General features: G+C 26.7%; 143 protein-coding genes and 1 pseudogene (1 of these 144 running past the window's edge). 4 read left to right on the forward strand and 140 right to left on the reverse strand.

The genetic code is table 11. From position 1 onward, the window contains the following. Window positions 1–369: 369 nt before the first annotated feature. The 36 genes and pseudogenes from CLTHE_RS16515 to CLTHE_RS07115 all read right to left on the reverse strand — a co-directional run. A pseudogene (locus tag CLTHE_RS16515) lies at window positions 370–492 on the reverse strand (sporulation initiation factor Spo0A C-terminal domain-containing protein); the annotation flags it as partial. A gap of 152 nt (window positions 493–644) precedes the next feature. Then, window positions 645–1223 carry an HNH endonuclease gene (locus CLTHE_RS06960; RefSeq protein ID WP_080022607.1) on the reverse strand — a complete coding sequence of 193 codons (579 nt, stop codon included), beginning with the start codon at window positions 1221–1223 and terminating at the stop codon, window positions 645–647. 415 nt (window positions 1224–1638) lie between these two features. Then, window positions 1639–2418 (reverse strand): phage tail family protein, encoded by a 780-nt coding sequence (locus CLTHE_RS06965; protein ID WP_080022608.1) that lies wholly within the window; start codon window positions 2416–2418, stop codon window positions 1639–1641. A 10-nt stretch (window positions 2419–2428) separates the two neighbouring features. Continuing rightward, window positions 2429–6052, reverse strand: coding sequence for a phage tail tape measure protein (locus CLTHE_RS06970; protein ID WP_080022609.1), 3624 nt, complete (start codon window positions 6050–6052; stop codon window positions 2429–2431). An 11-nt stretch (window positions 6053–6063) separates the two neighbouring features. Beyond that, window positions 6064–6600, reverse strand: a complete 537-nt coding sequence (locus tag CLTHE_RS06975) for a hypothetical protein (protein ID WP_080022610.1) — start codon at window positions 6598–6600, stop codon at window positions 6064–6066. Window positions 6601–6670: 70 nt separating this feature from the next. Beyond that, window positions 6671–7246 (reverse strand): major tail protein, encoded by a 576-nt coding sequence (locus tag CLTHE_RS06980; RefSeq protein ID WP_158082681.1) that lies wholly within the window; start codon window positions 7244–7246, stop codon window positions 6671–6673. Between the two features lies 1 nt (window position 7247). Continuing rightward, window positions 7248–7592 (reverse strand): hypothetical protein, encoded by a 345-nt coding sequence (locus tag CLTHE_RS06985; protein WP_080022612.1) that lies wholly within the window; start codon window positions 7590–7592, stop codon window positions 7248–7250. Then, window positions 7589–7966: an HK97-gp10 family putative phage morphogenesis protein gene (locus CLTHE_RS06990; protein ID WP_080022613.1), complete on the reverse strand. Its 378-nt coding sequence runs from the start codon at window positions 7964–7966 to the stop codon at window positions 7589–7591. The genes CLTHE_RS06985 and CLTHE_RS06990 overlap by 4 nt, the downstream gene beginning before the upstream one ends. Then, complete coding sequence (locus CLTHE_RS06995) at window positions 7967–8554, reverse strand: head-tail adaptor protein (RefSeq protein WP_080022614.1); 588 nt, start codon at window positions 8552–8554, stop codon at window positions 7967–7969. A gap of 8 nt (window positions 8555–8562) precedes the next feature. Next, entirely contained in the window at window positions 8563–8817 is a 255-nt protein-coding gene (locus CLTHE_RS07000) for a hypothetical protein (RefSeq protein WP_080022615.1), read from the reverse strand. Window positions 8818–8827: 10 nt separating this feature from the next. Further along, window positions 8828–9949, reverse strand: a complete 1122-nt coding sequence (locus CLTHE_RS07005) for a phage major capsid protein (RefSeq protein WP_207748067.1) — start codon at window positions 9947–9949, stop codon at window positions 8828–8830. Window positions 9950–9951: 2 nt separating this feature from the next. Beyond that, entirely contained in the window at window positions 9952–10596 is a 645-nt protein-coding gene (locus tag CLTHE_RS07010; RefSeq protein ID WP_080022617.1) for an HK97 family phage prohead protease, read from the reverse strand. Then, complete coding sequence (locus CLTHE_RS07015) at window positions 10571–11764, reverse strand: phage portal protein (RefSeq protein ID WP_080022618.1); 1194 nt, start codon at window positions 11762–11764, stop codon at window positions 10571–10573. The genes CLTHE_RS07010 and CLTHE_RS07015 overlap by 26 nt, the downstream gene beginning before the upstream one ends. A 30-nt stretch (window positions 11765–11794) precedes the next feature. After that, a complete protein-coding gene (locus CLTHE_RS07020; protein WP_080022619.1) occupies window positions 11795–13417 on the reverse strand; it encodes a terminase TerL endonuclease subunit in 1623 nt (540 codons plus the stop codon). After that, entirely contained in the window at window positions 13407–13862 is a 456-nt protein-coding gene (locus CLTHE_RS07025) for a P27 family phage terminase small subunit (protein WP_242945623.1), read from the reverse strand. Before CLTHE_RS07025 ends, CLTHE_RS07020 begins: the two co-directional genes overlap by 11 nt. A gap of 146 nt (window positions 13863–14008) precedes the next feature. Then, on the reverse strand, window positions 14009–14323 hold the full coding sequence (locus tag CLTHE_RS07030; protein WP_080022620.1) for an HNH endonuclease: 315 nt from the start codon (window positions 14321–14323) through the stop codon (window positions 14009–14011). Continuing rightward, window positions 14310–14465, reverse strand: coding sequence for a hypothetical protein (locus tag CLTHE_RS16685; protein ID WP_158082682.1), 156 nt, complete (start codon window positions 14463–14465; stop codon window positions 14310–14312). The genes CLTHE_RS07030 and CLTHE_RS16685 overlap by 14 nt, the downstream gene beginning before the upstream one ends. Window positions 14466–14540: 75 nt before the next feature. Then, a complete protein-coding gene (locus tag CLTHE_RS07035; RefSeq protein ID WP_080022621.1) occupies window positions 14541–14819 on the reverse strand; it encodes a hypothetical protein in 279 nt (92 codons plus the stop codon). A gap of 316 nt (window positions 14820–15135) precedes the next feature. Continuing rightward, entirely contained in the window at window positions 15136–15966 is an 831-nt protein-coding gene (locus CLTHE_RS07040) for a hypothetical protein (RefSeq protein WP_080022622.1), read from the reverse strand. After that, window positions 15959–16411, reverse strand: a complete 453-nt coding sequence (locus tag CLTHE_RS07045) for a hypothetical protein (protein ID WP_080022623.1) — start codon at window positions 16409–16411, stop codon at window positions 15959–15961. Before CLTHE_RS07045 ends, CLTHE_RS07040 begins: the two co-directional genes overlap by 8 nt. Window positions 16412–16488: 77 nt before the next feature. Continuing rightward, window positions 16489–16650 (reverse strand): hypothetical protein, encoded by a 162-nt coding sequence (locus tag CLTHE_RS16690; RefSeq protein WP_158082683.1) that lies wholly within the window; start codon window positions 16648–16650, stop codon window positions 16489–16491. Window positions 16651–16787: 137 nt separating this feature from the next. After that, on the reverse strand, window positions 16788–17165 hold the full coding sequence (locus CLTHE_RS07050; protein WP_080022624.1) for a GIY-YIG nuclease family protein: 378 nt from the start codon (window positions 17163–17165) through the stop codon (window positions 16788–16790). 31 nt (window positions 17166–17196) lie between these two features. Then, window positions 17197–17430 (reverse strand): hypothetical protein, encoded by a 234-nt coding sequence (locus tag CLTHE_RS07055; RefSeq protein WP_080022625.1) that lies wholly within the window; start codon window positions 17428–17430, stop codon window positions 17197–17199. Window positions 17431–18261: 831 nt separating this feature from the next. Beyond that, the gene (locus CLTHE_RS07060; RefSeq protein ID WP_080022626.1) at window positions 18262–18495 is read right to left on the reverse strand and encodes a hypothetical protein; all 234 of its coding nucleotides are present in this window, start codon (window positions 18493–18495) and stop codon (window positions 18262–18264) included. 516 nt (window positions 18496–19011) lie between these two features. Then, entirely contained in the window at window positions 19012–20886 is a 1875-nt protein-coding gene (locus CLTHE_RS07065) for an ATP-binding protein (RefSeq protein ID WP_080022627.1), read from the reverse strand. Window positions 20887–20912: 26 nt separating this feature from the next. Continuing rightward, window positions 20913–21101, reverse strand: a complete 189-nt coding sequence (locus tag CLTHE_RS07070; protein WP_080022628.1) for a DUF5659 domain-containing protein — start codon at window positions 21099–21101, stop codon at window positions 20913–20915. Between the two features lie 160 nt (window positions 21102–21261). Further along, a complete protein-coding gene (locus tag CLTHE_RS07075; RefSeq protein WP_080022629.1) occupies window positions 21262–24576 on the reverse strand; it encodes a hypothetical protein in 3315 nt (1104 codons plus the stop codon). Window positions 24577–24767: 191 nt separating this feature from the next. Continuing rightward, window positions 24768–25031: a hypothetical protein gene (locus CLTHE_RS17250; protein ID WP_479723344.1), complete on the reverse strand. Its 264-nt coding sequence runs from the start codon at window positions 25029–25031 to the stop codon at window positions 24768–24770. A 188-nt stretch (window positions 25032–25219) separates the two neighbouring features. After that, the gene (locus CLTHE_RS07080) at window positions 25220–25645 is read right to left on the reverse strand and encodes a hypothetical protein (protein ID WP_143324038.1); all 426 of its coding nucleotides are present in this window, start codon (window positions 25643–25645) and stop codon (window positions 25220–25222) included. A 10-nt stretch (window positions 25646–25655) separates the two neighbouring features. Continuing rightward, window positions 25656–25868, reverse strand: a complete 213-nt coding sequence (locus CLTHE_RS07085; RefSeq protein ID WP_080022630.1) for a hypothetical protein — start codon at window positions 25866–25868, stop codon at window positions 25656–25658. 11 nt (window positions 25869–25879) lie between these two features. Continuing rightward, window positions 25880–26218, reverse strand: coding sequence for a hypothetical protein (locus CLTHE_RS07090; RefSeq protein WP_080022631.1), 339 nt, complete (start codon window positions 26216–26218; stop codon window positions 25880–25882). Between the two features lie 31 nt (window positions 26219–26249). Next, window positions 26250–26870, reverse strand: coding sequence for a YkyB family protein (locus CLTHE_RS07095; RefSeq protein WP_080022632.1), 621 nt, complete (start codon window positions 26868–26870; stop codon window positions 26250–26252). A gap of 22 nt (window positions 26871–26892) precedes the next feature. After that, on the reverse strand, window positions 26893–27483 hold the full coding sequence (locus tag CLTHE_RS07100) for a helix-turn-helix domain-containing protein (protein WP_080022633.1): 591 nt from the start codon (window positions 27481–27483) through the stop codon (window positions 26893–26895). A gap of 228 nt (window positions 27484–27711) precedes the next feature. Then, window positions 27712–27960 carry a hypothetical protein gene (locus CLTHE_RS07105; protein ID WP_080022634.1) on the reverse strand — a complete coding sequence of 83 codons (249 nt, stop codon included), beginning with the start codon at window positions 27958–27960 and terminating at the stop codon, window positions 27712–27714. Between the two features lie 36 nt (window positions 27961–27996). After that, the gene (locus tag CLTHE_RS07110) at window positions 27997–28317 is read right to left on the reverse strand and encodes a hypothetical protein (RefSeq protein WP_080022635.1); all 321 of its coding nucleotides are present in this window, start codon (window positions 28315–28317) and stop codon (window positions 27997–27999) included. Between the two features lie 71 nt (window positions 28318–28388). Next, window positions 28389–28670, reverse strand: a complete 282-nt coding sequence (locus CLTHE_RS07115; protein WP_080022636.1) for a hypothetical protein — start codon at window positions 28668–28670, stop codon at window positions 28389–28391. A 174-nt stretch (window positions 28671–28844) separates the two neighbouring features. Between CLTHE_RS07115 and CLTHE_RS07120 the strand changes: the two genes are divergently transcribed. Continuing rightward, on the forward strand, window positions 28845–29054 hold the full coding sequence (locus tag CLTHE_RS07120; RefSeq protein ID WP_341456352.1) for a helix-turn-helix domain-containing protein: 210 nt from the start codon (window positions 28845–28847) through the stop codon (window positions 29052–29054). 85 nt (window positions 29055–29139) lie between these two features. Here the strand turns inward: CLTHE_RS07120 and CLTHE_RS07125 are convergent, their stop codons facing one another. From CLTHE_RS07125 to CLTHE_RS17125, 76 genes are all read right to left on the reverse strand, one after another. After that, window positions 29140–29763, reverse strand: a complete 624-nt coding sequence (locus CLTHE_RS07125; RefSeq protein WP_080022638.1) for a hypothetical protein — start codon at window positions 29761–29763, stop codon at window positions 29140–29142. Between the two features lie 140 nt (window positions 29764–29903). Next, a complete protein-coding gene (locus CLTHE_RS07130) occupies window positions 29904–30143 on the reverse strand; it encodes a hypothetical protein (RefSeq protein WP_080022639.1) in 240 nt (79 codons plus the stop codon). Window positions 30144–30236: 93 nt separating this feature from the next. Next, a complete protein-coding gene (locus tag CLTHE_RS07135) occupies window positions 30237–32594 on the reverse strand; it encodes an ATP-binding protein (RefSeq protein ID WP_080022640.1) in 2358 nt (785 codons plus the stop codon). Next, complete coding sequence (locus CLTHE_RS07140; RefSeq protein ID WP_080022641.1) at window positions 32584–32901, reverse strand: hypothetical protein; 318 nt, start codon at window positions 32899–32901, stop codon at window positions 32584–32586. The genes CLTHE_RS07135 and CLTHE_RS07140 overlap by 11 nt, the downstream gene beginning before the upstream one ends. A gap of 9 nt (window positions 32902–32910) precedes the next feature. Further along, a complete protein-coding gene (locus CLTHE_RS07145) occupies window positions 32911–33330 on the reverse strand; it encodes a hypothetical protein (RefSeq protein ID WP_080022642.1) in 420 nt (139 codons plus the stop codon). Between the two features lie 299 nt (window positions 33331–33629). Next, window positions 33630–33791, reverse strand: a complete 162-nt coding sequence (locus tag CLTHE_RS16695) for a hypothetical protein (RefSeq protein WP_158082684.1) — start codon at window positions 33789–33791, stop codon at window positions 33630–33632. A 16-nt stretch (window positions 33792–33807) separates the two neighbouring features. Next, window positions 33808–34017, reverse strand: coding sequence for a hypothetical protein (locus CLTHE_RS07150; RefSeq protein ID WP_080022643.1), 210 nt, complete (start codon window positions 34015–34017; stop codon window positions 33808–33810). Next, window positions 34005–34883, reverse strand: coding sequence for a ParM/StbA family protein (locus CLTHE_RS07155; protein ID WP_080022644.1), 879 nt, complete (start codon window positions 34881–34883; stop codon window positions 34005–34007). The genes CLTHE_RS07150 and CLTHE_RS07155 overlap by 13 nt, the downstream gene beginning before the upstream one ends. A gap of 102 nt (window positions 34884–34985) precedes the next feature. After that, window positions 34986–35168 (reverse strand): hypothetical protein, encoded by a 183-nt coding sequence (locus tag CLTHE_RS07160; protein WP_080022645.1) that lies wholly within the window; start codon window positions 35166–35168, stop codon window positions 34986–34988. Window positions 35169–35914: 746 nt separating this feature from the next. Beyond that, window positions 35915–36919 carry a tyrosine-type recombinase/integrase gene (locus tag CLTHE_RS07165; protein ID WP_080022646.1) on the reverse strand — a complete coding sequence of 335 codons (1005 nt, stop codon included), beginning with the start codon at window positions 36917–36919 and terminating at the stop codon, window positions 35915–35917. A 159-nt stretch (window positions 36920–37078) separates the two neighbouring features. Next, window positions 37079–37903: a sporulation transcription factor Spo0A gene (gene spo0A, locus CLTHE_RS07170; protein ID WP_002597732.1), complete on the reverse strand. Its 825-nt coding sequence runs from the start codon at window positions 37901–37903 to the stop codon at window positions 37079–37081. Between the two features lie 344 nt (window positions 37904–38247). Further along, entirely contained in the window at window positions 38248–39435 is a 1188-nt protein-coding gene (gene spoIVB / locus CLTHE_RS07175) for a SpoIVB peptidase (RefSeq protein WP_002597731.1), read from the reverse strand. Window positions 39436–39591: 156 nt separating this feature from the next. Then, window positions 39592–41283 (reverse strand): DNA repair protein RecN, encoded by a 1692-nt coding sequence (gene recN, locus CLTHE_RS07180; protein ID WP_080022647.1) that lies wholly within the window; start codon window positions 41281–41283, stop codon window positions 39592–39594. Window positions 41284–41295: 12 nt separating this feature from the next. Next, window positions 41296–41748 (reverse strand): arginine repressor, encoded by a 453-nt coding sequence (locus tag CLTHE_RS07185; RefSeq protein ID WP_002597729.1) that lies wholly within the window; start codon window positions 41746–41748, stop codon window positions 41296–41298. A gap of 21 nt (window positions 41749–41769) precedes the next feature. Then, entirely contained in the window at window positions 41770–42591 is an 822-nt protein-coding gene (locus CLTHE_RS07190) for an NAD(+)/NADH kinase (RefSeq protein WP_080022648.1), read from the reverse strand. A 12-nt stretch (window positions 42592–42603) separates the two neighbouring features. Then, on the reverse strand, window positions 42604–43413 hold the full coding sequence (locus CLTHE_RS07195) for a TlyA family RNA methyltransferase (RefSeq protein ID WP_080022649.1): 810 nt from the start codon (window positions 43411–43413) through the stop codon (window positions 42604–42606). 11 nt (window positions 43414–43424) lie between these two features. After that, window positions 43425–45287, reverse strand: coding sequence for a 1-deoxy-D-xylulose-5-phosphate synthase (gene dxs, locus CLTHE_RS07200; RefSeq protein ID WP_080022650.1), 1863 nt, complete (start codon window positions 45285–45287; stop codon window positions 43425–43427). 19 nt (window positions 45288–45306) lie between these two features. After that, window positions 45307–46176, reverse strand: a complete 870-nt coding sequence (locus CLTHE_RS07205; protein WP_080022651.1) for a polyprenyl synthetase family protein — start codon at window positions 46174–46176, stop codon at window positions 45307–45309. Window position 46177: 1 nt separating this feature from the next. Beyond that, a complete protein-coding gene (locus CLTHE_RS07210; protein WP_080022652.1) occupies window positions 46178–46384 on the reverse strand; it encodes an exodeoxyribonuclease VII small subunit in 207 nt (68 codons plus the stop codon). Next, window positions 46368–47588 (reverse strand): exodeoxyribonuclease VII large subunit, encoded by a 1221-nt coding sequence (xseA, locus tag CLTHE_RS07215; RefSeq protein ID WP_080022653.1) that lies wholly within the window; start codon window positions 47586–47588, stop codon window positions 46368–46370. The genes CLTHE_RS07210 and xseA overlap by 17 nt, the downstream gene beginning before the upstream one ends. After that, window positions 47578–48426: a tetrahydrofolate dehydrogenase/cyclohydrolase catalytic domain-containing protein gene (locus tag CLTHE_RS07220; protein WP_080022654.1), complete on the reverse strand. Its 849-nt coding sequence runs from the start codon at window positions 48424–48426 to the stop codon at window positions 47578–47580. Before CLTHE_RS07220 ends, xseA begins: the two co-directional genes overlap by 11 nt. Before the next feature lie 13 nt (window positions 48427–48439). Further along, window positions 48440–48844 (reverse strand): transcription antitermination factor NusB, encoded by a 405-nt coding sequence (gene nusB / locus CLTHE_RS07225; RefSeq protein WP_002597721.1) that lies wholly within the window; start codon window positions 48842–48844, stop codon window positions 48440–48442. Between the two features lie 104 nt (window positions 48845–48948). Next, window positions 48949–49335, reverse strand: a complete 387-nt coding sequence (locus CLTHE_RS07230; protein WP_002597720.1) for an Asp23/Gls24 family envelope stress response protein — start codon at window positions 49333–49335, stop codon at window positions 48949–48951. 84 nt (window positions 49336–49419) lie between these two features. Next, entirely contained in the window at window positions 49420–49932 is a 513-nt protein-coding gene (locus tag CLTHE_RS07235) for a SpoIIIAH-like family protein (RefSeq protein ID WP_002597719.1), read from the reverse strand. A 26-nt stretch (window positions 49933–49958) separates the two neighbouring features. After that, a complete protein-coding gene (gene spoIIIAG / locus CLTHE_RS07240) occupies window positions 49959–50579 on the reverse strand; it encodes a stage III sporulation protein AG (protein ID WP_242945624.1) in 621 nt (206 codons plus the stop codon). 7 nt (window positions 50580–50586) lie between these two features. Then, window positions 50587–51168, reverse strand: a complete 582-nt coding sequence (gene spoIIIAF, locus CLTHE_RS07245) for a stage III sporulation protein AF (RefSeq protein WP_080022656.1) — start codon at window positions 51166–51168, stop codon at window positions 50587–50589. A gap of 3 nt (window positions 51169–51171) precedes the next feature. After that, window positions 51172–52386 carry a stage III sporulation protein AE gene (gene spoIIIAE / locus CLTHE_RS07250; protein WP_080022657.1) on the reverse strand — a complete coding sequence of 405 codons (1215 nt, stop codon included), beginning with the start codon at window positions 52384–52386 and terminating at the stop codon, window positions 51172–51174. Further along, window positions 52387–52770 carry a stage III sporulation protein AD gene (gene spoIIIAD, locus CLTHE_RS07255; RefSeq protein ID WP_080022658.1) on the reverse strand — a complete coding sequence of 128 codons (384 nt, stop codon included), beginning with the start codon at window positions 52768–52770 and terminating at the stop codon, window positions 52387–52389. A gap of 11 nt (window positions 52771–52781) precedes the next feature. Then, window positions 52782–52979 carry a stage III sporulation protein AC gene (gene spoIIIAC, locus CLTHE_RS07260; protein ID WP_002597714.1) on the reverse strand — a complete coding sequence of 66 codons (198 nt, stop codon included), beginning with the start codon at window positions 52977–52979 and terminating at the stop codon, window positions 52782–52784. Between the two features lie 12 nt (window positions 52980–52991). Next, window positions 52992–53510 (reverse strand): hypothetical protein, encoded by a 519-nt coding sequence (locus CLTHE_RS07265; protein WP_080022659.1) that lies wholly within the window; start codon window positions 53508–53510, stop codon window positions 52992–52994. After that, window positions 53483–54418, reverse strand: coding sequence for a stage III sporulation protein AA (spoIIIAA, locus tag CLTHE_RS07270; protein WP_080022660.1), 936 nt, complete (start codon window positions 54416–54418; stop codon window positions 53483–53485). Before spoIIIAA ends, CLTHE_RS07265 begins: the two co-directional genes overlap by 28 nt. Before the next feature lie 188 nt (window positions 54419–54606). Continuing rightward, complete coding sequence (locus CLTHE_RS07275; RefSeq protein WP_080022661.1) at window positions 54607–54963, reverse strand: CD1247 N-terminal domain-containing protein; 357 nt, start codon at window positions 54961–54963, stop codon at window positions 54607–54609. A 68-nt stretch (window positions 54964–55031) separates the two neighbouring features. After that, window positions 55032–55589: an elongation factor P gene (gene efp, locus CLTHE_RS07280; protein WP_002597710.1), complete on the reverse strand. Its 558-nt coding sequence runs from the start codon at window positions 55587–55589 to the stop codon at window positions 55032–55034. A 220-nt stretch (window positions 55590–55809) separates the two neighbouring features. Further along, window positions 55810–56145, reverse strand: a complete 336-nt coding sequence (locus CLTHE_RS07285) for a hypothetical protein (RefSeq protein ID WP_080022662.1) — start codon at window positions 56143–56145, stop codon at window positions 55810–55812. A gap of 2 nt (window positions 56146–56147) precedes the next feature. Next, window positions 56148–56414, reverse strand: coding sequence for a hypothetical protein (locus tag CLTHE_RS07290; RefSeq protein ID WP_080022663.1), 267 nt, complete (start codon window positions 56412–56414; stop codon window positions 56148–56150). 256 nt (window positions 56415–56670) lie between these two features. Beyond that, window positions 56671–57054, reverse strand: coding sequence for a hypothetical protein (locus CLTHE_RS07295; RefSeq protein ID WP_080022664.1), 384 nt, complete (start codon window positions 57052–57054; stop codon window positions 56671–56673). Between the two features lie 151 nt (window positions 57055–57205). After that, window positions 57206–58195 (reverse strand): GH25 family lysozyme, encoded by a 990-nt coding sequence (locus tag CLTHE_RS07300; protein ID WP_080022665.1) that lies wholly within the window; start codon window positions 58193–58195, stop codon window positions 57206–57208. A 550-nt stretch (window positions 58196–58745) separates the two neighbouring features. After that, on the reverse strand, window positions 58746–59243 hold the full coding sequence (locus tag CLTHE_RS07305) for a cobalt ABC transporter permease (protein WP_080022666.1): 498 nt from the start codon (window positions 59241–59243) through the stop codon (window positions 58746–58748). Window positions 59244–59258: 15 nt separating this feature from the next. Further along, window positions 59259–59546: a hypothetical protein gene (locus CLTHE_RS07310; RefSeq protein ID WP_080022667.1), complete on the reverse strand. Its 288-nt coding sequence runs from the start codon at window positions 59544–59546 to the stop codon at window positions 59259–59261. A 3-nt stretch (window positions 59547–59549) separates the two neighbouring features. Next, complete coding sequence (locus CLTHE_RS07315; protein ID WP_080022668.1) at window positions 59550–59777, reverse strand: hypothetical protein; 228 nt, start codon at window positions 59775–59777, stop codon at window positions 59550–59552. A gap of 13 nt (window positions 59778–59790) precedes the next feature. Then, a complete protein-coding gene (locus tag CLTHE_RS07320) occupies window positions 59791–61536 on the reverse strand; it encodes a phage tail protein (protein WP_080022669.1) in 1746 nt (581 codons plus the stop codon). 74 nt (window positions 61537–61610) lie between these two features. Continuing rightward, a complete protein-coding gene (locus CLTHE_RS07325; protein WP_080022670.1) occupies window positions 61611–61850 on the reverse strand; it encodes a hypothetical protein in 240 nt (79 codons plus the stop codon). A gap of 26 nt (window positions 61851–61876) precedes the next feature. Next, window positions 61877–62245 carry a hypothetical protein gene (locus CLTHE_RS07330; RefSeq protein WP_080022671.1) on the reverse strand — a complete coding sequence of 123 codons (369 nt, stop codon included), beginning with the start codon at window positions 62243–62245 and terminating at the stop codon, window positions 61877–61879. Between the two features lie 13 nt (window positions 62246–62258). Then, complete coding sequence (locus CLTHE_RS07335; protein ID WP_080022672.1) at window positions 62259–64652, reverse strand: phage head spike fiber domain-containing protein; 2394 nt, start codon at window positions 64650–64652, stop codon at window positions 62259–62261. Then, the gene (locus CLTHE_RS07340) at window positions 64652–65353 is read right to left on the reverse strand and encodes a hypothetical protein (RefSeq protein WP_080022673.1); all 702 of its coding nucleotides are present in this window, start codon (window positions 65351–65353) and stop codon (window positions 64652–64654) included. The genes CLTHE_RS07335 and CLTHE_RS07340 overlap by 1 nt, the downstream gene beginning before the upstream one ends. Next, entirely contained in the window at window positions 65340–68879 is a 3540-nt protein-coding gene (locus CLTHE_RS07345; RefSeq protein ID WP_080022674.1) for a phage tail tape measure protein, read from the reverse strand. Before CLTHE_RS07345 ends, CLTHE_RS07340 begins: the two co-directional genes overlap by 14 nt. Window positions 68880–69097: 218 nt before the next feature. Continuing rightward, the gene (locus CLTHE_RS07350; protein WP_080022675.1) at window positions 69098–69436 is read right to left on the reverse strand and encodes a hypothetical protein; all 339 of its coding nucleotides are present in this window, start codon (window positions 69434–69436) and stop codon (window positions 69098–69100) included. A 17-nt stretch (window positions 69437–69453) separates the two neighbouring features. Continuing rightward, a complete protein-coding gene (locus tag CLTHE_RS07355) occupies window positions 69454–70068 on the reverse strand; it encodes a major tail protein (RefSeq protein WP_080022676.1) in 615 nt (204 codons plus the stop codon). Between the two features lie 27 nt (window positions 70069–70095). After that, entirely contained in the window at window positions 70096–70446 is a 351-nt protein-coding gene (gene gp17, locus CLTHE_RS07360) for a tail completion protein gp17 (RefSeq protein ID WP_080022677.1), read from the reverse strand. A gap of 3 nt (window positions 70447–70449) precedes the next feature. After that, complete coding sequence (locus CLTHE_RS07365) at window positions 70450–70806, reverse strand: HK97-gp10 family putative phage morphogenesis protein (RefSeq protein ID WP_080022678.1); 357 nt, start codon at window positions 70804–70806, stop codon at window positions 70450–70452. Between the two features lie 31 nt (window positions 70807–70837). Then, window positions 70838–71140, reverse strand: coding sequence for a hypothetical protein (locus tag CLTHE_RS07370; protein ID WP_080022679.1), 303 nt, complete (start codon window positions 71138–71140; stop codon window positions 70838–70840). 111 nt (window positions 71141–71251) lie between these two features. Beyond that, complete coding sequence (locus CLTHE_RS07375; protein ID WP_080022680.1) at window positions 71252–71626, reverse strand: phage head closure protein; 375 nt, start codon at window positions 71624–71626, stop codon at window positions 71252–71254. Then, entirely contained in the window at window positions 71613–71894 is a 282-nt protein-coding gene (locus CLTHE_RS07380; protein ID WP_207748065.1) for a head-tail connector protein, read from the reverse strand. The genes CLTHE_RS07375 and CLTHE_RS07380 overlap by 14 nt, the downstream gene beginning before the upstream one ends. Continuing rightward, a complete protein-coding gene (locus CLTHE_RS07385) occupies window positions 71894–73066 on the reverse strand; it encodes a phage major capsid protein (protein WP_341456353.1) in 1173 nt (390 codons plus the stop codon). Before CLTHE_RS07385 ends, CLTHE_RS07380 begins: the two co-directional genes overlap by 1 nt. Window positions 73067–73084: 18 nt before the next feature. Continuing rightward, a complete protein-coding gene (locus CLTHE_RS07390; protein ID WP_080022682.1) occupies window positions 73085–73732 on the reverse strand; it encodes an HK97 family phage prohead protease in 648 nt (215 codons plus the stop codon). After that, entirely contained in the window at window positions 73701–74876 is a 1176-nt protein-coding gene (locus CLTHE_RS07395; RefSeq protein WP_242945625.1) for a phage portal protein, read from the reverse strand. The genes CLTHE_RS07390 and CLTHE_RS07395 overlap by 32 nt, the downstream gene beginning before the upstream one ends. A gap of 15 nt (window positions 74877–74891) precedes the next feature. Further along, window positions 74892–76541, reverse strand: coding sequence for a terminase large subunit domain-containing protein (locus CLTHE_RS07400; protein ID WP_143324039.1), 1650 nt, complete (start codon window positions 76539–76541; stop codon window positions 74892–74894). Beyond that, on the reverse strand, window positions 76519–77013 hold the full coding sequence (locus tag CLTHE_RS07405) for a P27 family phage terminase small subunit (protein ID WP_242945626.1): 495 nt from the start codon (window positions 77011–77013) through the stop codon (window positions 76519–76521). The genes CLTHE_RS07400 and CLTHE_RS07405 overlap by 23 nt, the downstream gene beginning before the upstream one ends. 117 nt (window positions 77014–77130) lie before the next feature. Next, window positions 77131–77439, reverse strand: coding sequence for an HNH endonuclease (locus tag CLTHE_RS07410; RefSeq protein ID WP_080022817.1), 309 nt, complete (start codon window positions 77437–77439; stop codon window positions 77131–77133). 226 nt (window positions 77440–77665) lie between these two features. Next, window positions 77666–78496, reverse strand: a complete 831-nt coding sequence (locus CLTHE_RS07415; RefSeq protein WP_080022683.1) for a tyrosine-type recombinase/integrase — start codon at window positions 78494–78496, stop codon at window positions 77666–77668. Between the two features lie 247 nt (window positions 78497–78743). Further along, a complete protein-coding gene (locus CLTHE_RS07420; protein ID WP_080022684.1) occupies window positions 78744–79880 on the reverse strand; it encodes a helix-turn-helix domain-containing protein in 1137 nt (378 codons plus the stop codon). A gap of 39 nt (window positions 79881–79919) precedes the next feature. Further along, complete coding sequence (locus CLTHE_RS07425; RefSeq protein ID WP_080022685.1) at window positions 79920–80585, reverse strand: hypothetical protein; 666 nt, start codon at window positions 80583–80585, stop codon at window positions 79920–79922. 170 nt (window positions 80586–80755) lie between these two features. Then, window positions 80756–81313, reverse strand: a complete 558-nt coding sequence (locus tag CLTHE_RS07430; RefSeq protein ID WP_080022686.1) for a hypothetical protein — start codon at window positions 81311–81313, stop codon at window positions 80756–80758. A 9-nt stretch (window positions 81314–81322) separates the two neighbouring features. Beyond that, the gene (locus CLTHE_RS07435) at window positions 81323–81655 is read right to left on the reverse strand and encodes a hypothetical protein (RefSeq protein WP_080022687.1); all 333 of its coding nucleotides are present in this window, start codon (window positions 81653–81655) and stop codon (window positions 81323–81325) included. A 132-nt stretch (window positions 81656–81787) separates the two neighbouring features. Beyond that, on the reverse strand, window positions 81788–82003 hold the full coding sequence (locus CLTHE_RS07440) for a hypothetical protein (protein ID WP_080022688.1): 216 nt from the start codon (window positions 82001–82003) through the stop codon (window positions 81788–81790). A gap of 33 nt (window positions 82004–82036) precedes the next feature. Continuing rightward, entirely contained in the window at window positions 82037–82627 is a 591-nt protein-coding gene (locus CLTHE_RS07445) for a response regulator transcription factor (RefSeq protein ID WP_080022689.1), read from the reverse strand. A gap of 133 nt (window positions 82628–82760) precedes the next feature. Continuing rightward, window positions 82761–82967: a hypothetical protein gene (locus CLTHE_RS07450; protein WP_002599713.1), complete on the reverse strand. Its 207-nt coding sequence runs from the start codon at window positions 82965–82967 to the stop codon at window positions 82761–82763. Between the two features lie 22 nt (window positions 82968–82989). Further along, window positions 82990–83682, reverse strand: a complete 693-nt coding sequence (locus CLTHE_RS07455; protein WP_080022690.1) for a hypothetical protein — start codon at window positions 83680–83682, stop codon at window positions 82990–82992. A 27-nt stretch (window positions 83683–83709) separates the two neighbouring features. Next, on the reverse strand, window positions 83710–84738 hold the full coding sequence (locus tag CLTHE_RS07460; protein WP_080022691.1) for a nucleoid-associated protein: 1029 nt from the start codon (window positions 84736–84738) through the stop codon (window positions 83710–83712). 151 nt (window positions 84739–84889) lie between these two features. Continuing rightward, window positions 84890–85720, reverse strand: a complete 831-nt coding sequence (locus CLTHE_RS07465) for a phage replisome organizer N-terminal domain-containing protein (protein WP_080022692.1) — start codon at window positions 85718–85720, stop codon at window positions 84890–84892. A gap of 104 nt (window positions 85721–85824) precedes the next feature. Beyond that, on the reverse strand, window positions 85825–86088 hold the full coding sequence (locus tag CLTHE_RS07470) for a hypothetical protein (RefSeq protein WP_080022693.1): 264 nt from the start codon (window positions 86086–86088) through the stop codon (window positions 85825–85827). 74 nt (window positions 86089–86162) lie between these two features. Continuing rightward, entirely contained in the window at window positions 86163–86333 is a 171-nt protein-coding gene (locus CLTHE_RS16700; protein ID WP_158082685.1) for a hypothetical protein, read from the reverse strand. 69 nt (window positions 86334–86402) lie between these two features. After that, on the reverse strand, window positions 86403–86750 hold the full coding sequence (locus CLTHE_RS07475; RefSeq protein ID WP_080022694.1) for a hypothetical protein: 348 nt from the start codon (window positions 86748–86750) through the stop codon (window positions 86403–86405). Between the two features lie 11 nt (window positions 86751–86761). Next, window positions 86762–87490, reverse strand: a complete 729-nt coding sequence (locus tag CLTHE_RS07480; RefSeq protein ID WP_080022695.1) for an ORF6C domain-containing protein — start codon at window positions 87488–87490, stop codon at window positions 86762–86764. Next, window positions 87483–87644 (reverse strand): helix-turn-helix domain-containing protein, encoded by a 162-nt coding sequence (locus CLTHE_RS07485; protein WP_242945627.1) that lies wholly within the window; start codon window positions 87642–87644, stop codon window positions 87483–87485. The genes CLTHE_RS07480 and CLTHE_RS07485 overlap by 8 nt, the downstream gene beginning before the upstream one ends. Then, window positions 87622–87750 carry a hypothetical protein gene (locus CLTHE_RS17125; protein ID WP_278320290.1) on the reverse strand — a complete coding sequence of 43 codons (129 nt, stop codon included), beginning with the start codon at window positions 87748–87750 and terminating at the stop codon, window positions 87622–87624. The genes CLTHE_RS07485 and CLTHE_RS17125 overlap by 23 nt, the downstream gene beginning before the upstream one ends. Before the next feature lie 207 nt (window positions 87751–87957). Between CLTHE_RS17125 and CLTHE_RS07490 the strand changes: the two genes are divergently transcribed. Further along, window positions 87958–88314, forward strand: a complete 357-nt coding sequence (locus tag CLTHE_RS07490) for a helix-turn-helix transcriptional regulator (RefSeq protein WP_080022697.1) — start codon at window positions 87958–87960, stop codon at window positions 88312–88314. A gap of 456 nt (window positions 88315–88770) precedes the next feature. Next, window positions 88771–89859, forward strand: coding sequence for a site-specific integrase (locus CLTHE_RS07495; protein ID WP_080022698.1), 1089 nt, complete (start codon window positions 88771–88773; stop codon window positions 89857–89859). Window positions 89860–90030: 171 nt separating this feature from the next. On the opposite strand, the gene CLTHE_RS07500 is transcribed toward CLTHE_RS07495, so the two are convergent. From CLTHE_RS07500 to dapF, 9 genes are all read right to left on the reverse strand, one after another. Beyond that, window positions 90031–90567 (reverse strand): hypothetical protein, encoded by a 537-nt coding sequence (locus tag CLTHE_RS07500; RefSeq protein WP_080022699.1) that lies wholly within the window; start codon window positions 90565–90567, stop codon window positions 90031–90033. After that, the gene (locus CLTHE_RS07505) at window positions 90564–91034 is read right to left on the reverse strand and encodes a hypothetical protein (protein ID WP_080022700.1); all 471 of its coding nucleotides are present in this window, start codon (window positions 91032–91034) and stop codon (window positions 90564–90566) included. Before CLTHE_RS07505 ends, CLTHE_RS07500 begins: the two co-directional genes overlap by 4 nt. Then, window positions 91021–91500, reverse strand: a complete 480-nt coding sequence (locus CLTHE_RS07510; RefSeq protein WP_080022701.1) for a hypothetical protein — start codon at window positions 91498–91500, stop codon at window positions 91021–91023. Before CLTHE_RS07510 ends, CLTHE_RS07505 begins: the two co-directional genes overlap by 14 nt. Further along, complete coding sequence (locus CLTHE_RS07515) at window positions 91436–91882, reverse strand: hypothetical protein (protein ID WP_080022702.1); 447 nt, start codon at window positions 91880–91882, stop codon at window positions 91436–91438. The genes CLTHE_RS07510 and CLTHE_RS07515 overlap by 65 nt, the downstream gene beginning before the upstream one ends. Then, window positions 91860–92327, reverse strand: a complete 468-nt coding sequence (locus tag CLTHE_RS07520) for a type II secretion system protein (RefSeq protein WP_080022703.1) — start codon at window positions 92325–92327, stop codon at window positions 91860–91862. The genes CLTHE_RS07515 and CLTHE_RS07520 overlap by 23 nt, the downstream gene beginning before the upstream one ends. Further along, a complete protein-coding gene (locus CLTHE_RS07525; protein ID WP_080022704.1) occupies window positions 92324–93352 on the reverse strand; it encodes a type II secretion system F family protein in 1029 nt (342 codons plus the stop codon). The genes CLTHE_RS07520 and CLTHE_RS07525 overlap by 4 nt, the downstream gene beginning before the upstream one ends. Then, complete coding sequence (locus CLTHE_RS07530; protein ID WP_158082686.1) at window positions 93330–94694, reverse strand: GspE/PulE family protein; 1365 nt, start codon at window positions 94692–94694, stop codon at window positions 93330–93332. Before CLTHE_RS07530 ends, CLTHE_RS07525 begins: the two co-directional genes overlap by 23 nt. Before the next feature lie 86 nt (window positions 94695–94780). Continuing rightward, window positions 94781–95779 carry a hypothetical protein gene (locus CLTHE_RS07535; RefSeq protein WP_080022706.1) on the reverse strand — a complete coding sequence of 333 codons (999 nt, stop codon included), beginning with the start codon at window positions 95777–95779 and terminating at the stop codon, window positions 94781–94783. Window positions 95780–95798: 19 nt separating this feature from the next. Beyond that, window positions 95799–96620 carry a diaminopimelate epimerase gene (gene dapF, locus CLTHE_RS07540; RefSeq protein WP_080022707.1) on the reverse strand — a complete coding sequence of 274 codons (822 nt, stop codon included), beginning with the start codon at window positions 96618–96620 and terminating at the stop codon, window positions 95799–95801. Window positions 96621–96709: 89 nt separating this feature from the next. On the opposite strand from dapF, the gene CLTHE_RS07545 reads away from it, so the two are divergent. Beyond that, the gene (locus CLTHE_RS07545) at window positions 96710–98434 is read left to right on the forward strand and encodes an Rqc2 family fibronectin-binding protein (RefSeq protein WP_080022708.1); all 1725 of its coding nucleotides are present in this window, start codon (window positions 96710–96712) and stop codon (window positions 98432–98434) included. A gap of 56 nt (window positions 98435–98490) precedes the next feature. Here the strand turns inward: CLTHE_RS07545 and CLTHE_RS07550 are convergent, their stop codons facing one another. The 19 genes from CLTHE_RS07550 to rsmH all read right to left on the reverse strand — a co-directional run. After that, window positions 98491–99654, reverse strand: a complete 1164-nt coding sequence (locus tag CLTHE_RS07550; RefSeq protein WP_080022709.1) for a THUMP domain-containing class I SAM-dependent RNA methyltransferase — start codon at window positions 99652–99654, stop codon at window positions 98491–98493. An 11-nt stretch (window positions 99655–99665) separates the two neighbouring features. Further along, window positions 99666–100205: a bifunctional pyr operon transcriptional regulator/uracil phosphoribosyltransferase PyrR gene (pyrR, locus tag CLTHE_RS07555; RefSeq protein WP_080022710.1), complete on the reverse strand. Its 540-nt coding sequence runs from the start codon at window positions 100203–100205 to the stop codon at window positions 99666–99668. Between the two features lie 12 nt (window positions 100206–100217). Further along, on the reverse strand, window positions 100218–101135 hold the full coding sequence (locus CLTHE_RS07560) for an RluA family pseudouridine synthase (RefSeq protein ID WP_080022711.1): 918 nt from the start codon (window positions 101133–101135) through the stop codon (window positions 100218–100220). 116 nt (window positions 101136–101251) lie between these two features. After that, window positions 101252–101851 (reverse strand): DivIVA domain-containing protein, encoded by a 600-nt coding sequence (locus CLTHE_RS07565; RefSeq protein ID WP_002597694.1) that lies wholly within the window; start codon window positions 101849–101851, stop codon window positions 101252–101254. 19 nt (window positions 101852–101870) lie between these two features. Then, the gene (locus tag CLTHE_RS07570) at window positions 101871–102638 is read right to left on the reverse strand and encodes a YlmH family RNA-binding protein (protein WP_080022712.1); all 768 of its coding nucleotides are present in this window, start codon (window positions 102636–102638) and stop codon (window positions 101871–101873) included. A 1-nt stretch (window position 102639) separates the two neighbouring features. Beyond that, window positions 102640–102906: a YggT family protein gene (locus tag CLTHE_RS07575; protein ID WP_002597692.1), complete on the reverse strand. Its 267-nt coding sequence runs from the start codon at window positions 102904–102906 to the stop codon at window positions 102640–102642. A gap of 10 nt (window positions 102907–102916) precedes the next feature. Continuing rightward, window positions 102917–103390: a cell division protein SepF gene (locus CLTHE_RS07580; RefSeq protein ID WP_002597691.1), complete on the reverse strand. Its 474-nt coding sequence runs from the start codon at window positions 103388–103390 to the stop codon at window positions 102917–102919. A gap of 14 nt (window positions 103391–103404) precedes the next feature. Next, the gene (locus tag CLTHE_RS07585; protein ID WP_002597690.1) at window positions 103405–104067 is read right to left on the reverse strand and encodes a YggS family pyridoxal phosphate-dependent enzyme; all 663 of its coding nucleotides are present in this window, start codon (window positions 104065–104067) and stop codon (window positions 103405–103407) included. Window positions 104068–104145: 78 nt separating this feature from the next. Further along, window positions 104146–104892, reverse strand: coding sequence for a DUF881 domain-containing protein (locus CLTHE_RS07590; RefSeq protein ID WP_080022713.1), 747 nt, complete (start codon window positions 104890–104892; stop codon window positions 104146–104148). A gap of 9 nt (window positions 104893–104901) precedes the next feature. Beyond that, window positions 104902–105240 carry a small basic family protein gene (locus tag CLTHE_RS07595; protein ID WP_002597688.1) on the reverse strand — a complete coding sequence of 113 codons (339 nt, stop codon included), beginning with the start codon at window positions 105238–105240 and terminating at the stop codon, window positions 104902–104904. Between the two features lies 1 nt (window position 105241). Further along, entirely contained in the window at window positions 105242–105967 is a 726-nt protein-coding gene (locus CLTHE_RS07600; protein WP_080022714.1) for a DUF881 domain-containing protein, read from the reverse strand. A 2-nt stretch (window positions 105968–105969) separates the two neighbouring features. Next, window positions 105970–106749 carry a cell division protein FtsQ/DivIB gene (locus CLTHE_RS07605; protein ID WP_080022715.1) on the reverse strand — a complete coding sequence of 260 codons (780 nt, stop codon included), beginning with the start codon at window positions 106747–106749 and terminating at the stop codon, window positions 105970–105972. A gap of 146 nt (window positions 106750–106895) precedes the next feature. Beyond that, a complete protein-coding gene (gene spoVE / locus CLTHE_RS07610; RefSeq protein ID WP_080022716.1) occupies window positions 106896–108035 on the reverse strand; it encodes a stage V sporulation protein E in 1140 nt (379 codons plus the stop codon). Window positions 108036–108060: 25 nt separating this feature from the next. Further along, on the reverse strand, window positions 108061–109032 hold the full coding sequence (mraY, locus tag CLTHE_RS07615; RefSeq protein ID WP_080022717.1) for a phospho-N-acetylmuramoyl-pentapeptide-transferase: 972 nt from the start codon (window positions 109030–109032) through the stop codon (window positions 108061–108063). Between the two features lie 46 nt (window positions 109033–109078). Then, the gene (locus CLTHE_RS07620) at window positions 109079–110431 is read right to left on the reverse strand and encodes a UDP-N-acetylmuramoyl-tripeptide--D-alanyl-D-alanine ligase (RefSeq protein WP_080022718.1); all 1353 of its coding nucleotides are present in this window, start codon (window positions 110429–110431) and stop codon (window positions 109079–109081) included. A gap of 11 nt (window positions 110432–110442) precedes the next feature. Beyond that, on the reverse strand, window positions 110443–111894 hold the full coding sequence (locus tag CLTHE_RS07625) for a UDP-N-acetylmuramoyl-L-alanyl-D-glutamate--2,6-diaminopimelate ligase (RefSeq protein WP_080022719.1): 1452 nt from the start codon (window positions 111892–111894) through the stop codon (window positions 110443–110445). 109 nt (window positions 111895–112003) lie between these two features. Continuing rightward, entirely contained in the window at window positions 112004–114181 is a 2178-nt protein-coding gene (locus CLTHE_RS07630; RefSeq protein WP_080022720.1) for a stage V sporulation protein D, read from the reverse strand. Window positions 114182–114214: 33 nt separating this feature from the next. After that, on the reverse strand, window positions 114215–114655 hold the full coding sequence (locus tag CLTHE_RS07635) for a hypothetical protein (RefSeq protein ID WP_080022721.1): 441 nt from the start codon (window positions 114653–114655) through the stop codon (window positions 114215–114217). A gap of 34 nt (window positions 114656–114689) precedes the next feature. Continuing rightward, on the reverse strand, window positions 114690–115343 hold the 3' portion of the coding sequence (rsmH, locus tag CLTHE_RS07640; protein ID WP_080022722.1) for a 16S rRNA (cytosine(1402)-N(4))-methyltransferase RsmH. 279 nt of this gene lie beyond the right edge of the window; only the last 654 of its 933 coding nucleotides appear in the window; its start codon lies beyond the right edge, outside the window; it ends in the stop codon at window positions 114690–114692.

A 115343-nucleotide genomic window follows, 5' to 3' on the forward strand; every position in this document is an offset into this window, starting at 1 on the left:
ATTAGATTCTATTCTTAAATTTAAACTTTATATTCCATGATCTTTTCTGTATTTTTAAATATAAACTTTTTCCTTGTTTTCTTTCTTGTGAATAAACAAAATAATATTTATAAAAATAAATATCTATAATCTAATTTATATGTTGTTTTAATAAATTATTCTTTATAATATTCAATTTACTTATATTCTAACATCATATTTCTATTATTATATTTTTCTTAATCTCTTTATTTTAAGTACAAAAAACACCTCCAATCATTTCCAAACTTTGGAGGTGTTTTAAACATTATATTTATATATTTATTTCCATAAGAATTAGAAATTGATATTAATATCGTTTTAATCTATTTACTTTCAATATCTTATACTCTAACTAACTTTATTTTTAAGTCTTAATTTATCAGCAATAATTGCTATAAATTCTGAGTTTGTTGGCTTACCTTTATCATTATGAATTGTGTATCCAAATAGTTTATTTATTGCATCTAGCCTCTAATTTCAAGACTTAAGAGTGTTTTTTCATCAATAAATTTGTTTAATATATTTTTGTATTTTTTTCTATTCTTTTATAGGTTCACGTAATTTTTATTTATTGCTATTATTATATACTATACTCAAAATTATATCAATATTATTTAATTTTTTTAAATTATTCCTTGCAACCTTTTTTCTAAATTCATCCATGCTTTTTCAATAAGTTTTATATCATCAGTAATATATTTATTCACTGTAGAAAACTCTTTAAATAATTTTTCTTCAGCAATCTGTCTATTTAATATCGCTTCTTTTTTATCATAAAAATACCCTAAATGAACCAATCTTTTATTCAACTTTATTCTCGCCACCCATTTACCAGTTGTCTTTAAAAATCTTACTCCTGAGTATCCACTTTTGTTATCACATCTTATACTTTTATTAAAACTATTTTCTTGATAAGTCGCTAATCTTAAATTAGATTTGCAATTATTTAGTGTGTTCCTATCTATATGATCTATTATTACACTACTATCAGTAACATCTAGTAAGTATCTATGTAATCTAACTAATTTTCCATTTATTCTACCACATATATAAGCACTCTCTTTATTCTTTTGATAATGCCATTTAATATCTTTCATTTTGTTTATATCGTCCGCATCTATTATTACTTCTATAATTCCATACTTGTTACTATAAATTATTAATTTTGCTTTATTTTCTTTTATGATATATGTATTTTTCATTTTATATTAATCCTTTCATTTACGATTATTTTATTTAAGTAAAAAAATGAGGATAGCTAACTTAATAACTATCCTCTAAAAAATCCCATTTGACTTTTTCTTTTATGTATTCTCTTTCTTTTTTTTATTTCTGCAACATCTTTATTTGTATGTGCAAATTCTTTAACTACAATATTAAAACTATCTATAGTTTTATTAAATAATCGCTTTTCTTATTTAATGCTAATTCCAATAAAAAAACTCTCAATTCTTGCTATGTATATTTAGTTTTTAAAATTACAATAGCCTTATCTTGTAATTCAAATTTCTCACTTATTACTTTATCTTTCTCTTTTTTTAAATTAATTTACATTCCTCAGCTATATATCCTCTGTTCTATCGTTTATTCTTATAAACTTAAATTAACTACTTTAAATTACTTCCACTTAGTATTATAGTTTAAATGTATTTTTGTTAAATCACCGTTTATAACTGTTAAAATATTATTTGTCAATGGTTTAAATTTAATCATTTCTCTTACATGCCATCCATTTAGACACTCGTAGTTTGCATATTTGTTCTCCTCAATTCCGTTATTCAAGCTCGTTATAATTCCATTCCTCATTTGAATAGTTATATTATTAGTAAAACTTTTAATTCTAAACTCTTTATCACTTAATCTTAGTGTTACATTCTCTTGTGTTCCATTACATTCCAAAAAGATTGTTGGATAACCGTCTGTTGTTCCGTCATAATAAAACCTATATTCTCTACCTAACTCTGGATTCTCTATTTCTAAACTTCTAGGATTTGTTTCAGTCCAATAAGGTTCATATGCAATCATTTCTATTTGTAATTTTCCTCTAAATTTTGGTTTATAAGCAACTTCTAGTTTTATATCTGTATTTAAAATGCACATTAACTGTCTTTCAGTATTATCGTCATAATAAAAAGGTTTCGGTTCAGCCGTATCTAACCAATTGATAAGCTCATCTGTATCGATTTCTTCTTTAAAAAATATATTTAATGTCTCAATTTTTGGTTCTAACACTTTACCTGTATAATATCTTTTATCTCCTACATCTCGTACTTTGTGTATACTTTCTGATAATATCTTTATAGTTTCTTTTTTATTTTCACTATATAAAATTGCACCAAATTCACTAAGCCATCTATTATTAAAATTAAAATCAGTTCTAGGCTCTAAATTCTTCATTGCTCTCCTCCTATCTCATTCTTCTATTTATCCCTAATCTTTTCATTTCACCCTCTATTTCTTTACTTAAACTTTTAGCTATATTTCTTGAGTGCTGCTGATTAACGCTACCATTTACAGTTATGATATTTTTTATATGTATATCCTGTTTATCATCTTTTACAAAGTAACTTTGTACTTCTTTTATTAACTTTTTCAATAGACTTTCAACGCCACTCATATTAATATTTACATTATTATTTGTTATACTGCTACTAGCCTTACTTACACTACTATAATAGCTACCTTTAAGTTGATAATTTTCTAAATCTACAGAAGGTAAAGATCTCATTCCAAAAATATCAAACATTCTAGTCTCGTTCTGTGGGACACTTTTAACAACATTTGTAGTTGTTTTAGTTACATTAACTTTTCCTGTTATAGCTCTACTATACTCTGTTCTAATCCTGTTCCAATCTCTAATTGCAATATCAGCCATGCTCGAAGTTGAGCTAGTTACATTTGTTTTCATTGTGTTGGCATTTTTAGTTGCCTTATCTGCCGCCTCTTTAGAATTTTTATCTACTTCTTTAGCCATATTTTTAGTATTTGTATCTGCAATTTTACTAGCTTCTTTAGTATTCTTATCTATGTCTTTAGTAATGTTTTGTGTATTAGTATTAGTTTTGCTACCTGCATTTTTAGTATTTGCATCTATTTTATTACTTAAATCCTTAGTGTTTGCATCGACTTTGTTTGCAGCATTTTTTGTATTTACATCTATTTGTTTTGTGAAAGTATCCATTGCTGACTTAACATTTTTATTAAGTGTATCTACATTCAATTTTCCAGCCTTCTGCATTTGATTAAGATTCACTTCAATTTGCCTTGCCTTTTCTTCAACAGTCATACTTTCATTTATACCTTGGAACATTGCCTTAGTAGTGTCATTCATACTCGCTAATGTATTTAACTGAGTTTCACTTAACCCTTGCAATTGTCCAGCTACTTTTATACTTGCCTGTGCATAATTTCCATCAGCGATCAATGGAATTTGACTCATTAATTCATCTGTTGCTAGATTTAACTGATTCAATTCTTCTATGGTCATTTCACGCATTTGGGACATTCCTGTAGTAGTACTTATTGTCATTTTAGACCATGCTTCTTCATTATTAAGAATTAGTCTGTTATGCATTCTTTCTTGTGCATCGCTAATAGTTTGTCCTCCTGGGCCGTCTAAAATCGCTGCTATTGTATCAACTCCACCTTGAATCATGATAATCATATTCCCAAAAGTAAGTTGAACTACACCTGATATAAATTCACATACTGCACCTATTACAGTTCCTAATCCTCCAAATTTCTCTTGCAATGCCAATATTGTACTTTCTGAATCTCCAACTTTAGTAATCAATAAAGCTAATGCCCCTATAGCTAATCCAATCCCAGCTGGACTTGCTAAAAATCCTAATGCTCCTGTTAATCCTCCAGTAGCTCCACTTGCTCCTGCCATTGCCCCACTTGCTGTTGCTGTGCTTCCTGCTAATTTTCCAAACATTCCAACAACACTTCCACCTACAGTGAATAAATTTCCTGCTATTGAAAGTATCGGCCCCATTACTGCTGCTAATGCTCCCAAAGTTACAATATTTTGTTTTGTACTTTCATCTAATCCGCTGAACCACTCTGCTAGTTGCTGTATTTTTTCTGCTAAAAACTCAATCGTTGGTGCTAATACTTCTCCTAATTCAACAAGAGCTATTTTAAGATTATTGAATGACATTTGCATTTTTGCTCCAGGGCCGGAAGTCATATTTTCAAACGCTGAATTAACTAGATTTAAATCTCCATTTAAATCCTTTAATACATTATTAAAAGTTTCTCCACCTTCACCAGTCAAAATAAGCATTGCATTTAGTGCTTCAGTTGAACCAAATAATTTACCCATGGTTTCTATATTCCCGCCAGTTTTTTTCTTTAAGTCTTCTAAAAATCCACTTAATCCTTTTGCTTTTAGTCCTTGAACACTAAATTCTATTCCTAATTTTTTAGCTAATTTTTGCGCTTCAGTACTTGGTTTTATAATATTACTAAGAGCAGCCTTTGTAGCTGTCATAGCTTCACTTGTAGCAATACCATTCATTGTTAATCCTGCTGTTGCAGCTAAAAGTTCATTTACCCCAACTCCCGCTGCATTAGCAGTTGGAGCAACTTTTCCTATGCTACTAGCCAATTCATCAACTGATGTTTTACCTTTATTTTGAGTTAATAAGAATTTATTAGCTACTTTATCAACTTCATCATATTTAATTCCAAATGCATTCATTGTAGATGTTAATCCATCTATAGCAGTATCAGTTTGAGTAAAACCTGCTATTGCTGTTTTACTTGCTACTTCAGTTAATTTAAAAATATTATTTAAATCTCCACCTGCCGAAATACCTTGATACATAGATTCCGCTAGTTCACTTAATGATACTCCAGTAGTTTTTGACATTTTCTTTATAATTGAATCATATTCTTTCATTTCACTACCTGATTTTTCAACTAAAGAACCAACTTTAGCTAACCCTTGCTCATAATCATGAGCCATCTTACCAGCTGCTAATCCAGCTGCAGTAGAAGGCATTGTAACATTAGAAGTTAACGTACTTCCAACTGATTTTAATTTTCCACCAACATTTTTTAGATTATTACCTATTTCGTTAAAAGGCATTTGTCTTAATTCTCTACTTAATCTATTTACATTTGCCTGTGTTTCATTTAATTCAGTCTGATATTTATTAAGCTGATTTTCACCTTGACTTATTTCTGTTTCAAGGATATTATAACTATCTTTTAGAGTTAATAATTTAGCCCTTAATTGCTGCGCTTCATTACTATTTTCTCCAAATTCAATTTGTGCAGTCTGTAATGCTTGTACGGTCTGTTTTATCTCAGTTTCAAGCTTATTATGTTGTTGCTTATTCTTTGTTAGAGTTGCATCTAATTGCTTTATCTCAGCTTCATAAGCGTTAACTTTTTGCATACTTGCATTCAATTCACTGCTTGTTTCTTTCATCTTTATAGATAACTGCCTAAATGTATTTCCATTTTCATTTAGCGTGCTTTTAAGTAAATTAAATTCAGATTTTGTTAATGATAATTGCTGATCTATATCTCCTAACTCTTCATCTAAAGTCTTTGTTTTTACTCCTAATTTTACAAAAGCATCCTGACTTTGTTTTAGTTCACCTTCTAAACTATTCAATTTAGTTTTTGTTTGTGTTATATCTCCACCTAATTTATTTAATTTTTCTGCATTTTTCTGTACTAACGTAGCTTGTTTTTGCCACTCATCTGAACCTTTTCCTAGTGTATTTTCAATCTGATCTAACTTAGTTTTTTGCTTTGTTAAAGTTTCTTCTAAATCCTTATATTTTGCTTTTTGTTTTTCTAATTTAGTGTTATATAAATCTATCTGTTTTGCCGTTTTCTGTATTTTATTATCTAATCCAGTATACGTTTTTTCGTAATTCTGAATTTCCTTTTTTGCTGAATTAAACTGTCTTTCACATTCTTTTATAGCTTTATTTATCCCTGAAATCTGCTTAGTAAAGTTTTTACTTTCTAATGCCAGTTCTACCTGCAATTTTTCTATTGTATCAGCCATTTATGTACCTCCTATCCAATTACTACTTCTTCATCTTGTATTTTATTTGCTTTCTTATAAACATTAACTTGTTCAAAAAAATTCTTTGGAGTTATATCTAAAAAATTATTATTTCTCTTTAAAATACTATTCCAAAGAAATTCCAAGTTATCATATTCCCAATCGCCACTTTCTTCATTTAAACTTACAAATTGCCTTTTATTCACTTCTTTTTTACTATTTAATGGCATACACTTTTTAAAAATATCATTTACATAAGTTATCATTTTTTTAAATTTATTTTCTAGTTCCTCTAAGCTATCCTGTCCATCTTCTGCAAAGTCCCTGACAATTTCATTTTCTTTTTCCTTATTTAATTCTTTTAAAGTTGCAAGTATAAATGTACTTATAACTATTAAATCTTTCTTTTCAAGTGCTTCAAATATCTGTGTTACTGTCAATTTCTTTTCAAAGTCTGTTTCTAATACTTCTTGTATCTCTTTTATAGTTGCAAATGTTAAAGTTCCCTTATATTCTTTTCCATTTAGTTTTATTTTTGCTTTATACATTCATACTTACCTCCTATAATGTAAAAAATAAGGAGAATACATAATAACTATGTACTCTCCCCGTATGTATTTATTTGCTTTTTGTTGGTAATGCTTCTGGCATCTGTACTTTTTCAAACCATGCATCTATGGTTTCTCTATCTATTGTTTCATCAAAAGTATCTACACTTAATGCAATCAATCCTGTTCTATCAGAACCTACACTAAATTCTATTTCAGAAAGTGCTTCTGGTGTCTTACCTTCTTCTACAGTCTCAGCTGCTATTGGACAAGGTTTACATTGACAATTATATACAACATATAATCTCTTATCATTAGAACCTCTATAAGCCCATTCAAAGATAAAAGCACCGATTGGAGCTACATCTGTATCTTTAATAACTAAGCCACCTTTTACTTTTTGTTGTCCAAATAGTAAAGATTGCTCATCTTTAGTTAGTGCATGTACTGTTAACTCTCCTTCTCCGCCTCCGAAGCTGTTGTTTCTGTAAATTACTCTACTTCCACCCCATAATTCTTCAGTTTCATACTTTAATTCCATTTCTATTTTTTTAGAAAATTCAATTTCAACTGGTGTTTCATATGTTCCATTTTGTGTTAACGGTGCAAAAGCAATTCTACCAATTCCGCCTAAAATTCTTTTCATCTTAAATTTCCTCACTTCCATTAATTATTTTTTTTATAAATATAAAGTTTTTACCGAACATATTGTCCGATTTTAATGTTTTTGCACTATAAAAAAAGAAGCCATTACATTTAAATAGCTTCTTAATAGTGTCATATTTTGTTCTGCAAGATTTATTCTTGTGCCAGTAGTTCAAAGTTATATAATATGTAGTAGTTAGATTACCTATGTTACAATAATCAGTATCTTTCTCATTGTAAATATCAAATATTACATATTCATCACTATCCCCATTATATTTCTGCATTTCAAATTCAATATTCAATTTTTTTAATAGTAGTTCAAGTTCTTCAATTAAATGTATCATTTTAACGCCTCCCTCAATACCTCTATTATTTTTTCATTTGCCTTTGTCTTGGCTTCATCGAATGACTTTTTCATCCAATGTTTTCCTGACATTCGCTCTGTTCCGTATTCTTGATAATATCCTCTCGCAATAATATCCCTGTCATTACTCTTTATTCCCAAAATACTTTTTCTACCTGTCCCTGAACCAGTTTTCTTAATTTCGCCTAAATTACCTTTTAATTCAGAAGTATCAATAGGAACATTAGCTTCCATTCTTTCTTCAAAAACTTGAACGCCAGCATCTAGTGCAGTATCTAATATTTCATTCCCTACCTTCTTAGCCATTTCATCCAATTTCGCTTCAAGATTGTTAAAATTAAATTCCATTCCCATTTATATCTCAACCCCATTGATTACACATATTTCGTGCTTTAAGTCTATATCTTCTATAGAAATTATCTTATATGTATGTCCACCAAATTTAATTTTTAAGTCTGTATTAAATGTAGTGCTATAATTAGTTTTAATAATTATTTCCTTTTTCACTTTATCTACAACAGATACATTTGCAAAAACTTTCTTATACAAAATTTCTCTATCATCTTGCAAAGCGCTATTACTTACTTCAACTGTATAGAATTCCACTATTTTATCCATCTCATCTATCCAGTCTTCTAAGTATAGATATAAGTTTCTATTGTTTTTATCTAATGCTTTAATATTATAAACTTTTTCATTCAGTCTTATTAAACAATTACTATTTATAATATTATTTCTTCTTATTTTTATCTTTAACGTTTCCTTATTTCCTTCTGCTAGATTAACTCTATCTTCTTCTCTAATTCTACTATTTCCAAAATAAAAAAATGATTTTTGTATAAGTTCTTTCCTTACTGCATTCCCACTCTCATCATAAAACGCTTTATTTTCAATTAGATAGCAAACTCCGTCATTATATGTATCAACTCTTAGTTTTTTCATATAATCACCTATTTCAATGCACTTTTTATTTGTAATCTTAATAATTTACTAGCAAAGTTCTCTTCAAAGTATTCTATTTGCTTATTATAAGCATACCTACAATAATCTTTAAGTAAACTTTTATTAGTATTTTTTGTAAAATCTAGAGCTATTCCAGCTATTTCTTCTAAAAAAGCAATTCCTTCCTCCATAAGGGCTTGGAGGAATAAGTCCTCTTCTGCCCAAGTTATGTTAAGATAAGATTTTAATTCCTCCAAGTTCATTTTTATGTACCTATCCTATTTTTTTAGATTTTGCAACTGCTAAAGTTGGTAATGTATAAACAATAAATGCATCATTATCTATTGCAAATCCATTAGCATGCATTTTTGTAGCGTAAACTCTTTGATCTTCTAAGAACTTATATTCATCGCTAAATTTTATAGAATCTTTACTTCCTAGCATTATTTTGTAATCTTTAGCAATTCCGGCAACCATCTTTCCAGTTGGACAAGATACAGATTGTACTATATCAGCATTTATCGGTAATACTCCATGAGCATATGTTCCGTTTTGAGTAAGTACAGCAGTTGCTGGGAATATAATTTCCCAATAGTCTTTTGGATTTACTATTAATGTAACTGTTCCTATACTTCTCTTACCATTTTTAGTTAATTGAGCCATCATTTTTCCTAGTTCTGAAGGTGAAAAGTCTTTTAATGCTATTGTATCTTTATCGCTATAAACACCACCTGTTACAGCTCCATCTAAATTCTTTGTCATTCCTATTGGTTGGTCTTTTCCTGATCCAACTAAAATTGCTTCTTCTAAAGCTATTGCAATAGACTCTGCTAGTACAGCTCTAATATATTTATCTAACCATTCAGCTCCTAAGTCCAACATATCTTTTGCTACAGGTATAAATGCGCTTAATTTGTACGTATCTGTTTGCACAGACTTGAATCCATGTTCTAATTCTTGTACGATCGCAGAGTTTAATTTACCCCACGCTGCTCCAGTGCATTCACTAGTTCTTAAAATCCATTCTTGTACAGCTTCGGCATTTATAATATCTACTTTAGATAATAAAGGATGTTCTGCAACTAAGTATTCAAATACTCTGTTAAAAATACTTTTTGGCATAGTAACATCTAATCCTGTTAATCCTCTTTTTTCTTTTACTTCTTTATAATAAGATCTTTCTTCTGCTGTTAAAACAGACTGACCTCTTTGCCCCATTATCATTCTGTCATTTACTTCGTTGCTTGCCATTGATCTAGCTTCTGAAATTACTTTTTGTTGTATTTCATTTGCCATTGCAACAAATGCTTCCCCTAAAGCTCCTTCGTCTTCTGACTTCACAGCTTCAGTTATTTTTGCTCTTAATTCCATATTTTTAACATCTAAATTTTCCATAATTATTTTTCCTCACTTTCAATTTTCACAATATTTTTCAATAAATTTTTTAACATTTTTTTATTTCTATTTTCTACAACTGTTTTAACCTCAACTTGCTCTTTAACAACAGTAGTTTTTTCTTCTGTTTTTGGTTTAATATCTTTTAAAGATAAATCACTTCTACACGCTATTTCAGTGTTTGAATATGCAGGTATAGCAGTTGCAGTTATTTCAAATAAATCTACTTTTGTAATATCTCTATAAAACTCATCTTCAAGCCATCTAGTCTCCGAATCTATAACATTAAACCCAAAGCTACATCCTCTGATAAGACCTAATCTTACATTTTCTAAAAGGTCGTTTCCATCAACAGTATTTGGAACTTGCAATTCAAATCTTAGTCCATGTTCATCTTCTGTAAGTTTTAAATTACTTCCGCTTCTTCCAACAACTTTATCCCAATTGTGGTTTACAAGCATAAAAATATCGTCAGCTTTTTGCTCTAAAGTATCTTTAAAAGCACCGCTCACGATTCTCTCATTAAAAGTATCTCCCCACATATCTGCTATCTTTGTATATTCTTCACTGAATACACTTGCATACCCTTGTAGTTTTCTATCTTCAACTTTATTTTCAATTTTAAGATTGACCGTTCTTTTCTCCATCAATCTCACCTCCCTTCTTAGTATTGTTAATATCTAAAACACTTTGATAATTCTTAGTTACATAGTGTTCATCTGCATAATCTGCATCAAGTTTCTCCTTGCCCAGCATTTCAAGATTGTCATTTATAGAGTTAACCCCAATTCTAAACAATAGGTCTCCTGCATTAGCCATCTTTTGTAAGTCAATATTCTTAATTCTAAGAGTATCTATCTTTACATAGCTTCCTTGCGAAAATCCTGATTTTTTATACATTTTTCTGTTAATTTCACTTTCAATAAGCTTTGCAAGTGGATTTATACAAAAGGCTAAGAAATTATCTGTTTGCTCTGTAACACCTACCATGTTACCTTTTACCATCGCTGAAGGTACATGAAAAGCAGCACATGTAAACTCAATTATATCGTCTACTATAGCTCTTATATCTCTAGTTGTAGCCTTAGTCGCACTACCATTATTTGGAGTACTGTCTTTATAAGTAAAACCTTTAGAAAGTGGTAATATAGCATCATCATTTTTGAACCAAGTTGAGAACTGATTTTCCATCAAATCTTGTAATTGTTTCTTTGCTTCTTCCGTTTGTGCTAAAGAAGTATCTATTTCTACAAAACCTTTCATTCCATTAGATCGTTTATAGTTCTTAATTCCACTCGTTAGTAATTGACCGTAATTTGTATATAAGCCATCTATCAACTTTTTAATATCTGTGTTATTAAGCTTTAAGTACATCACTTCACTTTCTTTAAAAGTTCTTGTAAAATTATATTCTCCAATCCAGACTTCTTTATATAAATCTTCTTTAAGTCCCTGTTCCTCTCTACTAAAGCCATCTGCAACGTAAAATTGTTTTTGCTCTTGTATTATTAAACATTCGTTTTTATAGTACAAATTACTTATAACTTTGTGCCAAAATTCTTTAGCATTTTGATTTACATTAGGCTCTACATTAAGCAAATAATAATTATCTAACTTAACCTTTTTAAAATTCATGTAGGTTTGAAAATCTGCTAAAGATAAAGCATTAGCAATAATACTTATACAGCTTTCTACTGCGAACTCTTTGTAATATTGTTCTAGCAATGCCTCTTTTCCAAATATAGTTGCATTCTTCTCTCCTTCCATTTCTTTACTAAATTCAATTTCCTTTCCAAAGAGATCTTTAATAAACATTTTTATTCCTATTTTTCTCACCTCCTTTAGCTAATAGCTATAGCAACTAAAAAATACTGGTTTAGTTTGAGTTGGTATTCTATCTTCTTCAGATAAAGCATGTATAAATGCAAAAAAGCCATCTGTTTTTCTCAGAATTGGCTCTTTCTTTAAGAATGACTTATTCCCCTTTTTATCAGTTTCTACATATACATTGTTTGTATACCATCTCATCATCGGATCATCTCCCCAAATAATCTTTTCATTTTGAAATAATGACTCCATTAACGGAAATACTCTACTATGTGTTATATATCCACTTCTTACTTTTTTTATTTCTATTCCAACTTCTTTAAATGAAGAATTAAGAACCGCCTTTCTATAATCGTCTGCATAAACTTCAACAATATTATACTTTTTAGATTGCTCTTTAAACCATTCTGCTACATACTTACCATCTATGCAGTCTTCATATATTATTGTAGCTAGTCCTTTTTTTACCATATCTTTTATCGGAAATTTAAACTCTCTATTTTTAACTTGCAAAGCCAAGTGACAAATAAAAGTGTGATGTATCCAATAAAACTTATCTCCATCTCTAAAGAGTAATCCAACAGATGTAAAATCTTTGACACTACTATAATCCACACCACCAATACAACTCCATCCAGATAAATCAGGTATTTCTTTATTTGTAGCAAGTATTTTATCCCAAGTTGCCACCTCCATCATGCTGTCTTGTGATGGAATATTCATTCTTTTAGTCATAAATTCCATGTAGATTTCTCTATTGTCCTTCATGTCCTCATATTCCTGCTCCATTTCAATCATTAAATCCTTGAAATATTTCAGAGAAGGATTAGCTTTTTGCCAGTTTTTTTTATCATTAACTTCATCTTTGCTATCAAGCCTATAAATTAGAGGTAACATTTTAGATTTTTTCTTTTTCCCTTCCAAAATTTCTTTAGATGTATTTAAATAATCATCTAATACAGCCCCTCTAACATTTCCATTTGTTGTTATGTAAAAAGTTCTACAATGTTTTTTCTTACCTAATCCACTTCTAAAAACTTTTATTTGATTATAATTTTCATATTGATGTACTTCATCAAATATTACACACCCTGTTCTTTTACTATCTTTAGTTTTCGCATTAGAAGTATTATAATTTATCTTGCTTTTTGTTTTCTTAAATTGAATTTCAACTTTATTATATTTAAATGCTTTTTGTAATTTTTTATCATTGTCAATAACATTGTAAACATCATTGAAACTCATAGTTGCTTGATCTTCTCCATTTGCAACTATATCAATATGATACTCCTCAATTCCATGAAAGCTAGTAGTTAAATACCAAATCAAAGCTGAGATAAATCCATTTTTACCTCCACCTCTGCCCATCATTATAAAGAACTGATTCCAAATTAAAGTACTATCTGAGTAATAACAATGTATTAATCCAATTATAAATTTTTGCCAATCGAAAAGCTTATATGGAAAATATTCTTCTATCTTTTCAATTGCTAAATCTATTTTTTTACTATCAATAATGACATCTTTCTGAGATAACTTTTTCTTAATTAATTCAATAGCTGCTTTAATATCTTTACTTACTATTACACTTCCATTTTCAACAGCTTCTATGTAATTATCAATGTACTTATTAAATTTCATCATCATCATCTCCAATTGAAGCTGCTATTTCAACAGGCTTCAATCTAAGCTCAGATAATATTTTAAGCATCTGTGTATTTACCTTATTAAGTGCATCTAAAGACTCATTTTTCTTCCAGCCACTTTCTCTTCCTCTTGTCCAATAAGTCATTGCACCTCTTTGTTTTATATCTTCCTGCAGTTCGTTTTTTATGTCAAAGAAATTCATGTAGTCTTCAATCAAATCTATAAAATGCTTACCTGATATATTATTTTCCTCGAGCTGTCTTAATAAATTATTTTTTATTTCATCTCTCAAAGTTGGTTCTTGTCTTAATTTTTCAACCCAACTATATCTTTTTCTCCAGCTATTTACGGTATTTAATTTTACATTATATTTTTCTGCAATATCTTTTAATGACATATTATTTCTATAATCTTTGTACGCTTCTTCATAATTTTTCACTTAGTTCACCTCCTGTTTTGATATAGCACCGTTATTTGCACCATAACTATTTTTTAAAATTTTATAAAAAAATCAAATTGCAGACTTCCCCTCGCGCTTCTCGTTCCCCTACTTTTAACCAAAATATTTCAATAGGGGGCTATAATCTACCATTTCTCATCATCAAAAATTTTTTTCTCTTTGTTATTTAATTTAATTCCTCTTTCATGAACTAAATTGTGGTGATAATAACATAAACAAATTAAATTATTTAAATCTAACGCCCGCTCTGGAAAATCCTTGACTTCTTCTATGTGATGTACATTATCAACTTCATGTACTTTACCTAAAGCCTTACACATCTGACATTCATTATCATCCCTCTCTATTGCTTTAAGCCTCAGTTGCCTCCACGCTTTACACTTATAGAATTGTATAAGTTTACCTGTTGCTATTAGTTCTCTTATCTTATCTACATTCATATACTAAATCTTTGTACTTGTTCTCTGAAATACTTAATCTCTCATTTAAATCACGTATGTCTTTAAAATTTCCTTTCACTATTTTTTTTAATTCATATACCTCTGTTTTCAATAAATCTATTTCCATTTCTAATTTTTCCATTTTCTATTCCCCCTAATTTATATTTTTACATATAAAAAGAGCCTACCTACAATAGATAGACTCATCTTTTCTAATTTAATTAAAACTTATTTTAATATTATTTTCTTTGTCATCGAGCTCTTTTACTTCAACTGTATACCCAGCACACTCTAATTGATGTTTAACACAATCAGTTTTTTCTATTAATACTGATCTATATATGCAATAACTTCCAACTTCTGCTTGTCTCTTAATCTTTTTTTCGACTTCCTTCATCCATTCATCTACATAATTATCCGGTATATTCCCCCAATATTCATTTGCTATTTTATTAGCTTCTTCTCTTGTTATAATTCCATTCCCACACTTCTCCATAATAATTGCACCCCTTTCATAAAACTATGATATTATTATATCACATTTTACAAATTATGTAATTATATTTTAAAATTTAATTTAAGTTTTCTTACATATTTATCTGCATAGGGAGGGGGGAGGATATAAATTAATTCAATATTGTATGTTTAACATATTATTTTACTATCTTATCTAAATTTTGTACATTAGCACCTTCATTTATATTATTTATTCTCTCTTTATTAAATCTACAACCAATATTTATTTACATCATTATATAATACATTTTGTTTGTTCTTTATTATTATACTGTTCTCTACAATTTGTTTGTCTGTCAATATAAAAAACTTTGTAATCCTTGTATAATAGATTTTCCAGCTTCTATTACTCCAATCCCTAAATTTGTTATTGTTAATATATCACTCAATGAACTAATCGCATTTTTAATTCGTCCTTTTTTAGGTGAATCTGACAATAGTTGTTCTCTTGCTAATTCTAACGAGTCTTCTATTTCCTCTCTTATTTCTTTTGATATATTTGGTTCTTTCTTGATTTCATTAATAAATGATTTAATCATAGTTGCTAGATTTACTACATCTTCCTTTCCGATAACCTTATTATCTTGTACTGCATGTATTGTCGAATTATCTTTTCCTACAATAACTTGACTTTGATCTCCATTAACCTCTATTTTCAATATTCCATCTTCCTCCATATCAATTCTCAACTCTTCCATATAAAGCCTTATTTCTTCTAATAACGCTCTTGTAACATGATTATTAAATGCTTTGGTAGCTGAATTATAATTTGTTTCTCCTCTATAAAAAGTATATATATTATTTATACTAGATTCATATTCATCCGACAAAGCATACTTTAATAACTGATATACAAATGATACCTTTTCTCTTGTTGTAGTTCCTATATCATACAGCTCTGCGCAATAAACTTCTCGCTCACTTAATATTGTTTTTATATCATATTCCTTTGTATTATATTCATTTATAAATTTTCTAATTAGTTCATTATTATCTATAAACTCAAAGAACTCTATTAATTTATTTTCAAACTCTTCATATGTTGACATCATTATTGAACTTATATGACTTCTAAATCTTAAATCTATCTTCTTAAACTCTTTTTTGTCTATACTTAAACTATTCATTAGATTCACCACACTTTATACAAAAAGCTTCTTTTCTGTAGCTGTCTATTTTTATATTAATATCACAACATTTTATATTGATCTCATGCATATCATCAGGCGTTACTGCTTTATCTACTTTCTTTTTTTTAAACGTATTTTTCTTTTTTTCAAATGTTATAAATTTACTTCCTTTGAACGCATTATTTAATGTCTTTTCAAAAAGCTCTTCAATAACCTCTATAGCCATATTTTCTAATTCACTTTGGAATTCTTTTAAATTTTCCTCTGTCATGAATTCCTCAATCTTATTTGTAATTCCACAATAAGGACAACATATATTATATACAACTTCTTCATTTATAAAAAATGAATTTTCTATTTTAAATTCTGAATTACAGTAAGGACATTGAAATCTTGTAAAAAAATCTGAATCACAAGACACATTTAAATTTTTATTATCCACATAATCACCTCATAAATTTACTTTATGAATAAATTGTAACATGTGCAGTATTATTTGTACAAGCTCTCTATTTGGTCTTAAAATATAACATATTTAAATTCATTATCATTGAAATAGTCTGATGTAATTACACCTCCAACATCTCTTATTTCATCAACATTTAAAACTCTGCAATGATAACCTATTTCTGCATCTTGTTCTAATGCATTTAATATTTTTATTATTTCCTTAACTTTCATTTATAGTCCTCCAGATTAAAAAAGAGACAGCATAAACTATCTCTTATACTTTTTCTAAATCTTCTAAAAATACAGTATAACTAATAAATGATTTACCATTAAAAGTGTTTTTAAAATTAATTTAACTGAATAAAGTATTATCCAATTATTTCCCATTCAATCAAATCTAATAATTTTATTAACTCATTCTTCCTTTTATCACTTATCCAATTAAATCTACTACTATTTACTCCGCGTATATTAAGTTTTGGATTAAGTCTTTTAATAACAACACTTTCTAAATACCCTCTTTCAAGATCGCTTATCGATTTTAAATAACATGCCTTTATGTAATAATCTTTATTCAGGATTTCATTTAATAGCAACAAATTATTATTTAGATGCTGCTGTATCCTGGTCTTTAATGCTGTTGTTTCTCCAACATACAGTGCAGCTCCATTTTTAATTCCGATTACATATATGTAGTTTCCATCGACTTCTCTATAATTATTTACCCATTTTTTATCTATATTCATATATCACTCTTTCTCAAAACTTCTATATATTTTAATTCAACTCTTTTTTCAGTTTTTCCACTTCTTGACGCACTTCACCTAAAGCTTTATTTCTGGCCTTAAGTTTAAACATTAAATCTTTAATTATGCTTTTCACATATTTATGTTGCAAATCCTTATTTTCTAAAGCGTCATATCCGTGTTTTATACTTTTTTGTGTAAATTTATTTTTTAATCTTAATTTTTCTAAACTTTCTAAATACATTTTAATCTCTTTTTCAAACATTCTCTAACCACTCCTATTTTTTCATTTAATATCTTTAAGAATGTACAGTGTCTTTGGTATTGCAGGACAACTGTAAAAACTGCATATTAATAATTATTAAATAGTTTAAATATTGAGTTTTATATAGAATTATTAAAATAATGCACTATAAAAAATAGCATAAATATAATCACAATTTTCTATAACTATATTTTTACTATCTAAATTTAAATGCTTTATTTTAATCTTATTTATAATTTCTTACTAGCCTTAAATAATCGTTTTATTTTTCATTTACTATACGGTTTTAAGCCATTTTTAAGCATTTTATAAAGAAAGTTTTTTGTGCTAGAGATAACTTTCAACTCTATTTTGTAGTCTAACGCTTTCACGCAGGCTAGTATTGTCTAACCTTCTTCACTCAGATACTTTATTTTGCACAAAAGGAGGTGAGTTAAACTTCTGCAAAGCCAACTCATAAAAAGTATCAAAAATAATTAAAATACTAAAGAAAGATTTCTCTCTCTTTTCGTACGAAACAGTACATACAAATCATATGCCTGAATAAAATTGTAGTTTTAATCTTATACAATAAGAATCTTACAAAACCTCAATATGAATAAACATATTGAATTAACAATAGCTATCTACTATTGTTACTAATGTACTTCGCTACCAACTCCCACATTTCTGTGTTTGTTTCACCATCCCTTCGGCTATAAGGCGAGTAGCCGTTAGCCGCCTCAAATTAAGTAGTATCAATTTTGAGCATAATAAAAGAGTAGCTAACTTAATAACTACTCTACTTTCCACATAATAAGTGCAGTATACACGATTTATTATGATTTTCTATTATAATTTATTTTCTGTGCTTTCAATAACCAAATTCATACTATCATTATCTAAATTGTAAAATCTAGATGTAATCTTATATTCTTTTAAATGTATACTATCATCTTCATTAAATACGCTTGTCTTTATAATACCTGCCTCTAATATTTGAGCTACTTTATCAATGCTCACTTTTGAATCCACTTCTAATTCTTTTTCATTAAATATCAAATTTAATACATTATATGTTTCCATAATATCACCTCATATTTTATTCTCAAATGATATTATTCTACATATTTTTAACATTTCCTCTATTTTTATACAAACTAAAAGAATTTAATCTATATAAGCTCTTGAATACTAATAAATTTTGATAATCATATCATTCTTCTTCAATCTCCTTCTCTATCATTTCTAATAAATTGCTTTCTACAATTCTATCTTTATTAATTAAAAACTTTTTTACAGTAACTATTCAACTTCTTATTATTAAAAATTAATCATTAAAAAATAAAATACTCCCTTTGTAAATATTTATATAGCGTTCTTTTACCTTTTTATCACCGATCTAGAACGATTAAGTTTCCGCAAAGCTTCAACTAAAATCCTTCTACCTGCCGAAAAAGGTAAGCCACTGAGGCAAACCAAAACGGCTAATAACAATTTAAAACATAGTATTATTCAATTATTTAAAAGTTAGCATACTATTCTCTAATAATACTATATATTAGAAAAGGGTATGCTAAGTCTAAAAGTGAACTATTAAAATTAAGCTATAAATTCTCCTCTTTTATTCCCTTTATGTTCAATAAACCACTTTTTTAATATTTTATTATCCTTCTTAGCTTTATCAAACTGTGTTTTGCTTAATCCACTTTCATTATAAATTTCTTTAGTAGTTATTATTCTACCATTATCTAAACCTTTTAAAAATTCCATCAAAATTTGTGGATTAGTTTTCTTTTTACCTTCATTGGCTTTTCTATTCATCATCTTTTCTTCTTCAAATATATCTGGTACAACTCTAGTGATTTTTGCATTTACTAATTTAGCTATCTCATTGACTGTATCAATTAAATATCTGTTACAAACAAAAAATATCTTGCACTTTTCATTATTACTAAAATGCCTACACTTAACTCTCATTAAATTCTGTATGCTATCAACTACTAAATCACTTTTCATTATCGTTTTCATTGTTTTATTTAAAAATAACCCTTTGTCAACTTCTAATATTTGCTTTATCTCATTATGTATTTTATCGGCATCATTGATTTTATTCCATTTTTCATTTATCTGTGTATATGCAATATAAGTTATTAAATAGACACTATTAGTCTTTCTATTCATTCCTACCTGCACCATTTCGCTCAACCCTTCCCAATCATTCTTCCCTTTTACATCTCCAAAATACGCATGATTTTTAGTATTAAGATGTTTGTTAAATTTATTATATATCCCTCTCTTTTTACCATGCGTTATTACTAGTCCCGTTTCAGTTATATTATTTATATATTTAGATATAGTCTCAATATGATCATTTTTATTGATCAAGCTATTTTGACTTGCACTAACAACAACATGATGTAAATCAATATCACTTTCCTTGCTATCTTCTGCTTTAAACATTTTTCTATGCTCTTCAGGAATAGTTAAATAATCAGCATCTACTTTAGCTGTTGCATCAAATATTATATTTTTACATTTATCAATATCAAACTTTTCAAAATTATTATCTATTATTATGAGTTGTCTGCTATTATCAACTAATTTGTCTGAACTACTAACAAATAAACATCCTTTTTTATTTATATCTTTTAACTTTTCAATCATTTCATAGATATTTGTAGTTACATCATTTTCTATTGCCTTAATGAATTTCTTGTCTAATGCACTATTAATTATTACACTACTTCCATTTCCACTTATCCAATTTATATCATATTCTTGATAGCTATTTCTTAAAGTATCAATAAAATTATATATATCTCTCCAATATTTTAATATTCCTTCTTTCTCTTCTGATTTAGGAAGTGCTTCTAATGCTATTCCTATAGTGCTTAAATAAGCTTCATCTATGACAGTAGTGCTAATTAAATAAGGTTTTTCATCTATAAGTTTTATTTTTCTATCTCCATTTTTCCATTTATATAGTTGCTTTCGTTCTGTTTCAGTCATTTTAAAATACTTTTGTGTGCTAACTAAAACAATAGGATATTTAAATTGTTCTTTTAATTGTTCTAAAAAATCTATTCTGTTACTTTTATATGTACTTTCATCATCTTTATCATATTTCATGAAATAGCATCTATCTTCTAACCCTGGGTATGTAGCAATTTCTTCTAGTCTATCTAGTTTATCAGTAACGACTATAGCTCCATCATCTTCAAGTAACTTATCTCTATTTGCTATTCCCCAATAAGTACTATCATTCACTAGGTGATTTAATGTTGCCTTTATAAGTGTGCTTTTCCCTATCCCACACCTGTTATGATTTATGTATATATTGCCGTCCATTGGGTTAAATACTTTATCTAATACTTCATTTACAAAATTTATTTGCTTATCTGTTGCTCCATCAATTTTACTTTTATATTCTGCTGTTATTAATACTTTTTTTAATTCTACTTGCTTCAATTTCATACTTGTTATTCTCCTCTCATTTATTTTTAATAATGATTATTTTTCTTTCTTATTTTTGTTAAATATTGTATAGCTTTTATTAAATCTTCTGTCTTTTCAAAGCTATATACCTTTTTACCATTATTGTCGAACACATAGTATTCAAAGCCACAAAAACTAAGTGCATATGCTAAATTTTTATTATTTATTATTGTATATTTATTTATTTTCCTCAATCTCCCTTTTATTTTAATTTTGACATACATCAATCTTAGAGCGTTGGTATTTTTACCTTCGTTCTAAGTAAGAATCCTTTCATACTGGACTCACTCTTGTCGGTTTAACTAATGGACACTAAGTCCACTAGTTACCATTATTTATTTTTACTTTAATTATTTAATAATATATTGTTACACTCTTATTATTTTTAGCTACCTCTATTTCCTTAACTTCTATTTCTTCTATTCCTTCTAAAATTGCCCTAAAATCAGGAAATACAAAGCCTATTCTTTCTTCTGCTATTAAGTACATATTTTTCTCGTCTCTATCTATTTTTAAACTCTTTGTAATAGCTTGTCCGTTATAGTTTGCTCTTATTTTTCTTAACTCTCCTAACTTACACTTTTTATTTAATTGTTCTTTCTTGTCTAAATCTAATTCTTTTAAATCTACATTTATTATGCTGTAATTAGTATTTAAATATTTTATTTCTCCATTTAAATCCTCTTTATACATTGTTCCTACTCCATTTTTTTGTGCTATTAATTCTTTTTCTAGCTCTGCAAAGCAAAAATTGATTATAAATCTGCTACTTGCTTTAATTAGGTTGTTTCCTTCTGTTTCTCTTCTAACTTTTGTTATCGATTTTAAAATTACTTTATCACTATATTTATCTTGTATAAGTTCTTTATAGTTTTCTGCTATTTTTAAATCTATCTTATTAAATTCTTCTGTTATTTTGGCATTTAATTTAGCTATTTTAGTTTCTAAATCTAATAATTCTTCTCTATTTTCTTCTCTTTCAGCCTCTAATTTTTCTTTTTGATTGTACAAATTTTTAAGCTTACTTTTTTTAGAAGCCGTCGCAATTTCCTTGTTGTAGTAAGTTTCATTTATCTTAATTTCTAAATCCTTTAATTCTTTATAATGCCCCAATGTCTCTCTTAGTTCTTTAGCTTGTTTTAATTCTATCTTTTCTTTTATTTCACTTCTTAAAGCGTGATATTTATCTTCTAATATTCTCAAAGTATCTGTACATTCTTCATTTGCTACTGCATCAACTTTTTTAAGAACTCTAAAAAGTGGTTCGTTATTATATATATCTTTATCCATCAATCTAGCTTTTTTGCCTAATTCATTATTGATCTCTTTTGCAAAATTACAAAGTAAAGTATTTGAACTTCTACAGTCTGTGTATTTTACAGTTTGGCTAGCCTCTTTATATTTTGCATGATAGATATATGACGGTTTTTTAGCTTTTCTTCCTATTGCTTTGTATAGAGGTTTTTCCATTGCTTTTTCGACTTTTATATTTGTCTTTGGCTGATCTATTGCAACCATCTGTAAGTATAGTAAGTAATAGCTATATTTTTTATAATGTTCAAAATTTTTCATTATAAAATTTTTTATTTCTTCTTCTGTAAGCTGTGTATAGTCCCAACAAACGCCTTCTTCTTGCAATTCCTTAATTAACTCTCTCTTCACCTTCATCTCATTATTTATTTTCTTGTTAATTTTATTTTCAAGTCTCTTTTTTTCACTTTGCAACTCTTCTCCAGTATAAGTTTTATATAAATATTCTTTTTCACTTAAAAATTGAGCATTTATCTTCTTTTCTATTTCACTTCTAAATTGACTTAGACTTATATATAGTATCCCATCTTCTCTTAAAAATTTATAAGGCATTTCTTGTATAAGATTTGATACTATTGCACCTTTATTTGAAAGTTGTCCAATTACATTGCCTCGAACTTGTAGCAAAATTTCTATCATATTTTCTTTTGTATATTTAACTTTGTGACTTCCTCCATCAAATTGGTTTCTGAAATACCAATTCACTCCATTCTCATCTACATCTTCTATCACTGCATTGTAGATAATTTCGTTGTCTATAGCTAATGATATATCTAAATCCTCATCTTCACCTGATTGTCTCATCATGAAATCATTAAACGGATAAAACATAATATCTGAACTTAATTCTTTGAAATATTTTTCATATAGAGGATTTTCTACCAATATAGTTTTAATTAATTCTGTAGCTGAGTTAAGTGGGCATCTAGCAAGTGTTCTATGTCCTTTTTCCCTAGGTACATAGTTTTGATTATCTTGTAACCCATTCAAACTCATATACCCTTTAATCTTTCCATCCTCTGTATACTCAGCATTGATTAAGCTATCGAAATAACTAATTGCATCTTTTATAACTACTTTATAATTACCTTTTACATAGATACTTCCACCCGCAAAGGTATGGACTGATTTATTTACTAAGCTTTCCATAACTTTATAACTACTTTTTAACGTTAACATTTTATTATCTAGCTGTATTAATCTATGTACTTTTGTACTTGCACTTAGTTCTTTCTCTTCATCTCTAGCTATATCTCCGAGCATTATACGAGTTGCATGTTCTTCTCTATTTATAACTCTTCTATAAATATCTTTATGTTCTTTAGATATCTCTTCAAGTTCAGATGGTGTTAATGCTAAGTTAGTAATTATTTGATAGTTAGCTTTTGTATAAGACTTTGGGGTTTCTTTATTGTATTTACATATATTGAATCCATTTAAAAGTCTTTCAGCATGAGGATAATTTAATTTTAATTTCTCTATTTCTTCTGCACTATCAAACCATTTTCCCCATTTTACTTGACTTGCATTTTGAATTATATCTACATCAAATAAATTTACATCATTACCCCACATATCTTTTACTATCAAAGAAGTTAATCCATGTTCTTCTCTTAGATATTTTTTAAAATCAAATTTAACTAACAGACCTTTGCTTGCTACTCCAATTTCCCTTATTCCTATCCAGCTCAGAGAATATCTAACACCTAATTGTTTTTGTATATTTTTCATAATATTAGGCATTATAAATCCTGATCCGTCCATAGCGGTATGAGCTACTTCTAATGCTTCATGCTTTTCTAATTTTAAAGATTTACTAGGTCTATTCATCCCAAATTCTTTTTTGAATTGTAGATAATTATTTATATATGTATAAGTCATTTCCGGCAGTATAGCTTTCTTTAGGCAAGGTAAATATACTCTATCCCCAGCACTTGTCAATAGTGATAATCTTGATACTATATCTTTATTTATACATAATACTGCTTCTTCTTTTTGTTTTATTTTAAGTTTTCCTAATGAAGATAAATCTTCTAAATACTCTATAAAATCTTTATCTTCTTCAGATATAAAAAAGTATTCCATGGAGTATTCTTGTTCTCTATCTTCATGTTTCATCATATTTACTGTTGTAATTAAGCTAATATATTTTTTATCTTTATATGTAAAACCATTGTTAAGCATATTCTTTGCTTCTTCTTTGTCTATTGGTATATGTACTTTTATAATATTTTCTATGTTTTCTTTTAACTCTTCTTTTTTATATAAGCTATAAATCCTTATTAAATCATTTTCCGCTATTTTGATAAACGATTCTTGATATTGCGTATTAATCTCCTTTAAAGTGTACTGTTTCATTTATAATTCCCCCTATAAATTCTAAATTTTCTATTTTGAAAAGTTTTATATCACTTTCCAAACTCCCTTGAGATATCTGTCGGTAGACAGATGTCTCTTATACCATTTAAAATTAACTCTCTAAAATTCCACTCTTTATATATATTCTTTTTTATAATATTCTTTTCAAATAACTTAGCTCTTCCTTTTATTTATTTAATTGATTCTTTAGCTTTAATTTCCTTTATCTTATCTTTACCAAGCTCTTCAATGAGTTTAGATTTATCTTCATTGGTTAATTTTCCCCAAATGTTTAATGCTGTTGTATATTTTACTGTTCCATCTGATATTAATTCTTGAAGATCTGGTGATAAAGAATTTAATTTTTTAAGATTTTGTATATGTCTAACAGATACACACAGTTCTTTGGCTAAACTCTCTTGTGAAACGAAAAATTTGCGTTTCTCATTATTTATATGATTACCATGATAAACACTCCCAGTTCTTTAGCTATTTGTTCTTGTGTGGATACGACATTTTGTCGTGTCCACTGATTGTTTCCCTTTCCACCCCCACATAATTCTTTTGTAATTTGAGATTGTGTGCTTCGGACATTATGTCCTATGCTATATTGATTATTTCCCTTAACATTAAAACTCCCATGTCATATGCCACATAATTCTTTTTGATTTGCCACATTAAGATTATCTTTATCTGCCACTTTAACCCCCATAGTTGCAGTTAATTCTCCATCTTCTATCATGTCTTGTAATTCAGGTATTAAACTAGTCAATCTTTTTAATGACTGAAGATGCTTTTGAGATATTCCTATTTCTTGTGCAAATTCCTCTTGTGTTTTCAAAGGAGGATTATCCTCCTTTGATTTTCTATCTCCACCTTTTTTAGTAACACCTTTAATCCTTTCTAATTCAATAATACATCTAGACATTTTCATAGGATTTATATTCCCTACTCCTCTTTGCATAATGTTTGTACATATTAAATCTTCAAGTATCATATCTTCTTTTGTTCTTTTTATTTTTTCATCATATTCTGGATAGAATGTAATTCTGCATTTTTTATCTAACACCTAATAATTTTCACTTGAACAATTTTTTAAGCAAACTGAATATACTAAAACTTGTTTTATTGTAGACCTTATTGTAGGCAGCCTTTTTAGGATTATTAACCCAACCCATACCTTTTTTGCCGTACATAGGATTAACGGCTTTCTTCATTACTCTTTTAGCTCTTCCAGTAGTTCTAGCCTTAAAACTTTTCTTAATGCTTGGCTTTCTCATTCCTAATTTCAACTTTATTGCCCCTATTCTTCATATCTTAACTCTTTTTCTTCAGCTACTAATTCTAACTTCTTAATTTCTTTTTCTATAAATTCAATTTCATCTTGTAAGTATATAAATTCTCCTGCATTCTTTGCATAAAATTCTTTTTCTTTAATTTCATTTCCAAAAACTTTACCATATAGTTCTCCTATTTGTTCACATCTAGATTCAGCCCTTACCTTAGCTGCTTTTAAATTTTCTAACCTCTCTTTTCCAGTCCCATATTCATCATATCTATTAAGTTCTTTAATTAATTCCTCGCCTAAAATTTCCTTTACATATCCTTGTCCCATTCTTTCTAATAACTCTTCTCTCATCATTTTTTCTCATTCTCCCTTTTAATTTATTTTTTTATGATATATATTTTTTTAATATTTCTTTAGCATCATTAAAGCTTATAGAAACATTTATTTTTCTTTCACTGCTTATCATATTATCTATATTCCCTAACGTATTTTCTGGCTTAATATTTGATATCTTATGAAACGAAAACTCAGTTTCAGTATTTTTATATAATTCTAAATATACATTGTTTTGTTTATGATATCCTATAAACTGTAATTTTCCTTCATTAATCATTTTTTCTATCACTCTATCTTTTAAATAATATAAATTTAACGATCTAGTCTTGCTCATATTACAAGTTTTAAAATCTCTATTCTCGTATGCTTTATACTTTGTATCTCTGCTAACTTTAGCTGATTTATTCACTATATATAATGCCTCACATAAAACTTTATTATTTATTTCTATCTCTCTCTTTATTTTTGCTTTATTTCTTCTTTTGATTTTAACAGTATCTTTTATACTATAAAATTCAAAACTTCTCCATTTTCCTCCTGTGAACACTCTATGTATTTCACTTTTTGCATCTTTTGTTGGTTTTAAGTTCCTTCTTAATAATTCTGCTTTTGAGTATAGATTCAACTCTTCTGCCATTTCATTTGCTTGAACCCAATTTTTAAAATTCATAAATTCTCACTCCTAATTATTTTTATACATTTTCTTTATCATTTTCTAACTCTATAGCTAAAGTTAACATTTTTACAAATTTATCATCTACCATTCCTTCTATTTTTGTATCTTGTGAATTAATTACTGCCATCATCACTTTATTTAATGTTTCATGTTTTAATTTATTTCTTATAGCAACTATAGGTAATAAATTTATCATGTTAAATATATTATACATTTCAACATTTAAATCTTCTAAATCTACTCCATCTTCAAACATTCTCTGTTCATATAAATCATCTAATTGACTCTCTAATTTTTCTAAAAATTTCAATTTCTCTATCCTATATGCTTGCACATATCCATCATCTACCAAATACCAATTTCTGTTTATTTTTCTATTCTCATTTAAGATATACTGCAATGTAACTATATCATTAGAATCTAACTCTTTGTTGAACCACTCCCTATCTACTGTAAACAACACTTCTAACTTATCAAGTTGCTTATCAGGTATTCCCCTCCCTCCTCTTATCCAATTTGTTATGGCTTGCCTTGTTACTCCTAATTCACGAGCTAATTCTGTATAAGTTAACTCTTCTTGCTTGCATACATATTCTAATCCTAACATTTCATCTTTTCCTCGTGCTTTGTTTACTTTAATTATATAATATCAAACTATGTGTACTCTGTAAACACTTTATTCAATATTTATTCAAATTTATTTTATAATTTATTTACATTTAACTCTTCTAAATCTTTAAATTTTTATTTTTTCATATTTAGCATATTTTTCACCAATAATATATATTATTTTAATGATTGCTTTTGATATAAATTAAATTTATATCATGTCTCTTTATAATTTTTCTACAAAATAATCTATCAATAGCTGACTTTGTTTTAAATTTAAATTACAAATTAAATCACTATAAAAATTATCTTCTTCGTGAATTGTTAGTTGATCCACAATATTATTTACATATAGAAATCCATTTTTTAAATTTACATATATTCCTGAATCGAAGTCTCCTAATTCATTTATCTCTTTATCTATTGTCTCTTTTATTTGTAATAACTCGTATTTATTTAATAATCTTATTAACATATTGTTTCCTCCCATCAGTGTAACTTCTACACTCTTCTATACCACTTTTTTAATTTTATATTTTTGTTGCTGGTCTGCACTTTTTATAAGTTCAGACGGAACATAACAGATAGTAATCAACACATTTTCATCATCAAACAGATATATAAATCTATTGTAAACAATGATTTTTGGGTATATATTTTTTCTATAATATAAAGATGTAGCATATTGCTTTAATTTCCCTTTTAACTCATCAAAACGTACTCCATCTGATACAACCTTTACTATATGTCTTTCCAGCGCCTTTTTATTTAATCCTAAACGCTTTTTCACTCTTTCTATTGCATGATCTGAAAATTTTACATCTATACTCATAACTTCAACCCCTATTTTATATAATTTGCTAAAACTCTCGCTTTTGCTTAATTATGTTTAACCCTTCATTTTTAAGCCACCTTTTCTCTACAAATATTGATTTTGTATTCATCTATATTCTTCCCTAAGATGTCGCTTATATGAATTATCCACCCACCATTTTCTTTGAAAACTACAATATCTCTCTTATTATGATTAATCACTTCTTGTAGTAATAGAAAAACTGTTGCATCTTCAATAGTTGTTTTTCTTGTAAAAATATTATTTTCTATCAGTTTGCTAACCTTTATTCTTTTTCCTTCTAATACTTCTTGTAACTGTTCTAAACTTATTAAATTCTCTAAACCCATCATTTTTACAACCCCTTATTTAAATTTATCTTATGTATATATAATAATCCTCTTTTTCGTGATTGTCAATCCTGTTTTTAAGGATTTTTTTATTTATTTAATGATTAAAACATTTTTTTATTTATTAAATCACTATTTTATAGTATAATGTATTAAAGAGGTGATTTAATGATAACTATGAAATTGCACATTTTATTGGCAGAAAGACGTATGCAACAAAAAGAATTGGCTGAACTAACCAATATAAGCAAAAATACAATAGGTGCATACTGCAATGATACTGCAAAGCATATAGTAAAAGATCATTTAGATAAGATTTGTAATGTTCTAAATTGCGACATTACAGACCTAATTGAATATACAAAAGATACAGAAGGAGAGTCTTAATAGGCTCTTTTTATTTTAATCACATTAATTAAAATTAAATAATAAAAAAGACTACATTTTGTAGTCTTTTCCGTATTATCTGTATTTATTTTTTATTTAATTGGCTTTCTAAATATGATACTTTTCCTTTTAACTTTTCAACTTCTTCTATTATTTCTCTGACAACACCTTTTAAATTTAATGTTTCTTTTGGATTTACTCTTTTATCTATCAACATTTTTAATACTTTATCTATTTCTTCAATATTAGGAATAGAATTGTTTAAAAATTGTTCTTGAATACGTTTCTCTTCTTGTTCTCTTTGTAGTTCACTTATAATATCTTTTACATCTAAGTTTATATAATGACATGTATTATTGCTATAATAATACTGTTCTATAAATTTTTTCAATTCTTCCCTTGAATCAAAATCATAGCTCAAAATATTATTCATCTTAAGAATACCCATATAATATTCATCATAAATTTCATAGTCTAAAACTAGCTTATAGTCAAATTTTTGACGAGTTGTATGATGACTTTTTAATATACCATCTTGATAGTATAAAATCATATTTCTATTCCCACTTAATCCTACTTTAGTTGATATTTTAAAATACTTATTTTCTTTATCCTCAGTTTTTTCAATTATATTTTCTATAAACTCTCTTACAGTGTTGCAATTATGATTTATCTTATCTTCTAAATAACAATCAACTTTTAATATCACTCTCATTCTCCCTCAAACATATACATCTATATTTTATATATTTTTATATAATTTTACAATAAATTCTTTTAATACTATTATAAAGGTAAAAAAATAAGAGATAACTTTATTTAAGTCACCTCTATAATTATTATTTTTAATTAAAGATATTTAATTGGACATATCGGAATTTCAATTTCAATTGGACATGTATAGTATTCTCTCCCTTTGTTATTGTACATTGTACTATCAGATTTCAAACCATTATGGTATCCATATTGTTTTGTGTATTTTCTTACCTTATACTCTGGAATTCCTAAAATTTCTGCTACTTTTTTCTGTGAATGTCCTGCTTGATATATAGCTATTGTTTTTTGAAATAGTGTGTAGTATTCTTCCATTTTGTCTTCCTCCGTTAATATTAATACTTATATTATAACTCTTATATACTAATTATATTATGTAATTTTTGTAAAAAATAAAAAGGATAGCTATTAACTACCCTTTACTGGTGATGGTAACTTAGTTATAAAACTGGCATAACCTTCACTATATTTAATTAAATTCATTGAGCAGTATTGATCCATATCACGTAAATCTTCGTACTCAAAACTTCCTAATTTGCTCTTAAAATGATTAAAATCATCTTCTAAGCACCCATTTAAAAGCATATAAGATGTTCCAGCTGATTCCAGTGTATCTTCAATTTGTTCTAATTGGCTTGTATGGTGTAGTGCAAATATTAACTTTCCTCCAAATTTTCTAGTCTGTGTTATTATATCTCTTAAATCATCAAATACCGTAGGAGCTTGATGTATCTCATCTACAATTATATTACATCTCCTTGGTTTATCTGTTTTGGCTCCTCTCTGTTCTAATGCTAACCAAATTTTAGACATTAAATAAGTTACGATTATATTTTTTATTCTTTTACTTGGAAATTTGGCTTGTGGCATTTTAAATAATACTACCTTCCCATCATCCATAGCTTTAACTAAATCTATATTATCTTTCGTATCCTTTCTATACATATACTTTAACTTAGTATCTCTACGAAGCACTCTAGTTCTGTCTAATATATGCTCTATTTTATTTTCTCTAGTACCAATTATTTCAGGAATGACACCTTCTTTAGCATCCTTTGCACTAACTTTAGACCATTCATTAAGTTCCATTAAGGTTTCTACTTCTTCATCTAAACTCTCATATAATTCTTTATTTTGTTTTAATTCCTCAATATACCTCATTCTAGTTTTGTGACAAGTTAAACATTTTATAACATCTTTTATAGCTGTATATCCCAGTGAAAAAGTAATATCACCTGCTGCTCCTAAAATTGTTTCCATTCTGCTTGAAAGTGGATCACCTATAACAATGCTATTGATAAAAGCTTGAAGTTGAGTTGTTTGTAAATTTGCCATCTCTTCAATTTCTAAAATGTTTGCATTTTCAGGTATCTTTAACTCATCATATCCTAACCCTTGAAGATCTTCCATTTTCGACAAATCTATTTCTATAAGTTTTTCAGAAGGTGTAATAGCTTTTATATCATCACTTAATTCACATTTTTTAATAAAATCTATAACTATTACACCTTCTCCATTATCTATTGAGTCCTTTGCAAAATTAGCTAAAAAAGTTGATTTTCCACCTCCCATCATTCCAAAAAGAACCAATGGCAAACTTGCTATATTGTATTCTTTCCCGAAGTAAGCAGGAGTAATATTGCCTTTGTACTTGCTTGTCCCAAGTCTATGAGTTCCTGTTTGAAGTTTTTCGGGTACTTTTACTTCTTCTGTCTTTACGTGTTTTATACCTAGGGTAGTCAACAACATTCTTCCTGGAATTTGCATAAGTTGCCCTACTTCTGCTGTTGACATAGCACTAGATTTATATTTTTTAAAACTATAATCTTCTATATTTATAGAATTTTTAACTTTCTCATATTTCAATTCATTATTGCAGTCTAATGTTCTAAATGCTTGACATAAACTTAAAGCATTATTACTTTTCCTAATATTATCTACGCTCTCACTTAAAATTGCTATTTGAGTATTAATAACTTGACTTGTTTTTTTGTATCTACTATTAGATATATCATTTTGATTTTCTAATAATCTAAACATACTGTCATACATATTTGATTTAGTTTCTACTGTTAATCCTCCAAAAAAATCATTTATAACTTCTACAAAAAGATCTACAGCTTTAATTACATTCAGAGTTGCATTTTTTAATATATACTCAAAATTCAAAACAGGTTTATCAAGACTCTCTTTCTTCCTAACTTTTTCTTCTAATTCATCAAAAGTTTCTATCCACCCGAACTGACTTCGTGGAATAAAATTATAAGCTATCATAACTCTATCATTTTCTTTCATAATTTCTATTACTGATAAAATTGAATTTAAAGGCTCATTAAGTTTTTTATCTACATTTAAACTTAAAGCATCATGTTTTTTATAAGATAAACTATAACATTCTACATCTTTAGAAAATGGCTGTATGCTTGATCCTATAACTTCAATAGTTGCTTTAGTCCATACTTCATGTATTTTCTCTAGCGCAATATTTAAAAAGAATTTGGGAACTACTAAATAAAAACTTGTATCTGTATTAGTTATATCTATTAAATAACTTATTTTAAAATCCATTTCAAATATTAATTTTTTATTTTCTCTGTAAACACGTTTATTTATACTTTTATAAGTATTTGCTATACTCTTAGCGATATTGACACTTGAATAATTTCTAATACTCTTATGTGGTATAATTTTAATATATTGATAATTAGGTTTTTTAACTTCAAAATAATGAGATAATTTCATGCTCTTGATTTTTCTATTTAACACTTTCAATCGCCACCTTAAGTATTTGTAGTAAAAAATATATCATAATGGAAACTGGAACATATTTGCCTGCTTTTTTAAGCCCCGATATATATAAAAATAATGCAGTTAAACCAACAAAAAGACACCCCCAGTAACTGACTTCTATTACTCCATTAACAGCCAACTCTAATAAATTTAAAAATGCTGTTTTAATTCCATCTACTAACCATTCCCCTAAATTTAAAAAACCAAGTTTAGGAAATTCTATAAATTTTAAAGTAGAATTCTGAAAAACTTCTATATTGCTTAATATTATCTCTCTTAACACTTCTATCACCTACCTAAAACAATCTTCAATCAAATCTAAAACATACGGAAAAAAATACAAGGTAGCATAGATTAGAATGTATTTTCCTAAAACTTTAACTACATCTCCAGCTTTTTCATTTCCACCACTCAAGCCCACTTTTATTACATTAATAAGCCCTAGTACTAGACAAACCCATCGCCCACTTTTTCTTACTAAGTATAGTAATGTATTTCCGAGCTTATCTATTCCTCCTGTATTTACTTCTGCTGCATGAGCAGTTGTATTAGATATTAAAATTAAAGCTATTGCTAGTCCAAATGTACAAGCTATTTTTAATTGCTTATTATATTTAAATTCATTAATTATTTCATTAATAAACCTTTCTTTCTTGCTCATATTTGCATAATCTAAAAATTCTTGTATAGTCATTACTTTATTTCTTATCATAAATTCTCAACTCCATGTATAAATTATAAAATTTTGGTAATATTATTAATATAAATTTAGCGGAGGTGTATCATTGTGTTTCTATTTACATGTGGATTCACTGCTGCAACAATGGTAGCAGAAGTTATAATTAGGTTGGTGGCTTAATTCTTAATATTTTCTTAAAATTACATATAACTTTCAAAATTTAATCAACTTTTTAAATGTTCTCACATAAACTACTAGTGTAACGTAGTTAACGTAGTAGTTTCCTTAGCCCTTTTCTATCCATATAGATTCGGGCTATTTTTATTGGCTTTTTATAAGTATCTTGTTAAATTTAGTGGTCTGTATCCATTCCTTAGACTACATAATATTTTCGCTATATCTTCTTTATTTTTAATTGCATTTTTTCTTAAATTTATATACTTAACTAATAATTCTAAATACATAAAATAATTTTCACACTTCCATTTATTCATTTTAAAATTCCTCCAGCTAAAAATCTGTTATATCTATAATTTCTTTCTCTATTTCTTTTTTCTTAATTTTAGATTTTTCAGAATTGTTTTCTGTTTTAAGCTCTTCAAAAAAATATTCTCTTAATGCCTCTTTTAAAACATGACTTCTATCCTCCATCTCAATTAAGAAATTATATAATTTTCTATCTCTTTTTGTATTTTTAAAACTTATATCTATTCTTGCCATATTCTCTCACCTGCTTTCAGTGATCCAATTGCATTATCAAAAATTGGATCACTTGATAATAATACATTCGATAATCTATTTTTAAATGCTTTTCTAAATAAATAACTTCCCCCTCCTGTTAAAAGTACATATCCTAAATCTAGATTAAATTTAAGTTGTAGCTCTTTGTATATTGCATTGAAGTGTCTTTTTAATATTTCTACTATAAAACGTAAATCTTGTTGTTTACCTTTTAAAAATAACCCATTTTTCAACAACTCTTCTCCATCTTCAAGTTTAAAGTCTGTTATGAATTTATTATTTACTTCTTCAACTATCTCTTCATAGACTGTTAAACTACCGGTAGACACCGTCTTAACATCTTTAATCTTATTATTTATAAATAATGCCACATCTGTTGTACGTCCTCCTATATCTACTATAAGCAGTTGTTTTGTCCCTATAACTTCTCTCTGTTCTTTACTTAGATTATAAATTGCACTTGCACCTTCTGGCATAACTAAGATTTTATCTATCATAATATCTTTAGTCATATTTCCGAAACTTACTGTTTTTACATTATTATTTCTTATAAGTTGCTCAAATCCTTGTTTTTTAGCTTTATATTGACTAATTGGTAAGCTAACAACTATATCAAATATATTTGCATCATATTTTGCTAAAGCATAATAAAGCAACTGTATTGTTATATCCTTTTCAGCTTTATTATAATCCGTGCTAAATTCACCTTCTTCTACGTAAAACTTATCATAGTCTAAGTAAAACGGTGTACTATTGAACCCTTCTTTTGTTGTGACTTTACTTAAAAAGCTATCTTTCATACTTGTTTTTACTGCATAATTTCCTAAATCTACTCCTATTCTCATGTCTTCCTCCTGCTTTCTGTTTCTTATACTTCTACTATATGCAGTATCTTTCCGAAAGTTTCATACTTTTTACGAAAAAAAGTGTAAAAAAATAAGTCTATCTCATTTGATAGACTTATCACCGTTATTTCTTATATAATCTTCGTATAGCAATTGTAGTAAATATTTATCTTTTCCAATTATTCTGCCCTTTTCTTCTAAATATTTATATAAATCTAAATGCAATTGATCTTCCTTCTTGAACCTTAATTCTAAAGTGTTATATAAATCTTTTTTGCTAACCATAAACTACTCCTCCTATCATATGTATAATTTTACCATGAAAAGTAAATAATTACTAATAAATTAATATTCGGAGGATTATATATGGAATTTTTCTTATTAGGAATTTTTATCGGTGTAATTTTAGGACTTATATTAGGCCTTATTCTTTATTATTTAGCTCAATTCATAATAAATAAAATATTATAATTAATTATTTGTTTTTACTTGACTTTAAGTGCCGAAGGCTTATATTGAACTGGCACGTGGAAACATTGCGAGGATATAGTTTGCCCTAAGAATTTAGTCTTAGGACTCTATCTGAACTGTATACGTATTGTATCGCTCGTTAATACTCTATTTGTATTCAAGCCTTTACTATATTGCAAAATGTTACCCTACAATATATTTTCTCCTGTTGACTTGAATCCCCCACTCTCGCGGCATTTCCCTGCAACCCAGCTAATTTATTTGTCGATCAGCTGTACTCGACTAAGGATATTATTTTATAAATAGAGTAATTAAATAATACCCCATGAACTTTTTGCATTGGCTTCATGTAACCACTATATTATTTTAAGTTGCATAGTGCATAACAACTCAACTTACACACTAAAAAAGGGTGCAAGAAATAAACCCTTGCAACCTTCTCTTTTTTGAAATATAATAAACTTAAGGTGTTTTATATCTCTAAGAGAGGTATACAAAGAATTATTAATCAATATTTAGTTTTAAAGAGGCTATTGCAGTAGCTTCTTTTTTGTTTATTTTTAATTCATGTTTTCTAATGGACTATACTTTCTATATTTCCTTCTAATGTCTTCTGTAGTAAGATCTAAATATGCCTTCTCTGTTACAGTAACTGAACTATGCCCTAGAATTTTTGAAAGCATAAAAATATCTCCTCCATTTAATAAAAATCTTCTGCCAAAATTATTTCTAAGTGTATGAGGTGTTATTTTTTTCTTTATTCTTGCTCTCTTCAAATAAATTCTAAAATTCCTTTCAAAATTAGATGCTGTTAACATCCTATTTGTTCTCTGAGTTGGAAAAATTAAATCATTTTCTTGTATAGCATCTTTATATCTAATCCATCGTCCTAATAATTCCTTCATTTTTTGACTAAAGAATACATATCTATCTTTTTTTCCTTTTGTAACTTCGGCACTTAAAAATATTGTTTTATTTATTAAGTCAATATTCTCTATCTCTAAACTTAAACATTCACCCAATCTCATACCTGTATCAAATATTAATTGAATAATTACATAATCTCTATACTCATGGAAATTTGTTATATCTAACGATTTTACAAGTTTTTTATACTCATCATCAGTTAATTGCTCTTTTATAACTCTTTTAGTTTTTATATGTTTAACTTTTTTAACATCGTTATATTTTATAAAATCATTATCATATAAGAAATTAAAAAACACTTTTATATTCCTAAGATAATTATTTAATGTTGCTGCTGAAATCTCATCTCCCAAATCCCTTCTATTATTTTGATAAGTAGTTTCTATACTTTTTTCATCTGCAACATATGAATACTTACCTCTACTTTTTGTAAATTCAATGTATTCTTCAACTATTTCTTTATTTACTTTTTGAATATCAAGTATTTCCTTTTCTTCCTCTAAGTACTTTGCAAATAAAGTTAATGTCTGATAGTAACTCTTAATTGTTTTTGTTGATAATTCCTTATATTTGCAAAAATCAATAAAATTCTGAATATAATATACAATGTCTTTATTTTTTTTTATAATTTTAGGCACAAAAAAACCTCCTATCCTTTAAATTATGAACCTAAAAAGATAGAAGGTATTTCAAATTTACATATTATTAAATTTATTGGTTTAAACACTCTATTTCTATCGCTATTTTTGTAGTGTTTATTGGTATAGCTTTTCAAAAGAATCAGTCAACCAAGCCGTTTATGAAACTTTATTTTTAAGTCTTAATTTATCAGCAATAATTGCTATAAATTCTGAGTTTGTTGGCTTACCTTTATCATTATGAATTGTGTATCCAAATAGTTTATTTATTGCATCTACTTGTCCTCTTCCCCAAGCAACTTCTATAGCATGTCTTATAGCTCTTTCTACTCTACTTGCAGTAGTGTTATATTTTTTTGCTATTGATGGGTAAAGCTCTTTTGTAACTGCTGATAATAATTCCATGTCATTTACTACCATTGTTATTGCTTCTCTTAAATACATATAACCTTTAATATGTGCTGGAACTCCAATTTCATGTATTATACTAGTTATTTCTGTTTCTAAATCCATAGGTTCATCATTTAATCTTGAAACAGAAACCATATCATTATTTTGTAAAGTTGAAGATGCTCTTTGTGTATTTTCAACTTTTGAAGAATTAAACATTTCTCTTATTCTTTTTGTAAATATATCCATATCAAAAGGTTTAACTACATAATAGTCTGCTCCTAATGTAATAGCTTTTTGAGTAATCTTATCTTGACCTACTGCTGATAGAACTATAACTCTTGGCATATCTTCTGGATTAATATTTAAACTAGATAATTTTTCTAATACTCCAAGACCGTCTAAATGAGGCATTATAATATCTAACACAACAAGATTTGGTTTTTTAGCTTCTATAAGCTCTAATGCTTCAACTCCGTCTTTTGCTATTCCAGTTACTACAATATCTTTTTGATTTAATAAATAATCTTTTAATATACTACAAAATTCTTTGTTATCATCTGCGATTACTACAGAAATTTTTGAATCCTCCATTTTTATCCCCCTTTATTTATCCTGGAATTTATTTCATCCAATAATCTAAAAAATCTTAATCTCTATTTAAACTATTCGACATTTATTATTTTTTTCCTTCTTTATACAAGATTTTAATTTTTTATCATATAAAATTTATTTTCAGCTCTAATTTTTAGTGCTATTTCTTTTAAATAAATTCCACTTTTTGTAAATTATACCTTATTTTTTAGTTTTAGTCTATACTTTTTAATATTATTTTATTTATTTTTTCATTTTTCTATGTTCATTTACTTTATAATATTTCTTTCCTTAAAATAAAAAAATTTAGTAGTAGCTTAGACATTATAAGCTACTACTAAATTTTATCCTATTATTCCTGCATCTTTTAGCATCCAATCTATATAAATTCCATATCCTGTATCAGGTTTATTTATAAGAACATGTGTTACTGCCCCAATTAATTTTCCATCTTGTATAATTGGGCTTCCACTCATTCCTTGAATTATTCCACCTGTTTGCTTTAAAAGTTCCTCATCAGTAACTTTTATTATCATACTCTTAGGCCCTGGAGTATCTTGATCTAATTTTTTCATAATTTCAATTTCATATTCTTTTGGCTCATTTCCAGATATTGTAGTTATTATTTTAGCTTTCCCAACTTTAACTTCTTCTCTGAATCCTACTTTCATAGGTTTTGATATATTTTCTTTATCTTTCATCTTTCCATTTCCAAATATACCACATTCTGTATTCTTTTCTATTTCTCCAACTGGTTTATCTTCATCCATAAAAATCCCTTTTAATTCACCTGGATTTCCTTTTTCACCTTTTCTAAGACTTATAATTGATGCTTCATATAAATCTCCTTTTCTACTTCTAAATATCTCATTTGTGTCACCATCAGTAATAGGATGACCTAAAGCTCCAAACTTATTAGTTTTTTTATCATAAAATGTCATTGTTCCTACTCCCGCAGCAGAATCTCTTACCCATAATCCAATTTTATATTTATCTCCTTCTTTTATACCCTTAATTTCTTTCTCTAAAACTTCTCCTTTTCTATCTATAGTAAGCTTTACTTTGTCAGAATTTGATTTTTCTATTTCTCTACCTACTTCTTTAGAAGTTAATACAGTATTACCATTTACTTTCATAATAAAATCCCCAACTATTATTCCACCATTCTTTGCTGGACTACCTGACTTTTCTCCATTTATAATAACATCTGAAAAGCCAACTACTAAAACTCCACTTGAGGAAAGTCTGACACCTATACTATCTCCTCCTGGATAAACTTCTAAATCTTTTATTTTATGTACTTCAACTTTTTTTAATGAGAAAAGTCCCATAAACTCTATGTTTATATTTTTCCCATCATATTTAACAGTGTTTAAAGGATTATTTTGCTTAAATACTGATATGCTTTGAACATTTTCTTTACTTGTATAAATTTCATTTGGAATATCTTTTAATGTAAAAACACTTGCTAATACCATTACAAACAAAATAGCAAAAACTAAACCTATACTTCTAACTATTCTTTTTTTCATATCTTAATCCTCCTTTGCTTTTACTATTAGTTTGTACATAGACATGCCTTTTATTCTATGATAACTCTGTATTTTAACCCAAATTTTTTCATAAAAAAAAATAAAATCATGGTTCACATGATTTTATTTTATCCCATTATCTATTCTTTATGTATTTTATAAAGATTTTATTTCCTCTTTTTTCAAATTTGCATTTTTAAGCATTTCTTTTACATTTTCTATTGTAGTATTAGTTACATTATCTCCTCCAAGCATACTAGCTACTTGGCTGATTTTTTCTTCTTCATTTAAAATTTTTATTTTAGTATAAGTTTTTCCATTTATAACTTCTTTAGACACAAAATAATGCTTGTCTGAAAGAATAGCTATTTGAGGTAAATGAGTTATACAAAGAACTTGGTGATTTTTTGATACTTGATACATCTTTTCTCCAACTCTCTGACCAACTTGACCGCTTATACCTGTATCAATTTCATCAAATATTAAAGTCGGTATATCATCTTTATCTGCAAATACACATTTTAAAGCTAACATTATTCTAGAAAGCTCTCCACCTGAAAGAACTTTTTCAAGAGATTTAACTGGTTCTCCTGGATTAGTAGATATAGCAAAAGTTATATCATCAAAACCTCTTTCATTATGTCTTTCTAATTTTTCTATTTGAATTTCCATTGTTGATTTATCAAGTCCTACATAAGACAATTCATTTAATATTTTTTCTTCTAAAATATCTTTTTTCTCTACTCTTATTTTATGTAATTTCTCACCAACTATTTTCATTTTTTCTAAAATTTCTTTTTCTTTTATTTCTAATTCTTTTATTATTTCCTCTGCATTAGATAGTTCTTCAAATCTATTTTTTAGATTTTCATAATTTTCTAATACACTTTCTACACTTCCACCATATTTCTTTTTATAACTATTTATTGTATATAGTCTTTCATTTATTTTGGCAAGTTCTTCTTCATCATATTGAATATTATCTGCTCCATCTCTTAATTCACGAGTAATTTCTTCTAAATTATAATATGCTTCTTCAACTATATCCTTTTTTTCTTTTATCCAAGACACATATTCTTCAATTGAACTTAATTCAGTAATTACTTTTGATAATCCTTCTAAGGCTGATGACGAATCTCCACCACTTAATATATTATAACTTATTGTTAAACTATTATTTATTTTTTCTGCATTTGAAAGTGAATTAAATTGCTCTTTAAGTTCTTCTTCTTCACCTAATCTAAGTTTACCTTTTTCTATATCTTCAAGTTGAAATTTTATATAATCAATTAATTTTTCGCCTTCTAAATTTCCTCTTAAGTCTACGATTTTGGCTCTAATTGAATATAATTCATCTCTTAAACTTGAAAATTCATTTAAATCTTTTTCTATAATTTCTCCGATAAAATTATCCAAATAAATTCCATGAGATTCTTTTTGAAGTAAATTTTGATTTTGATGTTGCCCATGTATGTCTAATATTTTTTCACGTATCTTTTTTAATTGACTTACTATTAAGCTTTTACCATTTACTTTTATTAAGCTTTTTCCTGTTAATAAAGTTTCTCTTCTAATTATTAATACATCTTCGTATTCTATCTCTAAATCATTTAAGGCTTCTTTTATATTATTATTATTTATTTCAAATACAGCTTCTACTGATGTTTTATTTTCACCAGTTCTTATTAAATCTTTTGAAAATTTTCCTCCTAATACATAATCGATAGCATCTATTAGTATTGATTTTCCAGCACCTGTTTCTCCTGAAAGTATATTAAATCCTTCTCCAAGATCAAATGATATGCTTTCTATAAGAGCAAAATTCTTTATTGTTAACTGAATAAGCATTATAAACCCTCACTACATATCAATTCTTTCTTTTATACTTTTTACTATAATCTCAGCACTTTCAATAGTTCTAACTAATATAAATATTGTATTGTCTCCTGCTACTGTACCAGCTATATTTTCAAATTCTAAATTATCTATAGCTTCTGCTGCTGCCGATGCTCCACCTGTAAAAGTTTTTACAACAACCATTTTATCTACATTTTCTACACTTACAACTGCATTTGTTAAAATATTTGCTAACTTATCTGCTAATCTACTTGAATCTGTTTTAGGAACTGCATATTTATATCTTCCATTTGAAGATTGCATTTTTATAAGTCTTAAATTTTTTATATCTCTTGATACTGTCGCTTGAGTTACATCAAATCCTGAATTTCTTAAAGCTTCTGCTAAATCCTCTTGTGTTTCTATATCTTTTTCAGTTATTATCTCTAAAATTTTATCATGTCTTCTTGATTTCAAATCTAATCACCATCTCATTCTTTAATAATTTAGTATTTTTGTTCTTAATAAGTTAAAATAATCATAATCATCAAATTGTATAAACTTCGCAAATTTTTCTGCTCTATTAATTTTAATTATTGACTTTTTATCCATTTTATAAACTTTTTGTCCATCAGTTGTTAAATATGCATCTTCATAACTACAAATTTCAATTCTTATTTCCATATCTCCATTTAAAACCATAGTTTGCATACTTCTAGTATGAGGGCAAATCGGAGTCAATATAATAACATTTAAATCTGGATATATAAAAGGTCCTCCTGCTGAAAAAGAGTATGCTGTAGATCCAGTAGGAGTACTTACAATTAATCCATCTCCTCTAAAAGTTGAATAAAATTTATTATCAACATATATATTAAACTTTGCCATTCTAGATAAAGTTCCTTTAGCTAAAACAATATCATTTAATGCTCTTATGCTTTCATTTTCTATACCTTTTACTTTACCTTCTAGCATCATCCTGTTTTCTATTATAAAATTTTTATCTTTTAACTTTTTTATACTACTGTCTAAATTATCAAGTTCAGTTGAGCTTAAAAATCCTAAATTTCCTATATTTATTCCTATTATAGGTACGCTAACATAATATGAAACCTCTCTTGCTACGCCTAAAAGTGTTCCATCTCCTCCTAAAACTACAAGGATATCTAAACATAATCTTTCAATATTATTAATTTCATAAGTATTCAATAAAAAAATTTGGCTTTCATTAAATTCTTCTCTAAATTTTTTTTCTACTTTAGCTAGTATTTTTCCATCCTTATCCTTATCTGGATTTATAGCAATACCAATTCGTTTCATGTCTTTCTCCTTTTAAATCTCTGTATGAGATGCTCTTACAACATTTAAAATATCCTCTTTATCAAAATTATTTTCTTTTTCATTATCTTTAGTAAAATAAATTAAATATTCTATATTACCTTCTGGTCCTTTAATAGGAGAATAACTCAATCCTAAAATATTAAGATTATTTTCTTCTAAAAATTCCACTATTCCATTTACAACTTCAAGATGAGTACTTTCTTCCCTTACTACACCTTTTTTACCTACTTTTCCTCTTCCAGCTTCAAATTGAGGCTTTATAAGAGCTACCACCTCTCCATTATCTTTTAATAAATTTATTGTAGCTGGCATTATTGTTTTTAATGAAATAAATGAAACATCTATTGATGCAAAATCTAATTTTTCTCCAATGTCTTCTGGAGTAACATATCTTATATTAGTTCTTTCCATACATACAACTCTATCATCAGTTCTAAGCTTCCAAGCAAACTGACCATATCCTACATCCACTGCAAAAACTTTTGAAGCTCCATTTTGAAGCATACAATCTGTAAATCCTCCTGTTGATGCTCCAATATCCATACATACTTTTCCTTCTAATGTTAAAGGAAAAGACTTTAATGCTTTTTCAAGTTTTAATCCGCCTCTACTAACATACTGTAACTTTTGTCCTTTAAATTCTATATTAGCTGTTATAGGTATTTTTGCTCCAGCTTTATCAACTCTTTGCCCATCTACAAAAACTAGTCCTGCCATTATACTTGTTTTTGCTTTTTCTCTTGACTCAATCAATCCTTTTTCAACTAATATAATATCTAATCTTTCCTTTTTTTCTGACATTAGTTTCTCCTTTATTTTAAAAGTTCAATTACTTTATTTTTTATTCCATCTGGATCTAGTCCCTCTTCTTTATAAAGAATATCTACTTTTCCTTGTTCTATAAATTTATCTTTATATCCTAAAGATTCAACTTTACCTTTATATCCAAATTCTAAAAGTTTCATTTGTATATTGGATCCAAGACCACCTGCTATTATATTATCTTCTACAGTTATTATAATATCCTTTCTACTAGATAATTCTTTTAACATATCATCATCTAATGGTTTAATAAATGTAGCATTTATTAGTTCTATTTCAATTCCTAACTTTCTTAATTTATCTGCTGCAATAATTGAATGTGAAACCATCTTTCCTGTACTTATTATACAAACATTAGAATCACTTTCTATTAATGTTTCCCATTTTCCTAATTCTATATTACTTATTCCTTTTAAATTATCTAATATGTCTCCACCTCTTGGATATCTTATTGCTACAGGAGTTCCTTTATTTAGAGCCCATTTAAGCATTGGATAAACTTCATCTAAACATTTTGGAGCCATTATAGTCATATTAGGTATCATTGAAAGATATGATAAATCAAAAATTCCTTGATGTGTTTCACCATCTTCACCAACAATACCTGCCCTATCAATACTAAAAACAACTGGTAGATTTTGAATACATACATCATGTAAAACTTGATCAAATCCTCTTTGTAAAAAAGTTGAATATACTGCAAAAACAGGTTTTAACCCTGAACAAGCCATACCAGCTGCCATTGTTGTTGCATGTTGTTCTGCAATTCCGACATCGAAAAATCTTTCTTTAAATTCTTTGGCAAAATCATTTAATCCTGTTCCATCTGGCATAGCTGCAGTTATAGCAACTACATCCTTATCTTCTTTTGCTATTTTTATAAGTGAATCTCCAAACCTCTTTGAATAACTTTCACATGATTTTTTTATAATAGTTTCTCCATTTGTTTTATTAAAAGGAGATACTCCATGGTATTTACAAGGACTTTTTTCCGCTAATTCATATCCTTTACCTTTTTTAGTTATAGTATGTATAATAACGGGGCCTGTCATCATTTTTGCATTACTAATAACTTCTTTTAATTTTACTATATCGTGTCCATCTATAGGGCCTAAATATTTTATTCCCATCTCTTCAAATAGCATTGATGGAACAACTAATTGTTTTATACTATCTTTAACTTTAGTTATTTTTAAAGCAATATTTTCCCCCATTTCTGAGCCACTTAATTTACTTTTCACTTCATTTTTTAACATATTGTATTTAGGCTTCATTCTCATTCTATTTAAATATGAAGAAATTCCGCCTACATTATTTGATATAGACATCTGATTATCATTTAAAATTATAATAATATTGGTTTTATTAAATCCTACATCATTTAATGCTTCAAGAGCCATTCCCCCTGTTAAGGCTCCATCTCCAATAACTGCAATTATTTTATTATCTTCTTTTTTTAAATCTCTAGCTCTAGCCATTCCAAGTGCTGCAGATATTGATGTACTACTGTGGCCAGTATCAAAAAAGTCATATTGACTTTCATTTCTTTTAGGGAATCCGCTCATTCCATTATGTGTTCTTAAAACAGAAAATTTATCTTTTCTTCCTGTTAAAATCTTATGGACATAACTTTGATGACCTACATCCCAAATTATCTTATCTTTATTTAAGTCAAATTCACTAAAAAGACTTAATGTTAATTCAACAATTCCAAGATTTGAAGCTAAATGTCCTCCTGTTTTTGAGACAGAGGAAACTAAAAACTCTCTTATTTCATTGCTTACTAAATATAACTCTTTATTACTTAACTTCTTTACATCTATTGGAGATTTTATTTTATTTAAAATATCCATCTTTTTATCCCAACCCTCTTTAATATTCTCTTTTTAATAGGTTAATCGTAAGTTCCTCTAAAAGCTCTGTATTTTTATTTAAACTTTTAAGTATTTCTATGCATTCTTCTGTTAAATTTCTACACATTTCCTTACATTTTTCTAATCCATATTTACTTATATAATTTGTTTTATTTTTTTCTTCATCAACATGGATCCTTTTTCCTAATTTCTGTTCATTTCCTATTACATCTAGTATATCATCTTTAATTTGAAATGCTAATCCCAAATTTTCGCCGTACTTTTCCCACTTACATAATTCTTCTTTTGAAGCTCCGCCCATTATTGCTCCTGAAACTATAGATGCTTTTATTAAAGCTCCAGTCTTTTTCTCATGCATATATTTTAGCTCTTCAATTGAAATATTCTTTCCTTCACTTAAAATATCTACTACTTGCCCTCCAATCATTCCATCAGCTCCAGAGGCTTTTGCAATATTTAATCCTGCTTTTAAGAAATTATCTCCATTTTCTAATGAACTTTTCATGATTAATATCATAGCTTCATTTAGTAAAGCATCTCCTGCTAATACTGCCATATTTTCTCCAAAGACTTTATGATTAGTTTTTTTACCTCTTCTTAAATCATCATCATCCATACATGGTAAATCATCATGAATAAGAGAGTAAGTGTGTATCATTTCCATTGCACACGCTATATCTAATGCTTTTTTATAATCTTTTTTATAAGAATTATAACCTAATAAAATTAAAATTGGTCTAATTCTTTTTCCTCCAATATTTAAGCTATAGCTTTCTGCTTCATATATCAATTTATTAAAGCCGTCTTTGCCTTTAAAGTATTCTTCTAAATAATTATCTATGACTGCTTTATATTCATTAATGTACATATTATTCAAACTCCACTTCTTCTTTATCTTTTATAATAGAGATTTTTCCTTCATAGTTATTTAGAGTTTTATATAATTTATTTATTAATTTAACTCCGTTTTCATATTCTTTCATAGATTCATCTAGAGTACATGTATTACTCTCTAACTTATCTAAAATCTCATTTAATTCTTCAACCATTTCTTCATAACTAACTTTTTTTGCCATAGTCTTCTCCTCCATTAGCTTTAAACTTTCCACTGACACTTCCATCTTTTAATACAATTTCTATATTTTCTGATTTTAGAAGTTCTTTAGTTTCTTTTATTGTGATTCCATTTCTTTTTATTACAGAAAATCCTTTATCTAAAATATTTAAAGGATTATTTGCATTAAGTAAATTATTATATTCAGATATCTTCATCTTTTCCTTTTCTAATTTTTCCCTAATACGTCTATTTAATTCTTCTTTTAATGAATCTATTTCTAAAAAAGAATTTGAAATCCTAACTTTCGGTGAATTTAGACTTATAAGCTTAAATTTCCCTTTTAAATCTCTTTTTTCATTTTCTATTATACTCTCTATTTTTTTATTTAGTAAAGTATTTATACTTTTTAACTCCATCTCAATTTCCTTTGTATTTATAACAGCTATTTCCGCTCCTTGTGATGGAGTTGCAGCTCTTACATCTGCAACAAAATCTGATATTGTGAAATCTACTTCATGCCCAACTGCTGATATTATAGGTAATTTTGAATTAAATATAGCATATGCAAGTTTTTCTTCATTAAAATTCCATAGTTCTTCTAATGATCCTCCACCTCTACCTATTATTATAACTTCAACAGATTTTTTCTTATTAAAATATTCAATTCCTTCAATAATGGTATTAAAGCCACCTTCTCCTTGAACTTTAGCTGGATAAAGAACTATGTCACATCCTTTATTTCTTCTTCTCGTAACATTTATTATGTCTCTTATCGCTGCACCTGTTTCAGCAGTAACAACTCCAATTCTAGATGGATTAATAGGAATATCTTTTTTATATTTTTCATCAAAAAGACCTTCATCATATAATTTTTTCTTTAATTTTTCAAACTTTACATGTAAGTCTCCTAATCCAACTTCTTCAATTTCTCTACAATAAAGTTGTAAGCTTCCATTTTGAGGATAAATAGATACTCTACCTTTTATTATTACATCTAATCCTTCTTTTAATTTAAAATCTAATTCAATTGCATCACTTTTAAACATTATGCAGTTAATCTTAGAAAAATCATCCTTTAATGAAAAGTATATATGCCCACTACTATGATACTTTAAATTAGAAATCTCTCCTTTTACGGAGAGATTATTTAATATAAAATCATTTTCGGTGATTTTCTTTATATAATTATTAACCTCAGATACTGCTAAAACTTTAATCTTCACTGTTTTCTAAAGCCTTACAACTATTTCTTATTAATAGCGTTGTAGTTAGGGCTCCTACTCCGCCTGGTACAGGAGTTATTAAAGCTGCTTTATCTTTTACATTTTCAAAATCTATATCTCCTGTTATTTTACCTTCATATGATGAAGTTCCAACATCAATTAAAACTGCACCTCTTTTTATATAGTTACTATTTATAAATTTAGGTTTTCCAATAGCCACTATAAGAACATCTGCTCTTTTACAAATTTCTTGTAGATTTTTTGTCTTTGAATGACATATTGTAACAGTTGCATTTTGATTTAATAAAAGTTGAAAAGCTGGTTTTCCTACAATGTTACTTCTTCCAATTATAACGACTTCTTTACCTTCTAATTGAACATTATAACTTTTTAGTAGTGTTAAAATAGACTCTGGAGTACAAGGAATAAAAGTCTCTTCTCCTAAATATAGTTTACCTACTGATTCATAAGTTAAACAATCTATATCCTTTTTAGGTGATATAGCATTTACTATATTTTTTTCATTTAAACCTTTTGGAAGAGGTAATAAAATCATTATTCCTGATATACTATTATCATTATTTAATCTATAAATTTCTTTTATTACATTTTCTTCAGTTATTTTTTCATCTAATTTAATTTTTAAGAATTCAACTCCTAATGAAGTAGCTACTTTCTCTTGACTATTTTGATAATAAATAGATCCTTCATCATTACCAATTAAAATAGATGCTATTTTAGGTATACTCTTATTTGCCTTTTTCCTATTTAGGACAAAATTTTTTATTTCTTCTTTTATTTCTAACGAAACTTTTCTCCCATCTATTATATCCTTCACTACACACCCACTCCTAAATTTCTTTTAAAATCTTATCTAAAACTCCATTTATAAATGATTTTGATTTTAAATCTGAATATTTTTTTGTTAAATCTAATGCTTCATTAATTGCAACTCTATCTGGAACATCATCTCTATATTTCATTTCATATACTCCAAGTCTTAATATTGCTAAATTCACTTTAGATATTCTATTAATTTTCCAATTTTGAAGATTTTTTTCTATTAAAGAGTCTATATATTCTTTATTTTCTTCTATTCCTTTTAAAACTTCTTTTATGTATGTTAAATCTAATGCTTCTATATCATCTTCATAATTATCAACAAATGTATCTACTGCTTCTATATGACTATCTCCACTTATCATTGTACTAAATACTAATTCCATTGCTTTTTCTCTTGATAATTTTCTACTCATTTTTTCCTCCTAGATTAAACTATATAATATTTTTATATAGTTATTAAAAATATATTTTTTTATATGTTAACAAGGAAACACCCTCTGTTATACAGAGGGTGAAATTACTTTTCCTTTACTTCTTTGTCATGTTCTTTTTCAACATAAATGTTTTGAACATATACATCAACTGTACTAACTTCTAAACCAGTCATTGCTTCAACAGTTCTTTTTACATTTTCTTGAACTTGACCGATTACATCCAAGATTTTCACCCCATACTTTACAGTGACAGCCATTTCTATTTTAGCTCTATCATCTTCTAAAACAACTTTAACTGCCTTGCCGGAAACTTTCTTCTTTCCTTTAAGCATTTGTGAAATATTACTTGTAACTCCATGCTGGAACTCTAAAACTCCATCAATTTCTTCAGCTGCTATACCAGCTATAACACTAACAACTTCGTCAGATATCTTTACAACTCCAACATTATTGTCATTTAAATTTTCCATGAAATCAAACCTCCCAGGTTTTGAATTATCAAAACTTTTTATCTTACGTTCATTATAACAAATATAATTTTACATTACAATGTATTATTTTTTCACTTCTATTGACAAGTTTGTTATGCCTGCAACATTTTGAACTACTTCTTTTATTTCTCTACTTTGATCTTGATTTATGCTTTCACCTTTTACATATATTTTTGCTTTATCACCTTCAATATAGCAAATAGCATCACTAAATCCTTTGTTTTTTATGTTTATTTCTATTCTATTTTCATTATCTTTACTTTTAGTTTTTCTTAATAGTTCATTTTGTGCATTCTTTTTAACATCTGCAGCTGTGTTTTTATCTTCAACTGCTGCTTTTAAATTTGCAACTACTTCTGCATCTTTTTGTTGTCTTTCACTTCTTGCAGTATAGAAAAAATCATCTTCTTTTTCATTTACTTCTGTATCTTTTTCTGCTGTTTCCCCTTCAAGAGCTGCTGCTGCTAAATCTTCTGGTGATTTTAATCCCTCTGAATTTAATTTTATTGATAAAAGCCCTACGCATATTATCAATCCTGCTAGTGTGAAAATAATTCCAAATTGTTTTGTTGACATTTTTTATTCCTCCTTTAATTGACTTATTAATTTATATGCTGATCACCCATAGGATATACATTTACTTTATCAAAAGATAAGTTATATAAATCTGAAACTGCTTTTTCAATGTTATATTTAACTTTGCTATTATTTGCTCCTTGAGCAGTTACAACAACTCCTATAACTTTTGGTTTATATACTTTAGTTACAAATGGCTCATTACCATCACTATTACTTGACATTACAACTTTACTTCCATCATTTTTTTGTTCATTTACCCTCTTACCACCTTGACTATCTTCTTCTTCTGTAGTTGTTGTCTGAGTGTTATTATCATAAGCTGGAACTTTAACTTCACCGCTTTCAAATGTCATCATTGTATCTACTTCGCCAACTCCTTCAATTTTTCTTAAAATTGAATTCAATTGTTCTTTTTGTTCTTTTTCATATTCATTTAATATTTCTACTTCTTTATTTGAACTACTTTCTTTAGCACTTACACTTAATGTTCCTTCTGTTTGGTTTACAGATCCTTTATTATCTTTAACAAAAAAAGATGTTACTAAAAATATAATCCCAAGTATGACTATTAAAGCTAATAAATTACTCATTTTTTTATCTTTAATCAGCCTATTAAATTCTTTTTTTAAATTTTTAAAATCCACTTTAATATCACCCCTCATCGTTTATAACTTTTATTTTTTCTTTCTCTATTTTTAATTCTTTTGATAAAAACGTTCTTATGTTCTCATATTTTGAATCACTTTTCTTTTCTTCTGTTTTATTATCAGAAATATCTACTTTATCTATTTTTTTTATTTTTCTTATCACTCCTTTCTTCTTTTCTTTCACGTAAACTGTAACCTCTTTTATATCTATATCAATATTATTTAAATTTACATCACATTTTACATAGTTTCTAAACTCATAATCTTCAAATTCATTTTGTAACATATTATTTATATTCTTAGAAAAATTCTCTTTAAAACTTTCTAATTGAATTTCTTTTCCCTTCTTATTTGTTTCTTCTTTATATAAGTTATTCGAATCATAAGCTAATATTTTTTTAGTAATAGTTTCCTCTCCATTTGTAAAAAACTTAACTATTGGATTTAAGATTACACTTATAAGCATTGCTCCTAATATAAATTTACTATATTTTTTCATTGAATTATCAGGAAGTATTACTTCAACTGCTGTTATTAAAACCATAGTACTAACAAGTGTTATTACAAATTCTTTTATAATATCCATACCTTATCCTCCAACTACAAATTTCCCTGCTGATGCCATTATTCCTAATAGAATAAAAAACATAAAGCTTACACTTATTACACATGAAGTTAATAGAACCATTGATTCTCCTATCATACTAAGAGCGCTAGTTATTCTCTTATCACTAATTGGTTCTACTAAAGAAGCGGAAATTTTATATATAAATGTCATTAATACTAACTTTATTATTGGATAAAGAATTATTAAAACTATTACTATCAATCCTATTCCTGTTATAGCATTTTTTATTATTAAGGAATATCCTGCAACAGATGTTATGGCATCTGAAAATGCTTTTCCAACTATAGGAACAAAATTATCTACAGCAAACTTAGTTGTTTTAAGTGCAACTGCATCCATAGTATCTGCTGTTATTCCTCTAATAGTTAACATTGCTATAAAAACTGTTATTATTATTCCTTGGAACCAAAGTATTCCTTGACTTACAAGTTTGCATAAATTATCTATCTTATGTTCTGTTGAAAGATTATTAGCAAATTTTAGTACGAAGCTTACTAATATCATAGGTATAATAAAATTAGAATAAATTTTAGGAATTAAAATTACTGATCCTAAAACAATTGGATCCATAGTAGCTGCTTGAACAAATCCACCAGCTAAAGCAATCATTCCTACTAAAACTGGTAAAAGTGCATTCATAAATTCTGATATACTATTTATTACATTTGTTGCTACATCTATAGAAATTAAAAAGCTTCTTGAAAGTATTATTATTAAAACTGAATAACATGCGTAAAAAGCTATATTAGAAATACTTTCATTTTTAAATGCATCTTCTAAATTTTTTAATAGAGAACATAAAATTGCAATTGCAACTACTGAAATTACAAGCTTTAAAACTACTCTTACTTCCTTAAATAATAAATTTACAGCTATTAAACCTAACTCTTTTATTGTTAAGTTGCCTTGTCCATTTTTTATATAAGATTCTACATAAGATTTTGGATCTAATTCATTTAAAAGTTCTTCATCTGTTTTCATTTTATTTATATAGTCATATAAAGAATTTAATTTATTATCCGTTTCTAATTTCATTTCTTCTGAGCTCTCTATTAGATTCTTTTCTTTTGTTTCCTCATTTGCAAATGCTTTTGTCATACATGGAATGAATATTTGTATTAATATACTTGATATAAGTAGGATAAAAAATTTTTTTCTTAAATCTTTTCTAAACATTTATAATATCTGAAGAATTGATTCCAAAACTGACATAAGTATTGGAATTGCAAGAAGTAAAATAAATATTTTACCTGCAAATTCAACCTTCGATCCTATTGCACTTGCTCCTGCATCTTTACAAATTTCACTTGCAAATGATGAAAGATATGCAATTGCTATTATCTTTAATATTATTCCTACATATACAATATCCATTCCAGCTTTATTAGCTACATCTTTAAAGAAAAGTATTATTTCTCCTAACTGAGATGCAACGACAATAAAAATAGCTACCCCAGCTACAAGAGAAATTAAAACTGCAATATCTGATCTTCTATCTTTAAAAACTAAGAATATGAAAAGGGCAATAAATGCAAATGCTACTATTTTTAAAATTGGCATAATTATCCCTCCTATAACATAAACATAGTTTTTACAGTTTGAAATAAATCTCCTATCATTGTGACAACCATTATTAATATAATTACAATTCCTGCCATATTAGTTATTACAGCTATATCATCTTTTCCACTACTTTTTAAAACTTTATCTAATATTACAATTAATATTCCAACTCCCCCTATTTTAAAAAGCAAACTTATATCTAACATAATTTTCCCCTCCTATATTAAGAAAATAACTATCATAGCTCCAGTTAAAACACCAAGGTAACTATAAAGTTTTGAATTCTTTTTAGACACTTCTAGAGCATCTTTTAAATTTGTCTCAATATTTGTTTTTAATAATTCAAATATTTTTTCTTGTCCATAGAGTCCTGATTCTCCTAATACTTTTAAAAAATCACCTATTACTTTTTCATCTTCTTTAGTAAAATAAAATTCTTCTTTATATTCTTTATAAATTTCTTTAAAAGAATCATAAGCAGTATATTTATTTCCACTTATAAGATCATCTGAAACTTGTGAGAATATTTTTGAAAAATATTCTTCACTTCTAAAACTTAATTCTTTTAAAGCTTCTGGAAGTGGTGTGTTTTTATATAAAATTTCATTTTGTAAAATGAGCATATACTTATTTACTTCTGATAAATTTTTATGTCTATTTACATATCTTCTTCCAAGAATTATTCCTAAATATGCGCAAAAGGAAAATATTAAACTAAGCCACAAACATTTAAACATTTAAATCCTCCTTGTAAATTTTTCTTATAAACTTTATCTATATAAAAGTTTCCTTCTCTATTGGCTAGAACTAATATTCTATCTACTATATCCCTTTTTAATAATTCATCTAATCCTTCTCTTTTATATAAATCTTCTATTCCTTGACCATGAACTGAAAAAACTACCTTAACTCCTGAATTAAATGCATTTTTTATTTCATTAACCTCTTCTTCACGACCAATTTCATCACATATAATTACTTCTGGTGATAGAGACCTTACAGCCATTATTAAGCCTTCTTTTTTATAACAATTGTCTAAAACATCTGTTCTTATGCCTATATCCATTTGTGGAATTCCTTCGTAAGATGCTGCTATTTCACTTCTTTCATCTATTATCACTACTTTTTTCCCATCTAATTTTCCATCTGAAGTTCCACTAGATATCACTCTAGATAAATCTCTTAGGATAGTTGTTTTTCCACATTTAGGTGGTGATATTATTATTGTATTTAGAACTTGATTATTTTCCGTAATATGTGGTATAACTTTTTTACTACAACCTAATATTTCTTTAGTTATTCTTAAATTTATAGAGCTTATATTTTTTATAGTCTTTACTTTTTCTCCATCCATAACACATTCTCCAGCTAGACCTACTCTATGCCCACCCTTAATAGTTATAAATCCTCTTTTAATTTCTTCTTCATAAGCATAAATAGAATACATTGAAATTCTTTTTAAAATATATTTTATTTCTTCTAAACTTGCCCTATAATTTAAAACTACTTCTCCCAATCCTCTATATATAATTACAGGTTTATTTACTTTTACTCTTATTTCTTGAATACCTTCTTTAGAATATTCCTTTAATTTATCTTTTAATCGTTCTGGAAAAATTGAAAGAAAATCATCTCTTTTATACACCACATTACCTCCATTAAAGTTTGAAACTTGAAAAATAAAATTATCTATATAATTAATATTTAAATTCTTATGTAAATATGACTTATATTTTTATTTTTTCTTATGTAAATTATTTTCATTTTAAAATCTATAATTTATGTATATTTTTGTGCATAAAAAAAAGACCTTTAAAATAGGTCTTTAACTTTTTATTTTAATATATTCTCTTTGCAATAAGGACATGTTATATCTTCATTATTTGTAAGTGCAGATTTTTCTATAAATATTGGATTATTACAATGCTTGCAATTTACTTCTTCATACTCATCTTCAATCTCTTCTAAATCCTCTAAAGAAACCTCTTCGAAAAGCTCTTCTTGGATTCCAGAAAGATCTGTATCCATAAATCTTATATTTTCTTCCATAGCTTCTTGATTAACTATTACTTCTTCTACTTTTTCAGTTAATAAATCTATTACATTAATAAGCTTTAGTAAAGTCGAATTTTCTTCCATATTGTTAGCTTCTTTTTTTAATATTTCAAGATTTTCTCTTATTTCTTTCATTTTTTCACTTCCTTTATGAAATATGAAAATTGCTAAGTTCTTTTGAACTTAGCAATAAATACAACTTATTAAACTCTTTCCATATAGTCGCCAGTTCTTGTGTCTACTCTAATTGTATCCCCTTCATTTACGAACATAGGTACATTTACAATAGCACCAGTTTCAACAGTAGCTGGTTTTAAAGCATTTGTTGCTGTGTTTCCTTTTACTCCTGGCTCAGTATGAGTTATAACTAATTCAACAAAGTTTGGTGCTTCTACTGAGAAAGCATCTCCTTTGTAGAATTTAATTATAGCAAACATATTTTCTTTTAAGAATTTGATTGCTTCTTCTACTTTTTCATAGTTTAATGGAATTTGTTCATATGTTTCTCCATCCATGAAGTAGTATAATTCACCATCATTATATAAATATTGCATTTCTTTTCTTTCAATTACAGCTTCTTGGAATTTAGCTGTTGGGTTGAAAGTTGTATCTGTAACAGATCCTGTTATAACGTTTCTAAGCTTAGTTCTAACAAAAGCTGCTCCTTTTCCTGGTTTAACATGTAAAAAATCTACAACTGTAAAAACTTGTCCTTCATGTTCAAATGTTGTACCTTTTCTTAAATCTCCTGCTGATATCATTAAATATCCCTCCAAAAGTATAAATTCAAATCCAATAACATATCATATAACAATTATAATCATATTTTGGTTTCTTCTGACATAACAATGATATTTTATCAAAATAAAGGCTTAAATGCAATTCCTAACTATAATTAAATTAATATTAATTTTAATATAAACCCTTTTTCATTTAATTTTTAATATCATATCATTTATATTATCTCACATTTCCCAATTTTTATTCTTTTTTTATATCTAATAAAATTGAAAAATTTTTCTCTTCTTTTTCTACCTTATATTTTATTATTTTATAATTTCTTAATTTATTTAAAACTTCTTTTATTTTCTCTGCATTTCCTTTTACTTCAATTAATCCTTTTACTCCATTTTCATTTTTTATCTCCAATACATTTACAGCTTCTAAAGATTTTAAATAATAAAAATCATTATATATATTTTCATATTTACTAAGTACAGCAACATTCTTTTTTTCTTTTTTAATAGGATAATTAATTATAATACATTGCACAATTAATAAAAACATACTAATTAAGCATAATATCTTTTTATACATTATTATTTAATCTCCTCTACAATAATAGTTAAGAAGCTTTCACTTTCTTTAATGCTATTTATTTTTGATTTTTCATTTATTTTATCTATATTTTTATTTTCTGCTTTTATAGTTCCTTTATTATTTTCTATTACTCCACTTTCTGAATAGTAATTTAATAAATTTATCCAACTTACAATTTCATCTAAGCTTCTTTCATCTTGTTTATTTATTGAATACTCTACTAAATTTTTATTTTCTTTTATTATTTTAATTTTATCTATAGTCATAAAAAATAATATTATATTTCCTAATATAATGTATACCAGTTTGTATTTTATATAAGTATTTATGTAAATTAACTGATTTCCAATGTTTATTTATCATTATTAATCTAAAAATTTATTAAATTCACTATATTCTTTCAAAAAATTTTTGACGAATTTTTGACGAATACTAATATATATTAATGTATTTTTAATAATTAAAGTTTGTTTCATTCTTTTTAAATAGAATTAAAATACCAGCTTCAAAGCTGGTATTTTATTACTTATATTCTAGTTTATCATTATTAATAATTCCAGTTTTATCTGTTTTCTCCAACATTCCATCTTTATCTATTTTCCCATAGCTAAATAATCCACTTGAACCATTAAAAACATATCCTTCAGAATCATTACTTTTATCGACTAAAGTTACATAATTTAATTTTGAATTTTTTACATTCTTATTATAAAAGTTAACTATGTCTGAATCAGATATAGTTCCACTATAATAAGCAATTCCATATTCTCCTATTTTTGAAGTTCCTGAACCATTCATTTCATTCTTTATTTTCATTGATCCTATTCCGGTTTTGTTCCCCAATGGCATAATTATACCGAAAATTACTAAGCAAATTACTATTATGATGACTATTAATTTTTTCATTTGTTTCCCCCTATGTATATAGTTTATATACTAATTATATAAAATTTAAATATTTTAGGCAATTTATGAAACAAAAAAAGACCTATCATTTATGATAGGTCGTAAAAAGGTATTAATCATCGACTTTAGTTGCTATAGATATATTATATTACTAAAATTTACCTTTGTCTAGACTATATAAAGCTTTCCAAGTTTCTTTACCTAGAACACCATCTACTTTTAATCCAAAGTTAGCTTGAAGGTTTTTAATTGCTCTAGTAGTTCCAGGTCCCCATTTGCTATCTGCTCCACCGCAACTTAATAATGATGTATATCCTCTATTGATTAATCTTTGCTGAACTAATCTAGTTATTTCACCATGTACACCTTCACTTAAAGTAGGACAGGCATTTAAAGTGTCTTCTCCAAAATATTCATCTACTTTTATATCCCCAAATCCTTGTACATTTATTTGCACTTGTAATGCTCCAACTTCTTCCCCATGAATTTCTTTTTTCCATAATAGAATTTTATCAGTTGAAATATTTAAGTTTTGTACTGGAGTAGTGTCTAATTTAGTATCTGCATAATAATAATTCATATCTACTGAATCTGTATTAATTCCATCTATTTTTCCACTTTCAGAATATTGCCAAATCATACAATCACGATTTTTATTTTTATTATAATAAGCGTACCATAATGGGTATTGAGTTAATTCATCATTATAAAATTTATTTAAAATAAAGTCTTGATTAGAGTAATTACCTGTTTTATATCCTAATTCTTTTACTCTCTCACAAAATGCTTTAACCATATCAGTAGCTAATCTTTGATTTACATTAACTCCACACTTATTAGCATAGTTGATACTGTCATACTCAAAATCAAAGAATATAGGTAAATCTATTTTATAATTTTTTATAGCTTGTACTGCAAAATTAGCTTCATTTATAGCCATGTCGCAATTATAAGCATAACTAAACCAATAAATACCTACTGGTATACCTAATCTATTACATTCGGTAATATTTCTTATAAATTGTTTATCTATATTATTATGTCCATATCCTGCTCTTAGAATAGCAAAATCTATATTTCCTTTAACTTGATTCCAATCTATATTTCCTTGATGTTCTGAAACATCTATTCCTTTTAACATTTGTATTTCTCCTTTTCATTTATATTTTTAAGCATAAAGAAAAGACCCGAATTTTTTCGAGTCTTTTCTTTATAAATTCTATATTTAACGAGAAATTTGAAAAGGTATAGGTACTTTTCAAATTTATTTTACCATATTTTTTATTTATTGTTAATATATATATATAAGAAGTCTAAAATATTTTAGACTTCTTATTGTAGAAATTTATAGTAAAGAATGTACTTTAATTATAGCAATTTATTTTATTATTACAATTAAAATTTTAAATTTTCATTTATTATTCATTGATTAATAATTTATTTAAAAATAAATTATTAAATGCAAAAAGACCAGAATTAATCTGGTCTTTTCTTTATGTTTATGGTAATTTCTAAGAAAACTTAAGAGTTTCCATATTTAGTTTATCATAAATTTTATCTAAAGTGAATATATAAAAATAAGAAACCTAGAAATAATCATAGGTTTCTTATTTGGGAATCTTAGAATCTAAAAGTTGCTTTTATTATAGCAAATTATAACTTTAAAATCAATTTATATTTATTAATGGATATTATTGTTCTTCTTGTGGTAAAACTGATTTAACTTGATTTAATTTAGCTTTTAATGCTTCATTTTCTTGTGCTAATTGATTATTTTTAGTTTGAATATCTACTAATTGATTTTTAAAGCTATCTTCGTTAAGAAGTTTTTTACCTTTGTTTATTTCTCCAGCTACTGCTTGTCTAAGTTCTGAAATTTCTTCATCAGTTAAATAAGGTATTTTAGCTTTTAAAAGCTTATCAAAATCTGCAGCTTTAGATTTAATTAAATCCTCAACTTTACCTGTAATTCTATATTGTTCATCAATCATTCCCCAAACTTCTCTAGCTGTTGCTAGTTCCTGTTGGTGTTTTCCTATCTCTAATTTTTGTTCTACTTCTTCTTTTTTCTTTTGAATAAGCTCAATAATAACATTTCCAACTGCTTTTATAGTCACTCCTAAAATTCCTATTACTGCTGCAATTACTACTGGTCCAATTTGATTAACTAATATATCTCCTATGTTCATTTCATTACCTTCTTTCTATTTTTCTTCTAATTCAGTAATTCTTTTATGTGCTGACTTTACACTTTCTTCAACTATAATAACTCTTTCCTTTAGTTCAGCATTTTCTTTTGCTCTAGTTCTTAAATCGACTTTTATATCATCTAAATTTCTGCTTATATAATCTAATTTAGTTGATAGTATAGTTTGTTCTTTAGTTTCTAAAGATTCTTGATTTACTCCATCCTTTTTCCATTTGAGTAATATACCCCAAATTGATAATACTGTGGCTACAAATCCTACTAAAACTGTTATATCTATCTTCATAATTTACTCCTGATATTTATTTAAATTTTTATTTAATACTACATTTCTATTTTTAATTACAAACATACTAGGATTATTTAAAATTAAAGGATCATCATCAGTATTTAAACAATCATATATAAGCTCATAATCTTCATATTCAGCTGGGAACAAATCTTTTATTGACTTATAATTATTTCCACTAGCAACTGTTTTAATTTTGCCATTCTGTTTGCTATAAACTATAAACATATATTCACCTTCTTTATGCTATTAATGTATATATAATATTTAATTTTCCTCTCCAACTAGGGGAGCTTTCTTTGTTTGGATCTCTAACCATAAGTGAAGCTCTAAAGTCTTTATATTCACATTGACTTTTATCCTGTGTAACATCTTCAACCGTAAAGCTATAAACTAAATCAGTAGACCTTTCAGGAATTACATTCCCAGCTTCCCAGCCCCATTCAACTCTTTTCCCTTTCATAAAATCAGGTAAATAAGCTCTAACTGTTGAACCACTAGCAACAAAATTTATAACTCCTCTATAAAAACATGAATGATAAGGATAGCTTGAACCATTTCTATTCCAATTGAAACCATTTGAATCCATGGTACAAGTAGTGCCATCACTAAACCTAAAAACTAATGAATCTTTTCTAATGCTTAAAGGAGTGTTATTACCTATGACAAAATCAAAGCCCTCAATATTTTGCCTAAAAAGCGTACTAAAATCATTGTTAGAAACCTTTTGACTTATGTCTTTTTCTGTTTGCTCTTTATAAGTTTGAAAATCAGAACTAGAAACTTTTTCACTAATACTTTTGGCAGTTTGTTCTCGATAGCTCTGAAATTCACTATTAGAAACTTTTTGAATTAGCTTCCCATTCATCTGTAGAATTTCTAATTTATTATTATTAGTTTCTTCAATAATGCTGTTATTCTCTGAAACTTGACTAGGTGTAGGGCTATTTAAAGCAAATACACTATTCCAAGGCTTTTCTAAATCTAAAGCAATTTTAACTATTCTATGTTTTTCATAATAATTCAAAGGTTCGCAGCTTACATTTACATTTTGAGATAATTTAATTTCATTAAAATTTTTATCTATGTAGCTTAAATCTAAAGCTGTTATAGCTGCTACATCTAAATCTTTATTAATCTCTATTAATTTTTCTTTAGCTTTTCTATCTAAGTTTTCTTGAATAGTTACATCTTTCCACTCAACTACCCTCTCAATTATTCCATATTTTTTTATAAGCTCATTATCTTCTGCTATTGAAGTTATTTTCCCTTCCGAACCAACTGCAATTAATCTAGTGCAAATAGTTTTAAGTGCATTTTCTGAAGAAATATCTCTTAAATTAACACCTATTTCAATTTCATTTTCTTCTGTAACTGGATTATCTTTTAAATAATCTAAATATAACTTCCCGTTTTCTTCTCTTAAATTTAAGAAGCCACCTTGTTTATCTATTAATTTGTCATAGATAGCTCCTAGTGAAGTTTCACGATTAGTCATACAGTAAATAGGTTCTATTAAAGTTATATTACCTGGATAAATTTTTTTATTATCTTCAACTTTTGAATTATGATTATTAAGTATTTTTTCAAGAAATTTTTTAGTATCATAATTAGGCTCTGCATATTTTGGTGCATCAGGTGGTAATTCAGCAGGATGAACCTCCCAAACTCCAACTACAGTATCTAAAAGATAATTTAAATATCCTTCACATACAATTTGATTTATAAACTTACCAGCTGAATCCATAGATTTTTTTATATCTAAAACTCTTCCCTCATAAATTTTAATTTCTGAAAAATCATCATTTATTTTAAAAACTTCAAGCTTATCAATAAATCTATTTAATTTATTAAAATAATTAGAAAAATAAGATATTGAAAATTCTAATAAAACTGCTTTATTTTCTTCAAAAGTTATTACTGGAGCTGTTACATTATCTATTGCAATATCTGAATTTTTTAAACGTATTTCAAATATAAAAATCACTCCTTTTTAAAATTTAAGGCAATAAAAAAAGAACCCTTAAAGTTCTAAAATTATTGCCTATTTTATTATTGTTCTTATTTTGGAGTTACTTGTGTATTTTGTTCTGGTGTAACTGGTTGAGTTACTGATGATGATGTAGGTTCTTTTACTTCAAAATCAATGCCTGTTATTTCTTTAAACTCACTTGGAGTTATTCCATTAGCAGTAGTGTAATTTCCTTCTTCTACTACTGCTTGTCTTAGTTGTGCTTCATCAGTCCAACCGTTATCCCACATCATTTTATAAAATTCGTAACTTGCACTATGTTTTTCCACTTCAAATTCCTTCTTTCTTCTATTTATTATTTATTTTCAAGCTTCATTAATTGAAGTTTGTTATTCATTATTGTTTGCATCATAATTTTAATTTGATTATCTTTTTGTAGACTAATAAGTTTATTTTCCATAACTTGCTTACTTAATACTTTAATTTGATTATCTTTTTGTGTGTTAGCAATTTTAGTAGCTGCTAATTCTTTAACTATATCTGCTGTTGATACAAAATTAACTTTATTTGTTGATGTATCAGGAATATAATTCATTCCTGTTATTTCTTGGAATTCATCTTGTGTAATTTCTCCATTTATACCAGTCATTTGAGCTAAAGTATAAATATCAACTTGCTTTCTTTCAAAAGCTTCTTTCCAAAAATTAAAATTTTTACTGTGCATATTATCACTCCTTTTAACTTAAAAATCTCATGGCATCACCTATTTTCATTAAAGTAAAAATAGTATCTCCATTTTCATTACCTGTAATCCAAAAGTCCTGACCTTTTGGCAGCCAAACCCTCACATCTTGATTACATAAACCACTTCTTCTAAAAACTATATGTGCGAGTGGGTCGCCTGAAGCTACATAGAAATATACTTTCCCACCTGCTGGAATTGCTGAATGGTCTATGTGTGTTATATCTGCAACGTGTTGTCCATCAAGATAATAAGCTTTGTTAGGTTGTAACGTTAATGATGTAGCACCACTTATATACTCCATTTGTACGTTCCTATTTACCCAGTTATAAAGGTCATTTATTGATGAACTGTTACTTGCAATTTGACTTGTTAGCCTATCTATATCTTTTAATGTAGCACCTATATAAGTCCAATCTGTCCAACCTGTACTATTTTTCATTCTCATTACTGGTGTTCTATGACCAACTGTTCCCGATTGGTGAGGATAGTATATTTGTAATATTCTATGTTCTTCAGCTACTCCGCTTTCATATACATTCAGTAATCCAAAACCATAAATTCCATTATCTAAAGTCAAAGGACTATTTTTAGTAAAAGGATTTATGGCTTGAACTTTATAACATCCCATGCTAGTCATACCATTAAAATCATCACCTTGACCAATTGGTCCACATCCAAGAAATTCAGGTCTCCAATCTGACCATTGCCCATTCGAATCTGATGTGTAATTTCTGATCCATTTTCTTGTTTGATAAAATGGATATGTTTGTCTAAATTCTTGTTGTATTCTACCATCATTCCCATAGTTAACAACTTCAAATACTATTGCACTTCCTTTTTCTAAATCTCCTAAAGGAGTATTCTTAAATCCATCTAGCCCTGTGTCCCACAAGAAACTTGAATTAGGTTGAATAAATGAATTACAATTGTGATCTACTGGTGCATTATCTATTGAAGCTTTTTCTAATTTGTTTTTAATATCCGTATTAGATAAACTATAGTCAGTAGCTATTGTTCCTTTTTCTAATTTAAGACCATCTATCGTTAACCATGCAAAAGCAGTACACCTAAACCCGAACCTTACTTCTATATTTTTTATATTTGCTGGTGTAGTAAATGTTTTTACATATTTAAACCAGTTTTCTCCATGACTTGCTAAATCAACATCCATATATAAATTTTCTTGAGTTCCATCATTTTTATTAAAATATAAAAAGCAACTTGAACTTATATCTCCTGCAGCATGTAAGCTCATATAATTAAATGATATTGTATAGGTTGTATTAGGCTGAATTATTTTATCATTCGTCCTAAATAATGATGTATAAGTATCACCAAAACTATCACCTGCGCTTTGAAGACCTATTAATTTTTCATTATAGATGGATGTTTGTCTTTGGAATGTTTTATCAACAATAAGTTGAATATTTGGGGTATTATAAAACATTTGAATCGGATTAGCTAAATCTGTATTATCTAATAAGTTTGTTCCACCGAAATTTTTGATTCTATCCTGTTTATCAAAAGGTGATGGACACCAATCGGTAGCCATAGTTCCTTTTTCAAGCTTGATTTTCGAAACATAAGCTTTATTATTATCGCTTACCCCACTACACTCTATCCTTAAACTTCCTGTACTTAAAGTTGGAGTAAATGTAAATACATATCTTTTCCATTCTGTTGTTAATTTTTTCATTCCCCATGCTGTCATGTTGTCAGCTAATGAAAAATAAATGTTTGCTCCTTCCTTATCAGCTTTTGCATAGCAAGATATAGTATAAGTTCTTCCAACTTCATAATTTACATCTTGGTAAAAATAATTCCAATCGTACCATAAAACTTCAACAGCGCAACCTTGAAATAAATTAGTTCTATCTATTTTTGCATCAACACCATTTTCACCTAAAATCCAGCCATAATCAAAATTTTGTGTACCAGTTAATATGTTAGTTCCACCGATTTGATTAGCCGTAACATTCGTAACTGCTTGATTGACTTTATTAGTTAAATCATTTATCGCTTGACTTGTTCTATTTTCTGAATTTGTAGCAGTTGAATTAGCATTATTTGCAGCATTATTTGCATTATTAGTAGCTTCAGTAGAATTATTTTTCAATGAATTAAACTCATTTTTCATTGAATCAAATTCATTAATTCTATTAGTTTCATTAGATTTTCGTTCGTTTTCATCTTGAACTCTAATTGATTCAGCTTGATTTATTTCATTTTTGAAATTTTGAATATCTGTAGAAGTATCATTAACATGTTTTGTATTTGCTTCAACTTCAGTATTAATAGCTTCAATACCATCTGCTAATGATCCTCTAACCTCTTTACCATATACAGCGTGTCTTATCTTATCTGTATATTGACTTATATCAGCCATTATATTAACTCCTTTCTAAAATTAATATTTATAGTTCCATTACCATTAACCAAAATATTATTTACTCCATTTTTGAGCTTTAATTTTTTTATATTATTAATTCCTGCTTTTAAATTAAAGGTAATTCCATTAATAATTAAATTCATATCTGAACTACATTCTATAGTTGGAGAAACACTAACACCACGATTTACAATCTCTATATTTAATGAATTATTTATAGTATAAGAAGTGTATTCAGTAACATCTAAATTAAAGTTGAATGTGTCCCAAATATCTTCACCATAATTTAATAATCTAAAAGGATAACAATTAAATGTTAATGATAATTTTCCAGTTCTTCGAAGAAGTTCAAGGCTTGAAATATTATTTACTTTTCCAACAAAAAAGCCATCAATACCATCTATAACTATTTCAGAATTTAAAGTATTTAAAAGCCATGTTTGTATATCACTTAATGAATTGAATAAAGCTATATTATCTGTACTTTTGTAAAAAAGAGTTATATCAATATTTCTATTGTTATAAAGTCTTTCTCCAAAATTAATGACCCTATCAAAATTGATAGAGCCATTTACATAAGGAATATTTTCTTCAAAAGTTTTTGGAGTTGGGGCATGAATATAAAATTTTTCTATATATAATCCAAAATCATCAAAGCTGTTTTTATTATTAAAGTGTAATTGTCTATTCCCTACCACCACGCATTCTCCTTTCTAACCTTTGCTTTTTGCCATTTATTTTGTCAGTCATATTAGCTAAGACATGTCCATCTAAATTAACTGAAAGATTTAAATTAATATCATTAGTATTATTAAAATCTTTATTGTTAATTATAGAATCAATAAGCCCTTGAGCTGTTTGTTTAGCAGTTTCTAAAACCATTTGTTCTGACATTTCATGATTATAAATTCTAGTTCCTGAGGGTAAATCATAAAGTTCTTCACCTCTTTCATGAAGGGTAGTAAATCCACCTTTAAAATGTGAATTTCCAGTCCAGTTATGAGGCATTGAATTAGCAGTTTGTGATAATGCATTTCCTAGAACTTCAAAAGATTTTTTAATAGGGTGCCAATTATCCCACCAGTTCGCTAACTTTTGCCATCTTGATAATATATCTCCAGTAGTAGTATCTACATTAGATTTAATTGAACTATTCATATTAGTTATTTTATCAACCGCTTGATTTCGAGTTTCCTCTGCTGCATGTACTGTTTCATCACGTTGCCTTTTAGCATCTGCTATAAGTTTATCAGCTTGATCTGCACTAATAACTTTAGACTCATCCCTCATTCTTATAATTTCAGCTATTCTTTTATCACATTCTTGATTAGCTGCATTAATAGAATCATCTCTTAATTTATTAAGTTGTTTAATCCTATCACTAGCCATTTGTGCTGTTATATTTTTAGAATTATCACTCATTCTTTCTAATATAACTTTAGATTGTACTTCATTTTCTGAAAGAGTTTTAACGGCTTGTTCTTTCATTTTATTTTGTAAATCCTCAATAGTCTTAGCTTCATCATTAGTTATTTGTCTATGCTGGTCCGCTGCTTTTTTAATAATTTCAGTTATTTTACTTTGTATCTCATTTACGTTATCTTTCTTTTTATTCCAAAAATCAGTAGTCTTTTTTAAAATATCTGCTTCTTCTTTACTACTTAAAACATTACTTTTAGCAAAAAAAGCTTTTTGACTATTCAATTCCTCATCTCTTTTTTTATCATTACCAGCTTTTATTTTATCTCCCATCTCTTTATATAATTTTTGCATTTGAGTAGATTGATTTTTAGTTAATGCCACTGATTGATTAAGTGTATCAGTAAAATTTTTAATTGTTTCTTTTCTTTGTTTATCTGTTAATCCTTTTGTTGCATTAACCATTTGAGTATATTTAGATATTATTTCATTTTTATTTTTTTCAGTTAGAACTCCAGTATCACTAACTAACTTTTGAAAATCTACAACCATATTATTACGTTGTTCTTCAGATAAATTACTAGATTTTTTGCTCATATCAGTAAAATTTTTAATAACCTTGTTTTTAGCTTCATTTGTAAATTTATCTGAATTCATTCTTAAATCCATTAATGAATCACTAGCTTTTTTATCTAAACTTAAATAAGCTCCAACAGCATTTTTAGTACTTTCACTTATTTTAATAGTATCTGTTTGAACTTGAGCTGTCATAACTCCATGTGCTGTAGTAATTTGTTGAGATGAATATACAGCTTTATCTGCAAATAAATCTACTGCTGGTGTAGCACTTGAATTTAAATATTCAGCTGTTTTATATCCTGCGTATCCAAGACCTGCAACTGCTGCTACTCCTGCAGTTATAGGCAAAGCTAACCCAGCAACTGTGGCACCAAATCCAGTAACCGCTGCTCCAGCTCCAGCAGTAGTTGCTCCAGCAACTTCAGCAGCTCCACCAACACTAAAAAGTGTTTTTGCAAAATCAGTAGCAGTTTCTGCCGCCTTTAGAGCTTTAAACTTTCCTACCATTTTTACTAGACCACCAACACCATTTGTTGCTACCCCTAGCCCTTTAGTTGCTGCAGTAAGCCCTATAAACCCTAATGCTAAATCTCCAATAAGTTTTAATTGACCTGGTGTTAATTTATTTAAAGCATCTGCAAAATTACTAACAATATCAATTCCTCTAGTAACAATAGGTTCTAATGCTGTTCCTAATTTAATTCCATCATTTTTTAACTTATTTATACTTACTCTAAGCTTATATTCTGATGTATTACTCATTTTTTCAAATGCTTTTTCAGTAGATCCTGATGAATTATTCATTTGCTTTAGAATATCATTAAAATCTTTTCCACCATTGCTAGCTAAAGCAAGAGCACCAGTAACAGACCTAATATTACCAAACATATCGCCTAGTTTCACATTATTTTTCTTAGCATAACCTTGCAAAATGTTTAAAACATCACTAACAGTTTTACCTTTTTTTATTAATCCTTCAAAACCTTCTCCAGTTAATTTTTTTAAGATTTTATCTGATTTACTACCAGTTTTATTTAACTCAGATAACATAGCTTTATAGTTCGTTATAGCTTCACTAGTCTGTATACCTTGTTTAGTCATTAATGCTAATCCAGCACCAACTTGATTTAATTGAACTCCACTTTCTTTTGCAACTGGTATTAAAAGCCCTATGTTTTGTGATAACTGACCAACTGTTGTTTTACCTATATTTTGAGTTGCTATAAGAATATCACTATCTTTTGTTACATCATCGACAGTTTGTCCATATGCATTATAAATAGATGTTAAAACATCAATAGTCTGAGCTGATGTTGCAAAACCCGCAGTCGCTAAGTCAGTAGCCTTTTTAACAAATCCTACTGAATCAGCTGTTTTTTGTCCAGCTGACATTGCATCATATGCATCATTTGCTATATCTTTAGCACTTATACCAGTTTGAGTTGATAAGTTTAAAACTTGCTCTCTTAATTTACTTATCGGTTCTTCTGATTCATCTGCGATTGTACTCATTTTTGATACAGATGTACCAAAGTCCATAGATGCTTTTATAGAAGCAATACCGGCAATCTCTAATGGCACTGCAGCTTTCATCATTGAATTAGCTGCAGAATCAAATTTACTACCTAATTTCTGTATGTCTTCTCCTGTTTTCTTTAACTTTCTTGAAGCTTCAGAGAGTCCCCCTTCACGTTTTAAACTATCATTAAATCTTTTATTTGCAACTACAGTTCTATTTAAATCTGCTTCAGCATTCTTTAAAGTAGTTTGATAACCTTGAATTCTTTTAGCATTATTTTCTATTGATGAATCAACTTTATTATATTGTTCTTTAAGTTCTTTTAATTTTTTCTCAGAATCAGTAACAGCTTGATTATTTTTACCATAGGTTTTTTTAAGTTTTTCTAGATTAGACTCTTCTTTTTGTATGGCTTTATTTAATTTTTCTCTTTCAGATACATTTTTGTTAAGAGTTGTATTTGCTTTTTCTATATTTTCTTTATAAACAGCAATTTTTCTAGATTGTAATTCAATTTGTCTTTGTAAAGCTGCTTGAACTCTTTCTACATTCTGCGTTGTTCTTCCAAATGCTTCAAGACCTGAACTAGCGGCTTTAAATTCTGATTTTGTATTTTTTAATTCTGAATTTACTCCTCTAAGTGTACTAGAATAACCTGAATCATCTAGTACCATCTTAGCCGTTATTCTTTTTTCTAAATCACTCATTTCTTCTCCTTTTTATAAGAAAGGTACTTGTTCTATTGGAATAACTTTTTGAACATATTCACATTCCGTAGAATCATCATTTATTAAAGAATGGAGTTCCTCAAGTAAGTCTACAATTTCTCTAAAAGTAGAATCGAGGAACTCTTGTCTTGTAAAATTTAATTCTTTTTTAGCAATTAAAAAAAGCCTATTAAAGTTAAAAGGCTTTTCATTTAAATCTATTTTTTTTTAATTTCTTTTTCCTCATGTTCTTGTTCTTCATCAATTTTCTTAATTCCTATATACTCATAATAAATTTCTGTCGCTAAAGTAACAACTTCTTGTGTTAATTGCTGTGGCTCTAATTTATCAACCAATTCTTCTATTGTTAAAGGTTCTTTTCTTTCAGATATACAAGAACATTCTAAAACTCTTAAAGAATTATTATATAGTTCTTTTCCATACATGACTCCATTTATAACAAGCCCAAAATTTTCATACTTGGCATCTATATCTAATATAGTTTTATTAGTCATCTTAAAACTTAATATTTCACCTTTTAAGTCTAAAGTTAACATATTTTACACCTTCCTTTTTATTGTGTTACTTTATTATCTGTTTGCTCTTCTAGTTCTTCTGCTAATGTAACTTGGTTAAAGAAATTCTTTAAAAATTCTTGAGTAACATTAGGAGAGTCTGAGCTTACTTTATATTGCCACTTCCCATTTATTAAAGGTCTAAAACTAGCTTGTATTTGTTTAGATTGATAATTTGTCTTTCCTTCTTGATCTTTAATAGTTTCATCTCCTAAACCACAAGTACCAGCATATAAAATGCCATATTGTTTAACCCCTTGTGCTTTATCTGCTTCATATAAAAAAGCTACTGTAGGAGCTATATCATTACCATTTCTTATGAAACCTCCTGTTTTAGCTAATTTATGACCCATTAGATAGCATTCATCTTCATCAGTTAAATCAGTTATATTTATAGTAACAGTAATATCTTCTAATGTTTGTTCAGTTAAAACTTTCCTTCCTTCATGATAATAATCGTCACTATTTTGTTTTGGTTTTATTCCAAGTTGTTTAACTCCCTCTAGGTATCGAGGAGTATCAAAATCTATTTTTTCTAAAGTTTCTGTTTTTAAATGTGCTGCATATAATTTTGATATATTTACTACTGGTAAAATCTTTTGATTTTCTGACATTTTAAAATTCCTTCTTTCTTTATAAAATTAATAAGGTAATGAAATATTAAATCTCATTACCTTATGATATAATCCTGTTTTATTTTCATATAAATCTATTGCTTGATCTCTACAATATCCTGCATTAATCAATACAGATTTAATCTCATTTTCTAATTCTGAATAATTTCCTAAGCTAAAGATATCTACCTGAACTGTATATTTAGTATAATTTTCTTTTCCTTCTGAATATTCAGCTCCAGTTTCACTAATAACCATATATTCTATATAAGGAGCAATAGGATTATTGGCATGTATAAAATGTACTTTTTTATCTCCAGTTAAATTTAATACAGAATCAGTTTTTAATGTATTCAATAAATGCTGTTTTATATTCATTTTTTACCTCATTTTAGTTAAAATAACTTCTGCCATTTCACTCACTGCTTTCTCTGAATTAGAGTCTACACTTCTTTCAAAGTAACCTACATGGGCTTTTTGTTCACTAGTCCCAAACTCTTGAAATACATCATAAAAAGCTTTAGACCTAGCTACCCCTTCCATTGCTAAATCTTTTTCTCTTACTGTAACTTTTATTTCAGATAATTTTTTATTTTTCCCTTTTGGAGTGTCTTTCTCTAAACCATCAGCAATAACTGTAATACCTCTTTTAACAGCTTTTCTTCTATCAGATTGACTGAGAACCATATTTCCTAAAAGTTTTTCAAAGTCTTCGATTCCTTCAAGCTCTATACTCATAAATAATTGCCTCATAAAAAAAAGAGCTTAATTAATAAGCTCTTTTACTTTCTTTATTATTTAAAAATGCTAATATTGTTGCTACTAAAAATAGTATAGTTACAACCATTTCTACACTAAAGTATAGTCCAGTAGAACTATTAGAGATTAGATTGAAAGCAGCTATTAAATTTAAAATAAATGCAATAATTAACATAAACTTTCTATTAATACATCCCCCAATTAGTCCTATAATACTAGAAAGCACCGCTACTACTCCGCATAAAATTTCTTGAGTTCCAAAAATATCAGTTACTTTTGAATTCAAACCTAATATAAATAAAACTGTTCCCATAAGTATTCCTATAATACCTCCAATTAACCCTAGTATAAAAATTGATTTTTCAATTTATATTTCCCCCTATATTTAATATAATTAAATATTAACATAAAAAAGAAATATTTTCTAATTTATTAATTTTGCTGTTATATCATATTCAGAATGCAAATCTTTATAATCATCTAAGTCAATTATATTCCATTCTCTTCCTTGATAAAAAAGTTTTAGTTTTTTAGTCATTCCCGGTTTATCTATTTCAACTATTTTATTACAATATCTAGTTGTAAATGAAATAATCTCTTCAGTATTATCTGCATTAGAATTTATAAATTCTTTTCCTATACTATTTTTCTTAAAGCACCAACAAGTTAAATACTTATCCCATTTTTCTATTGTAAACCCCTCATTATCTTGAGAACTATCATTTAAAATTAAAATATCTACTTTCAAATTATAAGTTTTTCTTAAATTGTTAGTTAATTGTTTTTCATTTAATATCATAATTAACCTCTGTTACTAAGTTTTTTATCTGCAAAGCGATCAATTCTCTGTTAAAATTAATTTCAAATAATTCTCTAGCGTTATTATAGTCGTATCTACAACATTCTAAAAGAATACTTTTGTTAAAAGGCATAGTATAATCAATACTACGCCCTGCTATATAATTTAAATATTCTTTACTTGAATTTATAATGTGATTCAATAATTCGTCTTGATCTTCCCAAGTTATATTTAATTTAAGTTTTAAATCTTCTAAAATATTATTCATTATTGTTTGTTAGATGTTTTTTTACTAGAAGGTCCGTTTGAATTTAAACTTGAAATATCAAAGACTATAAATGAATCTGCATCTTGTGGTCTACCATTAGCATATTGTTTTACTAAATATGTTCTTTCATCTTCTAAGAATTTATATTCATCAGATGCTGTTATTTCTGAGTTTGAGCCAACTCCCATAAAATAATCTTTAGCTACTCCAGCTATCATTTTCCCTTGTGGAACTGCTACTGATTGAACTATATCTCCTGGTATTGGTAAAACTCCATATACATAAGTACCATTTTGAGTTAAGAAAGTAGTAGCCCCAAATATTTTTTGCCAGTAGTCTAAAGGATTAACAATCAGTAAAACATTTGGAACTGCTCTTGTCCCATTTTTAGTAAGTGGAGCCATTACATTAGTTCCTAAAGTATTAGGTTCTAAATCTGTTAATGTAACTGGTGCTTTATCAGGATATACTCCTTGAACTACAGCTCCATTTAAGTCTTTCATCATACCTATTGGTTGGTCTGCTCCAGTACCAGCAACGATACCTAACTCTAAAGCCATTGACAATGATTCACTTAAAACAGTTCTTACATATTTATCTAACCATTGTGCCCCTAAATCTAACATACCTTTCGAAACTGGCATAAAAGCTGATAGTTTATATAGTTTAGTTTCAACTTTTCCAAATGCTCCTTCAAGTTCTTTTTTTACTGGATCAGTTAATTTACCCCACCAAGCTGCTGCAACTGAACTTTTTCTTACTATCCATTCTGTAACAGCAGTAGTATTTTGAAATGTTATTTTGCTTAAAAGTGGATGATTCTGAACTAAATCCTCAAACACTCTATCAAAAATAGTATTTGGCATAGTTACATCTAAATCAGTAAATCCTCTTTTTTCTATTACTTTTGAATAATAATTTCTTTCCTCTGTAGTTAATACATTTAAACCTCTTTTATTTAATATTTCTCTATCATTTATTTCTTTATTAATTAATGATCTAGCTTCTGATTTAGCTTCAGCTAATATATTTGCTTCTATTGCTTCAGCCATTCTCACCATTGCTTCCGATACTTTTGTTTCATCATTTTCTTTTAATGCTGTAGCTAATTGATTTCTTAATTCATCATTTTGTATTTTTGTATTATCTAAATTTTTAATTGTCATTTCTATACCTTCCTTCTTTTTTTATTAATTAAAAGCATTAAAAAAAGCTGAAATAAATTCAGCATTTCTTTTAAAAATTTCTTCTTCTTTATTTTCAGGTTCATTTTTATTTTCATCTTGTTTTCTAGCTTCAATTTCTTTATTTCTCATTTCTTTAATTGATTCGATTTGTGTTTTACTTCTTGCTGCGGCTATTGTTGTATCTGAGTATGCTGGAATTGGAGTAGCTGTAATTTCTAATAATTCTACTTCTGTTATATTTCTATAGAAATTATAATCATCATCCCAATTACATTCTTGATTAACTATGTTAAATCCAAAACTACACCCTTTAATAAGTCCTAATCTTACATTTTCTAAAAGGTCGTTTCCATCAACAGTATTTGGAACTTCTAAAGCAAATGCTAATCCAGTGTCATCTTGAGATAATGTTAAATTAGAATTTGTTCTTCCTACAACTTTATTCCAATCGTGATTAATAAGCATAAATTTATCATTTCCATCTGCTAAAGTTTTTGTGAAAGCTCCTGGTGAAATTTTTTCAAAAAATATATCTCCCCATCTATCATAAAGTTGAGTATAGTTTTCTCCAAAAACTGCTGCATAACCTGAAATAGTTCTATTTTCAATATCTGAATTTCTAATTTGTAGAGCCATTGTTCTCTGTTCCATCTATCTCTCCTCCTCCCATATCAACTATTGATTGATAATTTTTAGTAACATAATGTTTATTAGCCCACTCCTCATTTATAGGTTCTCTACCTAAAAGCTCTAAGTTATCATTTATTGTATTTACACCAGCTCTAAATAATACATCAGCTGCATTTGATAGAGTAGTTATATTAACATTAGCTATTTTACTAGTATCAATTTTTAAAAATGTACCTGCTAAAACATTATTTTTCTTATAATATTTTCTATTGATTTCATTTTTAATTATTTTAGCTATAGGATTTACTGTAAACATTAAAAAGTTATTTGTTTGATGTTCTGCATCAACAATATCTCCTTTAAAAACTCCTTTTGGAACATGTATTGCTATTGAAGCAAACTCAAAAATATCATCTATTATAGCTTTAATATCTCTAGATGTACTGCTTTGTTTTACTCCTGTTAACTTGCTTAAAGGTTCATATTTATATCCATTTTGTAGAGGTAAAACCGCATTATTAGAATTAAAAAACGTCTTAAAATCATTATTCATTAATTTATCAAATGCTTCTCTAATTGGTCCATTTAGTGGAACTGTACCATTTACATGAAGTATCCCCTTTTCTGCATTTAACCTAGAATATGCATCCATAGCAACGCCTAAAACATTACTATAGTCTTTATATAAACTATCTAATAAAGCTTTAATATTTCCATTATTCAACTTAAAATAAAAAACATCACTTTCTTGAAATGTATCTGTCAATGGATAACCTCTAACAACTACATTTGTATAAGTATCAGGATAAAAAACTTTTTCATTATGAGTAAAATAGTCTGCTACATAAAATCCTCCTTGCAGTTGAACTATTAAACATTCATTTGTATAAATTAAATTGGTTATAGCTTGACTCCAAAATTCACTTGCATTTTGATTAACATTAGGTTCTATATTAAAAGCATAATAACTATTTTCTTTTACTTTTTCTCCTGATCTATACGTATCAAATTCGCTCATGCATAAAGCATTTGTTATTAAAGAAATACAAGTTTGAATAGCAAACTCTTTATACAAAATACTTGCTTCAATTACTGGATTAGAAGTTGTACTAAAACCATCCATTTCTTTAAAAAATATATTTTGAAAAAAATTTCTAAGTCCCAAGTAATCACCCCCTTTCTAATAAGTTACACATCCAATATTATTTACTATTTCTGCTGCCTCATAATATAATTGTGGAATTTTTTCATCCTCTGTAAGAGCATGTAAAAAAGCAAAAAAGCCATCTGTTTTTCTCAACATAGGCTCTATCTTTTTATAACTTTTATTTTCTTTTTTATCTATATCCACATAAACATTATTTGTATACCAACGCATCATCATATCATCACCATAAATAATATTATGCTTTGCAAAAAGTTGTTCTATTAAAGGAGCTAACTTATTATGGGTAGCATAACCATTCCCTACATCTTCTAAAGGCAATCCAGCTTCATTAAATGCACTTTTTAATAAGGATTTTCTATATCTATCAGCTTTTATATTTAAAATATTATATGTACCCGATTTTTCTATAAACCAATCAACTATATATTTAGGTTCAATAGTCTCATCATTTATAATAGTACATAAACCTTTACTCTCAGCTAATTCGATATCAAATTTAAATTTTCTTCCCGGCATATTTAACGCCTTTCTACAAATAAAGCTATGATGTATCCAAATTCTTTTTTCGCCATACTTAAATAAAAGACCTACCCCTACAAAATCTTTTACACTTGCATAGTCAACTCCACCAATACAAGGAAATCCAACTAATTCAGGAATCTCTTGATTAGTAGCTTTTATTTCTTCCCAAGGTGCTACAGCTGTATAAGCTGCTTGTGCTGGTCTATTCATTCTTTTTGTCATAAATGTAATAGCAGTTTGGGGTTCTCTTTCCATTGAGTCATATTCTTCTTCCATTTCAAGCCTTAAATTTTTAAAATATTTAAGACTTGGATTAGCTTTATGCCAGTTCTTTTTATCGTGGACTTCTTCATCTGAATCTAAAGAGCATAAAAAAGGGTACATTCTACTTTTAGTATTCTCACCTTTTAATATTCCATCTGCTATTTCTAAATAATCATCAAGAACTCCACCTCTAACTTTTCCATTAGTAGTTATCATAAAAGTTCTTGAATGTTTTTTCTTTCCCAAAGCTGTTTTAAAAACATTTATATTTTCATAGTTTTCATACTCATGCATTTCATCAAAAATTATACATGCAGGTCTTAAACCATCTTTAGTTTTTGCATTAGAAGTCCTATATCTTATATAACTTCTAGTTTTTTTATAGACTATTTGCTCTTTAGTATAATAAAAAGCTTTTTTTAATTTTTTATCATCATCTATAGCCTCATAGACATCTTCAAAAGAAGTTTTTGCTTGATCCTCACAATTTGCAACAATGTCTACATTGTACTTTTGTATTCCATGAAAGTGAGTTGTTAAATACCATGCTAATCCTGATATAAATCCATTCTTTCCATTTCCTCTTCCCATCATTATTAAGAAAGATGTAAATACTAATGTATCATCATCATAATAACAATGAACTAAAGCAATTATATATTTTTCCCAATCTAATAATTTGAATTTAAAGTATTGCTCTATTTTAGTTATAGCTAACTCTATTTTTTCATGATCAATTATTATATTTGATTGTGATAATTTTCTTTCTACTAGCTCAAATGATTTTTTTACATTTTCACAAGCTAATATTTTTCCTTTTCTAACGCCCTCAATGTATTCATCAATATATTTATTAAATTTCAATGTCTTCATCATTATCCTTTAGAATAATTGGTTTTAAATTTAATTCATTTAGTATTTTTAACATTTGAGCATTTGTTTTTAAAAGTTCGGATATACTTTCATTTTTCTTATATCCACTTTGAACTTTTCCATTAGACCAAGGAACTGAAACACCACGTTTTTCTATATCTGCTATTAACTTATTTTTTATTTTCCATAAACTCATATAATCATTGAGCAAATCTTTATAATGGAGTTCAATAGAATTATTTTCTTTAAGTTCTTCAAGCTGATTTAAAAGTGAATCCTTAATCAAAATATAGTTTTTTTCTTCTATTTTCTTTTTAGTCCACTTACCTCTATTAGCCCATCCTTTTACAGTTGCCAAAGTTACTTTATGTTTCTCAGCAATCTCTTTATATTTCATACCTTTAACGTAATCTGTAAAAGCTAAATCTCTTTTTTCCATTCCCAACACACCTCCTTTTCTAAATATTTTTTTCATAGCCACCCCCCACTCATGTGAAAAAATCAATTTTTTTGTTTTGTCGGTACGAACCCGTCGACCGACAGGCTTTAGAATTTTCACCAAAAAATTTTTAGGGGGGGCTTCCTTTTCCCCTTACCATCTTTCTTCTATCTGTATTTTTTTATGATTAATACAATTAAATCCCTTATCATGTACTTTATTGTGGCATGTATTACATAAGCTTATAAGATTGTCATTATCAAATGCTAATAAAGGATTATATTTTAGTTCTTTTATATGATGTACACATTGAGCTTTACTATATAAACCTTTAGCTTTACAATGTTGACATTCATAATTATCTCTTTCTAATATTTCCTTACGCTTCATTTTCCATTTGTAAGTTTTATAAAATTTATTTATTTCAGGATCTCTTTTATATTTATCAAATTTAGATTTCATAATCATTTTATATAAAATATCACTCCTTTATTTTTTATAAAACAAAAGAACCTAGCTTATTAATAAGCTAAGTTCTTTTGCTAAATAAATAAATCTTTTAAAATTATAAGGTTGACTTTACAATGTAATCCATGCTGTGTATGTCGGAATATCTTACACTACATATTATAATACGTCTTTTAAGTAAAAACTTGCATTTGTTTGCAAAAGTTTGCACGATTTCAAGTTATATAAAATTTTCATCTAATACATTTATTAATTCATTTCTATTACGCTTAGTATATATAACTGTTGTTTTTATATCTTCATGACCTAAATAGGTTGCAATAACATCAAGACTTATTCCTTTGTCTGCAAGTCTTTTACCGAATAAATGTCTAAGTGCATGTGGATGTGCTTTATCTTTTCTTATTCTTGCTTTCTTTGCATACTTGAGAAGTATTTTATTTATACTTTGCCTTTTAAGTGCTCCTTTTCTTCCAGTAAATAATTTATTCCTGCTACTTTTAATTCTATAATTTTCTATATAATCTTTAAGTATTTCTTTTAATCTATATGATAAAAACACTTCTCTATATTTCCCCTTTTTACCTTTAACTAATATAACATCATCTTTAATAATATCAGTTGTTAGGCTTAAAGCTTCACTTACCCTTAATCCCGTATTTGCTAATAGTATTATTATTGCTCTATCCCTTTTATCTGTTACAACATCTAGCATTCTTCTATAATCTGATTCGCTAATAACATTTGATATATATAATTTTTTCTGTTGTTTCAAATATTTCATTGAATAATCTATATTTATAAATCTTAAAAATTTATTTATTACTGTTATTTTAAGGTTAATAGTTGAAGGTTTATAATTTTTATTTTCTAAGCTGCTTATATAAGATTTAAAATTCTTTTTTATATTTTTAGGATCTTCTAAATCTTCTCCAATATTATATAAATAATTAATAAAATCCTTTATTATACTTTCGTACTTTTGTACTGTCTTTATATCTAAATCGTTCTCTATTTCACTTTCAATAAATTTCCCTAATTTATCATTCATGTTTAAACCTCCTTATTGATAAAATATCATTTTAGGCTACACTACTATAGTATTTTGTAACTCTTTAAATTTATTATAAAACTATACTATTTCTTTTAATTTCATCTTTTTGCATCTATTTTCTTTATAATATATTTTTTCTCAATTAGGAATGTAATTTTTCAATTTCCAGTACTTAATTTCCAGTAAAAAATAATAAAAAAAATAGAGCCTTTATTTCTAAAAGCTCTATCTCTCAATTAATTTTCTATACTGACTTTTTATATAACTTTATAACATTTTCGAATGTGTCATCAAAAAAATCATCTTTCAAATTACAAAATTCTATTATTTGCTCTTTTTCTAAATCTATCTCCATCAATAAAGTTTTTTTGGTTATTATATTGTTATCTATTAATAAAGATATTACATCATTTAATAATCTAGGTTCTTCTGGAATAATTCTATCATCTAATGGCTCTTTCTTTCTCCATCTATTATAGCTTAATCTTTTTTGAAAATATGTATATCTATCTTCGGATATTAAATTAAAATCCTTACATTTTCTAATAATAGCTTGCATAGATATTTTCCACTTTTCTTTTAATATTATAAATGTTTCAAAATTTAATGGTTGGTCTTGAATTTCATTGATAAAAATATCACTTGGATATATGAATTCCGATGCAAAAAAGTCTGCATCTAATTCAATGCTTTTCTCATAGCATTCATCATCTTCTATTGTATTGTGTAATATTAAATGCCCTAATTCGTGAGCTAAATCAAACCTAGTCCTAACGGCTGATTCTTTATTAGAGCTAACAAATATAATATTTCTTCCATTTACTTTTTTTGAAAATCCATCAGTCTTTTCTTGATCAATTAATTGTTTATTAATTATAAATCCATTTTTTTGAAGAATATACATTAAGTTATCTATAGGTTCCATTCCAAGTCCCCAATACTCCCTAAGCTTTTTGCTTACTTCTATTATTCTTTCTCTATTATAATTATATATTTCATCTCCTAATATTTCTGAAAAATCTGGTAAATTTAATGCAGGAAAATCTATATATTTTTCAAAATATTCTAAAATCTCTTCTTCCATTATTCTAATTTTTTCCCTAAAAGCTGCCTTAGTTTTTGAAGGGATGCTTTTTGTTCTAAAAAATATTACTCCTTTATCATCTACTTTACATTTTTCTTTACTAAAAAAGCTCAAAGGAAAGCCTAATACATTTGATAAATTTGAAATAACATTAATACTTAAATTCATCTTATTAGATTCATAATTAGAAATAGCCTGTCTAGTTACTTGTAATTTTTCTGCTAATTGAGATTGTGATAGTCCTCTATAAACTCTAGCTTGTTTTATACGTTCTCCATTAATATTATTATTAAACATAAATTCCTCCTAATCAGATAATCACAACTCTTCCTAAACTTATTTTATCCTAAGTAATTTCTTTAAAGATTTACCTTTTATATTATCTTCTGAAACTATCTCTGGCTCTTTAGAAGTTATTTTTTCTTCTGAGTTGATTATATTTTTATTAACACTTATTTCTAGTAAAATTTCTTTAGTATTTTCATTTAAGAAAATAAATTTAACAAACTCCAAAATACCTGCATTTGATATATGATATACTATTACTCCATAATAATTATATACAAAATTATTACTCTCCTCGTCAAATATAGTATCAATGCTTATTTGTGGATTTAATTTTCTATTTAACTTGCTATATTTTTTAATATAATCAGAATTATTTTTTAAAATATCCTTTGAATCTTTCAAAGATTTTATAGTAAACATTATATCTTTTAAATATATAACCGGAATACCTTGACTTAAAAATACATCCACTTTAACTCCGATTTTATTAAATTCTTTACTATTACAAATCATATCTCCAATTTTTTTAGCACGATCCATTCCTTTAGATGATTTATAACTATCTATTGGCTTTTTATTCTTTTTTCTATCTGACTCAAATTCTTTATTTCCTTCTTTCAAGCATCTTACTATTTCATATTGAAATTTTTCATCACTTACTTCTTTAATTAAATTATTACGAATTTTTTCTAAATTTTCCTTATTATCTATCATATATTTCTCCTATACACTTTTTGTATATAATTATATGATTTTATATCATTTTTGTCAACTAAACTATAAATATAGTATATTTTTAGCTTAATTTAATATTGTAATATTATTCTCTAATTTTTATTTGTTATACACACTTATTAAATACTTTCCTTACCTTATATAAAATATTAAATATTTTTTATAATTTCAATTTCATTAATCGTATTTTTATACATAAAAGTTAATTGCCAAGACTTAACTTCTTTTAATATAGTTTTAATCTTTCTACTTATAGTAGATTCAGACATATGTGTTTCTATTGCTATAGCTCTATTTGATTTACCATATTTATATTTAAGTTCTATAAGATTAATGTAATCTAATTTTAGAGAATATAAATTTCTTCTTATTTTAAAAGAATCTTCTTCTATTGAGTTTATTATATCTCTAATTCTTTCTATCTCTTTATTCTTTTCTATTTTTTTATTTTCTAATCTAAGGATTAACTTCATTAACTCTTTTTCTGCATTAGATTCTCCACTATTACTACTCTGAACCCTTTCACTAAAGGAACTAGATCCATAAGTTACTGGAATATTAAAATCACACTCTTTAATTCTTTTTTCTATGTTATTTATATCTCTGCTTAATCTTTCTATTTCTTTTTCATATGAACTTATTATTCTATCTTTCTTATAAAAGTTTTCTAACTTTTTTTCTAACTTCTCAACTTCATATTTTTTCATTTATTTCACCTACTTCATTAAAAGTTTTATTTTACTATCATCTATATACCCTTCTTTTTTATATTTTCTTAAAACTCTTAACATAGTTGAGTTTGCTAATTTCAAAGTATTACTTAATTGATTCATAGAAGCAGCTTTATTAAACTGTTTTATAACATAATTTCTAATTTCTTCTTCATTCCAATCTACTCTATAATTATCAGTTAATCCTAGTGAAACTCTAATACTATAAATATTCGTTTCACTTGTATTAAACTCTTTAGCAATTTCCTTATCAGTTTTATTCTTATAATACATTTTTGATAATTTATAATATTCTTCTTCTGTCCACTTTTTTCTCATTTTCTAACTCCACTTTGTTTTTTTCTTTATAGTCTCAAAATTTTCTGATTGATGGTATTGAGCTTGTTTTTCAATATATTTTTACTTAAAATATCATTCAATGTTACTATATCCATAATTTTCAATTCTCCTTTACTTAATATTTGCTACCTTATTTAAATCAACACTTGTCTTGCACGAAACTTGTCTAGTTAATCCATATTTATTTAGAAATATCTGATCTGTATATGCTGCAAAACTTAAAATATTATTATTAAGTGTAATTTCTATATTATTCTCTTTTGCTTGTTGTATTAGCTCATTAATTTTCTTTTTATAATAAATTGGATCATCTTTTCTTAAATTCATTTTTTATATCCTTCCTTATAATTTTAAAATCTATTAAATAGTCACCTTCTCATTTTCTAAATCTAATATATATTTTAAATTTAGAATTTTCCTTCTACTCTTCACAGCATATTCTGTTCTTTGAAGCTCTTTTGCAATTTCTTTAGTTGATAATCCTTTTCTAACCATATTAATTAATAAAATATCTTGATAATTAGTCCATTTTTTATATTTATTAGGCTTGTTATATTTATTCTGATTATTTCTTATTTCTTTTACCCATTGAGGCTCATTAGGAATTATATTTTTTTCAATTTTATAAAATTTTATAAGAGCCTTATGTTCTTTAGCAAACTTCCAAAAGTCCTCAATTTTTATTAAATTTAATCTTCCTGATTTTCTATATTTCAATCCTTTTTTCAGATAGTAATTAATCATTTTATTATCAACACCTATTGCTCTTGCTAAATCTGCCCCTGTATAAAGCCCAACATATTCAGATTTACTCCCAAAAAGTCTTTGCCCTTTTACCTTTACTGAATTTTCTGTTCTATCTAGTTTTTTTGCTATATTACTTATAGAACTTCTTCCCCACATTTTACCCAGTATTTCAATTTCTTCTTCGTTCCAATATTTATTTTTCATAAAACCACCTTTATCATTTGAATATCATATGAGAATACTTATTTATAAAGTACCCTCATATTAAGTTTTATTTATGTTATTTAATTAACTTTCATAGCTGTTAGTTCTAATACTTTAATTCAGCTCCTTTATATCAATTATTATCTACCTGTATCAAAACTGGATTCTTCCAATCGGTAACATAATCCCAACATAAACAACCATTCTTATCTTTAATAATTGGATTGTATTTAGAATCTAATATGATACAATCTTCTGCATACTCATATTTTCCTATCCACCAACCGCTCTCAATTTTTGCCCCTTTAGTTCTTTGAAATCTTATTTTTTTTATAAACATTTAATTCATCTCCTCTATAACTTTAATAATCTTCACCTAAATAAGTATCATAATCGTCAGGATCCATTCCTTTATCTAAAATTACTTTTGCTCCAGCCGAATATATTTTAAATATCATTTCATTTAATCCATATAAACTACCTATTTTTATATTTTTAGTAATATCAATATCTCCTAAGTTAGTAGAATATATCTTACCTTCTTTATCTATAGCTATTTCGTAATCACATGAATATTTGCTTTTATCAGATTCTAAATCTAAATATATACGCTTATATCCATCTTCATCTCCATTTATGATTAATGTTAAATAGTCATCTTCTGCATACTCATATTTTTCTTTATAATCATCTGCTTTTAATTGCTCTATTATTTCTGACAATGTATATTCTTCTTTTACATCCATAAGCATTTTATCTATACACTCATTCAATTTATTTATTCCTTGAATTTCAATCATTTCTTTTACTTTTTTATTTACAGCTTGTACAACTAATGTGTTATATTGAGGGATATTTAAATCATCTAAATTTATATTTATATTTTCTTTTATATAATTTTCAATACCATCTCTTACTGGTCCTCTCCAAGTAAATACCTCTGAGATAACACTCTCTAAACATTTCTTTAAATTATCTTCTATTATCTTTTCTACAAAACCGTTCTTTTCTATTTCTATCATCTTTTCATTTATAATTTTATTTAAATCTATCATTTTAATTTTCTCCTTCTTATTTCCTTCTTATTTCTCTATAATGTTAGTAATATATTTAATAACTAAATTTACTGTTCCGTCACCATTTCTTACTACTTCAAATTTTGATGAATCTTTATATTCTTCATCATCTACATAAATATCTATTGAATTATCTATTTTTAATCTTGTTCTTTTAAGCTTTTTATTTGCCCAAGCTGTATCTACAGTTATTTTTTCTGGCACTGCTTGTGTCATAAACATTTTATAATTTTGAGCTTCATCAGGACTTAAAACTTCATCTGCAAAATTATTTATATCTATCGTTTCATCTTCACGTAATCTTTCTTTAACAGCATTACGAACTTTCATAGACTTATAAGGTTCTTCATAAAAGTTTTCTCTTATCCATTCTTCTGTAGCATTTACAAAACTCTTTGTCATATCCCTTTCATTTTCAACTATATTACATCCTAAAAAGTTATTTATAAAATAATTATATATATACTCATCATCCAAATTTTTTCTTATTTGTTTATCAAGTATCATAAGATTAAAATGATCATCTCTAATAGGTTTTATAAATGCAGCTTTATTTATTTTTTGTCCACTTCCTGGTAGTCCTGATGATAAAGGAACAATATCTATTCCTAGCTTTTCATTAATAAATTCAATATTATGCGTAAAATTTTTAACATAGTCTAATTTAAGTATCGCTATCATAGGTCCTTTATCTGTAACTATAGAAGCTACTATTAGGTCGCATGATGGTATATTAGTATTTCCATTCATTATTGAAAATAACTGTTTCGCAATTTCTTTAGAAAGATTTATAAGGTCATGATCTATTCCATTTAAATAATCTTTACATACTTCTTTAACTATACTTTTTTCATCGTTAAATACAGCATATTTTAAATTTTCATCCTTTAAACATTTCTCTATATGCTTAAAAATAAATTTATACCTGTCTTCTGTTAAATCTAATGAATATTCATTAAGTACTGGCTCATCACTATTATTATCTAATACATGAATAACAGCCTCATTTATATTAATATCATTTATATATTCCATGTTAATCAACTCCTTAAATATTTTTTCTTATGCTCTTTCTTTTTCTTCTAATTTTTCTATAAAAGTAATTATCTTAAGTGCTATACTAAGCCCTATTATCGTTATTAATACCATTTTTGCTATAGTCCATAACATTATTTATCTGCTCCTTTTAAAAGTTATAATCTTCTTCTATGACTTCATTAGCGTCCTTTAAAAAGCTGTCTTTAGTATCTTCAAAAGTTTTAATGCCTTTTTTTACATTTAATTTTCCTTCTTTAGTTTTAGTTCTTAGAATACCTTTTGCATATAAATAGTTTTTCCCTTTTTTAGATGCAATTTCTAAAGCATTTCTGACTTCTAATTCTCCAAATTCCTTAATATCTTTTTCTAAAGCATTAATTACATAATCGCTTAGAGTAAAACCTAGTTCATTAACAACATAATTATAAAATTCATCTGATAAAGATGACGACAATTGTTCTTTATTTTTTATCTTTATCTCTCTCTCTAGTTTTATCTCTTTCTTTATATCTTTCTCTCTCTCTATCTCTGGTGTACATTCGTCGTACATTTGTACACCATTATCATTTTTTTGTTCTAGATACAATTTTTCTTTATTTTTTTCATCTTTTATTCTTTTTCTATAAGCTTTTATCCTATCTGCTTCAGTGCTGCTTTTCCCTATATACGCTTGAATATCTAACATATATATTGCTCCGCTATCTAAAACTTCAATTAAACCTAGTTGTTGAAATATTACTAAAGCCTTTTCGACAACCGAATTTGAATGTCCAGTTATTGTAGCAATCATCTTGTCATCATATGGAATATGCTCTTTAAACATTAACCTACCTTCATTTTTTAATGATTTTAAATACATTTTCATTAAAATATCAGAGAATAAATATCCTTCATTCATAGCTTGTAATAATTTAATTTCTTCACTATCATAAAAATCTTCTTTAATTATCATATAATAATATTTTCTATTATCCGACATTGAAATATCTCCCTTTCTATTTACATATGAACTAAAATAATCTATACTCATATTAGGAATTAATTTAATTAATCCCTAAATACAGGTATTTTGATGTCACTTGCTTATTTATTAAGCAGGTGATTATTTATTTTTGTTTTTATTTCAAGCTTAGTTTCAGCAATTATTTTCTCTCTATATAGTTTTAATATTTTGAATGCTTTATCCTCACTTTGTTTATCTAATACTTGCATTAGCTCTTTAATTTCTATATCTCCCTTAGCATCACTTTCTAGCTTCTCCTTTAAAAATTCTGTAAAATTAGAAGCTTTGCACTTTCCTCCTGCTATTAATTCTTTATTTCCTAATCTAACTATTCTTTTGTTCATTTAATTTACTCCTTTAAATTTATTAACAGTTTATCTACATGTTATCAACAAGTTTGTCCACAAATTGTGTATTATTAAAATCTTATAGATTCCTTATATATCTTATCTTCAAATTTATCGTATAAAATCATTCCTTCACCATTCCAACCAGCAAATAAAAATCTTTTCTTAACTCCATTTATTCCTAGTTGCTTACTTACAGCTTCTGCTTCTTTTCTTTTTAATTTTCTTGGCTTCTTTTTCATTTTTAAATTACCCTTCTTTTCTTATATAATTAAATATTATGATTCTTTACTTTTGGATTAAATTATTTATTAATTATTTATAACCCCAAATTCTTCAATCAAATTCATATTTTTTAGCCCAATAACATACATTTCTCTTATCATTGTTTTCAACTTAATTATTTCTTTATTTTTCAATTTAAGTTCTCTCTCATATTTATTTTTAAGTCTTTGAACTTCGGGAGAACATCCGTATTTAAAATCCATTTTCCCAAATGACATAATATAATCCGGATCAAATAAACATGAATTGCTAGGTGTATTAGGACAACTTTTTATTTCTCCATTCATTACCCATTTATCAATTGTAGAAATATTTTTATTAAAATATTTAGCAACATCTTTTTTCGTCCATAATGGGATTATCTCTTTTTCCATATTCTCACTCCTTAATCTAATGATTTGAATTTAATTTGCTTATTAGCTAAATCTATTTCTTCTTGTAAATAAAATGGGGCTTCATACGTATATGCTAGTTCTATTGCTTTAGATAAATTTTTTCTTTTTATTGCTTTGTATTTTTTTACGTTGAATTGATCTTTGATATATTTCCATACATTTTTAAACACTCTAGCACTTAAACTTTTATCTTTGTATGCTGGACATCCATATCCGCCTAATGCTTTTGTCCCTACAGCTTTAACTACTGCTTGAAGTTCTTCAGGTTCACTACCTAACAACGGTAATTCTCCTTTAAATTCTTCAAAATCATTTCTTACTTCTTGTACTTCACCTTTAACTTCTTTTAATGCTTTAACTTGAAGCTCTAATAAATCTAAACTTGATTGAGGCTGAATAGCTTGTCCACTTTTTAATTTATTTTCACATTCTATGAAGTAATTTCTATATTCATGAGATTTATTAGTTCTTGCCATCATTGCTATATGCTTAGCAAATTCTAAAGTTATTGCAAAATCCATTGTTTCGTTACCTTCCTCTTTATGAGGAACCCCTAGCCAATCAATATTTTCCTTAAAAAAGTCATTATTTTGTATATTTATTGGATACCATCTTGACCAATTTTTCTTCCTTAACCCTAATCCTAGATATAATTCCTTTGCACTTACTATTTGATTTCCTTCTTCATTTACTTTTACATTAATTAAATTATTATTCATTTCCTTTCCTCCTCATATAAATACTCGCTAAATCAATATTTAATTTATCTGAATATCTTTTTAAAATCTTAGAACTTATTTTTCTTCCTGTTAAATGATGCGATAGTGTTCCTCTAGGCACATCTAAATATTCAGCAAACTCTCTTTGCGTCATTCCCCTCTTTAACATCTCGTACTCTAATATTCTTTTTATATCCATCTATCTCACCTTTCAATATTTTCTTCTGTTTATCTAAAAGTTCTTTTATTAATATATTCATCATTGCACCTCCTTTGCACAATCACATTGTACATTTAAGCGCATTTAAGCGCAAATTTAATTTTATTTATTTTTTTAATATTTTAACCATTTTATTCTTTTTTACTAATTTTTTCTTCTATTTTCTTCAATAACCATATTTTATTTTTGTGCTTTATTGTGCTATCATGTACATTGTATTTATAATTTGTAATAAGGAGGTGATATATTGAATCTCTCAAATTTCTTAAAAGAAGCTCGTAAAAAAGAACATTTAACTCAAGAAGAATTTGCTAAAAAAATAAACATTACAAGAGGAACTCTTTCCCATTTAGAACGCGGAAGACCTCCTAGTTTAGAAACATCTAAAAAGTTAGAAGAATATTTTAAATCTCCTATATCAAGTATCATAGGAGATGATAAAATAAAACACTTATCAAGTCTAGAAACAACGAATATGTTAATAGATTTGCTTATTAATAATGGTGAAATAGCTGAAGATTATATAAGTGATTATGCTAAAAAAAGTATTTGGGATAATATACAAATCGAAATAGCACTTAAATTAAAACAAAAAAAAAGATAAGAGAAATTATTTTCTCTTATCTACTTTTTCATAAATTTTAGTTTGTTTATTTTTAAATATTTCATTTTGTTTATTTAACAGCTTTTTTATAATATAATTCACAAATAAAACCTTCTTCCACCTCTAATAAACTGAACTTCTTATTTTTTTAATGTTATTCTACTATTTTTATATAATTAGAACAAATATCTTAAATTAATACTTTAATATTTCATTATTAATTTCAACTTCAAAATCTTACTAACCAAAATTCATAAAATCACATATATTTTATCAAAACTTAATACCAATTCACATTTTCATGAAAATGTCAAGTTAGTTTTTGAGTAAATCCATGTAAAATAGAATTAACATGTATATATATTAAATTTAATATATATATACATATTATTTGTTTATTTTATATTAAATTAGTTTTAAAATATAAATTTAATAAATTTGAAAGGAGAAATGTAAATGGACTATAACATTACTTATCGTGAAAAAGACAAAGGAATTCAGGTTATTATTTCGTATAAGGATAATCGTGGTAAATGGAAACAAAAATCAAAACAAGGATTTCCTAATAATAGAGAAGGTAAAAAGAAAGCTAAACTTGAAGCTGATAAAATGCTTCAAGAATTAAAAAATACTATCGCTAATTCAACTTATAATGAATTTAAAAATATTACCCTAGGTGAATTTATAGATTTACACTTAGACCATTTAAAAATACATTTAGAAGCAAATACTATTATTTCATATAAAACTTCTTTAAAACATTTTGAAAGTATTTATGATTTAGAGTTAGCTAAAGTAAGATCCATAGATATACAAAAATGTATTGATAATCTGGTAGAACAAAAATATAAATACGGCACTATAAAGTGCTATGTTCAAAAACTTAAAGCAATCTTTAATAGTGCAATAAATAAATATGAGATACCTATTAAAAATCCTACTACTAAATTAACTATAGAAAAAGAAAAACAAGCCTCAACTAAAAAAGCACTTACTGATACTGAACTAAATCAACTTCTTCAACAGATCAACCATGAAAAATATTATTTAATTGTTTTATTAGCTTCTAAATGTGGACTTAGAATAGGAGAAATTTTAGGATTGACTTGGAGTGATATAGACTTTCAAAACGCTACACTTTCAGTTAATAAGCAATGGAAACTCTTAAAAAATAATACTTATGGTTTTGGTGAACTTAAAAGTAAAAATTCTAATAGAATTATACCATTAACTACAAGTATGATTAAAGAATTAAAATATATAAAAGCTAATAGTGTATATAGTATAGACGGCAGATTAGTTCCAGTTAAAAATACTGCAAGTACAACAGTCTGCGTTAATCAATATTTGAAAAAATTTAATTATAATATCTCAATACATGAATTAAGACATACATTTGCTACAAACTTAATTGCTAATGGGGTTGATTTCAAAACTGCTGCTCAACTATTAGGTCATGATGTAGAAGAAACTATGAGAACATATTCTCATGTAACAGAGGACATGCTTAAAAAAGCAACTCAAATTATGGAGAATATTTTTTGACGAATTTTTGACGTTTCAATTTGAAACGTTGATTTTTAAAGGTTTAAAGGGTATAAACATTATTTCCTAATAAAATAATAAGTATTATAGAGTTTAATTTCCCAATTTCAATTTTATTTCTTTTTTCATATATATCTATTGGTATAAAGTTTTTATATTCTCTCAAATATTTCATTTAAAATTAACACATTCCTTTCCATCTTTTAATAAAAATTTAGCTTCTTTATATTCATTTTCATCACTAATTCCATCAAAATGGATCATTCCATCCTTTACATTTATATAAAAATATTTCTTCATAAACTTAACTTTATATTTAAAAGACTTATCTCTCTTTAATTTTAAAATGCTATTTCTTATACTAAAATATATTGGTTCTATTTCTGAATTAATAAAATTATTTAATATATCTTTTATTATTTTATTTCCTTTTATTGCATAAATAAGTGTTCTCTCTTTCTTCTTTTCAATTTCATAATGAATTAAATAATCTTCTTTTTGTACATCTACTAAAATTTCAGATTCTATTAAACTCTTTATTTCTTTCTCATTTATACTATCTATAATTTTAAAGAATATATTTTCGTTTAAAATTATTATTTTTAACTTAGATTTTGTTTTTATTAGTTTACATAATTTATCATATGTAATTTTTTCTCTATTATATATAATGTCATTATTATCTATTATCAAAGTTATTTTTTTCATTGAAATCTCCTTTTAGGTATAAGAATTAATTTTTCACTATCAAATTCGCAATTAGATTTATTGCAAGTACATAAATTCTCCTTTTTATAGTAAATATCAAATTCTTCTTGTTTGTTGTTTCCTAAATTTTTAAATCTTATTAGTCCACTTTTATTTTCTAACAATTTAAATTTCAAATTTCCAATAGCATATTTATCTTTTAAAATTTTATTTATATTAGAGTTTTCAAAACTTATTTCTTTATTAAACTCTAGTTTATCAATTTTATTTATATAATCTTGAACAACCTTTAAAATATAATATCTTTTTTCTTCTAATTCTATAGCACTTTTACTTACTATAATATTAGAATTTTTCTTTATATCTAAATTCATTATCTTATAAATACTACTAAAAAATAGTACTGCCATACTTAAAAATAATACTGCTAAAATCGATATGTTTCCTTTATTTTTATATGCAGACATATCTCTCTATACCTCCAGCTTTTATAAATAAATATAATAAGTTATACTTTTTTATAATCTTAAAATCATCTATATTATCCATAATTAAAGAGCTATATGTTTTTAAATTGCCATTTTCTCTTCTATAATATTTTAAAAATAATTTTCCTTCAAAAAAATATATTTCATCCTTTAATGGACTTTTAGCACTATCATCTTTTTTAAATATTATTAATTTATTTTGATTTTCTTCAAAATATAAATTACTATATCCATTTAAATAATCTTTTATATTATATATTCCACTTTCAATTGAGTTAATTTTCATTGAATTGCTATAAATTGATTTTGTTTCTATTGAAGTAGATATTATACACTTAGTTAAAATACAAAATAATAATGTAGTTAATCCTAAATATATACTAGTTTCCAGAAGAGTATATCCCTTGCAATTCCATCCATTTCTCTTTTCCGAAATTTTTTTCAAATTTTTCCTCCTCTAACTTTATTAAAAATTCTATACTTGCATCATTACTTTTTATCTTTTTTAAACTTATATCTCCTGATTCTTCATTTAATAAATCAATAATATTAGAATTTATTATTTTATTTTCATTTAATTCTTTTAAATCTAAATAAAGCTCATTTGAATATTTAAATTTATTACTTATACTACATAAGCTTGTATTATATTTTATTTCTTTTTCTAAAATTTCAATTATATTTGCTTTTTCATATCTTTTTTCTTCCGCTCTTTGAATTGAATAATAATTTAAAATAGATTTTCCTACTAAAGATAAAGCTATTATAGTTATACTTATAGCTATTAAACTTTCTACTAAAACACTACCATTTCTCTTGTTTTCCATTTATATATACCCTCATTGTATTTATTCCAACACTTATTGTTATTTTATAAATACTCTCTGTTTCTATTCCTTTCCACTCTATACTTGTAGAATTTAATTCACCTTTAGAATTTATTTTTAATGAAGCTTCTTTTAAAAATATTATCTTGTCTGGGATCTCTAAACTTTGTACAATTTCTTTTCCGTTTTTATCAATCATTCTAAATGTTAATGACTTTATTTCTTTATCATTTATTATTTCTCCTGGCTTTTCTTCAGATATACATGTTTTTCTACTATAATTTATAAATGAATACATATTATTTAAAAATTCTTTTTCCATGACCAATGTTTCATAATCTTTATAATATCTGTAGGAAACACTTCCAATGCTCAATATTAAACAGATTATAAATAATGATACTCCAACCTCTAATAAAGTAACGCCTTTCTTCTTTTTATTCATTTTGTTACTCCATAAATGCTATCCATGACAGGAATAAAAAATGTTCCTATAAATAAAATTAACATTAAACCTAATGTACAAATTAAAATTGGCTGCACTAAAGAAGAAATCCATTTAACTAACTGCTCATTTTTTTCTTCTAAATTCTTTACTACTGCATTTAGTCTTATATCCAAACTTCCACTTTCTTCTCCAATTTTTATCATAGCTAAAGAATATCGGCCTATTTTATCTAATTCTTCTAATGATTCACTTATTGTTTTTCCACTCATTATTGATTTTTTTATTTTAATTAACTCTTCTTTATTTTTTATTTCTTTTGAGTTTATATAAAAATCGATTCCTTTTACTAAATTAACACCACTCTCTATAAATAAATTTAATATAAGTACTATTTCATATTCTTCTCTAAAATTTAACCTCTTTATTTTTTTAAATAATAATGTCTTTATTTCATTCCACTTAAGTGCAAAAAATACAATTGGAAATACAATAAAAAAATTTATTATACTTAATAATCCTAAAATTTTGTTTTCATTTAAAAAATTTGAAAAATTTATTATTCCTTTTATAAACAAATTTAACTCAGTTTTTCCTTCTAAAAGTTCCTTAAAGCTTGGAATTATAAAATATAGAATCATAAGAGAAAATAAAATCAAAAATATAAATATTAATGATGGATAAATACAACTTATAATAGTTCCTTTCCTATATTCATATTTACTTTTATAGTATTTACTAAGACCATTTAAAACTTCCGATAATTTACCTGTTTTTTCTGCGATTTTTATCATATTTATAAAGAATTCAGGATATAACTCTTTAAATTTATTAAAGCTTTGCCATATACTATTTCCTTTTTCTATTTCTTTTTTTATACATAAAAGACTTTCTTTATATCTTTTTTTTAATGGTAAATCTAACATTAACTCAAAAGCTAAAACTATATTTATACCATCTTTGTAAAGCTTACTTAAATTTTCACTTATTAATGTTATATTTTCATAAGATCTTATATTGATCATTATAGTCCTCCTCTTCTTCTATAAAATCTATATAATCTATATAAGTTATATCTCCATTTATTAAATGTTTGTAAGCCATTTCTTTCATCTTATTATTAGAAAGCATATTCCTATCTTTTTGTAATTCTTCTATTGAAAAAGTTTTATCAAGTTTATATATTTGAGATAATAATATTCTTCCTTTATAGCCTGTATAACTGCATTTAGTGCATCCTACTCTTTTAAAGCATTTTAAATTTTCTCCGTTAAAATTTATTGTTTCTTCCTGTTTACAATCATCACAAAGCTTTTTTATTAATCTTTGTGATATAATTCCTACTAATGCTTCTCTTAAAAATTTTTCATCTATGCCAAGATCTTTTAATCTAAAAAACACTTCTCTCCCTGAAATTGAATGCAGAGTTGAATAAACTTTATGTCCTGTTATAGATGCTCTAATAGCCATTTTAGCTGTTTCACTATCTCTTATTTCACCTATCATAACTATATCTGGGTCCTGTCTTAAAACTGACCTTAATGCATTTGAAAAATCTAAATTTACTTTCCTATTAAGTTGAATTTGATTTATTCCATCTATAGAAACTTCCACAGGATCCTCAATACTGGTTATATTTATTCCATCATCTTTAGAACTTTCTAAAATTGAATATAAAGAAGTAGATTTTCCAGAACCAGTTGGCCCATTTATAATAACCAATCCTTCTTTTTTTCTTACTATTCTTATCAAATCTCTTCTTTGTTCTTCTATATTGGTTAAATCTCTAAAATCTAATTTTATTAATCCTTCTCTTAATATTCTAATTACTAATTTTTCTCCATTTATAGTTTTTATTATAGAAACTCTTAAATTATATTCATTATTATTTAGCTTAAATTTCATTTTCCCATCTTGTGGTTTTCTTTTTTCTGTTATATCTAAATTACTATTGTTCTTTATTCTAGATATAACCTTTTCATAAATTTCATAAGATATTTTATATCTTTTTACTAATAATCCATCTATTCTAAATCTTATATTAACTCCACCTCTGCTAGGTTCAAAATGTATATCACTTGCTCTATCATTTATAGCTTCTTCAATTATTATATTTTCTACATTTTCATTTAGTTCTAAAAATATCATGTGCTTTAATTTTAAAAATTCATCTTCATTTATTTCTAAAATTTTTATTGGAAGTCCATATATAAGATTTAACCTATCTATATAATTATTTTTGGAATTATCACAAATTATATAAACAAAATCTTCTTTATTTATTGGGATTAAATCTAATTCAAAGCATTTATTTAAAGATAATTTTTCTATATATTTAAAGTCTATTTCATCTATTAAATTTTTCATATGCATCACCTCATTTAAATCCTTGTCATTTTTACCATTTTTATACATTTAAGTATATAAAAAAGAATATCATTTCTGATATTCTTTTAATTTATTTTTATAAAATTATATTTTCCACTATTTTCAGTTAAAAGGTTTATCCCATTATCTTTACTATAGCTATATACATCTAAATTTTTTTCTCCTGTATTTGATCCCATAAATAAAATTTCTCCACTTTTATTTATGCTTAATCCAGATTTCATTTCTATTTTTTCAGGGAAATCATAAACTACTCTATCTAATTCTCCATCACTTAAAATATATAAAGAATTTTTATCATTCTTTGTAGACCCTAAAATATAATAGTTGTTTTCACTTTTCAAAACATCACTTAATAAATCTATATTACTACTTAAAGTCTCTACACTTTTATCTTTTAATTTTAAGCTTTTCAATAATTTCTCATCTTCATTAACTCTTTGTAGAAATATTATTTCATCTTTATAAGATTTAAAAAATTCTAAATATCCACTGTCTATTTTATATATAAGCTCTTCTTTTCCAGTTTCTAAATTATAACTAAAAATTCCATTTTCTTTTTTTTCTGATATCCCATAATATATTAAAGTATTTTCTCCTATAAAATCAAAGAATTTTCCTGATATTGAGACTTTTGAATTTATATTTACCTGTTTATTATCTTCTATATTTAATACTTTTAATGTGTATATATTATCATAAACCATATAACCTAAATATTTTCCATCATCAGATAAATGTAAATTTTCGTAATTATTTTCTTCTAACTTTTTTTCTTTTCCTTTAGAATAAAAGTAATGCCTATTATTCCTTATAAAAATATAATTTCCTGATTTCTTGTTATATTCCACTATAGGATCATCATTTTGCACTTTTTTATAGCCCGTTTCTGTTAAATTTAAATTTGATATACCTGATCCTTTTTCTTCTATTAATGAACCCAATTCTATATCTATAATATTAGTTTTAGGACTTAATGTATCATCTACCTTACCACATGAATATAAAAAAGCTATCAGTATAAAACTAGTTATTAAAAATATCCCCTTCTTTTTTATTCTCATCTTTTATCCCTTTTACAAATTATAATATTTCACCTTCACAAATATATTCTCCTGGGCCTGTCATATAAATTCCCTCTTCTTCTAAATCTATATTAAGCTTACCTCCTGGAAGTGTTACCTCTACATTTTTATAAACATGTCCCAATCTATTTAAAATTGCTACACTTGCACATGCTCCTGTTCCACAAGCTAAAGTTTCTCCTGCTCCACGTTCCCAAGTTCTTACTATTATATGTTCTTTATCTATTATCTTTATAAAGTTAATATTTGAACCTTCTTTAAATATTTCTAATTTTTCTATATTCTTACCAAAATTAGTTTTAAATTTATCTTCATTATCTATTATTACTGTATGTGGTACTCCAACTAAAGCAGTATTTAATAATACTTCATTTCCACAAACATCAACTTTAAAGTTTATTATTTCTTCTAATCCTTCTTTTAATGGAATATCTGAAGCTTTATAAGATTCTTTTCCCATAAACACTCTAACTCCAGTAACTTCTTCACCTTTTAAATTTAATTTTATATCTTTTCTTCCATCACCAGTTTCTACTGAAAATTCCTTTCCTTTTACAAAACCTTTATCATATACATATCTACTAAAACATCTTATTGCATTTCCGCACATATTTGGCTTAGAACCATCACTATTTATAATAGTCATTTGTATATCACAATTTTTTGAACTTCTAACTAATACTAATCCATCTGCTCCTATTCCAAAATGTCTATCACAAACCTTTATTGCAATTTCACTTTCTTTTTCTACTAATTTATTTTCTAAATCTTCTACAAAGATAAAATCATTACCTATTCCATGCATTTTAACAAATTTCATGTTTTATTCCCCTCCGCTTATTTTATTGATAAATCTAATCATCTAATGTTATACTATCCTTAAACAATCTTAGAAAGAAGGAAATATAAATGGCACTAGATGGTATATTTTTAAATAGTTTAATAGATAACTTAAAAGAATATTTAATAAATGGTAAAATTGATAAAATAAATCAGCCTGAAAAAGATGAAATTATATTAACAATTAGAAATAATAGAAAAAACCATAAACTATTAATTTCTGCTTCTCCTAGATTTTCTAGAATGCATCTAACAAACATTCCAAAAGAAAATCCACTTAAAGCCCCATTATTTACTATGGTTTTAAGAAAATACCTTTTAGGAGGTACAATCCTGGATGTAGTCCAAATAAATGGAGATAGATTAATTGAAATTAAAATATCTGCAAATGATGAACTTGGCTTTAACAGTAAATACTCTCTTATTATCGAAATAATGGGTAGACATTCCAATATTTCTCTTGTACGTGAAAGAGATAATAAAGTTATGGAATGTATAAAACACATTACTCCTGATATAAATACTTTTAGAGTTTTATATCCTGGTACAGAATATGTTTATCCACCAAAATCAACTAAATTAAATCCATATAATTTTACTTTAGAGGAATTTAAACCTTTTGTAAATACTTTAGAAGAATTAAACGAAAACTTTTTTTCAAATACTTTCATAGGTATAAGCAAACCCCTATCTAAAGAATTATATTTAGAAAATGAAGAAAATTTATCTTCAATAAATGATGATTCAAAATTATATGATTTATTGAAAAATCTGTTCCAAAATTTAAAGGAAAATGTTTCATTTAATATATTTATAGATGAGAATGGTAATTTTAAAGATTTTCATTGCTTTAAATTTAAAAAAGAATTTAGCAATTTTATAACTTATGATTCTCCATCTGAATTAATAGAAGATTATTTCTTTAAAAAAGATAAACAAGATAGACTTCATAACAAATCAAATGATCTTCAAAGATTTTTAAATACTAATATTGATAGATGTAAAAAGAAAGATAAGATTTTAAATAAAACTATTGAAGATTGTGCTCAAAAAGAAAAATTTAAAGTTTATGGTGATTTATTAACTTCCTATATATATTCTATAAAAGAAGGAGAAAAATCAATAACCCTTCAAAATTTTTATAGCGTAAATTTAGAAAATATTACTATACCTTTAAATGAAAATAAATCTGCTTCACAAAATGTTCAGCTATATTATAAAAAATACAATAAAATGAAAAAAGCTGAAGAAGAAGCTTTTATTCAACTTGAGAAAAATGAGCATGAATTAGAATATTTAAATTCAGTTTTAACAAACCTTTTAAATATAGAGGATTATGGAGAAATTGATGAAATAAAAGAGGAACTTATGGAGACAGGTTATTTGAAATTTAAAAAACTAAAAAAATCAAATCATAAAAAATCAAAACCTCTTCACTTTGTTTCTTCTGACGGCATAGATATTTATGTTGGAAAAAATAATATACAAAATGATTATTTAAGTTTAAAATTTGCTAAAAAGAATTACTTATGGCTTCATACTAAAGATATTCCAGGTTCTCATGTTATTGTCTGTACTGATGAATTAATAGATAATACTATTGAAGAAGCATCTGTTATTGCAGCTTATTATAGCAAAGCTAAATTTTCTTCAAAAGTTCCTGTAGATTATACTTTTGTTAAAAATCTTAAAAAACCTGCTAATGGAAAGCCAGGAATGGTAATTTATCATACTAACTGGACTCTTTATACAGAGCCAAAAGATTTTCCTAACTTAAATATTAAACAGCTATAATAAATAAAAAAAACGGATTTTTTAAATCCGTTTTTTTATCATTAATCGTTAATTTCTTATCCAATTAAACACTGAACTACTGTATCACCAGCATTTTTTATTTTATCATTATCAAAATATTGATAATAATAACATTTTAATTTACCGTTATAAAGTTTTCTATTTTTTGTTTCTTTTATTCCAAAAGCTTTACCAAAGTTCTCAAAAGAAGTAAGGATATTAAATTCCCAAGTATCATATTGCTTTTTATACTTACCAAATATTTTATTTAACATTTCAACTTCTTTATAATCACTCAATCTTTCTCCATATGGAGGATTTGTAATTATAAATCCATATTTATGTTTGTTTGAAAAAGCTTTAAAATCTCTTTCTTGGAATTTAACCCATTTATCAACTCCAGCTTTTACAGCATTGTTTTTAGCAGTTCTTAAAACTCTTTTATCTATATCATAACCTATAATATCTAAATCATAATCTTTTATAGCATTTCTAGCTCCTTCTCTAACTTGATCAAATATTTCTTTATCCATAGTTGGCCAAGTTTCGCATACAAAGCTTCTATTAAGCCCAGGTGCTATGTTTTGCATTATCATACACGCTTCTATTAATATAGTTCCTGAACCACAAAAAGGATCTATTAGTGTATAATCTTTTTTCCATCTTGAAAGTAAAACCATAGATGCTGCAAGTGTTTCTTTTAATGGAGCTGCTCCTGAATTTTCTCTATATCCTCTTTTATGAAGTCCTGGTCCTGTAGTATCTATAGTAAGAGTTACTTTATCTTTTAAAATAGCAACCTCTATTTTATATACTGGTCCATCTTCTGGAAAAGTATTTATTCCATATGCCTCACTCATACTAGTTACAATTGCTTTTTTAACAATAGATTGGCAATCTGGAACACTGTGAAGAGTAGATTTTATTGATTTACCAGTTACGTGCATAACACCATTTTTCGGAATAATACTACTCCAATTTACTTTTTTTGTACCTTGGAATAATTCCTCAAAGCTTCTAGCTTCAAATTCTGCCATATTTATAAGTACTCTATCAGCAGTTCTTAAATGAGTATTTGCAATGGCAATATCCATCTCATCACCTTCAAAAAATACTTTTCCATTTTCAGATTTAAGATTTTCATATCCTAAAGCTTTAAGCTCTTTTGCAGTTATTCCTTCTATTCCAAACGTAGTTGTTGCAATTAATTTATAATCCATTTATGTTCTCCCTATTCTTTTTCGTATATTTTAACTGAGTCTTCCCCATCTATTTCTTCTATTTTAACACCAATTACCTCATCTTTAGATGTAGGTATATTTTTACCAACATAATCTGCTCTTATAGGAAGCTCTTTATGTCCTCTATCTATAAGAACTGCTAGTTGTATTCCATTAGGTCTTCCTACATCAATAATTGCATCAATTGCTGCTCTAACAGTTCTACATGTATATAAAACATCATCAACAATAATTACTTTTTTATTTTTTATGTTAACTCCTAAGTCAGTTCCCTTAAAGTTAGGAGTATCACTATCTAACGTTAAATCATCTCTATAAAGTGTAATATCAACATATCCAACTTCTATTTTTACACCTTCTATTTGCTCTATCTGCTTTGATATTCTTTTTGCAAGAGGATATCCTCTTCTTTTTATCCCAACTAATACTAAATCATCTACTCCTTTATTTCTTTCAATGATTTCATGAGATATTCTAATTAAACTTCTTTTTATTGCTTTATCATCTAAAAGATTTGCTTTTAATTTCAAGTATAACTCCTCCTAAATACAATCTTTTCTTAAATTTTCTAATAATTTTTTATAATTTTCTGGTAGTTCTGAAGAAAACTCCATATATTCTCCTGTTCTAGGATGAATAAATCCAAGAACTTTTGCATGAAGCATTTGTCCATCATCTTTAAACTTCTGTTTTTTAAATCCATATAAAGGATCTCCAACTAAAGGATATCCAATAGATGACATATGTACTCTTATCTGATGAGTTCTTCCTGTTTCCAATACACATTTAACAAGAGTAGAATTTTTAAATCTTTCTATAACACTATAATGAGTTACAGCTCTCTTTCCATCCGCTGTTATTGCTATCTTTAATCTATCTCTTTTACTTCTTGCAAGAGGTTTATCTATAGTTCCACTATCTTTTTTAAGTCTTCCTTCCACAAGTGCATAATATTCTCTTTTCATGCTATGATCCTTAAGTTGCTCTGAAAGTTTAACATGAGCTTCATCATTTTTTGCAACTACTAAAACTCCTGTAGTATCCTTATCTATTCTATGAACTATACCAGGTCTTATTACCCCATTTATACTAGATAAATCTTTACAATGGTAAAGAAGTGCATTTACAAGAGTTCCTTCATAATTTCCTGGTGCAGGATGAACAACCATACCTTTAGGTTTATTTACAACAATTACATCAGAATCTTCATATAATATATCTATTGGAATATTTTCTTTTTTTACTTCTAATTCTACTGGCTCTTTTATAGTTGTTTTTATAACATCATTTAATTTTAGTTTATAATTACTCTTAACCTTTTTATTATTTACAAGAACATACCCTTCTTCTATCATTCCTTGTATATAAGATCTAGATTTACCTTCCATAATATCTGTTATAAATTTATCTATTCTAATTCCTTTACTTTCTTCATTTATCTCAAAAATTTTTTCTTCCATTTATATACTCCTACAATTTATTACTTCTCAATTATAATATAATAAATAATTTATCTCAATAATATAATAAAAAAGGTTGATATTACTTATATTTTGTAATATCAACCTTTTAATAATTATTCTACATCGCTTGCAAAAAAGCTCTTTATTTCATCTAAATCATCAGCTTGTACATCTTCTACAACTTCATCAACAACTTCTTCATTATATCCAATTTCTTTTGGCATGAATTCATCAATTGGAGTTGCAATTGAATAATTTTTATTTAAATCTCTTTCTAAATCATCAAATGTCTCTAGCTGTGTATTCATAAAGTTTCTAAATTTAACTCTAAATTTAATAAACTCTTGTTTTATTCTATCAAATTCATCATTTATTTGAATCACATCATTGTGTGCCTTATCAACTATTTTTTGTGCAGTTTCATTAGCATTTTTAACTACAAGTTCAGCTTCTTTTTGTGAACTTTCTTTAGCTTGATCTGCTGCATTTTGAGCTAATAAAAGTGTATTTTGTATTGTGCTTTCTATTTTAGCATAATGATCTATTTGCTCATTTAAAACTGTTATCTTTTCTTTTAATTTTGAATTTTCTTTATATAATTCCTCGTAATTTTCAATAACCTCATCTAAGAATTCATCAACTTCATCTGAATTATATCCTCTTAACCCTTTTTTAAACTCTTTATTGTTTATATCCATTGGAGTTAATTTCATAATAATAATACCACCTTTTCTATGTATATTTTTTTATAATAACTTTTAATTTACCACTTTTACTATTCCCAACTATACTTCCTAGAATATACTTACCATATTTTCTTACAGTTATCCTATCGTTTTCTTTAACTTCTTTACTTTTATCTCTATATACAGAATAATTGATAAGCACATCACCTCTAGAAATAATCTCTTCTGCTGTACTTCTAGATTTTCTCGTTATCTTAGAAACAATTGAGTCTAATCTTTTTGATTGAACATTTATTACTTCTTCTATAAATTCATATCTTATATCTACTTCATCTGCTTCTAAAATATCTATATCACAACTGACATTAGAAATTCTATTTAAATTTGAAGCTATATATTCTGCTATATCTGAAAAAGCAGCAACATAGCAAATATCATCTTTTACGATAAGATCTCCTAATTTATTTCTCTTTATCCCTAATGACATAATACTTCCTAAGTAATCTTTATGAGAAAGATTTTTAAATTTAGACTTATTTTTTATTTTTACAACCTTAATTGGATATTCAATTTGGTATAAATTATTAAAACTAATAATTTTTCTTTCTGCCTCATTGAATACCCCATAAGATTCTATTTTAAAGTCCTTTATTTTTATATTATCTCTAAATATAGTCCAAATATTTGGTGTATAAAATTCATTTGAAAATAAAGTTATATCTTTCTCTAAAGCTAAATTAAATTTATCGTAAAGATTTATAATTTCATTTTTATCTTCTTCCTTAAAATTTTTAAAAAAATCTTCTTTATTCATGCTAAAACAACAACCTTATAATTAAATTTTTTATAATATCTAAAGCTATTATAGCAAGAAGTGGAGAGAAGTCAATTTGGCTATATCCTAATATTTTAAAAAGTAGACTTCTAAAAGGTGCTAAAATTGGATTTACAATTGCTGATACAAACTCCCTTATCGAACCTAAGTTTACATTTCGTATAAATGAAAATATTACATCTGCTAATATAAACAATTCTAAAATATTAAATAAAGCATCTATAAATGTCAGTACTAATCTTGACATATATTTTCACCTACTTGCTCCAATTAAATAAAGCTTTTGATGATAACTCACTTTTTAATTCATTAGTAACTTCTACATTTGAAGGTGAAAGAATATAAACACCTTTATCAATTTCTTGGAAATCTCCTTTTAATGCATATGATGCTCCACTTATAAAATCTAGAAGTCTTCTTGCTGTTTTATTTTCAAGATTTGCTGTATTTATAACAACTATTCTTCTGTTACTTAAAGCATCACAAATTTCCATTGATTCTTCATATGAAGTTGGTTTTGTTATTAATACTTTTGCAGATGCATTATTGTGGATATTTACAACCTTATTATTTCTTCCACCACCAATTATAACAGGCCCACTTTCTTCTTCATAATCATCACTGTGTGCTAATTCATCATCATCGAATCTATCGTCATCGAAATCATCGATATCTTCATCTTCATCTCCAAATCCTAAAAAGTTTTTCATTTTTGAAACCATATTTGCCATATTTTCATTTCCTCCTATTTACTATAATCTCTTTCTCCAAATATCCCTGTACCAACACGTATTGTGTTTGCACCTTCTTCTATAGCTATTTTATAATCATGAGTCATTCCCATTGAAAGAGTTTCCATTACTATATTTTTAAATTTTTTAGTTTTTAAATCATCAAATATTTCTTTAGTTTTTCTAAAATACATTCTATTTGATTCTTCATCACCTTTAGGAATAATAACCATTATTCCTTTAACTTTTACAAAATTACATTTTTCAACTTCTAATATAAGTTCTTCTAAATCTTCTTCAAGAATCCCACTTTTAGATTCTTCTCTTCCTATGTTAATTTGAATTAAAACATTAGCTATTTCATTTGATTCTCCAAATTTTTTCTCAATCATTTGTAATAACTTAACACTTGATAAAGAATGAATAAGAGCAGTTTTTCCAACTATATATTTTACCTTATTAGTTTGAAGTTTTCCAATTAAGTGCCAATTAACATCTTTATGGAAATTTTCTTCTTTGTAAACTAACTCTTGAACCTTATTTTCAGCAAAATCTCTTTCACCTATTTCATAAGCTTCTTCCATCTCTTCTAAACTACGAGTTTTAGATACAACTAAAAGCTTAACATTATCGCCTATTTCTTCTTTTATTTTTTTAATATTTTCTTTAATACTCATAATAAGCCTCCATTGTTTGACCCTAAATTATATATTCTCTAAAAATCTCTAAAACCCTTTATTTACATCAAAATTTTATTATTTTTTATCTTTATTTTCTACAGTTTCTTTCATGTATTCAGATTTTACTTCATTTGAAGCTGCTGGCATTTTTATATTATCCATTTTTTCTATTTCTATCGATAATTCTCTTAACTGAAGTTGTCTTATATGACTCTCTTCTGAAAGAATAGCAGCCTCCATTTCTTCTGGATTTCCAATGGCATAAATATAAAAAGGAGCATATTCAGTATGTTCATCTTGAAATATTATAAATGGTCCATTACAAGAAAGTCCAGTAGTTGGCGTTAATCTATAGTTATTTATCATTATTGCTTCTGCGCCAGCTTTTTTTAATTCATTTATCACTAATTGTACATCTCTATCATGAAATATCTTATTTGCTATTTCTACACTATTATTATCTTTATTATAAATATCTCCATCATTTATTTTCAAAAGAATTCCTGGTCCTTCAACTGGTACTGAACCTGTAAGCATTCCATAATATTCTGTCTGCTCTTTCATAAGTTTTATAACTTCTTTAGTATTACTACTATTACTATTTTTATAAGATTCTATTAACTCTGTATTTTTCTTATTTGCTTTTTCTAAACTAGAAATTTTTTTATATAAGTCATTTCTCTCTATAGCAGCATCATTATACTCTCTAAAATCCAATGAAAAATATTTTTTTATTCCATTAAAATTAGAATTAGAAGAAATAAGTATTCCTAGAAATATCGACAAGAAAAATATTATAAATTTCTTACTATAACTTCTCATTAATCTCACCTATTTAGACTTTATACGTTCTAGTATAAGCCTTCTAATTATAGCAAAATTATCAAATATTCTTCCTCCAAAAACAATAACAGCTGCTATATATATAGGAATTCCTAATTTATCACCTAAATATGCTAATCCGGCTGCTAATAAAGCATTACCAAAAAACCCTGAAATAAAAATATCAACCTTAAAATTTTTTGACATATTTGCTCGTATTGCACCAAAAACAGAATCTAAACATGCAAGTATTGCCACTGACATATACGGAGAAAATCTTTCTGGCACATTTATATCAAAAATAAATCCTAAAATTACCCCTATTAAAATTCCTATAGTTGGAATCATTTTATTCCCCCTCCTTAACTGGTTTTAAATACTCAGTTTTTAAACTTTGAGTAGTTTTTTCTATAATTATATTGTCTTTTTCTTCAATATCACAATTGTAATTTTGAAGTGATCCATAATCTAGACCTCCTGGAAAATTCAAAGCAACCTTTAATCTTGCTTTGTCCCCAATTGCTTTTATAATTATTTTTTGCTCTGGGCTAACTTGTCCAGATGTTCCTATCCAAATATAATTTTTAGAATTTTTTATACCAGTTTGTGGTGTTATTCTATGTCCATTAATGGAAATAGCTTCTGCTCTTGCAAACTTTAATAAATTAACTATATGAACTAATTCATCCTCTGTAACTAGACTACTACCACCACTTTCTGAGTTTGACCCAAAAAGAGAAGTTTTAGGAGTTATTGTTATTTCAATTCCAGGCCCTTCTACATCTAAAAGTCCTAAAATCATCCTAGAATTATTTAACCTATTTTTTATTTCTCCACCTATATTTCCTTCTTTTGTTGCTGCATCTTCTAATTCTTTAACCTTCTCTGTTAAGCCTTTATTTGTCTTTTCCAATTCATCTTTTTGCTTTTTCAAAGCATCTACTTGATGTAAAATATCATTTTTATCATAATCAGTATCGCTTTTTTTTGTTAAAGCTTTAAATTGATACGTAAGTAAAAAACCTAGTAATACACAAACAATTCCTATGGAAATCTGTGACGTTACTTTTTTCATAATTATTTACTCTCCCCCCTATTTATAATTGGAGATCCATCAAAGCTTAAATCAATATATCCTTTTTCCATTTTTAATTCTTTATTTTCTAATATATTTAAAGCAGTATTTACCTTACTTATAAAATCTGTTCCATCTCCAACCCTTATTTCTACCTGTCCTATCCATATTGTTATTCTAGACAAATTAGAGAAATCTACTCTATTTATCTTATGTTTTGTTTTATTTACTTTTTTTATTTCATATATATTTTTACATATGTTATCTACTATTTTATCTTCAGCATCTATAAGCTTATCCCCTATTTTTATTTTATCTAATTTAATACCTGTTATTTCAACAAGGTTTTTTATATCAGAGTTTAAATTACCATTATTATTTTTCTCTAGTATCCTTAGATTACTACTTAAAATATAAGCATTTTTTCCTTTTCCTATATAAAAAGCTACATCACTTTCTTCTACATCTAATATAAGTTTATTAGGTAATTTTCTACTAATATTTACACTTTTAACATAAGGATTTTCATTTAGACTACTTATAACATCTTTTGATTTTAAAAATAGTATATTTTCGCCAATAAAATTCTTTCCTTTTTCTTTTAAACTTTCCTCTAAAGTTAGATTTTCACCTTTTACATAAACTTCTTTAATATTAAAAAAGTCAGACTTAGTTAAAAAAAGTAATATTCCAATCAAAAGAAAAGAAAGTATAAAAAGTCCTTTTAGAAAAGCTTTTCCTTTCCTTTTTCTTATTCTCCCCACACTTTTAATTTTTCTCATAAACCATAATTCCCCTAGTATATTTTTTTATTTATACTAATATAATATCATTTTTCCATATTTTTTTCACTATCATATCTTAATAATCTCTTAATAAAGTTCATTAAAAAAGGAAAACTTAGTTTAAACTAAGTTTTCCTTAAAATTTATCTTTCAATTTTCACTTGTTTTTGCCTAGATATATTCAATAGAATTCCCATAGCTGCCAAGTTTATTACCAGAGATGAACCTCCATAACTTATAAATGGTAAAGGAACTCCAGTAACTGGCATTGAACCTGTTACAACTGCTATATTAATAAGACATTGAACTCCTATTATAGAAGTTATTCCAACAGCTATTAAAGATCCATAGCTATCTTTAGCTTCCATAGCTATCTTTATTCCACGCCATATAAATGCAATAAACAGAGTAATTATAACTAAACATCCTATAAGCCCTAATTCTTCTCCTATTATTGAAAATATGAAATCATTATGTGGCTCTGGCATATACATAGTTTTTTGTCTTGATTGACCAAGTCCAAGTCCAGTTATTCCACCTGAACCTAGTGCATATAAAGATTGTATAAGCTGATATCCATTTCCAGCTGGATCTTTCCATGGATCTACAAAATTAGTAAGTCTTGCGTATCTGTATGGCGAACTAAATGTAAAACCTACTGCTGCTAAAACCAAAAGTGGTGCTATTTTTCCAAACATATCCTTAAATCTTGCACCAGCTATAAATATCATAGCAAATGAAACCATCATTGTTACAGATGCTATACTTAGATTTTTTTGGCTTAATATTATCCCTGCAATTATACCTGCATATGCTAAACAAGGAATTACTCCTTTTGTTAAGCTTTTTATATTTTTTCCTAGCTTTGTTAACTTATAAGCTAAGAATAAAACAACAGTATATTTGGCAAGCTCTGAAGGCTGAAAAGACATTCCTCCAGGCAACTTTATCCACCTTTGAGCTCCTTTAGTAGCTGGGAAAAGAAAAACTGCACATAAAAGAATTGCTGTTACAATATATAGCCCATACATAAGTCTCTTGTTTCTATAATTATGATAATCAATTCTCATTGTAATAATCATTGCTATTATTCCAAGTACTGCCCACATAGCTTGTTTTTTAAAAAATACAGTACTATCATTTGATTCAAACATAGAAAAATATGAGCTTGCTGAATATACCATTACAACTCCTATTGACAAAAGAGTTGCTATTATTGCAAATAACCATATATCTATTTGACCATTTTTACCCTTTTTTATATCGAGTTTTTTACCTCTCATATCAAAACTCCTCCACTATTTTTTTCTAAAGTGAAACATACCCTATAATACAAAGTGCTATTGTTATTAATGAAAAAACTCTAACTACCTTTACTTCACTCCATCCTAATTGTTCAAAGTGATGATGTACAGGTGCCATTTTAAATACTCTTTTACCTCTTGTTTTAAATGAAATAACTTGGATTATAACTGAAGCAGCTTCAAATACATAAATTCCGCCAACTATAACTACTATTATTGGCATTTTTAAAAGTAATGCTATACTTCCTATAGCTCCTCCAAGAGCAAGAGATCCTGTATCTCCCATAAATATTTTTGCTTTAAATCTGTTATATTTTAAGAAACCTAATAAGGCTCCAATTAACCCTATACAAAATACTGCTATATCTTCTTTCCCTTCTTTAACAGAAACAATAGTAAAGAATATAAGAACTATTATTGTCACACTTGTAGCAAGACCATCTAGCCCATCTGTTAAATTTACTGCATTTGTTGTTGCTGCATAATAAATTATAACTAATGGGATATAGATAATTCCTAAACTTAGATGTATATCAGTAAATGGCACTGATATAGTTGAACCTATATTAGCATATGCATAATAAGCCATTGCTACTGAGAAAAGTAATAATAAAATCATTTTTTGCCATGCTCTTAATCCTAAATTATTTTTATGAATTATCTTAAGCATATCATCAAGTAATCCTATAAATCCAAATGCAATCATTGAATAAAGAATAATCATTCCTTCTGATGAAATACTATATCTCATTGATATCATAACTACGATAATAGCTATAATAAAAATTATTCCTCCCATTGTTGGTGTTCCTGCTTTTTTTAGATGGCTTTGAGGTCCATCTTCCCTTATATTTTGTCCAAACTTAAACTTGTGTAATAATGGTATAAATATTGGACCTAATATTAATGCTACAACTAATCCTACTATTAATGCAAACAGCATCGTCGGGTTAATTAAATTTGAAAAATCCCCCATAATTTTCTTGCTACTAGAATCCTAGTAGCTCACCTCCTTCGTTTAATTAGATATTTTTTAATTCTCTAACTATCTCTTCGTATTTTTCGCCTCTTGAAGCTTTAACTAAAATATTATCACCTTTTTGTATAACATTTTTTAGATCCTCTATAAGACTCACTTTAGTATTATATAATTTTATGCTTTCTTTTTCAAAGCCTTCTTTGAAATCTTCTCTAAAATCTCCAGTAACTATTAATAAATCTGCAATATCTTTTGCATAAGCTCCTACTTCTTTATGTGCTTTTTTAGCTTCTGCACCTAATTGAAGCATAGTTCCTAATATAGCTACTTTTCTTCCTTCTTTCATTTTTAAAACATCTAAACCTGATTTCATTGAATCTGGACTTGCATTATAACAGTCATTTATAATATTTACACTTTTACCATCTATAAATTCTAATCTCATAGAAGTAGCTTCTAAATTTTCAAGTCCTTTTATCATTTCTTCAATACTTAATCCTAATTTAAACCCTGCTTCTATTCCAAGAAGTGCATTTAAAACATTGTGCTTTCCTACCATATCTAATGATATTCTAGCTTTTTGTCCTTTATAATTTAAAGTAAATTCTGTTTTTTCTAAAGTTGCATTTATATCAGTTGCGAAACATTCATATTCTGAATTATATCCAACTTTTACTACTTCATACTCATTTGAAGAAATATTTGTTAATTTATCATCTTCTCCATTAACTATAATGATATTTTCTTTTGAAAAATAATCTGTTATTTCCATTTTTGCCTTTAATATATTATCTCTTGTTTTTAAAATTTCAATATGAGAAATTCCTATATTAGTCATAAGAGCAATATCAGGTCTAGCACATTTAACTAAATTGTGAATCTCACCAAAATCACTCATTCCCATCTCAAGTACTGCTATATCATAGCTACTATCTAATTGTAATATCATAAGTGGAAGTCCTATTTCATTATTAAAATTTCCTTTTGTTTTAAATACTTTGTATTTTCCACTTAAAAATGCAGTAGTTAAATCTTTAGTGCTAGTTTTACCTGTTGATCCAGTTATTCCAACTACTTTTATCCCTAATTTATTTCTATATCCATGTGCAATATCTAAAAGTGCTTTTTTAGTATCTTCTACTTTTATAATTACTTTATCTTTATATTTTTCTAAATCAAAAAGAACTTCATCAACTATACAAACTTCAGCTCCTAATTCAAAAGCTTTGCTAGCATATTCATTTCCATTAAAATTAGCTCCTTTTAAAGCTAAAAAAACATTTCCTTTTTCTATCTTTCTTGTATCTGTTGATAGTACATTTATTTTTGCATCTATTGTTTCTGTTAGAAATTCTCCTTTAGAATATTCTTTTAATTCTTTTACTGTAAGTTCCATTTTAAACACCTCTAGTTTTTCTTTAATATTTCTTCTATAACTTCTCTTTCATCAAAATGTATTTTTCCTGTTTTAAGTATTTGATAAGTTTCATGTCCTTTACCAGCTATTAAAATAACATCATCTTTTTTAGCTATCTCTAAAGCTTTTTTAATTGCTTCACGTCTATTAGTTATTTTTATATACTCTCCTTCTTTAACCCCTTTAATTATATCTTCAATTATAGATTCTTCATCTTCAGTTCTTGGATTATCTGATGTTATTATTGCTATATCTGATAATCTTGTACCTATATCACCCATTTCTGGTCTTTTTAATTTATCTCTATCTCCACCACAACCAAATACTGATATAAGTCTTCCTTTTGTAAACTCTCTACAAGTTTCAAGTATGTTTAAAAGGCCATCTGGAGTATGAGCATAATCAATTAAAATTTCATAAGGAAGATTCATATTTTTCATAACTCTTTCACATCTTCCTGGAACTGATACATCTTTTAATCCTTCTTTTATCTCTCTTAATTTTAAACCAGCATTTTTACATGCTAAAATAGCCCCTAGTGCATTATATATATTATAGTTTCCTGGTATAGGAAGTAACATTTCTTCTTTTTCTCCATCTAAATCTACAGTAAATTTAGTATCCATACCATGTTCTACTATATCTTTAGCTATAATATTACCTTCTTTAAGAGAATATGTTTTATAATTTTTTATGTCTAAAGCTTCTAAATCTTCAACTACTCTTTTTCCCCAATCTGTATCTATATTTATTATAGATTGTTCACTTCTTGGAAATAGCTTAAATTTTGCTTTATAATAATTTTCAAAAGTCTTATGAAAATCTAAATGATCTCTTGTTAAATTTGTAAATAATCCACTTTGAAATCTAATTCCATAAACTCTATCTAACTCTAAAGAATGTGATGATATTTCCATAACACAAAACTCAACATTTTCTTTAACCATTTTTGAAAATAATTCATGTAATTCTAATGATTCTGGTGTAGTTCTTTCTGTGTCTAATTTTTTATCTCCAATATAATTAGCAATTGTTCCTATAAGTCCAACTTTTTTTCCTGCATTTTCTAATATACTTTTTATCATAAATGCAGTTGTTGTTTTACCATTAGTTCCTGTAACACCTATTATCTTTAGTTTATCTTTTGGATTTTCATAAAAGTTTGATCCAATTACTGCTAAAGCTTTTCTACTATCTTCAACTTTTATTAATGTAATATCATCATTACAATCAACTATTTCTTCACAAACTATATATTTAGCTCCATTTTCTATTGCCTTAGATGCAAATTTATGACCATCGCTTGTAAATCCTTTTATACATACAAAAAGATCCCCTTGTAAAACCTTTCTACTATCATAGTTTACATTTTTTACTTCCCCGTCATTTTTCCCTTTTATTATCTCATAGTGTAAGCCTTCTAAAAGCTTCTTTAGTTCCACTAAAATCAACTCCTCTTAAAATTTTATGCATCTAAGATTGATAAGATTACATATTTATTATTAAAAATAGCATGTAAGAATTTCCTACATGCTATAATAAACTACTTTATTAAGAATTTAAAGTTAAATCCACGGTGGTTCCTTTATTAATTAACTCACCACTTGGTATACTTTGCTTTGAAACTGTTCCTTCACCTTTAAAATTATAACTTATTCCAAGCTTGCTTAGGATTTCACTTGCTGATTCTTTTGTATATCCAACTACATTAGGCATAACAACAGCATTTTTCTTTGTGTTATTTTCTTCTGTATAGATATTTATTTTAGTACCTTCCTTTACAGCATATCCTGGATATGGACTAACTCCTACTACAGTGTCTCCATTTCCTTCTATATTATAATCTATTTTTTCTTTTTTTAATATAGTTTTTGCTTCCTCTAAACTTTTTTCTCTAATTTCAGGAATTATAACATCCTTTATTATAGCAGAATTATTTTCTTTAGAAAAACTATTTTCCATATAATTAAAAATATCCGTAAATAATCCTTTTGCAACTGGACTTGTAACTACTCCAGCATAATATTGTCCATTACTTGGTTCATCTATTGTTATCATAACTGTTACTTTTGGATTGTCAACTGGTGCCATTCCTATAAAAGATGATATATATTTTTGAGGGGCATATTTTCCATCTATAACTTTTTGCGCTGTTCCTGTTTTTCCTGCAATTGTATATCCTTCTACTGCGGCATTTTTAGCTGAACCATAAAGTACAACTCTTTCCATATGTTTTCTTAATTCAGTTGTAACTGCTTCACTGATTATTTGTTTTGTTTTAGGTTTAAATGTATCAACATTTACAACAACACCTTCTGAACTTTCTCTATTTATTTCTTTCATTACATGTGGTTGTATAAGTTTCCCTCCATTTGCAACTGCATTTATAGCAGTTAAGAATTGAATAGGATTTACTGTATTTGTTTGTCCAAAAGATATAGTTGCTAAATCAGTTTCTGACATATTCTTTGGATGCTTAACTATTCCTTTTGCTTCTCCAGGTAAATCTACTCCACTTACTTGTCCTAGTCCAAATTTTTTAATATATTCATATAACTTTTCTTTTCCTATTCTTTTTCCAAGTTCCATAAATCCTACATTACATGAATTTTGAATTATTTCTGGGAATGTTAAAGTACCATGACCACCTGTTTTCCAACATTTTATAGCTCTATTACCATATTTCAAGCTTCCATTGCAAACAAAAGTATCTGTTTCTTTAACTAACCCTTCTTCCATTGCAGCTGCAGATGTAATTACTTTAAAAATTGATCCTGGTTCAAAAGTATCATTAACAACTTTATTTCTCCACATTTTTTGAACTTTTTCAAATTCAGTTGAACCTGAAAAATTTTCTGCACCTTTAAACGGTTCATTTGGATCAAAATCATCTTTATTTGTAAGCGCTAAAATTTCACCTGTATTTGGATCCATAACAGTTACTGATACTGATTTTGCTTTATTATCAGCAAGAGCTTTTTCTGCTGCTTTTTCTGCAAAAAATTGTATGTTTTCATCTATAGTTAATGTTACATCACTTCCATTAACTGGAGGTGTAAATTTTGATATAGTATAAGGTAAATCACTTCCTGTTGCATCCATTTCTGAAATTTTCATTCCTGGAACTCCTGAAAGTTCTTCATTATATTGAAGTTCTATACCTGTAAGTCCTTGTCCATCAATATTAGTTGAACCTAACACATGAGCTGCAAAATTATTATTTGGATAATATCTTTTAGTATCTGGTGAAACTATAACACCGTTTATATTTAATGCCCTTACTTTATCTGCTGGTTCTTTTTCTATACGCCTTATAAGAGTTGCAGAACCTGCATTTTTACCACTTGGTAATTTTGTATTAAGCTTTTTTAATACATCTTTATTTTCCATTCCTACAGCTTCAGATATTTTTTCTGATATTGCTTCTAAAGTTGTATCTTTACTTTCAATATACTTTCTTATTGAATTCAAATCAAAATCTACTCTATATACATTTGCTGAAACTGCAAGTTCTCTTCCATTTCTGTCTAATATTCTACCTCTTCTAGCATCTATTTTTACTTCACTTGTCCATTGCTCTTCAGCTCCTGCTGAAAGTTTTTCATGTTGAATTACCATTATATATGCAAGTCGAAAAGATAAAAAGGCAAAAATTAAAGTCAATACAATTAAAAATAAACGCATTCTCTTATATGTTAATGCCCTATCAACAAATTTTCTTTTTTTCAAACCCAATTCCCCCGTTTAATTACTCAAAACCTTTTACTTATTGTTCATTAAATCTCCTAAATGATTAGTGCTTAAATCAATCTCTATCTTTTTTGCTTCTGAATTTTCTAACATTTTAATTTTATTTTTCGCATTATTTTCAATATTCTTTAGAGAAGAATTCTTAAGTAAATCTACTCTAATAGCCTCATTCTCAGCATCTAAAATTTTGATTTCTTTATTTACATTTTTCAAATCAGATTTTAACGAATAAACTTTTCCATCTCTATAAATAGTTATTGATCCTAAGACTAAAACTACCATAGCTATTTGTATCATGTTTCTAAATTTTTTTGATTTTTCTTGCTTTTTTAATTTTTGTCTCCTAATTTTTGCTTTTCTGTACTCTTCATAATTTCTTTCTTTTCTTTGAATTTTTCTCTCAGGTTTTACAGCTGTGCTCCCATTTATATAATCAAATTCTCTCTTTACCATTTTATTAACCCCCCAATAATTTTATACCTAAACTTTACAATTTTTCTATTATTCTAAGTTTTGCACTTCTACTTCTTGGATTTTCTTCCACTTCTTTTTTACTTGGCTCAATAGCTTTTCTTTTTACTAATTTAACTGTAGGTTTTTTCCCACATACGCATATTGGAAATTCCTTTGGACACTTACATGGATCTGCTAAATCTCTAAATTTTAATTTAACTATTCTATCTTCTAATGAATGGAATGTTATAATACACATTCTTCCACCTTTATTTAATTTTTTAACCCCATCTTCAATAGCTTTATTTAAAATTTTAAGTTCTCCATTTACTTCAATCCTTATTGCTTGGAAAGTTCTTTTAGCAGGATGTGGTCCTTCACGTCTCGCTTTTGCTGGAATTGCATTTTTTATTATTTCAACTAACTCTAATGTAGTTTCTATAGGCTTTTCAGCTCTTGCTGTAACAATAAAATTTGCAATCCTTTTTGCAAATTTATCTTCTCCATAATCTCTTATTATTTTCCATAGTTCTTCTTCTGAATATCCATTTACTATATCATATGCTGAAAAATCATCATCTCTATTCATTCTCATATCTAGAGGTGCATCTTGCATATAACTAAATCCTCTTTCTGCATTATCTAGTTGATATGATGAAACACCTAAATCCATAAGAATTCCATCCAC

Origin of the sequence: Clostridium thermobutyricum DSM 4928 (assembly GCF_002050515.1) — a bacterium.
In the GTDB taxonomy this organism is placed as follows: Bacteria; Bacillota; Clostridia; order Clostridiales; family Clostridiaceae; genus Clostridium; species Clostridium thermobutyricum.

Coding starts and splice junctions, on each gene's coding strand:
- CLTHE_RS06960 (WP_080022607.1), bottom strand. CDS start 1,223: ATGAAAAATACATATATCATAAAAGAAAATAAAGCAAAATTAATAATT.
- CLTHE_RS06965 (WP_080022608.1), bottom strand. CDS start 2,418: ATGAAGAATTTAGAGCCTAGAACTGATTTTAATTTTAATAATAGATGG.
- CLTHE_RS06970 (WP_080022609.1), bottom strand. CDS start 6,052: ATGGCTGATACAATAGAAAAATTGCAGGTAGAACTGGCATTAGAAAGT.
- CLTHE_RS06975 (WP_080022610.1), bottom strand. CDS start 6,600: ATGTATAAAGCAAAAATAAAACTAAATGGAAAAGAATATAAGGGAACT.
- CLTHE_RS06980 (WP_158082681.1), bottom strand. CDS start 7,246: ATGAAAAGAATTTTAGGCGGAATTGGTAGAATTGCTTTTGCACCGTTA.
- CLTHE_RS06985 (WP_080022612.1), bottom strand. CDS start 7,592: ATGATACATTTAATTGAAGAACTTGAACTACTATTAAAAAAATTGAAT.
- CLTHE_RS06990 (WP_080022613.1), bottom strand. CDS start 7,966: ATGGGAATGGAATTTAATTTTAACAATCTTGAAGCGAAATTGGATGAA.
- CLTHE_RS06995 (WP_080022614.1), bottom strand. CDS start 8,554: ATGAAAAAACTAAGAGTTGATACATATAATGACGGAGTTTGCTATCTA.
- CLTHE_RS07000 (WP_080022615.1), bottom strand. CDS start 8,817: ATGAACTTGGAGGAATTAAAATCTTATCTTAACATAACTTGGGCAGAA.
- CLTHE_RS07005 (WP_207748067.1), bottom strand. CDS start 9,949: ATGGAAAATTTAGATGTTAAAAATATGGAATTAAGAGCAAAAATAACT.
- CLTHE_RS07010 (WP_080022617.1), bottom strand. CDS start 10,596: ATGGAGAAAAGAACGGTCAATCTTAAAATTGAAAATAAAGTTGAAGAT.
- CLTHE_RS07015 (WP_080022618.1), bottom strand. CDS start 11,764: ATGTTTATTAAAGATCTCTTTGGAAAGGAAATTGAATTTAGTAAAGAA.
- CLTHE_RS07020 (WP_080022619.1), bottom strand. CDS start 13,417: ATGAAATTTAATAAGTACATTGATAATTACATAGAAGCTGTTGAAAAT.
- CLTHE_RS07030 (WP_080022620.1), bottom strand. CDS start 14,323: ATGAATGTAGATAAGATAAGAGAACTAATAGCAACAGGTAAACTTATA.
- CLTHE_RS16685 (WP_158082682.1), bottom strand. CDS start 14,465: ATGGAAAAATTAGAAATGGAAATAGATTTATTGAAAACAGAGGTATAT.
- CLTHE_RS07035 (WP_080022621.1), bottom strand. CDS start 14,819: ATGGAGAAGTGTGGGAATGGAATTATAACAAGAGAAGAAGCTAATAAA.
- CLTHE_RS07040 (WP_080022622.1), bottom strand. CDS start 15,966: ATGAATAGTTTAAGTATAGACAAAAAAGAGTTTAAGAAGATAGATTTA.
- CLTHE_RS16690 (WP_158082683.1), bottom strand. CDS start 16,650: ATGAAAGTTAAGGAAATAATAAAAATATTAAATGCATTAGAACAAGAT.
- CLTHE_RS07050 (WP_080022624.1), bottom strand. CDS start 17,165: ATGAATATAGATAAAAAATGGGTAAATAATTATAGAGAAGTCGATGGA.
- CLTHE_RS07055 (WP_080022625.1), bottom strand. CDS start 17,430: ATGTTTGAAAAAGAGATTAAAATGTATTTAGAAAGTTTAGAAAAATTA.
- CLTHE_RS07060 (WP_080022626.1), bottom strand. CDS start 18,495: ATGGAAACATATAATGTATTAAATTTGATATTTAATGAAAAAGAATTA.
- CLTHE_RS07065 (WP_080022627.1), bottom strand. CDS start 20,886: ATGAAATTGAAGCAAGTAGAATTAAAAAAAGTATTAATAACAGCAGAA.
- CLTHE_RS07075 (WP_080022629.1), bottom strand. CDS start 24,576: ATGAAACAGTACACTTTAAAGGAGATTAATACGCAATATCAAGAATCG.
- CLTHE_RS07090 (WP_080022631.1), bottom strand. CDS start 26,218: ATGATGAGAGAAGAGTTATTAGAAAGAATGGGACAAGGATATGTAAAG.
- CLTHE_RS07095 (WP_080022632.1), bottom strand. CDS start 26,870: ATGAATTTTAAAAATTGGGTTCAAGCAAATGAAATGGCAGAAGAGTTG.
- CLTHE_RS07100 (WP_080022633.1), bottom strand. CDS start 27,483: ATGTTAGGATTAGAATATGTATGCAAGCAAGAAGAGTTAACTTATACA.
- CLTHE_RS07105 (WP_080022634.1), bottom strand. CDS start 27,960: ATGTTAATAAGATTATTAAATAAATACGAGTTATTACAAATAAAAGAG.
- CLTHE_RS07110 (WP_080022635.1), bottom strand. CDS start 28,317: ATGAGTATAGATGTAAAATTTTCAGATCATGCAATAGAAAGAGTGAAA.
- CLTHE_RS07115 (WP_080022636.1), bottom strand. CDS start 28,670: ATGATGGGTTTAGAGAATTTAATAAGTTTAGAACAGTTACAAGAAGTA.
- CLTHE_RS07120 (WP_341456352.1), top strand. CDS start 28,845: ATGAAATTGCACATTTTATTGGCAGAAAGACGTATGCAACAAAAAGAA.
- CLTHE_RS07130 (WP_080022639.1), bottom strand. CDS start 30,143: ATGGAAGAATACTACACACTATTTCAAAAAACAATAGCTATATATCAA.
- CLTHE_RS07145 (WP_080022642.1), bottom strand. CDS start 33,330: ATGATAAGAAATAAAGTAATGACTATACAAGAATTTTTAGATTATGCA.
- CLTHE_RS16695 (WP_158082684.1), bottom strand. CDS start 33,791: ATGAATAAATGGAAGTGTGAAAATTATTTTATGTATTTAGAATTATTA.
- CLTHE_RS07150 (WP_080022643.1), bottom strand. CDS start 34,017: ATGGCAAGAATAGATATAAGTTTTAAAAATACAAAAAGAGATAGAAAA.
- CLTHE_RS07155 (WP_080022644.1), bottom strand. CDS start 34,883: ATGAGAATAGGAGTAGATTTAGGAAATTATGCAGTAAAAACAAGTATG.
- CLTHE_RS07160 (WP_080022645.1), bottom strand. CDS start 35,168: ATGGTTAGCAAAAAAGATTTATATAACACTTTAGAATTAAGGTTCAAG.
- spo0A (WP_002597732.1), bottom strand. CDS start 37,903: ATGGAGGATTCAAAAATTTCTGTAGTAATCGCAGATGATAACAAAGAA.
- spoIVB (WP_002597731.1), bottom strand. CDS start 39,435: ATGAAAAAAAGAATAGTTAGAAGTATAGGTTTAGTTTTTGCTATTTTG.
- recN (WP_080022647.1), bottom strand. CDS start 41,283: ATGCTTATTCAGTTAACAATAAAGAATTTTGCTCTTATAGAAAGCATA.
- CLTHE_RS07190 (WP_080022648.1), bottom strand. CDS start 42,591: ATGAAACGAATTGGTATTGCTATAAATCCAGATAAGGATAAGGATGGA.
- CLTHE_RS07195 (WP_080022649.1), bottom strand. CDS start 43,413: ATGTCAGAAAAAAAGGAAAGATTAGATATTATATTAGTTGAAAAAGGA.
- dxs (WP_080022650.1), bottom strand. CDS start 45,287: ATGGATATTTTAAATAAAATAAAATCTCCAATAGATGTAAAGAAGTTA.
- CLTHE_RS07205 (WP_080022651.1), bottom strand. CDS start 46,176: ATGTACATTAATGAATATAAAGCAGTCATAGATAATTATTTAGAAGAA.
- CLTHE_RS07210 (WP_080022652.1), bottom strand. CDS start 46,384: ATGGCAAAAAAAGTTAGTTATGAAGAAATGGTTGAAGAATTAAATGAG.
- nusB (WP_002597721.1), bottom strand. CDS start 48,844: ATGAGTAGAAAATTATCAAGAGAAAAAGCAATGGAATTAGTATTTAGT.
- CLTHE_RS07230 (WP_002597720.1), bottom strand. CDS start 49,335: ATGGAAAATTTAAATGACAATAATGTTGGAGTTGTAAAGATATCTGAC.
- CLTHE_RS07235 (WP_002597719.1), bottom strand. CDS start 49,932: ATGTCAACAAAACAATTTGGAATTATTTTCACACTAGCAGGATTGATA.
- spoIIIAF (WP_080022656.1), bottom strand. CDS start 51,168: ATGGATATTATAAAAGAATTTGTAATAACACTTGTTAGTACTATGGTT.
- spoIIIAE (WP_080022657.1), bottom strand. CDS start 52,386: ATGTTTAGAAAAGATTTAAGAAAAAAATTTTTTATCCTACTTATATCA.
- spoIIIAD (WP_080022658.1), bottom strand. CDS start 52,770: ATGCCAATTTTAAAAATAGTAGCATTTGCATTTATTGCCCTTTTCATA.
- spoIIIAC (WP_002597714.1), bottom strand. CDS start 52,979: ATGTTAGATATAAGTTTGCTTTTTAAAATAGGGGGAGTTGGAATATTA.
- CLTHE_RS07265 (WP_080022659.1), bottom strand. CDS start 53,510: ATGTTTAAATGTTTGTGGCTTAGTTTAATATTTTCCTTTTGCGCATAT.
- CLTHE_RS07275 (WP_080022661.1), bottom strand. CDS start 54,963: ATGAAAGAAATAAGAGAAAATCTTGAAATATTAAAAAAAGAAGCTAAC.
- efp (WP_002597710.1), bottom strand. CDS start 55,589: ATGATATCAGCAGGAGATTTAAGAAAAGGTACAACATTTGAACATGAA.
- CLTHE_RS07285 (WP_080022662.1), bottom strand. CDS start 56,145: ATGTATAAAAAGATATTATGCTTAATTAGTATGTTTTTATTAATTGTG.
- CLTHE_RS07290 (WP_080022663.1), bottom strand. CDS start 56,414: ATGACTATAGATAAAATTAAAATAATAAAAGAAAATAAAAATTTAGTA.
- CLTHE_RS07295 (WP_080022664.1), bottom strand. CDS start 57,054: ATGAAAAAATTAATAGTCATCATAATAGTAATTTGCTTAGTAATTTTC.
- CLTHE_RS07300 (WP_080022665.1), bottom strand. CDS start 58,195: ATGTTAAAAGGAATAGATGTTTCAGAACATCAAGGAAATATAGATTGG.
- CLTHE_RS07305 (WP_080022666.1), bottom strand. CDS start 59,243: ATGAACATAGGAGATATATTAGTTAATCAAATTGGACCAGTAGTAATT.
- CLTHE_RS07310 (WP_080022667.1), bottom strand. CDS start 59,546: ATGAAGATAGATATAACAGTTTTAGTAGGATTTGTAGCCACAGTATTA.
- CLTHE_RS07315 (WP_080022668.1), bottom strand. CDS start 59,777: ATGTTTATAGTTTATAGCAAACAGAATGGCAAAATTAAAACAGTTGCT.
- CLTHE_RS07330 (WP_080022671.1), bottom strand. CDS start 62,245: ATGCACAGTAAAAATTTTAATTTTTGGAAAGAAGCTTTTGAAAGAAAG.
- CLTHE_RS07335 (WP_080022672.1), bottom strand. CDS start 64,652: ATGGCTGATATAAGTCAATATACAGATAAGATAAGACACGCTGTATAT.
- CLTHE_RS07345 (WP_080022674.1), bottom strand. CDS start 68,879: ATGAGTGATTTAGAAAAAAGAATAACGGCTAAGATGGTACTAGATGAT.
- CLTHE_RS07350 (WP_080022675.1), bottom strand. CDS start 69,436: ATGTTAACTTTAGACTTAAAAGGTGAAATATTAAGTTTTAAGATGACT.
- CLTHE_RS07355 (WP_080022676.1), bottom strand. CDS start 70,068: ATGTCAGAAAATCAAAAGATTTTACCAGTAGTAAATATATCAAAATTA.
- gp17 (WP_080022677.1), bottom strand. CDS start 70,446: ATGAATATAAAACAGCATTTATTGAATACATTAAAAACTGATTCTGTA.
- CLTHE_RS07365 (WP_080022678.1), bottom strand. CDS start 70,806: ATGAGTATAGAGCTTGAAGGAATCGAAGACTTTGAAAAACTTTTAGGA.
- CLTHE_RS07370 (WP_080022679.1), bottom strand. CDS start 71,140: ATGGGAACAGTTTTATTTATATTAGGTTTGAATTCAAAAGTAACTGAT.
- CLTHE_RS07375 (WP_080022680.1), bottom strand. CDS start 71,626: ATGATATTAAATGAAAAACAATTAACTAACAATTTAAGAAAAACTTAT.
- CLTHE_RS07380 (WP_207748065.1), bottom strand. CDS start 71,894: ATGAATAATATTTTAGAAGATTTAAAACTTAAATTAAATATAACTTGG.
- CLTHE_RS07390 (WP_080022682.1), bottom strand. CDS start 73,732: ATGGAACAGAGAACAATGGCTCTACAAATTAGAAATTCAGATATTGAA.
- CLTHE_RS07400 (WP_143324039.1), bottom strand. CDS start 76,541: ATGATGAAGACATTGAAATTTAATAAATATATTGATGAATACATTGAG.
- CLTHE_RS07405 (WP_242945626.1), bottom strand. CDS start 77,013: ATGAAAAAAATATTTAGAAAAGGAGGTGTGTTGGGAATGGAAAAAAGA.
- CLTHE_RS07410 (WP_080022817.1), bottom strand. CDS start 77,439: ATGAAATCTAAATTTGATAAATATAAAAGAGATCCTGAAATAAATAAA.
- CLTHE_RS07415 (WP_080022683.1), bottom strand. CDS start 78,496: ATGAATGATAAATTAGGGAAATTTATTGAAAGTGAAATAGAGAACGAT.
- CLTHE_RS07420 (WP_080022684.1), bottom strand. CDS start 79,880: ATGTTTAATAATAATATTAATGGAGAACGTATAAAACAAGCTAGAGTT.
- CLTHE_RS07425 (WP_080022685.1), bottom strand. CDS start 80,585: ATGATAGATAATAAGGAAAATTTAGAAAAAATTCGTAATAATTTAATT.
- CLTHE_RS07430 (WP_080022686.1), bottom strand. CDS start 81,313: ATGAAAAAATATGAAGTTGAGAAGTTAGAAAAAAAGTTAGAAAACTTT.
- CLTHE_RS07435 (WP_080022687.1), bottom strand. CDS start 81,655: ATGAGAAAAAAGTGGACAGAAGAAGAATATTATAAATTATCAAAAATG.
- CLTHE_RS07440 (WP_080022688.1), bottom strand. CDS start 82,003: ATGAATTTAAGAAAAGATGATCCAATTTATTATAAAAAGAAAATTAAT.
- CLTHE_RS07445 (WP_080022689.1), bottom strand. CDS start 82,627: ATGAAAAATAAATATTGGAACGAAGAAGAAATTGAAATACTGGGTAAA.
- CLTHE_RS07450 (WP_002599713.1), bottom strand. CDS start 82,967: ATGTTTATAAAAAAAATAAGATTTCAAAGAACTAAAGGGGCAAAAATT.
- CLTHE_RS07455 (WP_080022690.1), bottom strand. CDS start 83,682: ATGATAGATTTAAATAAAATTATAAATGAAAAGATGATAGAAATAGAA.
- CLTHE_RS07460 (WP_080022691.1), bottom strand. CDS start 84,738: ATGGAATATATAAATGATATTAATATAAATGAGGCTGTTATTCATGTA.
- CLTHE_RS07465 (WP_080022692.1), bottom strand. CDS start 85,720: ATGTCGGATAATAGAAAATATTATTATATGATAATTAAAGAAGATTTT.
- CLTHE_RS07470 (WP_080022693.1), bottom strand. CDS start 86,088: ATGAACAAAAGAATAGTTAGATTAGGAAATAAAGAATTAATAGCAGGA.
- CLTHE_RS16700 (WP_158082685.1), bottom strand. CDS start 86,333: ATGAAAAAGAAGCCAAGAAAATTAAAAAGAAAAGAAGCAGAAGCTGTA.
- CLTHE_RS07475 (WP_080022694.1), bottom strand. CDS start 86,750: ATGGAAAAAGAGATAATCCCATTATGGACGAAAAAAGATGTTGCTAAA.
- CLTHE_RS07480 (WP_080022695.1), bottom strand. CDS start 87,490: ATGAATAATAATTTAATTAATGTAAAAGTAAATGAAGAAGGAAATCAA.
- CLTHE_RS07485 (WP_242945627.1), bottom strand. CDS start 87,644: ATGACGCAAAGAGAGTTTGCTGAATATTTAGATGTGCCTAGAGGAACA.
- CLTHE_RS17125 (WP_278320290.1), bottom strand. CDS start 87,750: ATGAATATATTAATAAAAGAACTTTTAGATAAACAGAAGAAAATATTG.
- CLTHE_RS07495 (WP_080022698.1), top strand. CDS start 88,771: ATGGACTATAACATTACTTATCGTGAAAAAGACAAAGGAATTCAGGTT.
- CLTHE_RS07500 (WP_080022699.1), bottom strand. CDS start 90,567: ATGAAAAAAATAACTTTGATAATAGATAATAATGACATTATATATAAT.
- CLTHE_RS07505 (WP_080022700.1), bottom strand. CDS start 91,034: ATGTCTGCATATAAAAATAAAGGAAACATATCGATTTTAGCAGTATTA.
- CLTHE_RS07515 (WP_080022702.1), bottom strand. CDS start 91,882: ATGGAAAACAAGAGAAATGGTAGTGTTTTAGTAGAAAGTTTAATAGCT.
- CLTHE_RS07520 (WP_080022703.1), bottom strand. CDS start 92,327: ATGAATAAAAAGAAGAAAGGCGTTACTTTATTAGAGGTTGGAGTATCA.
- CLTHE_RS07525 (WP_080022704.1), bottom strand. CDS start 93,352: ATGATCAATATAAGATCTTATGAAAATATAACATTAATAAGTGAAAAT.
- CLTHE_RS07530 (WP_158082686.1), bottom strand. CDS start 94,694: ATGAAAAATTTAATAGATGAAATAGACTTTAAATATATAGAAAAATTA.
- CLTHE_RS07535 (WP_080022706.1), bottom strand. CDS start 95,779: ATGAGAATAAAAAAGAAGGGGATATTTTTAATAACTAGTTTTATACTG.
- dapF (WP_080022707.1), bottom strand. CDS start 96,620: ATGAAATTTGTTAAAATGCATGGAATAGGTAATGATTTTATCTTTGTA.
- CLTHE_RS07545 (WP_080022708.1), top strand. CDS start 96,710: ATGGCACTAGATGGTATATTTTTAAATAGTTTAATAGATAACTTAAAA.
- CLTHE_RS07550 (WP_080022709.1), bottom strand. CDS start 99,654: ATGGATTATAAATTAATTGCAACAACTACGTTTGGAATAGAAGGAATA.
- CLTHE_RS07560 (WP_080022711.1), bottom strand. CDS start 101,135: ATGGAAGAAAAAATTTTTGAGATAAATGAAGAAAGTAAAGGAATTAGA.
- CLTHE_RS07565 (WP_002597694.1), bottom strand. CDS start 101,851: ATGAAATTAACTCCAATGGATATAAACAATAAAGAGTTTAAAAAAGGG.
- CLTHE_RS07570 (WP_080022712.1), bottom strand. CDS start 102,638: ATGAATAAAGAAGATTTTTTTAAAAATTTTAAGGAAGAAGATAAAAAT.
- CLTHE_RS07575 (WP_002597692.1), bottom strand. CDS start 102,906: ATGTCAAGATTAGTACTGACATTTATAGATGCTTTATTTAATATTTTA.
- CLTHE_RS07580 (WP_002597691.1), bottom strand. CDS start 103,390: ATGGCAAATATGGTTTCAAAAATGAAAAACTTTTTAGGATTTGGAGAT.
- CLTHE_RS07585 (WP_002597690.1), bottom strand. CDS start 104,067: ATGAGTATTAAAGAAAATATTAAAAAAATAAAAGAAGAAATAGGCGAT.
- CLTHE_RS07590 (WP_080022713.1), bottom strand. CDS start 104,892: ATGAGAAGTTATAGTAAGAAATTTATAATATTTTTCTTGTCGATATTT.
- CLTHE_RS07595 (WP_002597688.1), bottom strand. CDS start 105,240: ATGATTCCAACTATAGGAATTTTAATAGGGGTAATTTTAGGATTTATT.
- CLTHE_RS07600 (WP_080022714.1), bottom strand. CDS start 105,967: ATGAAAAAAGTAACGTCACAGATTTCCATAGGAATTGTTTGTGTATTA.
- CLTHE_RS07605 (WP_080022715.1), bottom strand. CDS start 106,749: ATGAGAAAAATTAAAAGTGTGGGGAGAATAAGAAAAAGGAAAGGAAAA.
- spoVE (WP_080022716.1), bottom strand. CDS start 108,035: ATGAGAGGTAAAAAACTCGATATAAAAAAGGGTAAAAATGGTCAAATA.
- mraY (WP_080022717.1), bottom strand. CDS start 109,032: ATGGGGGATTTTTCAAATTTAATTAACCCGACGATGCTGTTTGCATTA.
- CLTHE_RS07620 (WP_080022718.1), bottom strand. CDS start 110,431: ATGGAACTTACAGTAAAAGAATTAAAAGAATATTCTAAAGGAGAATTT.
- CLTHE_RS07635 (WP_080022721.1), bottom strand. CDS start 114,655: ATGGTAAAGAGAGAATTTGATTATATAAATGGGAGCACAGCTGTAAAA.